A 115,343-nucleotide genomic window follows, 5' to 3' on the forward strand; every position below is an offset into this window, starting at 1 on the left:
CTCCATTCTACGGGATTTATACCGTACATCTGACCGTATACGCTCTATCGGCTCCATTCTACGGGATTTATACCGTACATCTGACCGTATACGCTCCATCGGCTCCATTCTACGGGATTTATACCGTACATTTGACAGTGTCGAGTAAATTAAAGGCAGTTTTGCCCTTCTTTCGCGCGATACTAAACCTTTACAGCAAAACAAGGGCATTTCTGCCCTTGTTTCACCACACCCTATAGCACTACCGCTGAAACAACGCGTCCTCTTGTAATGTTGTATACCTCGTATGCTCCATATTTCGTATGCTCTTTGCCTCATATGCTCAGCATTTCCATGCTCACTCCACATCTCGCACGCTTTTTGCCTCATATGCTCAGCAATGCCACGCTCACTCCACATTTCGCACGCTCTCTGCCTCACCTACTCAGCACTTCACACACTCACTCCACATTCTATATATCCTCTACTTCCACGCTATGCAATGCGCTCACGCAGACTTATCTACCATCCAGCAGATTGCCGAGCCCGCCAAGCACGCTTCCTTCTTCTTTCCGACCGCTGTTGCCGGCAGCGGACAGGATGCGATCGGCCATTCGGCTGAATGGCAGCGACTGTACCCACACCTTGCCGGGTCCGCGCAACGTTGCGAAGAACAGGCCTTCGCCGCCGAACAGCGCGGTTTTGACCCCTTTTACAAACTCAATATTATAATCCACCGAAGACGTCATAGCGACTAGACAGCCAGTGTCCAGCTTAAGCGTCTCTCCCGGTTGAAGTGTGCGTTCCATAACATAACCGCCAGAGTGTACAAATGAAAGTCCGTCACCCTCCAGCTTTTGCATAATAAAACCTTCACCACCAAAAAAGCCGGTACCCAGCTTACGCTGAAATTCAATACCGATTGAAACGCCCTTTGCCGCGCAAAGGAATGAATCCTTTTGACAGATGATTTTTCCACCGTATTGCTGCAGGTCGAGCGGGATGATTTTGCCTGGGTACGGAGCAGCAAAGGTGACACTTTTACGTCCATAAGAACCACTGTGTGTAAAGACAGTCATAAACAAGCTTTCACCTGTCAACAGACGTTTGCCCGCGCCCATCAGCTTCCCCATCAAGCCACTTCCTCGCGAGCCTCCGCTGCCGTCGCCAAATATCGTCTCCATTGTTATTTCCTGATCCATCATCATGAAGCTCCCGGCTTCGGCAATTACACTCTCTCCTGGGTCAAGCTGCACCTCTACACACTGTATTTCCTCACCCATAATGGCATAATCAATCTCATGAGCACTCATCCCGCAGTTCCTCCTTATAATTAAAGTCAACATGTGACTTATGAATGAAAATATATACGTGCGTGGCGATTCACGGTTTCGCTAATCCTAACTATCCATGAAAACCGCCTATATTCAGCAAAAAAATCAACCAGAGGTTCTGGCTGACCTTAATCCGGTATCCCTGAAAAATGTTATTTATTCCAGCTTTCTTCAGGTTACTGTACCACATCTCTTGTCAATACTTGATAATATGTTACAATACTTTTTATACTTAAATGTTTATTTAGTACTCCAATTCTAATGATAAAGGTGAAATGAATGAATCCACAATCGGAATATGCAATTCTGCTATACTATAAATTTGTAAAAGTGCCGGATGCAGAACAATTCGCCCAGGAGCATTTGGCTTACTGCAAAGAGCTTGATGTAAAGGGACGAATTCTCATCTCAGATGAAGGCATTAACGGAACACTATCAGGTACGGTTGCCCAAACCGAGCAATATATGAAGGATTTGCGCGCAAACCCTCTGTTTAGCGATATCGTCTTCAAGATCGATGAGGCTGAGGGTCATGCCTTCAAAAAGATCTTCGTTCGTTATAAAAAAGAACTCGTGACGTTCCGGGTCGAGGATGAACTGGACCCTAACGTGATTACCGGAAAGCATCTGGCGCCTAAAGATTTCTATGAAATGATGCAGCGCGACGATGTGGTGATTCTGGATGGTCGTACCGGTTACGAATTCGATCTTGGTCATTTCCGCGGCTCCATCCGCCCCGAAGTAGATAGCTTCAAAGAATTCCCGGACTGGATTCGCGAGAATATGAGCGACCTTAAGGATAAACCAATCCTGACCTACTGTACAGGCGGGATCCGCTGCGAGAAATTAAGCGGGTTTATGATGAAGGAAGGTTTTGGACAGGTGTACCAGCTGGATGGCGGCATTGTGACTTACGGTAAAGACCCTGAGGTACAGGGCCAACTGTTTGATGGAAAATGTTATGTCTTCGATGAGCGGATTTCCGTACAGATTAATCATACCGACGAGGATATCGTTGTCGGACGTTGCCATCACTGCGGTCAGCCAGCTGACCAATTTATCAATTGTGCTAACGATGCTTGTCATCTTCAGCATATTTGCTGTGAGGACTGTGAAACACAGCACAGTGGTCATTGCTCGGACGAATGCGAAGCAATCACGAATGCCGTGGGCTAAATAAAAGGACAAGCTGGCCGCAAATGTTTCTACACGATTCAAAGACGAGCACTAGTGAGTCTTAAGTTAACTAAAAGGTGGCGTACAGGATTTTCACTGTACGCCACCTTTTGTTATGAGCGAAACGTCCGAGCAACGACCCTAAGGACTACACCCTTTAAATTACGTCATATCCAGCAAAAAAAAGTCAACCAGAAACTCTGGCTGACCTTAAATGTAGTATATCCCCGAATAAGCTGTTTATACCAGCCTTCTTCACATTACCGTACCATCATGCGGTTTACGCAGTGTAGATTGAATCTTTGGCGCTTTCACTAGCTTTGGTTTGCCTAAAGAGGTTGTAAAGGTGATCACATAGCCGGCTACGACTACTGCCATCACTGTATACATCGTTTCTTTAACAGGCATATAAAAGAGTGATAGTGCCAGAACGATTACATCCATCATGATGAATACCGTACCTACTTTGATTCCCTTCCATTCACTAACCAGCAACGACAAAATATCGTCTCCACCGCTAGCCCCGCCACTCCGCAGGATAATTCCCGCTCCTAAACCTGTCAGTACGCCGGACAAAAGAGCTGCTAATGCCAAATTGTCCTGCAAGTTGATGACCAAACCGGAATAACGTTCCATGAGACCATAGAAGATTGTAAAAGCTCCTACAGAAACAAAGGTGTTGCACACGAACGCTTTCCCTTTGAACATCCATGCTATCAAGAGTACTGGAACGTCTAGAAGCAGAGTTGAAATCGAAGGTGAAATTCCTAATACGTATTTGCCGAGCAGCGATAATCCTACGAATCCGCCCTCTGACAAATGATTCTGAAAATTGATGTGATAATAAGTAAATGCAAGCAAAAATGTTCCAAACAAAATGACTGTCAATCGGAGCAGTACATTCACTCCGTAATTGTGGTTCCTCATACAGGTCTCCCCTTATCGTATATGGCGGCTAGACGTCCCACCAACCTCTACGACGGGTAAAACCGGAGGTATTGCTCCTTCGCATATATATACTCCTTCCCCTCGCAGAGGCGGTTCGTCAAGTAACAACGGTTTACGCACCTTCTACAGGGAAGCTAAGTATAAGACAGATCATAACGTTTCCAAATCGTCCTTTGGGGAATCGTCCTTCGGGGACACATGGTATCCTGATCCTTTCTCTAATTTGATAAGTTCTGTTTACATTATACCACGGAGCCACCCTACTCTAAACAGTTTGCCAGAAAAAAGCAGGAATCACTCTGTACTCCGCAGCAAACGGTTGATTGTTTCACGTCTTACACCGATCAATTGTCCTATTTCTTCCTGGGTCAATAACTCTGTTAGCGCTGCGCCATGAGAGTAGTCATTAAACCAGCGGGTTAGCAATTCCATACGTTCTGCAGGCGTACCTACAGTAAGATGATCCAGCCGTGTCTGCATAAACCGTACCTTCTCCTGAAGCAGTCTGGCGATTTCCATCGCTTGACCAGAATCCTCCCGCAACTGTTGATACCATTCTGCTGATGGAACTGCCTCCACCTCGCTCTTCATCATCGCAACTGCCGTTCCATGCGCCTCCTTTGGCGAAATGAGTGAATGATGGGGAACCATCTCACCGGGATACAGGATGTTGAATAACACCATGTTCCCATTCTCATGAAGTCTTGTGACCTTGAACAGCCCGCTTTTTACCTTAAATAAAAAATCACAGCTGTCTCCTTGGCGGAACAAGACTTCCCCCTTATGTAATATCATCTCGCTCGCTCCTTTTCCTTCTGATTATATATATTTTCAATTATATAAAATTAAACCTCATTTATGGAGATAAATCTACCTATGGGCGAGGAGGTGGGTGATTAAAATCCATGCAAAAACTGCTGGACACCAGAATAACAATTCTGGCACCCAGCAGTTCAATTTACTTATAAAGTTACTTTGCTTCAAGCGGTTTCTTCCATAATCCGAGCATCAATCCGGAGATGACCGAACCGATCAGAACAGCCAACAGGAACAACAGCGCGTGGCTTGAAAGGGCAGCTACAAAGATCCCGCCATGCGGAGCCGGCACGTTGATATTCCAAAGCTGTGTAAGACCTCCAGCAACGGCCGAACCAAGAATACAAGAGGTTAGGACACGAAGCGGATCGGCTGCGGCGAATGGAATGGCCCCTTCCGTAATGAACGACAAGCCCAGCACATAGTTCGTTAAGCCTGATTTACGTTCTTCTTCCGTGAATTTATTCTTAAAGAAAGTAGAAGCCAGTGCTATTGCAAGTGGAGGCACCATCCCCCCCGCCATTACAGCAGCCATCATGAAGCCGTTGGTATTGCCACTGGTAGTGAATACACCGATGGCAAAAGTATAAGCAGCTTTATTGAAAGGTCCACCCATATCTATGGCCATCATGCCACCGAGAACCAGACCCAGAATAACAGCATTAACAGTTCCAAGATCATTAAGCCAATCAATCAGTCCTACATTGATCCAGCTAAAGACCGGATCGAACAGGTAATACATCAATCCACCGGTAATTAGAAGCCCGAATACCGGATATAACAGGATCGGCTTCAGTCCGTCAAGTGTTTTAGGCAGTCCTGCAAATACTTTACGTAATCCGATAATTACATAACCCGCCAAGAAACCAGCAGCCAGCCCGCCGAGGAACCCAGCGTTGGAATTCAAGGCCATGTAACCCCCAACCATACCTGGCATCAGAGCCGGACGATCACCAATGCTAAGCGCTATAAATCCAGCAAGGACTGGAATTAGGAAATGGAAGGCACCATCTCCACCACCAATTGTCTGCAGTAACTGGAACAGCGGATGATCTGCTCCACCTACTTGTTCAATCAGGAAGGAGATTGCTAGCAGAATACCGCCACCGACTACAAACGGGAGCATGTGGGAGATCCCATTCATTAAGTCCTTATATATTTTACTGCCGATACTGCCAGATTTCTCTTTAGACCCTTCGTCATTGCCACCGCGACCTTCATTGTGATAAATCGGCGCTTCCCCATTCATAGCTTTACGAATAAGCTCTTCCGGCTTACGGATGCCATCACTTACAGGTCTTTGCAGTACAGGTTTACCGTCAAAACGGGCCATTTCCACCTTTTTATCAGCTGCAACAATTACACCGCTTGCACGCCGAATCTCATCAGGGGTAAGTACGTTTTTGGCCCCTTCTGAACCATTCGTCTCTACACGGATATTAACTCCCATTTCCAGAGCTTTTTTCTTAAGGGCATCTTCAGCCATAAAAGTGTGTGCAATGCCTGTAGGACAAGCAGTTACAGCTACGACAAAAGCTTGGGAATCCGGGTTGCCCACGATTACACGTTCAGGCTCTGACTTCGCGGCAGTTTCAGCAGCTTCGTTCTCTTTCTCCTTAGCTTCACCTTCCGCCTGCTTGGCATCAAACAAAGCTGATACCTCGTCAGGAGTCTGAGTATTCATAAGCTGTTCAATGAACTCGCTATCGATCAGTAGTCTGGACAATGAGGCCAGTGTACGAAGATGCATATTGCCTGCTCCTTCTGGAGCGGCAATCATAAAGAAAATACGTGCTGGCTCATCATCAAGGGATTCAAACTCCACTCCCCTTGCGCTCTTAGCAAATACAACCGTCGCTTCATTTACCGCTTTAGTCTTAGCGTGCGGCATTGCAATGCCGCCGCCAATCCCAGTGCTGGACTGCTCTTCGCGCTTCAGAATCATCTCTTTAAAAAGGATCGGATCATTAATTCGGCCACTTGCAGCAAGACTCGCAATCAATTCATCAATTGCAGCTTCCTTAGTTGTAGCTTTTAGATCCATGATCATCGTTTCTTTTATCATTAAATCCGTTATTCTCATCATGCTCAACTCCCTTAAGTACTTTGAATGCTGTCGGCTTACACTTCTGAGATTTGGATCAGCGGTCTCAGCTGTTCAATGAATTCTCTGTCCGCTAAGTCATCAGAGAATGCGGTTGCACTGCCCGAGGCAACGCCTGCACGGAACGCCTCCAACAAGTCTCCTGTCAAAGACAGTGTCCCTACAAAACCAGCGATCATGGAATCTCCTGCACCTACAGAATTTTTCACTTTACCTGATGGTGCGTTGGCGTGGTATACCCCTTGCTCCGTAATGAACAAAGCCCCTTCACCCGCCATGGAAACCAGTACATTTTTCGCTCCTGCATCCAGCAGCTTGCGTCCATAAGTAATAATCTCTTCCCTCGTATCTATGGTTACGCCGAATAGCTCTGCGAGCTCATGATGGTTCGGTTTAACCAGCAATGGCTGATACGCCAGTGCTTTTTGAAGTGCAGCACCAGTAGTGTCAATGACGAATTCCGCTCCGCTCTGTTTGCACACAGCTATAAGCTTGTCATAGAAATCTGCACCCAGTGATGGGGGAACGCTTCCCGACAAAATCACTACATCCTCCGCGTTCAGAGCAGCCAACTTTTGCAATAGTGCATTGGCTTCAGGATCATGAATGACGGGTCCAACACCGTTAATCTCCGTTTCCTCTCCATGCTTGAGCTTGATATTAATCCGCGTATCATCGGAAACAAACACGAAATCGCTTGAAATTGACTCTTCGTGTAACCAATCCTCAATATATCGGCCGGTGAAGCCTCCAAGGAATCCCATAGCCTTATTCTGAACCCCAAGCTGATTAAGCACTCGGGATACGTTAATTCCTTTCCCTCCCGGAAGCTTCAAATCACGTTTCATCCGGTTCAAGTCACCCAGTCTCAAATCTTCCACTTCCACGATATAATCAATGGAAGGATTAAGCGTTACAGTATAGATCATGATTATCCCTCAATTATGTTGGTTTTCTAAGCCATAGATTACCGATCACAAGTACGGCATCTGTAATTTCTCCAAACGATCACACGGTAATTCATAATTGCTTATCCTATATAAAATTTATACCAGCGTGAAATCCACACCCAATTGCGTGATCTCACGGATGAATTTGTCAGACGCTCCTGAATCTATAATGCAATGATCCATTTCCGTCACATCTGCAACCTTGCTAAAGGATATCTGCCCCAGCTTACTGTGATCTGCCAGTAGAATAACTTGCTTGGCGACTGCGATCATTTTGCGTTTTGTAGCTGCCTCTAACATGTTCGGAGTTGTGATGCCTTCCCGCAAATCCAGTCCATTAGTGGCAAGAAAAGTTTTATCTACTCTCACCATATCTAAGGAACGCTCTGTCATCGGTCCAACAAAAGCCATCGTATCCGGGCGAAGCATACCGCCTGTAATTGAGACTTCGATATTGCGGCAATCCCGCAGCTCATTCAGCGCCATAATCGAGTTCGTAATGACTTTGATATTCGAAAAGTTCTTCAGTTCTCTGGCAATCTGCAGTGTTGTTGTTCCTGCATCAAGCAGTATTGCGTCCCCCTCCTGAATCATCTCCACGGCCTTACGGGCAATCCGTTGCTTCTCATCCAACAAATGGTCTTCCTTATCAGGATAAGCCGCTTCAAAATTGACGCTCTGCAGGGAAACCGCTCCGCCATGAGTACGCTTTAATAGCTTGGCTTCTTCCAGCTCCTTCAGATCACGGCGCACAGTAGACTCAGATACGCTCATTTCCTGACTTAGCTCCTGTACAGAAGCTCTGGAGTTCTTTTCCACAAAAAGCACGATTTTTTGTTTTCTCTCTTCCTCAAACATCATCGTGGCTCGCTCCTTTATGTGACAGCGCGACCTGTGCAATTCCTTGCGCTCATCTATGAATTTTCTTGACCGTTAATTGATTATATGTGACCGTTATTGATCGTTTGTGCTCGTTTATGATTTTAACAGCGTTTTCATCCTGTGTAAAGTGCTAAAAAGAGACAGTGCAAAATTACATCCGAATTGCCTATCTCATATGCGGCATTTATAACATATTAATAATACATACCGGGAAAAGCGGGTGATCAGAAATGGCCAATGGAAGAAACAGCGGGAGAAATAAAGGCAACAGCAATGCTAATAAGAATGGGACCACCAATAACAATAATCCAGTGGAATCCGCAGAACTTAGCGCTGAGGATTATGAGATCATCGCAGCTGGACTTGTAGCCTTAGGTGAGATTTTTTCCTTTTTATCTCTTGTTAAAGCAAGACAAGTTACCAAAGAAACCGGAGGCGAAGATGTAGTTCCTGAAATCTTCACTTTATCCACTAGAAAATCTCATAGACGAAAGTCAAGATAATCTGTGAAAAAGCAGAGAAATAGTTATATCCCCTTGTTAAATTGCGAACTTTTTACTTGGCGTAACCTTTTTAACTAGAACCTCTATATGGGTATGCCAAGAACTACCTAAAAGGAATTGCCCGCTTTTGAATCAATACTTGTAAATTAGGGTTATTAAACTACATAGACATAAATTTGAATTTTGGGGGATGTTTTTATTGCCACAACAGAAGTATTTTCGGACAAGCCTTGCTATTATCGCCTTTTTACTGATTTTGTACTTAGGCTCCAAAGTAATGTTTCTCTTCGCCCCACTGGGTGCCATTTTCAAATTATTACTTGTTCCCATGATGTTATCAGGGTTCATGTACTACCTGCTGCGTCCGTTAGTAAGAATCCTTGAGAAAAGAAAATTAAACCGGGCGTTCTCCATCCTGCTCATTTATTTTCTGATTGCCGGCTTGTTCGTTCTCTTCTGGATTCTAGTCTGGCCGACACTTCAAGAACAAATTCAGAACTTTATTGATAACACTCCTTACCTCGTGCAAGGTTTGCAGGATCAGTTCAATGCATTGAGGGAGAATCCGACACTTTCGCGTTTTTTCAAAGGGGATTCCGACGTCGCAGCCCGTTTATCAGAATTTCTTAGCGATACTATTACCTGGGTTACCAATTCCATGTCCAATTTGATTGGCGTTGTTTCCAGCATTGTAGTGTTAATCGCAACTTTGCCCATCATTCTGTACTACATGCTAAAAGATGACTATAAGCTATCGCCTAAACTTCAAGGCTTAATTCCGAGAAAATATCGTAAGGAAGGGCAAGAGATGTTTGGAGATATCGACAGCGCCTTAAGCAGCTTCATCGTCACACGCGTGGTGCTAAATGTCGTACTCGGTATTATGTTATATATAGGGTTCCTTATCATCGGACTGCCTTACTCCCTGTTGCTCGCCGTAATTTCAGTGCCCCTTAACTTCATTCCATATGTGGGATCATTCTTAGCAGCGATTCCGGTAATTATAGTGGGTTTCATTGAATCACCGACGATGGCCATATGGTCCCTGGTTGTAATCTTCATTGCCCAGCAGATCCAGGATAATGTACTCTCACCGATTATTTACGGAAAATCATTGGATGTTCATCCACTGACTACGGTCATCCTTGTCCTTATAGGTGGAGACTTCTACGGTATTATCGGAGTTCTTATTGCGCTCCCTGTTTATATGATTATAAAAATTGTTTTCCTGCGCGTGTATGAGATTATTATTGCAGACCGGATAGATGAAACTGAGCCTATCAAAAAAGAGGAGCTATAACGGTTGTAATCTACTTCGTGAACGGGCGGAGCTTATCTATAAAATAAAAAAGGGTACGTCTCCAATCACTCGGAGTCGTACCCTTTTTTATTCTTTACAGGTGCCTGAAATCATCCTCGTAAAGAACGAACTACAAAGATGTGATTGCCCTTCATCAGGTTTTGGCCGTTCTGAAGAGTAACTGAACCTTTCGTATGTGAGGTAATAATCGTATTAAAGGCAATAAGCTGATCTTCTTTCCAGACGCTAACCGCCGATTTAAAATACACTGCATTGTCAAATTGCTGCCGATCCCTTATCACATAACCTACGGAATGGAGAACTGGAGGCAGCGCTCTTTCTTTTGGAGCCAGAGCCTTAATAACAACAATATCCCGAAACGGCACAGCAATTTCCTGATGGCCAATCACCGCCACCGATGCGGAAAGGTCCCATTTGCGGAGGATTCCCTTCATAATGGTATAAGGTTTCTCCCCGCAGTACATTATAACGGGTTTACCTACCCAATGCTTCATAGCTACCTCCCCTTCGCATCACTCCATAAATTATAAGTCCGGAATGAACCAATCTATTCCTGCCAACCCCTGCGACTCTAAAAATTGGTTGGCCTTTGAGAACGGACGACTGCCAAAAAATCCACGATGCGATGAAAGTGGGCTTGGATGAGGCGATTGCAGCACCTTATGCCGGCTTTGATCGATGAAGGCGCCTTTTTTCTGCGCATGACTTCCCCATAATATAAACACCATAGGCGTAGATCTTTCATTTAGCTTTTGCATAATAGTGTCTGTGAATGTCTCCCAGCCCAGACCTTTATGCGAACCAGCCTCACCTTCACGTACCGTCAGCACGGTGTTCAGCAACAACACTCCCTGCTCTGCTAAGTGCAGCAAAGAGCCGTGGTTCGGAACAGGCACACCGACGTCCTCCTTCAGCTCTGCATAAATATTGCGCAGTGACGGAGGGATACGTACCCCCAGATTGACAGAGAAGCTTAGTCCGTGCGCTTGTCCGGGACCATGATAAGGATCTTGACCTAAAATAACTACATGGGTCTCCTTATAAGGCGTTAATTTCAATGCTGTGAACAATAATTCTTTTGGCGGATAAACGGTATGTTCCTTATATTCTTGTGTTAGTGCGTCCATTAATTTTAGAAAATAGGGCTTTTGCATTTCATCCTGCAATACCTCATCCCAATCGTTGCCAAACATCCCCAAACTCCTCCTTTAACCGAAACCATAGCGATATAGCTTTTTTATTTCCGACCATAATCCGCTTTGATCTCGCCCCACTCTTTGGTCTGCCACTTGAGCACCTTATTGTCATATGTATTGGTTTGCAACCAACGCTCTGCCCGATCAATAAGCACCCAAATTTCCTCTGTTGAAGAATCGCGCGGCAAGGTTGTTGCCACCTTCTTCTGCTTCACCCACTTCATTGCATTTACTGAATCACTGTAGACCGTTTTATCGCTTCCCTCTTTCTTTAACAACGCCAAGGCATGAACAATCGCTAAAAATTCGCCTAAATTATTAGTGCCCTTTTTGATCGGACCACAGGAGAAAATGATATCTCCCGTTTGTGTATCTACACCCTTATATTCAACAGGCCCCGGATTACCACGAGTCCCCACATCTACTGAAATACTGTTGTAATCAATCTCCTCAGAGGTCTCTACTGTAGCACTGCGTTTAAAAGAACTAGTCCCCTTAGACTTTGCTGCACCAGCTGCCCCTGTTCCCCAATTCCCCTTCCAGCCCGCTTTATATGCCGCATCAGCTGCTGCTTTGGATTCATAGGATTTATATTTTGCACCGGTATAATGATCTGTCTGTGCCTGGCATTCTGCCCAAGTGCTATAGACTCCCGGTTGTTTACCTTCCCAGACTACATAATATTTCTGTTTGGCCATGGATAATGCTCCTTTTCTACTGCCTGTACTTATTGTAATCCATATTGCTCGTGAATTCATCGGATAAATCACATTTTTCAGGTCATACTATACGCCAGAGATGTCCAGGCCTATATTACCATTTGTAGATTGATTGGTAAATTACTAACTAATCACTCTATAGTAAGCTCGAAGGATATCAGTACAATTACTTAGGGAGGTTATACAGATGAGAAAGATAGCAAGTGTTGCTGCGGTATTTGCTTTTGTGTTAATGGTCGGATGTGGAAATGCAACAAACAATGCCAATAATGCTACTGCAACAAGCACTCCTGAGAACACGAATAATGCGGGAACCACTAATAATACAGGCACCGCTAATAATCAAAATAACACCACAGATGCTGTAACCTCAGCTTCCGTAGTAGATAATGAAGAAGCCTTCAAACGCGCCATCAGTCCAGAAGGAACCTGGATTGCTGCCACACTTAAAGACTTAACCTTCACCGAAGATCTCGTGGTGGATGGAGAATTCATGAATAAAGAGGAACCCGCCAGAAAAATTGCTCTATACACACAAGATGCGGATCACAACATCACCAACTCCTTTAAACTGACTGCTCCAAAATTGACCATCAAGAGTAAAAATGCCCGCATCCAAGGCGGCACTTTTATTGGAGATGTATACGTAGAAGCGGATGGATTTACCCTAGTGAACGCAACCGTTGAAGGTAATGTTTACTTCGCAAACGATCAATATAAATCCACCTTTAATTCATCCGATCAAGGAAAAGTAACTGGTGTTACAGAAGTGAAAAAATAAACTTCAACCCCAAAAAGGTGATCTCAAGTCGTTAAGACTTGAGATCACCTTTTTTATATACACCCTTATTCTTGATAAAAACCATCTTTGAAAAATTTGTACCATCCCTCGACGGTTTCGATTGGGAAACCCTCTAACTTCTTCATAACTTCCCTTGCAAATTCTAAAGAAGCTGTGCCATTAGCTGTAATAATATATTCACTCGAAACTGCCTGTTTTTCAATATAATTTGCTTCTCCTTTATAATTAGGAGCATTTTGTTTTAAATAATCCAATGAATTTCCGGTATGCGGTATGTTGTCTAAATAGCCATGTTCAGCCAAAAAAGTTGTAGCATCACATATAGCGGCTATAGGTACACTCTCCTGCAGACATTTTTCAATCACTGGAGTAATAGCTGAATTATCTTTCCAGCCTGTGCTCCCGATTAAAATCAACATTTCATACTGAGCAGGTAAACTTTCTAAAGTATAGTCAGGTACAACAGTAAATCCACCCATAGATTTGACATTGTCGCTAGTTAGAGCAACTGTTCTTACTTTATATTCACTTTCCTGCTTATTTAGTTCGGCACTAATATATCCGCTTTCCCAATCAGCGTAGCCATTGGATAGAAACATCAAAACTTCTTTTTTCATATATTAGCACTCCCTTTAAGTTCTAACGCCACTTCCGCCACTTCTCGCCCATTTACCAGCAGCACAATCCGGTGCTCTCCTGGATAATGACGCCGAGTTGTTAAATCAGCCCAACGATGTGTCCGTTTACCTGACAGAATTGTACCTCCAGGTACGGTCTTATCCGATAACAAAAAAGATTTACGGGAGGTTCGACCTGCCGCTTTCACGAAATAGATTCCGTATTCAATCCGAATCCGTGCCGGAGCTCCCTCACGAACTTGAAGCTTATACTGTAATTCAGAGCTTTCGCCAATGGTCAGGATTGAAGGTTCCAATAGAATGAAGGCACTCGTTATAAGTGGAGCAGCTTCGTCTGTCTGCTCTGCGTATCCGAATAAAGCCATAATCTCTGGCTCAGCTTTACGAATCAAAGAACGGCAGCCGTGCCGCACAATCCAGTCTGTATCGGGATGTGTTCCCTTCCAGCGCCGAGCGGTATCGAGCACCACTTCCGGATGATCCTTCGCAATATCATTCAAATGATTAGCGACACTTTTACGCACATACAGGGATGTATCCGCCTTAAGCTGCTCAAGTACAGGTAATACCGGAGCTGGGTCAAGCTTGAACATGGGAAGCGCCTGTCCCCAAGGCAGACGAGGCCGACAGCCCTCACTAGCCAGCCTACGTACATGCTCATCAGGGTGCTTCGCCCATATCTGCATTTGAGCCATCATCCGCTCTGGTTCCCGAAAGAGAAACGGCCTAACTGCAAATTCAGCCGATGATTTCGCTGTGAAACTTTCCAGCGCCTGCATAGACAACTCCCAATGTTCGTCTCCTTGGCCATATACCTCAACGAAATCCGGAAAAATCAAATAAGGAAATCCTACACAATCTTCAGCAATGGCGAATAGGATAGCCAGCGCTTCCTCATAAGGAAGCTTTAAGTGGCTGCCCAACGTCTCGGTGATCCGCCGCATTCTAGCCTTCAGCTCAAGCGTTTCCCACGGTTCAGTCATGGCTGAGCTTACAAATGCCTCAGTCTCGAAGACATTATGTACGCCACGAATCTTTTCGCCGAACTCACGCAGAAATTGTTCGTTGTACATTGCTTTTAAAGGTTCAGCCATTCGATAATCCCTCATTTTCTTCTTTAGATCAGCAGACTTGATTCTGTCAGGAAATCGTAGCACACCCAATTTGACAACAGTATGTCAACTTTGGCAGCTAAGAATTAATAAGTACCTTCACCTCTTCAATCCCTTGTTGGGCTCGACTGTTTAACGCGCGTTTATCTTTAAGGTTATGTTCTTTAAGTTCGTGTCCAGGATCAATGACCAGCGGCTGTGAGATTACATCCTCGAGAATTTGTACAGCAACCTTACAGCCTTGAAATAACAGTTCTTTTGTGATCACTTGGTTATGAGAACGAATGATTTCAAGCATTTTTTCCGCATAAATCAGTCTAACCAAACTATCGGCGCTCATAATATTCCGCGAAGCAAAAGAAGCCACTTTTTCCACAATCCAGCTATCCTGATAATTCCGCGAGATGGATTCCAGTATCGTAATCGCATCCCAGTCCCGTATCGACAACTGCTTGACGTGCTCCATAGCCCATTCCTGCAGCCATTCCAGCTCCACTTCTCTTGGAATTTCAAAACTTTTGTACTCCTTAAGTACTCCTGCTTTATGCATATTTAAAAAATGACCCAAAAACTGAATGTACAGCTCCTTGGCTCTTTGTGTCGGTTCTGTCATCTGGCAATCATCCTTTCATTATCCAAATCATATCCATTCCCCGGTTTCTTTTCAAATTAAAATAAAAAAGGACAGGTAGCGAAATCATCGCAATACCTGCCCTTTAATAACTTCTGGTTATGGTAAATAGTTTGCTTCAACCGGAGGGGTTTTCTCCACTATTTTCAGTTCTAGTCCTCCGAATCTCTTCGCCAGCTTGTTATATACCAGCGCTACCAGCATACCCACCAATCCATAAATGAGTATCAAAATAACCGGCATAATCAAATAAGGGATACCCATAACAACAATAAACGTCTCTTTAATGATAAGCCCGACCACCACCATCCCTAGACCTACTATAAACAATAGCAGTGTAGGAATGATCATAAAATAGATAGTTGTTTTAAAAAAACTCTTTTTGTTAATTTCCAGCACTTCATAGTCTTTCATTATGTAATCCCCTTAATTTATTTAGAGTGGTAAAATTACCCTCTTTGTTTCATTAAAGACGATCTTAAATACAATTTCAACCAAATTTCTCATATTTTCGACTTTTACCAAAGAATTCTTCCTAAAACTCAACGATAAATCATGGTAAAATAACTCCTATGGTTAAAATATCATCATGTACAAGATGTCACCGGAGGGAATAACATGCCACAAACACTAGTGAAAAATATTGATTTTTTTATAGCTGCCTTATCCCAAACCTATATTTCTGCGCTACAGCTTGATCCTGATGGAATGTATTCAGAGGTTGCTTCAGGAATTGTTGAACTGTTCTCTGACGAACAAGTACGGCTGAGAAGATATGACGGATCAGTATCCCATTATGCAAGAGACAACACCAAATTTCAGCGATGACAAAAGGACGTGAACTGGAAAAAGGTCATTGTGAATGATCCTCTTCCAGCTCACGTCCTTATTCACTCTACACACAACTAATCTAGCACAATCCATTCGCCTTCAGCATCCGCTGACTTCATTTCTGCTTCCACGATTCTTAAAGACTCCGCTGTACTCTCTGGCGTACAAATAATGATAGGCTTATCCTGGATAATAACATCCAGAAAATATACAAGCTCTCTATAGTAGCCAACATCCGGTGAAAGTTCCGCTAAATAGCCTGCCCCGTCATTCGGATTGACCTTGACCTCGCTGCCATCAAACACTATATTTCCACGTTCAAAATTAACCCGGTACCCCATGTAAAAACCAAAATCACCTTCCAGCGTCCAATCCACCTGAGCATTAATTACTTTTGCATCCTTATAAAAATAGTGAGTCGATGCGATATCATATCCGCTACCCGGAAGGACATTACGTCCTAAGGATGATACTTTATCCGGTCTGCCGAACAGATAGTTAATCATATCCGTATCGTGAATATGCATATCCATAATGCCTCCACCGCTTAGTGTCTCATCAAGAAACCAATCCTTAGGAGCACCAGAACCCCTGTAAAAATACCCTTCCGTGACCTGACCGAACTGCCCGCTCTCTATCACTTCTTTTAAATATTCATACCCCGGCCAAAAACGGAGGCAATGTCCGATCATCAGTTTTTTCCCACAGCGGGCTGCCGTTTCCACCATCTCCAGCGCTTGTACGGAAGTTCTGGCCATCGGTTTCTCACAAAAAACATGATATCCACGTTCCAGCAGCGAACAAGTCATTTCCGCATGCAGATAAGTAGGAACCGCAATGTCGATCATATCCAGTTCCTCACTGGCTATCATTTTCTCCAGATCATCGTATAGATTGTAAGCTGACAAATCATAGACTTCCTGGGCAGTGCTCATATTCCCGCCTGCTTTTCCATCCTTTAATTCCTCAATTCGCAAATCACAGATGGCTTTAAGGGCAATGGGCTGCCCCTCTTCCGTTAAGCGCACATAATTATCAAAATGCATCCGGCCCATAAATCCAAAGCCGATCAAGCCTATTTTCAACATCGTGAAGTCTCCTTTACTAAAAGTATGTTACTTAACGTATCCGTATCCAGGCCCCTTCCTGATCAGCCGATTGGATTTCAGCCTCAATGATTTCTATGGACTGGGCAGCACTTTCGGGCATACATAGGGTCACTGGCTCATCGTTCTGGATGATTTTCAAGAAATATACCAACTCTCTGTAATATCCGGTATGCGAAGAAAGCTTCGCAATGAACCCCGGTTGACGATTAGGATTTACCTTAACTTCCGCGCCATCAAAGACTACATTTCCCCGTTCAAAATTAATCCGATAGCCCATGTAAAAACCAAAGTCGCCTTCCAGTGTCCAGTCCGCTTGGGCATTGACCACTTTTCCATCCTGATAAAAATAATGAGTGGAGACGATATCATAGCCACTTCCCGGTAAAACCTTCCGCCCAAGCGTTGATACTTTATCTGGTTTCCCAAACAAGTGATGGATGATGTCCGTATCGTGTACATGCATATCCAGCATACAGCCGCCACTTAGCTCATCATTGACCAACCACCCTTTAGGAGCACCGGAACCCCGGTAAAAATAAGCCTCTGTCACTTCACCGAACTCACCGCTAGCTATAACCCCCTTCAAATATTCATATCCCGGCCAGAAGCGAAGACAATGACCAATCAGTAATTTTTTTCCGCTGCTTTGCGCCGCCGCTACCATCTTCCAAGCTTCTGCGGAATGTCTCGCCATCGGCTTTTCACAGAACACATGATACCCTCGTTCCAGCAGCGAACAAGTCATTTCAGCATGCAAGTACGTAGGTACTGCAAGGCTAATAGCATCTAGTTCTTCTTTTTCGAGCATATGCTCCAAATTCTCATAAAGGCTGTAAGGGGATAAATCATATACCTCGTGGGCTGTGTTCATATTCCCCGCGGATTTAGTATGTTTAAGGACTTTAATCTGCGGGTCACAAATGGCAACCAGAGAAATCGGATGGCCGTCTTCCTGCAATTGAACATACTGATCAAAGTTCATTCGGCCCATAAATCCAAAACCCACCAGCCCCACTCTGAGCACAGCCTTCACCTCTCTTAAACTTAGTAACTAGTGCGTCCTAAAATAGCATCCATCGCTGCAGAAGTATTAAAAATGATTTGCTCCGAATAATGCGTATATGGCGGTATCATTTCTCCAGTAACATAATTGCTGTAGCCGATCTCTTGCAGTGCTTCCATAACAGCAGGATAATCCACATCCCCAGCAAGTAGATCAACAAATCCATGAAGTCCTCCGGCTGCCCGGCGGTAATCTTTGAAATGCACCTTCTTGATTCTATGGCCTAGAATCCGTATCCACTGCTCTGGATAACCAGAATGAACGATATTCCCTACATCCAGATAGGAACCTACATAATTGGAGCCTACAGCATCTATAAAAGAACGTAATTCGAGCGGAGACAGCAGGAATTTATTCCACACATTTTCAATCCCAATAGAAACACCCGCCATTTTTGCATCCTGAGCCAGATCACTGATCGCCTTCAAGGCTCGATCATAAGCTTTTTCATAATCGACTATTTCACAGCCCTCAATAAAATCCACACCAACCGCACCAGGAATGACAAGAATCGTATCTACGCCAAGTGTTGCTGCCAGCTCCAATTGTTTTTTACATACATCGATAGCCTTCGTCCGGTTCGCCGCGGATTCACTTGTCATGGCATATGACCAATATAGTCCTGTCGCCAGTCCTGCAATTTCTAACCCCATCTCCTGAATGGAATTTTTGATCTTAATAGCTTCTTTCTCAGTGGTTTGCAGGCCAAGTTCACCCGATTCATTCAAAGATAACTCAATTCCGTCGAAACCTGCCGCTTTAGCCAGACGTGCACATTCTTCGATCTCAGTACCTTCGCGAAACGACCAAATGTTTATTCCCTTTTTCATCTGAATCCTCCTCAAATTTGTTATTTTCCGTTTTTTAAGATTTTTCCCTAAATGCGCTTATATCCTTGATTTATTTATATTATAATAGATTGTAAGTTGAATTTATTTAGGTAAACAAGAGATTTGTTGCACGATTCCGGTCTATATTTAAAAATTCATTTTATACTGTATGGGAGGTTTATTCGTGGCTGAAAAAGAAACCCGTTATCCCCTAAGAAAACAGGTCCCTTCCCGGGAGTGGTCGCCTGGCATTCACTACGCACAATTCCAAACCCTCTCACCTTGCCTCTTTCCAAGAAGAAGATTGTATGATTTCGAGCTGCTATACGTTCGCCAGGGGAAATTATCAACAAAGATGGATACGGAGGAATATATCCTGAATTCAGGACAACTGATATTTCTTTCTTCCGGGGTATATCATCAGAATGCGATTGTCTCAGATTCGGAAACCAAACTCATTGGGATCCATTTTGATTTTTTTGGGGAATCGATTATTACAAGCGATGAAGACATGCTGGTCAATGAGGAGGAGGTTATGGACGAGAAGTTTGCCTTGGAAGCTGTGACCGCTCCTTTTATGCCATTGTCACAGGAGCCCATTTATACCCCGCCACCCGAATGTATCCATGCGATGGAACAGCTCGTGCATGAATTTACGATGCGGCCTGCCGGTTATGAATGGGTCTGTCGGGGGTTACTGCTCGGCGTTCTAACCTCGCTGCTCCGAACACAAAGCTCCCGGAATACAGCCAAATCTTCCGTTCATACCGGGCGGATCAGAGCTTTAATCGATGAGATGGATTCAAAGCTAGCAGACCGCTGGAGCAATAAATCCATGGCTGGTGCCATGAATATGCATGAAGACCATTTCTCCAAGTTATTTCGTGAGGTGGCTGGCATGCCTCCTGGTGAATATCTCCGTTCCATCCGGCATCGAGAAGCACGCAAGCTGCTGCGCGAAACGGATTGGCCGATTGAACAGGTCGGGGATAAGGTTGGTTATCCTGATATCCATTATTTCAGCAGGGTATTTACTGCGAATGAGGGAATTTCTCCGCGGGCTTATCGCAAAATGTCCCGGATACTCTAGATACGGAAAACTCAAGATATCTCAGTCCAAGTAAGAAAAACTCCCAAAAACATTGAGGGTGATGGATTCTTCCTTATGATTCAAAAAGGCAAAAGCCCCCTTCCCTGAAAAATCGAAGAAGGAGGCGGCGAACGTTCGTGTTTTCTGCGTTAATGCAGTATGCGGGGACGGCTCTAAAACTAATTAGGAAAAAACTCCCTGAAAATAGCCAATATTCGCTCTAAATGAACGAAATCAGGGAATTCCTCCCTAATAATAAGAGGAATAACTATAATTGCTAACGAATCAGCTAAACTTTGGGGAGGTTTTCCCTGATTATTAGTCTGATGACCAAATATCCCGGAATTTCAGGGAGAAATTCCCCAATCACTCTATCGAAGCAGTACAATTCAGGAAAGTTGGAGATAACAGCAGCCGGAAGTCTAATTATTCGCCGTAGTTACGGCTGACTCTTAATGTATGATCTCAAATTGAAACCACACACTTTCCATCCCACCCAACTCTATTTCTTGGATCACGGCGTTATCCATCAGGATCGTTGTCTTTTGGATCTCGGAAGTGTTATTTACGGCACAATATCGACCCGTCTCAGGATACGCGTGACATTCAACATTCGGATTCACTGAGAACCATGAATACAATTGCTCCTCTTGATGTGCGGCCCAAAAGATCGCTCGGCTGAGTAGTCTGGTATTCTGAATACTATAGGGAAGCCCCGCGATATAAACGCCCCGCCCCTGACCAAATGAGTTCACGGCAAGATTGCAGCTGCCTTGGTGCACGTCCAATATTTCTGCTCCGGCCTCCGCTTGATAAATCATGGTCATCCCTTCACCATAATTAATCTCACCTTCCAGATCTTCCGTTATGAAATGACCCTGCACAGGCGTTACCTTGGGCTTATTGATGCTTGCTGTAAATCCAATTTCCTTCTGAACACCTAGAATATCCGCTAGTTGAAAAAGAACCCCTTGATGTTCATAAGCTGATGGATCACCAATCCCAATAAAACCGCCCCCTTGCTCCACCCACTCACGAAGTGTTGCCACAACTTGCGGATCGCTCCATTGATCTCCACCGCTCCAAGAGGTGTGTACATCACCCGCGTTAATAATCACACCGATACTAGGATCAATCCCACTTAACCTGATGTCATCAAAGCTTATAAACTCAATGTCGAACGGCAAGCCCGCCAATGACTCTAATGCTCCTATGTAGGAATAACATCTTTGATTCCATAATGAATGAGCCACTTGATGTGTCTGCCAGCTTCGAAGGGAGCCCCAAGTATTCAGAACCGCCACTTTAAAAGGAGCTTTAAAAGGCTGTGTCCCTTCTGCATTGGCATGAATCCCTTTGAACTGCTTCGCAATCTCTGTCACATGATCTATAAAATCCGGGAATTGATGCGCTAGACTTAAATATCCGCCATACCCCATCCTGCCAACTGGTTTACGCATGAGCGCACGCCGGCATTTGATCCAGATCGGCATGGACTCTCCGACAGGGTCTCCCCCTTCAAAAAAGATATCTGGAAAGAAGTAAGGATAGAAACGTGCCTCGGTATCCTTAATAGGTATATCCGCAATCATACGCGTTGTAACGCCATCTCCTGCTGCCCCTACCACTGCATCGAGCCCGATCTCCGGAAAATATTTGCCATAAGGCTCTGTGCCAGCCCAGTGATCCCCGAAGAACATAATCGCTTTCTTCCCGAAATCATGCACCATATCTACACATTGTTTCGCATAACCTGCGATGAATTTCTGATTGAAGTCCATCCAGTCCAGATATCTTTGGGTCGGGTTCTTAAATGGTGTGTTATATCGCCCCTGATCCACAAAATCTTCCGCAGTCAATCGGTACCCATAAGCTTGCTCGAATTGCTCTAACGCAAGTGGACTCACACAACTCAGATAGCCAAACCAATTCACCTGTTTCTCCTTACCTTCCTTGTTAAATATCAAATCAAAATTATAAAAGAAGGTCGTAAAACGTACGATATCAGTCTTGGGATGTTTCTTCAGCCAATCCTCCAGCACCTTCAAAACATGCCCTTGAGCCTCGGGGTAACGAACATCCAACGGTAAACGATGCTCCTCATCCCAATCATTCGTGATGTGATTGTACATGGAGACCGGCTCCCATTTCTGGTAGGCCAAGAAACTGACCGTATACTTGTGAAATTGTACCGCCTGTTCAAGTGTGACAATTCCCTCTGCGTAACTCCAACATTCAGAAGGTAATACTTCTCCTGTAGTCCGGTTTACAACCTGCCAATATTTTTTTATATCCACATCTGTGTTAGGAATAAATTGCTCGGCAAAATAATCAGCCATAATATCGATGGCCTTCACCTTTGAAGTTACTATTACTGGAGCAGACATCAGATAAATCTGCTGTCTATATTGCGGATGCTGCTTCGCCCACTCGTTGTCCTCACGGACAAGACAAAGCGTTGAATAAATTTGCAGACCCATATCGAGAATGTCCTGCGATAGATTCGTGCCATCACTGTCACGTACGGCATCTACACCCCATCTTTCGACGAGATCGGCTATGACCTCTTCCATCCCTGTTTCACCAGGCAGTGTAAATCTTCCTTTGTCCACGTAACTTCCCTCCATATCTTTGTTGTTCAGCCCTTAATTCCGCCTGCGCTTATTCCTTGGAGCAATTGCTTTTGTCCTATCACATATAAAAGAATCGTTGGAATCAGCACTAGGATCAGCGCGGCAAAAAGTGCACTCCAATCAGTAGCATAACGTTGAACCTCAAAAAGATTGGCTAAACCTACTGGCAATGTTTTTTTGCTATCACTTTGAATTAAGACCAATGCCAGCGGATACTCATTCCAAAAGCCCATCGCTGCCAGCATACAGACCGTCACAATGCCCGGTTTAGCAAGCGGCGCAACAATTCTGACGAGCACTCCCGTGTTGCCACAACCGTCAATCTTAGCGGCCTCTTCATAATCTCTAGGGACGGACTTCAGAAATCCACTTAATACAAAGATGGCAAAGGGAAACTGCAGAACAGCATAGATTAAACTGAGCATTCCGCGATTGTCCAACATCCCGAATGAATTCACTTGTAGAAATAAAGGAACCATAATGTAGGAGGCTTGCAGAAAGATACAGGCCATATAAAGGTTAAGGATTAGTTTGGAGCCCCAAAACTTAAATCTCGTTAAGACGTAAGCCATAGGAACCACAAAAATAACTAAAATCGCCGTGGATAACACCACAAGAAAGATAGAGTTCAGGAAATAACTCCCCATCTTGGATTTCTGAAAAGCACGTACATAGTTATCAAAGTGTAAGACTTGTGGAAAGGAGAAGGGGTCGGTCAGAAATTCCGTATTGCTTTTAAATGACGCTAAGAGATTCCATACAAACGGATATAACAAAACAATGGTGGCTACAATCAGAAACAGCCGCGTAATCCAGTTGGCAATATTCATTTTTAGAAGACTCTGTTGATTGCTCGTCATCCTTCTCCCCTACCCTTCTGCTCGATTTGTAAGTAGTCTGGACAGAAAAGAAAGCACAAAGGCGAACACCAGCGTAAATATAGCTATAGCCATGGCATAACCAAAGTTCGCATTCTGGAAGGCCTGCGTGTACATGTAGTGGAGTAAAACAGTAGTTCCACCTGCCGGACCACCACCAGTCATTACAGTTACAACTATAAAACTTAAATTGATCGTACCTGCCAGAGACAACACAAACGTAATGCCAATAATATCTTTTAGCAGAGGGATCGTAATACTGGTAAGCTTCCGGAAATATCCCGCACCATCAATAGTCGCCGATTCAAACACATCCGCAGAAATCCCATCAATCGCAGCGATGTACATGACCATATAATAACCAACCGCTTGCCAGATCAGTGTAACGGCTACACACCACAATGCTGTTCGGCTATCTCCAAGCCAGGGTCTGCTCAGTTGATCTAATCCGATGCTCCCCAGAATATTATTCAAAATGCCCATGTTGGGATGAAACACAAAGGACCAGATAATTCCGACTACCGTCAAAGAGATGATACTAGGAAAGAAAAATACGGTTCGGTAAAATCCTCTTTCCTTCAGCTTCGTCTGCGTTAATAGAAAAGCAAGCACCAGCCCAAAAATCAATGTAATTACTGGCACGACCAGCATCAGTTTAAATGTATTGCTCAGAGCTTTGAGGAACATCTCATCTTGAAACATATATTTATAGTTATCCAAAAAGATAAACTTGTTCTCATCACTCATCCCGGTAGCATCCGTAAAAGACATAAAAAATGCCCTAAAGGTTGGAATAATCATAAATACGAGGGTTAACAGGAGCGTTGGAATCGTGCATACCGCTATGAATAGCTTAGGATTTCTGGTTTTCGCTGTCCTAATCTTTGATTTCCTCTGTCTAGGAGCTACTTCTGCCAGCTGCATTTCAGACATCTTTCTCACTCCCCTTCATACAAAATGCATCCCGTTCATAGATAACCTTATCCATTCCTAACAGGATGCATTTGCATGAGATACTATAGATTATTTACTCGCCGCTTTCTCTTTACGAATCTGTGCAAAAGCTTTTTCCACATTATCCATCCATTGATCTGTGGTCATTTGGCCTGTCATCACTGGTGTGACCGTATTCTTGAACATTTCAGTGACTACACTAACCTTGGAACCCTTCGGTAATGATTGCCAGCCCTGTAGAATAGAAATGGAACCATTATAAGCCTCAAACATGTCATAGACACCTTTAGTCAAAAATGGCTTAGACAGCTCCTTCGCATCGTTAAGCGCATACGCCCCATTCGCTTTTTCCGCGAATAGTTTCACAGACTCATCGGTATACAGGAACTTCAAGAATTCCTTAGCGAGCTCAGGATTTTTGGCCTTAGCAGGGATGGAGAATTGCTCGTAGCTGGAAAGCACATACTTCTGATCGCCTTTATTGAACACAGGTACTGTTGTCATCCCAAATTCAAATCCATTTTCTCTAGGTGAATCCTTCATTTCATTTTCCATCCAGTTCCCGTTTACGATAAACAAAGCTTTACCCATCATCATATCGGTCTGTGACTGTGTATGGTTCAAGGCAACCGTGCCGTCCATCAGATAACCGTCTTTAGAGATTTTATAGAAAATATCCAGTACTTTTTTGATCGTGTCGTTCTTAAATGAACCTTCCTCATAAGCAAAGACTTTATCCAGCGTTTCTTTTCCCCCCGCACTCGCAATGGCCGGGTAGAGAATTTCCTCCAAATAATCCGGATAGATGCCTTGGTAAGTGAATAAAGCCCGCTTCGTTTTGGTTCCATCTGCATTAACCAGATAGTTCTCCTCTTTGTTCAGCTCATCCCCTAAAGCAAAGAACTCCTCCCAAGTCTCAGGAACACTCCAGCCTTTTTCTGTGAACAGTGTTTTATTGTAAATCAAGCCCATCGGTCCAGCATTAAAAGGTGCGAGGTACGTCTTTCCATCTTGATAGGGCTGAAATCTTGTACTGTCCAGCATCCCCGGTAGAATCATATCCTTAAGCGTCTCCTCTTTATCAAGCGCTTTGCTTTCAAATACATCGCTGATATCTAGCAGTCCTTTTTCTTTAATCAGTGAAAGCACGATGCCACTTTGCTCTGTATCTGTAACGGATAGGAAGTCGGGAGGATTACCCGCAACAATCTGCGGCCGGATTACTTCACCAACTTTAGGATTAATCGTCATGTTCACTTTCACACCTGGATAAGCACTTTCGAATTTGCTGACAATTTCATTCCAATAATCCGCACCATATCCCCCTTGGAATACAGCAATGCTAAGTTCCTTGTTATCAAAATCTTTAGCAGGTTCTTCTTTAGTCTTCCCGGCGTTCGTTGTACTTGTAGCTTGCGCGGTGCCCGCAGCTTTCGTTGAATCAGATTCATTCGAGGCAGCAGGTTTATTATTGCTGTTCCCACAGCCGAGCAACCCCACACCTAGCAGCATTACTGCTAATAATGTACTCATAGTCTTTTTCATAAACGCCCTCCTTAAGATATTCTTGTAAACGCTTTTTTAATAATCTAAGTATAGAAGGATTTACGCTATATTTACATTTACAATACAAACCTACCTATGTATTATCTTATCCATCTTCCAATGCGAGCTCGTGTAAGCTTATTCATCAGGGTCACATAACCTGTAAACTTAGCCGTTAACGGAATGGATAATATTATCCATTCCATAGATTATTCTCACTTTTCGCCGCTGCATATATATTCCATTGTTCTTTTTATGTTAACTTGTAAGTAAAAGATAGTGAATGGGAGGTCATCCACCTGAGTCGACGCAAAGGGAAGCTGCATTTTCCTAATCCTCCGCAAATCATGCGCAAGGTTAAAATTCAAAATCGCTTAACCGTCATTTTCTTAATCGTATCCGTGATCCCAATCATCTTTATAGGTTTCTACTCCTACACCATTTACTCCAAATCTATTAACAATAAATTAAGTAAATCCACATTTCAGGCTTTAACCCTGCTTAATCGAACGATGTTAAGTGAACTTAACAACTATCAATATCTTGCAGGCTCTGTTTCTACCAATAGTATTATTCAGGAGCGTTTATCGGCAGCACCAAATGAACCCGCTCCTAGCAATGCTGCCATTAATCATGCCATGGACAATTTATATAGAACCATCTACCCCGGATATGTCCAGAACGTTCGGGTCATCGACGCCAAGAACCAACCTATTTATGAATTAGGCTACGATGGCATCCCCAATCCTAAGTATGAAGAAATTATGAAACAAGTAGAGCTCAATGCCCCTTATGACAGTCTTAACTACGCAAAAAGCTATCGCGCTTACAATACCATTGTCCTGGGCCGGAAAATTTTTGATCAAGATGACATTGGCGTTCCCTTAGGTCATGTGTTTGTTTTTATTGGTGGGGAGTTATTTTCAAAAGTCATTCTTTCCAGTGTGGATTTAGGTACAGGTTCCAGTCTCCTTATTATGAATAGAGAGGGAAAAGTAATGTCCTCGAATCAAAAGGATACGCCGCTAGGAGAACCCTATTATAAAGATGAGCTTTTTAAGCAAATCAAGACACAAGAGGCAAAGAAAAACCATTCCTTCCAAGGCATGGTCAATGGAAAAATGCAGCAAATCTCCTATATTAACAATAATCAATTAGGCTGGTACATGATTTCTACCGTGCCCTTCTCTTATATCAATTCAGAGACAAGTAAAATCACCACTGGACTACTTATTGTTGTCAGCATCATTGTAGTCGTGTGTATTCTAATTATTATCGTATTGTATAAAAGCATCCTAAAACCAATCAAACAAATCATCGTCTTCTGCAATCAAATTTTTTATGGTGATCTATCGAGCCGGATCGAAGATCACAGCAACGATGAAATGGGCGTGTTGGCCAATAGAATTAACAGCATGGTCAGTAGAATGGAACAGCTGATGAAGGATCAAAAGAAAGATCTGAAAAGAAGACGTTCGCTCGAATTGCAAATGCTGCAATCGCAGATTAATCCTCACTTTCTTTTTAATACACTTAACTCCTTACGATGGCTGGCGATGATTAACCAGGTTCCCGTCCTTAGCGACGGCATCTCCTCACTAGCTGAATTGCTGCGTAGTACCATTATCGATCAAGATGAGCAAATCACCATCAAGCAGGAGCTGAACAATCTGGATCATTATTTTGCCATTCAAAAAATACGTTATGCCGACAGGTTCGACATTGAATATGACTTGGATGAGTCTTTATTACAGAGCATGATCCCCAAGCTCATCCTGCAGCCGATCGCAGAGAACGCGATTCTTCATGGAGTTACAGATATAGGAGGAAAAGTTCTAATCCAAATTAAGGTATACGCAAAAAATGAATACACCCTTATTATTGAGATCATCGATAACGGAAAAGGGTTTGACACCACCAAATCTGAAAAAGCTGACAATCTGTCGGGTATCGGAATTTCAAATGTGGCCGATCGCATTAAACTTCAATACGGTGAGAGTTACGGGCTGTTCATCACAAGCTCAATGGGTCATGGAACCTGCTGCCGCCTAATTATCCCTAAACAAACATACGAACTTAAGGGGTGATACTATGTATCCTATGTATAATGTAATGCTAGTGGATGACGAACCTATTGTTAAAGTCGCGCTCAGAACCATGATTCCATGGGAAGAGCTTGGATACATGATCTGTGCTACTGCCTCTGACGGAGTGGAAGCCTTAACACTTGTAGACAAGTTTAATCCCCATATCATCATTACAGATCTCAAAATGCCTAATATGGATGGTCTGCAGCTGATAAAAGAACTGAATAACAGAGGGTTTGCAGGAAAAATTCTGGTGGCGAGCAACCACGGGGAGTATGAGTTAGTTCGTGAAGCCTTAGTGCTTGGGGCTATAGATTATATGCTGAAGATTAGTATGAAAACGGGGGATTTGATCCATTTGCTGGAGAAATCTACGAAGCTAATTCAAGAGCAGCTTCAATCTAGGCAGCAGCAGGAGACCCAAACACAGTTATTACAACACAATTTAAAAAGCGTGAAAAATGCGCTTCTAAAAGATTATTTCACCGATCCTTATTACGATGTGCAGCAGCTTGATCAGCATGATGCTATAAGTTTCGCTTTCAGCGAAAGCAGCTGTTATTTATTCTACATTACTTTTGAGCAGAATAACGCCACCCAAAACGAAAGACAAAATCACATCTCCGTATCCTTTATTGAAAACATCATCTTGGATATCTTGGAGACCGTAGATCAGTTAGAAATTATTCAGCTAGAATCTAATGGGCTGCTGCTTCTAATCTCCTGTGATACCTTAGACGATCATCAAATTATCCGCACAGACTTTATCCAGAGGGTCATTCGGTTAATCAAAATGTATATTTCTATCACCCCTACTATTGTTTTTTCTGATCCTGTACGGGGATATGCTGAAGCAAAACGAACCCTAGAGCAATGTAAAGAATCCTTGCAAATCCAATTTTACAACGAAATAACGATTATAGATCCAACGGATGTCCATTTAAAGGATACGCTGGACTTCGAGGATGTACATGATTTCTCGACGCAATTAATTCAGAACTGGAAGCTTTCAGGGGTTGAAGCCGTTAATCAAGCAACTCAGCAATTTCTCGACACCTGTAAATCCAAGCAAATTAATCCTGCTGAAACCAAAAAGTTCATCGTAAATTGTCTGCATTATCTTCCCTTATGCGATGCTCATCTCATTGTCGAGGATCCGAAGCTTTTGAAGACCTATATAGAAAATATCGCCAGCAGTAAACGTACCACTGACGTTCTATCTATAATGGAGCTTGTGTTCCAACTATTCTCCCATCAAAAGCAACAGATCGTAACTACACACAATAGAGATGTTAAACAAGCGATTGACTATATCAACACACATTATCAGAAGAAGCTGACCTTATCTCTGATTGCCAAGCATGTCAACTTAAGTGAGAACTATCTGTCCAGAATCTTCAAAGAAGAAGTGGGACAAAGCATCATTCACTACATTAATACTGTGAAAATGGAAAAAGCTGCAGAATTAATACTTAAAGGGAATCCATACATTAAAGAAATTTCCACGCAAATCGGTATACACGATCAATTTTATTTCACCCGGTTATTCAAAAAACACTTTGGTGTTAATCCTAGTGAGTATAAGAATCACGTTCAGGCCACGCTTGATTCAGGAAATTAAGACCATTCAAACTCTTTTTATTGGAACGTGGTTCCTCTTTTTATGATCCTTTCACAACCTGAATGTTATTGATGAACCCTTCTTTAGGTGCAAATATGGAATTAAACAACAACTCTTTGTTTAACCGCTCCAGCTGCAGAAGATGATGACGATAGTGCATTTCAATAAGTAGGAACCATTCCTCCGCGCATAGTCCACCGAATCGCGGGTGAGATACGGTATTTTGTTTGGACGCTTTTTCAAGAGAGGGTTCGATCTCTCTCATTCTTTGAATGACTGTACGTAACCCTTGAATTAATTGTTCTTTGCTCTCCGGCTGCTCCGGCGTATATTGGGCGGAAGGCGGAACCTGAATACGAATGGGCGGAAAGCTTCCTTGCGCAAATATAGCCGCACCATCCTCAGTTTTCCCCACATGAGCTACTAAGGGATCTTGGTCTAGCACAAGGCATTGATCAATATTACGAAGCTGCATATACAGCGCCGAGTTAATGAGATGCTGAAACATCTGTCCGATGGACCAGGCGTTTTCACTCGGCTTTTGCTTCAACTGCTCCAGATTGAATCGCTCTAATTCTTGAATATAGTATGTCGCAGTTTCTTCAAATCGTTGTAAGACTTCTTTTGTTGTAATCATCATATATCAGCTCCTGTAGTCATTGATGGTCCAAGTATACAAAAACGCTACTGACAGCGTTATGTCAGTAGCGTTTTAACATTATTTCTATTTCATTTCTAACCTGATCACGGAAAGATTCGGGCTCCAGCACAACCATACCGCCTCCCCAGCCAAGCACCCATTGCAGCAATTCCCCTGGCTCGCGAACGCGAAAAGTAACAAGTACCCCCTCCGCATGCTCCTCAATAGTTTCCATATAGAAATTATTTGATTCCCTTACCTTATCGGCTATGTCAGCTTGGACTAAGATAAGCACATGAACGTTGCGATCATCAGGAGGTTGGTATACCTCCAGATGAAAATCTGCTGGCAGTATAAATTCATCTTCCAGATTAATAAGCTCCCTCATTCGGGATAACCGGAAATGACGGATGTCTTGACGCAATTCACACCAGGCGATGAGTACCCATGACCCGTGATGAAGCACAAGTCCATAAGGAGCAACCGTACGAATACTTTGACGGTTCCCATCGGCTTCGGCGATTCTTTTGGAATAACGAAATCTTATTTTCCTTCCCTCCAATATTGCTCCACGAATGGCTTCCAAACATGCCTTCTCTTGTATGGGTGCTATATCTTCTGCGGATGCAAATAAACGAAAACTTTTGCGAATCTGTGATGCTTCACTGCGGATAGCTTCCGGCAGGATGGCTTCTATCTTTGCTTTAGAACTTCTAGCCTTATTACCATAGTGTGCATCAAACCGCTGCTCGATAAAATCAGTTCCTATAAGCAATGTCACTGCTTCGTCCAGCGTGAAACTAACGGGTGGCAGGAAATACCCCTCGATTAAGGAGTAACCCTGCCCTGGCGCTCCTATTATGGAAACGCCCGCTTCACTCAGTGCCTGAATATCCCGATAGATCGTTCTTACGCTCGTTTCAAACGTAGCAGCCAAATCCTCCGCCCGCAACATTTTGTTACGCTGCAGTTCAAGCACTATAGCTAACAACCGGTCCATTTTGTTCATACGACTCCCCCTCCCCGAACAATCTCATCAACAGCTCGTCGATACCCACCCGAGTTCCGAAACGATTCACTGATATTGGAGACAGCTTTTTTATAAGATAAATCGCTTAATATATGATCTACTGCTTCTCGTAGTTGAGTTGCAGTTAAACTTTGCATTTGTAACTTAATGCCTGCTCCGACATGGACGACTTGATCCGCAATTATTGGCTGATCCGCACTTTGTGGAATTACAATTAGCGGAACCCCGTAATAAAGCCCTTCATTGATACTGTTCATTCCACCATGTGTAATAAATAACTTTGTGTATTGCAGTATATCCGTTTGTGGAACATAATTTTTCACGAAAAAGTTTTGCGGAATTCCCCCTAAATCAGTGATTTGGACTTTATCTCCAATTGACATCACAATAGTGTGCTCCGTGTTCCCCAATGCTTCAATACAAAGCTTATAGAATTCAATGGCTTGGTTAAAAACTGTGCCGAGTGAAATGTAAATTGGACTTTTCCCCTTAATTGCCATGAGGTCGAAGTTTTCTGGAGCTAATCGTGAAGAGATGGAGGGTCCTACAAAGATATAAGACGGGTCGAAAGCTTCTCCCTCAGGTTGAAACTCCCTAGTTGTATAAACGATAGTAAGTGGGGCAGGATTACAAAACACTTCATAAGGGGATTGGATGTCCACATCATATTTGCCCTTCACCATTTGCGTCAAGCTTTGGAATTTATCCTTTATAGGATTAGTTACTTCTGCAGGAACTGTAGTATAAAATTGTTCTAACATTTCATCGAATGCTGCTTTTGTCTGCGCAAAAGAAGTACAGGAGCTAATGGCCGGAAGCCTAAGAATTTGAGCTAACAAACGTCCACAACCAAACATAGAATCATGGATGATGTAATCAAAATGCTCCCCTTTGATCTGTTCAAGAACGCTTGGAATAACTATATCTGCCGTAAGTAAAAGACCGTTGATTCTTTCGAGTACATAATTTCTTCCACCTGAGATAAAAGCTTGTATAAATTTCTGATCGTCAAATGTTCGTACTGTAGCCCCCGTCATCTCCATACGTTCTCTATAAGCTTCTATACAAAAATACACTACCTCTTCGCCACGCGAAATAAGCTCTTCCACAACGCCAATCGTGGGATTAATATGTCCCTCTGATCCACCATTAATAAATAACACACGCGCCAATTGTAATCCTCCTTAACTATAAATCATTTTTATATTAGATATTATAAACATTAATTTTACTTATATCGCTCTAAAAGGGTATAGTAATATAGGCTTTAAAACCATTTTAATAATATAGAGTATACCCTTATTAGAGGAGAGATCATATTGGAAAGAGTAGTTGGAACAGTTGTACGTGGACTTCGCGGACCTATCATTAACAATGGGGATAACATTGAAGAAATCGTAGTTCAGACGGTATTGAATGCAGCAACAGTCGAGGGTTTTTCGATCGAAGATCGTGACATTGTGACCGTAACTGAATCCATTGTTGCTCGGGCACAAGGAAACTATGCAACGATTGACAATATTGCTGCTGATATAAAGGGGAAATTCGGCGAAGAAACCGTAGGGGTCATTTTTCCAATCCTTAGCCGTAACCGGTTTGCTAACTGCTTACGCGGTATTGCCAAAGGGGCACAAAAAGTAGTCCTAATGTTAAGCTATCCAGCTGATGAAGTAGGCAACCACCTTGTAGACATCGACGAACTAGATGCTAAAGGTATCAATCCATGGACAGATGTATTAACAGAAGCTCAGTTCCGTGAGTTTTTCGGCTATATTAAGCACCCATTCACAGGTGTTGACTATATTGAATATTATAAAGGTTTAATTGAAGCTGAAGGTGTGGCTTGTGAAGTCATCTTCTCCAACAACCCAAAAACCATTTTAAACTATACAAAAAATGTTTTAACTTGCGATATTCACACTCGCTTCAGAACCAAACGCATTCTCACAAACAACGGTGCTGAAAAAGTATTTGGCTTGGATGATATTCTTACACAATCAATCGATGGCAGCGGCTTTAACGAAGCCTATGGTCTGCTAGGATCAAATAAAGCAACAGAAGAAAGTGTTAAGCTATTTCCTAATAACTGCCAGCCTATCGTGGATGGTATCCAAGCAAAAATCAAAGAAATTACAGGTAAAACTGTAGAAGTTATGGTTTATGGCGATGGAGCATTCAAAGATCCAGTCGGAAAAATCTGGGAGCTCGCAGATCCAGTTGTCTCCCCTGCTTACACTGCCGGACTTGATGGAACACCAAATGAAGTAAAATTGAAATACTTGGCCGATAACAACTTCTCTCATCTTCGTGGTGAAGAGTTAAAACAAGCCATTTCTAAATACATCCAGAATAAAAATGATGATCTAGTTGGTGCGATGGAAGCCCAAGGGACTACACCTCGTAGATTAACTGACCTGATTGGATCATTATCTGATTTGACTTCTGGTAGTGGCGATAAAGGAACACCAATGATTTATATCCAAGGTTATTTCGATAACTATACAAAATAAGAGCAGTACAACAAAGGGAGTCTCTAAACGAGGCTCTCTTTTTTACTTTCTGGGTTATAATAAAAGCAAACAGCGGCAGGCGGAGGATACTATGAACATAAGAAGGATTAAATATTTTATCGATCTCGTAGAATGCAGAAATTTTACGGAAACAGCTAAAAAGAACTATGTATCGCAGACCACCATTAGTCAACAAATCGCCGCGCTTGAAGAGGAATTCAACATTCAATTAATTGACAGAAAGCAGATCCCTATCGAGCCAAGCAAAGCCGGATGGCTTTTCTATGGCGAAGCTCTCATCCTCTGGAAGCAATATAACCATATGAAGCTGAGCATGGAAAACTTTCAAAAGTATAATACGCAATCCCTGAGTATCGAATATGCGGCGATGACGGATATCCAAAGTTTGTTGAAATTGATTCCCTCGTTTCAGGATCATCATCCGAATATTAAGCTGGAACTGAATAAAGTATTGCTAAAAGATATTGCAGAATACTTGCTAAAAGGGATTTACGACGTGGCTATTGCCTTTGATTCCGAGTTTCAGGGAAAAAAGGACATTGTAACCTATCCCTTATATAAGGGACGTTATTGTGCGGCTGTGAGTCATCACCATCCCCTGTTTCATCATGAATCGATCGCCAAAGAGGAGTTATATGAACATCCGCTAGTCATGCTGAATCCAACAGCTATTGGAAACTCTTATCATCTAATGATCCAGCATGCAATTGAAGACGGCTATCAGCCGAACATTCTTCGAACCGCAGACGATGTGGAGACAGAATTGTTTTATATCATCACAGAGAATTTGATTGGCTTTTTCCCGGATAACTATCAGCTCGCTTATCTTCAAGATGAAGTCCGGCTAATTCCTTTAGATGATTCACACCATACCTTTGCAATCGAAGCAGGTTATCTCAAAAATAATACAAACCCGGCCTTGCCCTCCTTCCTGCAACAAATCCAAATTGGATTTAGCAATCGACCATAAGTTTTATGTGTTAGACTATGTTCTTTTTTTCACATACTATAAGGGTATAAATCATATCCACAAGGAGTGACAACGATCATGGGTAAATTATTGTTGACTGGTGTCGATGGAAATCTAGGGAAGCAAGCTGCGGAATACTTGTTGGAGCTGGTAGATAAAGACCAAATCATTTTTTGCGCTTACGATCCAGCATGTTTGAAAGAATATGCGGAACAAGGGATTGAAACACATGTGACCAACTTTAATAACAAGGACGGCCTTGCCGAAGCTTTTGCACATGCCGATAAACTCGCACTAATCTCCATGCCTTTTGTTGGAGAGAAACGTCAAAATGCACAAAAAAATGTGGTCGATGCTGCCAAAGAAGCTGGAGTCAAACAGATCATTTATACTTCTTTGGTCAACGCAGCCGATGAAAGCAATCCAAGCGTAGAAAAAATTGACCATGTGTATACCGAACGTTATATTCAAAGCGTTGGGCTAGATTATATCTTCCTTCGCAATTCCCAATATGCGGAAGCCATGATAACCAATTACTTTACGTATGTGAAGGGTGACGGGGTATTAACAAACAATCAAGGTGACGGTAAAATGGCTTATATCTCGCGGAAGGATTGCGCAAAAGCCGTTGCGTATGCCCTAGCCTCCAATAACTATCAGGAAGCGATTCTAAATATCAACGGGCTTGAATTGATGACAATTACCGACTTCATTAAGATTGGTAACGAAGTAACGGGCAATCATATCACCTACAAAGAAAATACGGATGAAGAAAATTATGCCGTATTCGAAGCAATGGGCGTGCCTAGAACCACCGATGGTGCATTTAAAGAAGGCTCCGAAGCACCCTTTTCTTCAGAAGGTATGGTTACTTTCGGACAAGCTATTCGTGAAGGAAAAATGGATGTTTATACGGACGACTTCAAACAACTTACTGGTCAAGACCCTCTGACCGTGAAATATATGTTTGAACATGCCGATGAATTCCAGGTTGGCGAAAGACACTCTAAAGACAATTAAAAGCTGCCACTCTTACTTCTTAGGCTAAATCACCCCCATTTATTTAACGGGGGTGATTTCTTTTATACTGAGCGTGGCACAAAAACTCCGTAAAGCTCAATCATATGCTCGCCCTGGAGATAATCAGGGAAAACCTCCCTAATATTCAGAGGATTCTGGTCATCAGACTAATAATCAGGGAATTCTTCCCTGAAATTTAAGTGATTTGGCTGTAAATCTTGATATTGCTCTGTTTTTAGGGAGTTATTCCTTAATTTCATTCATTTAGAGCAATTATCGACTTTTATTAGGGAGGTTTTCCCTAATCCTCCGTCACGGTATAGATAGAACTAGCCAAGTATATCGGTAAAATCGCTGTAGAACAAAATACACCTTTAACTGTACGGATAAACATCCGAATGGCTAAAGGTGCATTATCTTTATCTCTGTCTATTTTTAATTAAAGTTAGTTCCAGATCTCTTCAGCAATTTCTTTAATATAAGCAAGCTTACGCCATTGCTGCTCTTCAGTCAGGTGGTTGCCTTCTTCCGTGGAAGCAAAGCCACATTGCGGGCTAAGGCAAATCCGGTTTAGATCAACGTATTGCTTCGCTTCCTCAATACGCTTCAGAATATCCTCCTTGCTTTCAAGCTCACCAAATTTGGATGAGAACAGACCTAACACAACCTGCTGATTGTCTTTCAAGAAGCGCAATGGCTTGAAGTCGCCTGCACGTTCGGTATCAAACTCCAGATAATAACCCGAGTAGTTATTGATATTAAGAAGCGTTTGCGCGATAGGCTCGTAACCTCCACCTACTCCAGCATAAGTCGAAACATAATTGCCCCGGCATACATGGGTCGTTACAACAAGATCTTCCGGCAGACCCGTTACAACTTCCTCGTTCAATTTTGCCAGTTCGCTTGCATATTCAGCTACGTTCACGCCAATCTGATTCATAAACGCTATAAACTGTTCGTCGCAAAGCGCTCCCCACGTACAATCGTCGATTTGAATACTGCGGCAGCCCGCTGCATAGAAGGCAAGAATCGATGCTTTGTATGCTTTGGCAATATCCGAGATAAGCTCTTCACGATTCGGGTATAATTCATTTGTGCTTTCTTTGTTTTCCGCCCGATCTAGCTCGAACAGGAATTGTGCAGCCGCAGGAATCGATTGACGCGCAACAACGTCCTCACCAGCAGCATCTTTTAAGAATTCATAATGCGAAACAAAAGGATGGCTGCTGTAGCTTATTTTCCCGGTCAGTCGGGCTGTTTCTGGTCTGGACTCTGCACCGTTAAATTGGTAACCTTGATCAATAATTGTCCGTTCTACACCGTCAAGTCCCCAGAAGAAGTCGAGGTGCCACCAAGAGCGGCGGAATTCACCATCAGTCACCGCTTGAAGCCCCACCTCTTTTTGTTTCTGCACGAGCTTAACGATCTCGTCGTTCTCTACTTCCTTCAACTGCTCGGCAGTAATTTCACCATTCTTGAATTTTAATCTAGCCTCTTTCAACGCTTGGGGGCGCAGGAAGCTGCCCACGATATCATATCGAAATGGAGTAACGGTTCGTTTTTGGGGTTTGGTCTGAATGCTCATATATTAATCTCCTCGTATACAAATTATTAGAATTAATATAGCATAACCGACTGACTATACCGATCTACCAATGCGCTATGGCAGGTTATAAGTATTAACTATAGCTAGATTCAGCGTGATAATTAGAAGGGCATGCCAAAAAAGAAAGAGGCGCATGAGTAGCGCCTCTTCTTTAACAAATCATATCGACGGAAATTACATAGTAATTAAACTCCGCAGTCACCTCGAACCCAACCGACTGATAGAGGGATAATGCATTTCTATTTTGAGTGACCACGCTAAGACGAATCTGGGAATTCTTCTGATCTCGCAAGATTTTAACTACCTCTGAAAGAATTTCACGACCGTATCCTCTGCCTTGACACGAAGGAAGCACACAAAAATCATGTATAACCGCAGTATTTGTATCTAAATCATTGACTCTGATCATCCCAACCGGAATCATGTTGTCCACAGCAATGTAAGTAATCCGTGCCGGTTCTCTGGTACGAGTTAAATAATTCCTAGTCCAGGACTCTGAATCACCAAAGGCTTGTGATGAACATTTAACCATGAACTCTAAATCCTGATCTTCTTCCAATCGCACAACTAAACCGGAGTGGCTTCATCCAGCGATTTGTGCCCGATTAAAAACCATGAGGAATTCAGACGGTGCTCTCCTTAAGGCTTTCTATACCCACCCTCAAACTTGACCTGTCGGACGTCTTGCAAAGTTGTTCTAATATCCGGATTTGGTCAATGTAATGCTTTGAAAAGTCTTTCATTATACTAATGTTATATTCTTGCATCTAGTACCCTCATTAAGAAGGAAATACGCAGTTTATGGACGAGTAGGCGTTATCCTTCTAAATTCTGTCCACCTAATGATAGTTACCAATGGAACCGCCTCCTAAAAGTCAATATCTTCACTCTAAACCAGGGTAATCATAAAACAAACCTTATAACTAAAAAAATGACGGCAATTATAGCCACAACGATCAACAGATTGGTTACCTCGCTCCAAAATCCAGGAACGCCTTCAGTATGATATTTTTGCGCATTTACATCATGGTTTGCTTTATGGCCTCCAGGGTCCGTCATATTGGGATTAGGTCCTGAATTAAAAAAGTCAGACATAAAAACAACTCCTTTCCATGATTATAAACCATATTATACCAGTTCATTACCATTTAAACGACAAATTAATGCCATATTCAGTAGATCGTTTGTCGGAGGCTCTTGGGAAGATTTTGGACAACCCTATCGTAAGAATGATCAATCATTAAATAGATATCCGACTCTGGTAAGGAGCCATCCAAAACAATCGTATTCCAGTGTTTTTTGTTCATGTGGTATCCTGGCCGAACGCTCTCATGCTGCTCTCGCAAGTTCCCTGCAATCACCGGATCACATTTTAGATTTATGTAAGCAGAATTCCCCTTATTCTCAAAAATAAGCGCGAACATTTTACCGGCAATCTTAATCACCAATGGATCGAATCCGAAAGGATAGTCCTTTGTTGCTCCGTTCTTTTTTAAACAGTATTCAATAATATTATGGGTCAAAATCAGTCCCTCGCCTTCTCAGCCTAACCAATTTGGGAATAAAAATAAGATAAGTGTTCCTTTGATAAGGCTTTATCGATTAGTTCTTTATCATAGCCATTTTTTTGTAATGCAGCGATAATCGCTTGTGTCCTATCTGATCTTTTTCGTCTTAAATTAGATTCTAACTGTATTTCTAACGGAACCGTAGGAATAGTATACGGTCCGATCTCCACGTTTTTGAAATGGCTCCAAATGAATTGTCCACCTTCCCATATCCCCCCACCATCCATAGAATCAGGAATTCCAGCTGAATTGGAAATATGAACAACCTCCACCTTAAATCCATCGATTATCCAACTCCCTTTTGTCCAAGAAAATCCCGAAGAAAAGGTTTGAGTGAATGTAGGTTCTTCTAAAGAAGATAACCAGTTATCCCCATGAGGAAATTCACATTTATCCAAAAGGGAAAATTCTTTAAGAAGTTCTGCAAATTGGTCAAGCCCTTCCTTATTCCTTGTATAAATATCAACGTCTCCTGGGGTCATTTCACAGCCCTGAAGAACCGAACCGACCGAGCCAACCAAGATCCATTCTAAATTCGAATTCATTTTGGATGAAAAATAAAGTTCACATACCTTTGACAAAGCTTTTTTCCAGCTAAACATAACTTCACCCCAAATTAACTAGTAAGTTCAAGTGCACGAAACCTGAATAACCTCAAATACGTTAAAGTATTATACAAATCCACAGGAGGTTTTTAAAATGAGATACAGTGCTGCAGGCGCACCAATAATCTGTCCTTGCTGTCAAAACGATACTTTTGATCTGGATTATAAACTGCTTAACACAAGCGGCGCATCATTTTTAGGCTTTGACTGGGCGAACAAAAACGCTGCCATCCTTATTTGTAAGCGATGCACCCATATTTCATGGTTTATGAAAGAACCAACATCTGATTAGTGTTTGGTAAAAATAAAGTATTAGACTGGATCCATTAAAAGAAGCAGCGGCGGACCAAGACTTGATAAATAAAGTCTTAGACTGCCGCTGTTGTCGTTCCAATAACGTTCCCCGTGAGCAATCACCTTAAGTGACAAGGTTATCTTACCGTCTGGTAAACGAGACCTATGGCTCCAGAATCAAAGGTCTTGTTTTCGATTAGCTTAAGATTTCTCTTCTCCTTGAGACCTTGGAATAATGGCAATCCCTTACCGATCAGGACGGGAGAAACCGTAATTTTATACTCATCAATTAAATCAAGCTGCATAAGGTGGTGTGCGAATCTAGGACTGCCGAGGATGACCATATCCTTGCCGGGCTGCTGTTTGAGGATATTGATCTCTTTCTCGACAGCTTCTTTCACGAGTCTGGAATTATTCCATTCGACTTTCTCCAGCGTCGTGGAAAAAACGATTTTGGCTGTCTTTTCGATCCACTCGGCATGATTCCGTTCATACTGCGAAGCTGATGGGTCCGAAGGGACAGATGGCCAGTAACTGTGCATCATCTGATAAGTCCCACGTCCCCAAATGACAGTGTCGGCAGTACTCAGAATTTCTTTCGCATGGTTCTCCAGATCAGCATCGTAGGAAACCCAGCCAATGTCCATTTCACCATTCGGCCCTTCTACAAAACCGTCAAGCGATGCGTGAAGAAATAGAACGAGTTTTCTCATTTTCAGTTCTCCTTTGTTCATGAGGGATATCTACATTAGACATTAACTACATTTTAGCAGAATTCAACTTGGGTTGTTTCTTATGGATTGCTAATCTCAAACGCTTTTTTCTTCACTTTGGTATTTTTATCCACATCAACATTTTAGCAAACATACGTTCGTTTGTAAATGTACCTTTTTCTATTAATAAGTAAGGCTCTTCCATTCTCTTGAAAGCCTGCGGGCACTGCTATAGTTGGATAACCTGCTCTAGCACTTAAATCAGCTCCGACATAAGCAGGAAACAGGATTGCATCCAATCCTTACTTTTCTAAAGCATGATCGATCCCCATATTTTGCGAATAATATAAGCCAGAGATAGACTCTACAATATATTCCGAATGATTCAACGGTTTATCTAGCTGTGATCGATAGTCCAGCATATCTTGTCCATATTTCAAAGCCTTTTCCGAATTCCGCTCGTTCCATTCCATCCATTCATTTAGGTTATGGACAGGAAGTTGAGCCGGAAGGTTATATAAGTAATTTTCAACGGAAGCGGCAGAACCCGTACTGGAACCTCCCGGAAAATGATCACCGTATGGATTTTTGGTTTGTCCTCCTATTGAGCTATACCCAGCCCACATGGATGATGACATCCCATTTGCCCATTCCGTCATATTTGTTTTTGCAAGTATAATGGCCCCAGCATCCCTTAGTTTTTGGACAAGAAAAGCATCGTTCGAGCTAACATGGTTTTCCAAAGCTAATGCGCCCGCAGTTATATGCATTTTATCATTCGTTTCAATATTTCCTTTCAATAATACAGGCACACCATGTAGAAGACTTCGTGCTCCGCTTAATTTCCTTTCCTGATCTAATGCCTCGGCACTATAAATCGCATCTGGATTCATTTCCATAATAGAGTTTATCATGGGACCACTCTGGTCAAACGTTAATAGTGTCATGTTCATATATTTTGGTGGGCCGTCCCCACTCGAAGTTATCCAGACCTATTTCCTTAAATCCATATTTCTCATAATAAAGAATATGATCCGTCGCCAAGTAGACTTTTGCATAACCTAGTTGCCCAGCTATTTTTCTGGCATGCTCCAACAAAACGGCTCCCAGTGCTTTACCCCTCTCACTTTCGTCAATAAACAATGGCGCAATCCAAGGTGATAAATCTTTTCGAGTTATAAATTCCTGCTCAATTAATTGATAAAACCCGATGATTACATCATGTTTCAACAGCAAAAATGTAAAAGGAAACTCCTCATCTTTTGAGATTAAACTTTCTTGTATATTGGGGAGCACAACTTGTTGTACTTTTGGCCATCGTTCTTTGACATACTCAATAAGCTCATTTTGGCGAAGAGGACATTCTTGTAAGGATTTAATATCTAGCATCTAACCATCCCTTCTTGTAAAAAGAAATTCCTATACCCATGCCTGCTCTCACAATAGTCATCCACCAGCTCTCAAAATGCAGAGCAGCAAGCCCCGAGTCGGGCTTGCTGTAGGTTGTAAATACTAAAGTAGTTTATAACGCTGGTTCACTTCATTACTTGGAAACCGGTGTATAGATCAGGCAGCGCAGAGTCTTCTCCGGATAGCGCAGCTCTACCGTGTAGGAGCTACCGTCTTTCAGTTTGACCAAGACCGCTACTACTCCGCTTTTGTCATATGCACTGTCTTTAATGATAGAGGAGCTGGTTATCGCACGGGTCTCGCCCTGCTTGTCCACCACAATGGATTTAGCGGCTTGAAGCCAGCTGGAATCCTGGCTAATCTGTTTATTCATAGCGGCTGTAATCGGAGTTCTCTTATAGGACAGGTCCACTATCGTGGTATCAAGTACGGTCCCGCTCTTTGCATCCACGAACGTATTATACATGAAATAAGACTTATCCTGAGCCCGCAGTGTCTCTGCACGGTAAGGTAGAAAATTAACGAACCATTGCCCTTTCGAATCAGGAAAAGGTTTATAATATGAGGTCTGAGCCTGCAACTTTGAGAGATCGACACCGAATAGACGGCTTACGCTCTCTTCTGCTCTGCGTAGGGCTTCATCCTGACTGATGTCCTTCTTATCTGGCTGTGCCACGACAAGATTGAGGCTTACCACATAATTAAAGCGATAATTCCAGTCGATCAATTGCAGCATTTCTTCATCAGTCAGTTCGCGCTTAGGAATTACATAGGTAAATTTGCTTTGATCCAGATAAAATTCGGAACTCCCTGATTTCAAAGGTAGCTTCTGCTTGGGCCGTAAGCCATCGTACTTGTATTGATCATCCAATAACATCCGCCGCTTATTCTCCTGGTCCGAAAATTGCCGCGTAAGCTGCTCATCCTTGCCAGTGAGCCTGGCCTTCTCTGCATACTCATTAATCTGCTTAATTTCTTCAGCAGTGACTGTGCGCTCAAAATACGACTTGATCGTCGAGACCGGTGTTTTGGTTGCAACCTTAAGTACCGGGATCTGGCTGCTCGCCAGTTGAACAGCTGGCTTCTGGTTGAGTTCTTGCGTGTAGGAAACGTTCGCTTGAGACACATTCTGGTTCACTGTAGTATAAGCGACGATTGTGGGCACTGCCAAAGCAGTGAGGGCTAGCAGACCACTGGATATCGCGATCACCCCGAGGGCTGATTTCACATCTTTACTCTTCATTTCTCATAACCTCCATAGTGTAAGTGGGCTTGACTTACATGTACTTTAAGATACGAATGTTATAAAGTACGAAGCCCCTTGTTATGAAGTTGTAAAATCATTTACAGACTCGTTTTAAATATTGGAGCCAAGCAACAGATCAAGGATAGGGAAGCATACACTGCCCATGTTGACATAGTCACAATTACTCATAACAGAAATAGCGATTTTTTTATCAGGAAGCAGGAACAGATTGCTTAAGAATCCAGTATCCCAGCCGGAATGTGAGAGAATACGAGAACCCTTATATTCTCCTAGAAACCAGCCCAATCCTATCTGTGCATTTTCCGAATCATAGCCCGTTTGTGCATGAGGTTTCCACATTTCATTATAGCTACCTGGCTGGAGGACTTCATTGCCGTTCCCGGCTGTTCCACCGTTTAGATGCATCAGCAGATATTGGCACATATCTTCGGCATGGGTATATAAAGTGGAGCTAGGTGCATGAGCCCTGTTATATGGAAAAACACTACTAACGCAGCCACCACATTCATGGGTAGCTCCAAGCACATGAGGTGCAGCAATATAAGCTTCAACCTCCTGTTTAAGAAAAGAACTGGACTGCATTCCTGTCGGTTTCAGAATATTTTTTTCCATATACTGCTCGAAGCTCATATCGCTGACTTTTGCTATCATATCTCCCAAGATCTCATATCCTATATTACTATAGGCAAATTTCTCTCCCGGTTGGCTTAACAGCTTGTGGTGACCTATCCCTTTTACATATCGTTCAAGACTTTGCTCGTCGTATTCAGGGCGGTCCCACGCGTAATCTTCCTCATCAGGCATACCGGAGGTATGATTCATAAGCTGTCTTATTGTTATATTTTGATACCGCTCATCCTCTAACTTAAAATATGACAGGTATTTAGTGATGGGAGCATCCAATTCTACCTTACCACGCTCAACTAATTGCATAATAGCGGTTGCTACGAAGGTTTTGGAGACAGAGGCTTGGTGAAACAAAGTGCCACGAACAACAGGATCACCCGTCGATAAATTTGCCGTCCCATATTCACCAGTAAACAGAACTTGGTTGTCCTTTACGATTCCGGCCGCTAATCCCGGAAACTTTTCATTTTCCACAAGCTTGATTAGCATTTCATGCAAACTATCCTCTAACTTCTGATTCGTGTACATTTTGACCTCCCCAATGACAATAAAGCAGCATTTTCAATAAATTCACCCATACAAATAATAACATCTTATCGACCCTTTATCTGGTAATAAATAATTATAATCAAATAAACAGGCGCTTACTTGAAAAGGCAGCAATTCATTCCCTGAGCTTCCGAGCCAGCCTCCAATTAGAGGACCCACAACGCGTGGTCTTTCTACCTTGCTAATAATATCCATGAATCGTCTTCGCCTGCCCTTCAACAACCATAGATTTTACGGCTGTAACAGACGGCTGCCGCAGCTTGATAACCTCTAAAGCCTCAGTAACGATAGCATCCGCGGCTGATTTCCGGGAAAAACTCTTCATGCAGTGTACCTTTTCATCCCTGTACCCCAGATGCTCCAATCTCTGAAGCTGCTCTACTAACTGCTCCCCGTTTCGGGCAATCTCTATTAAATTGTGCTCAGACAACCATTCTGCATTGCCTGCCTCCTGCCCGGGGAGCGGACGATAGACAATTACAGGAAGTGCTAGAGCCATCGCCTCAGTCAAGGTAATCCCCCCTGCTTTGGTCAACAGACAGGAGGATATGCACATTAGCTCCTGCATTTCTTCTGTATAACCCCGTATGTGAACCCGAGGATTCTCTTGAAAAAGCTCTTCCGTAGCCTTCTGGAGCTTATGATTATTCCCGCACAATACCATTACATCAAAGTTTGATTGCTGCAGCGCCCTTATTATTAAATGGTTAATATCACTCAACACGCCGTAAGCCCCTGCCGCAAGTAATAGATAATGCCGATTTCCATCTAGTCCATGCTTACGTAAAAGGGCTTCACGTTCCTGAGTCTGTTCAAAAGCTTCACGAATCGGAATCCCGCTAACCACAAGCTTTTCTTCAGCAATACCTAATGACATCAGTTCTGCTTTCATGCTTTCCGTAGCGATAAAATACTTTGTGGTTTGTGGATGAAGCCATCTGCCATGAACCACATAATCCGTCATGACAGTGAAAAGGGGGATCCGTCTCCCCTTTGTTGATGCAAGCTCTGCAGCGGCCAAATAAGGAAAGGTATGAATGATAATATCCGGTCCGATCTCGTCGATGATCCTTTGCACTTTCCGCTTGCCCATAGAATGAATCCATCTACCCATGAACTGGTCTGGGTTCATCTTGCTCGTCAACTTGTACACTAATCCATAAAATTCTTGAGTATAACCTGTGCTGTTCAGGTAGAATCTGCGGGACAGCTCATTCAGAGTAGGGTAGACTGTAGCGAAAAGATCCAAGGTGACAATCCGGCTGATCCCTCTACGTCTAAAAGAATGCTCAATCGCTTCTGCTACTTTGAGATGCCCGTCTCCAAATGCCGAAGTTACAATAAGCACTTTAGGATCTGTGTTCATGAGAAAGCTCCTTTTTCGCTTGGCCTTCTCTAACTCTAACTCTGAATCGTAAACAGATAGTGATGAGATCCTCAAAAGAATATTAACTTCAACATTTTCATAGCGCGAAGCAAACGAAGAAATCCGCAGAAAAAAACACAGTGCATCAACCTCCAGTAACGATAGGATTAATGTTCTGTGTTTAGTTAAAGGCCAACTGAACCTTCTGGTGGGTTATGAGGAGCTACTTATGAAAAGACCATAATTGCTTTTGCGAAAATTTGTGAATGGAGTTTTTGTTTTTCATCCATGTATTTCCTTTCACTATTAAAATATAAACAGCTATGGCAAAATAAATTGCGCTCCAAATCCAGTCTGAGAGGGTTATTAAATGATGCTCATATAAGTAGTTGATGTACCAGATCCCCACCGGCAAATGTACAATAATTGCGGAGACTAATCCTGGATTATACATGCTTTTTGCTCTTATATTAATGACGACTCCATGGAAAATGATTTGGAAAAAGCCCATTAAAACAGGTGCCATCCCCAGCCATACTACTGACGGGAAGAATACAGGGAGCAAGTAGAACACATAGGCGATGACCACATTAATAATCATTGCCGACTGTTTATTTAATGGATAGTTGTCAGGGGATTCACTTTTAAAAAGGGCTATATTGAATATGCCTGGAAAGTACCCTGGCCAGCGGTATTCCTCAAATTGATGAAGAAGGATCGCCACAAAGCTTAACCATAATATGCTGTTTATCCGCGGTATTGTTTCCCAATTCATTAGAAGATACATGCATATAACAATGCCAATGAATAGTCCTATATCCTGCCAATATTTTCTTAAAAAATTCATTTAATCACCTCAATCTGAGTTTATTAATGAAAGTATCTTGCAAAGAGCAGGTCAATCTGTTCCTCTATAGGTGCAATCTTCACGGAAGCTCCTGTTTCTAGAATAGGACTCATAAGTGCCGGTAGAAAAAGCGCTCCAAAAATCTGCATCGTCATGGTCATCAGGTGCTCTGGTTGCTGTTCATCGGTTAACTCTCTTAAAGTATTTTGTATCTTAGGAAACCCCAATAGATTCAAAAATGATCCATATTCATGCTGGGAGGAGAAAACGGTCTTGCCCATCAGGATGATTCTGGAGAGCAATTCGGGATATTGAAGGATCACTTGCAAATAATCCAGTAAAAATTGCCTCAATCTATCTCGTGAGGATATAGAGAAATCGTCAAGTATGGCAAAGGTATGCTGAAAGCTGTTCAATATCAATTTGATGGACTCGCTAAACAAATTTTCTTTGGACCCAAAGTAATAGTTAACTAGAGCGACATTCGTGCTTGAGGCTTCTGCAATTTTTTTTATAGTGATCCTTTCAAAGCCTTCTTGTTTAGTCAACTCCAGTGTGGCACGCATAATCTTCTCTTTTGTTTCCAACTTTTTGTCTGTCTCCATACGCAACCTCCAAGTATATTCTCTTTGATTTAAATGACATTTAAAATAACGTTTAAATTTAGTATAGCAATCTTTTTCCTTTTTGCAACTTTTATTTATCCGAAATCAAACCAAGTTTAAATGACAAAGCAGCCGGTTGTTTGAGCGGCTGCTTACATGTTTTTATTAAATTAACGTTTCCTGTTAGCTTAATTGATTACCTTTGAAAAGTGAGTCTGTATTTGATATATATCCATAAATAAAAAATGTATTATTTTCTTCTCTATACGGAATTCTTAATTCATGTAAAATCGAAAGAAATTCTTTACTTATGTCAATTAATTCAGGAGGAAGCAGATTCCCCTTGTGCTTCTGATACCTTGGTCTAACCCGTATCCATTCTACAGAAAAAAAAGGTGAAAGTCCTTCTATCCAATCCCCTAAATACCAGACGTCGTTTTCGAAGTTCTCTGGATAAAGTATATCGTCTAAGACATACTTAGCTTGATATGGAGGGGTAAAAGGTAGTTTATTTAGTACATCACTTTGTAAGTTTCCCCACTTAGTGTCATTCATAACTGAACATAGTTGTTTCTGTTTAATAACTTCATGTACCCTTTTTTTAAAATCCTGTTCATAACCCACAATCAAAAATCCTCCTGAATAAACAACATAAATCCCACGCTGACCTGCCTGTGTGTCATTATTGAGTTATCGTTTCCCGGTAAATTAATTCAAAATTAGTCAAGTTTAATAATCTTATCAAAGCAGTATGAATCTTTGTCATAGCCATTATGCACATAGAAAGCATGGGCGTCGATTCGCTTAAATCCGCTACATAAAATAATACTTGAAATTCCCATTTCTTTAGCATAATTCTCAGTGTGTCTTAGTAGTTCTGTACCTATCCCACTATGCTGTAATTCCTTTTTAACGGCAAGCCCTTGAATATGTAGATAACCATTCGAAGACCCTACGGATAACGCCTGAACTATAGTGACAAAACCAACCACTTCATTTTCAAATAATGCAACGAATGTTTTATAATTTGTAGCCTTATTCATGTTTTCCATAGTAACTCGAAAATTTTCAATATTAACCTTGCGAACACCAAGTACATCATTCCATAAAAAAACCACTTCAGTGTAATCATTTGCTACAACTTCTCGTATCTTAATTTCCATCCCCTCCTTTATAGAAATATTCAAGCAAAGGATTCGACAGTGGATGAAGCAATCCTGCCCGTTACTTCAACAAATAAAAAAGGAGCATTGCCATGGCAATGCACCTCAGCTATCGTTTCCCGTAAGCTTTATAGATTGCCTCTTTTTCAGCCTGCAATCCCTAGAATCCAATCTCTCATTAGTTTGTTGATTTATAATATTCTGATAAAATGCCCTCTAAAACTTGCTTATAATCGTTTTTATTATAAGAAGAGTTATCAACTTTTATCTTGGTAATGTTTAATCTGGTAAAAATCTCTTTTTCTAGTTCCCTTCTTGCTTTAAGAACCTGCAGTGTTCCATCTAACCCTTTATAATTTTGTGTTTTTCCATACCCCTGGTTCGTGTAATATTCAATAAATCCCTCTGACCATTCCTGAGGTCTTTCCTTTACAGCCTTTCTGAAAGAATGATCAAGATCATTCTGCTGTACGTATATCAACAATGGATTCAGCCGCTCTACAATTGTTGCCAGTTCAATAACATAACTTATAACGTCTTCCTTCTCCGCACCATGTTTAATCATGCCTATAGTTACAGGGTTTTGTATAAAACAACAATCAAAAACAAAGGTGTCTGCGCCATACAAAACACGATCCGCAAACTTCGTCCATCGTTCTGTTATCAGTTTCCTATTTTGATCTAGCGGCAATTCATAAATATCATGATTAAAAACTGCGCGATGCAATTCATCTGGAAAACTTGACCAGACTTCACTTTTTATTTTCCGATATTCTAGGAAGTAATCGTTATCTTGTTGAATCATTAGATTACTCAACAAATCTTTAAACTTTTTATGGGTATTCAATAATTCATCCCATTCAGTTTTCTTAAAGAAAGCGACTCCATCATAATCAGCAGGATGTTCCAAATTACCTTCTAAAAATAGCTGGGATGTAATGTTCACTTCCGTAAGAATTTCATGAACGAGCTGAGCAGTTGTTGTTTTACCAGATCCTGGCATTCCCTCAATCAAGACTAATTTCGATCGCATAATAAATTTCCTCCACTCGCTAGTAGAAGGATAAACAGGTAGGAATCAATAGAGATGCTGTTTCCCACAAATAAAAGCGGATACCATCAGGTATCCGCAGGATGGGTATATGATACACCTTTCCCTGCACACCTTGTAAGATTAAAGAAAAGCACACCTAATAAAATAGTGTAATCACTATTTCAGGCATTCCTTCAAATTGTTAATCTTTACAGAGTATTCCACATGATAAGGTTTATGCTCCTTTGTTAGCATCTCTATTGTTTAGATTAACAGTAAGCATAGGTAAATACAATCAGGGACTTTCTAAACAATCCTGCCCGTTAGCTTAACGGAACTTCGATATTATTAGCTCTAATTATGCACTTTCTCTGGTTTAGCCCCTCCATGCTGCTCCTTATTCCGAGAGGCTATAATCTGCAATATCTTGCTACATTGCTACATTAATAATATGAATCGGAAGTTCATATGAGAGCAATGCAAGAATTCTTATAAAATCTCACGAATATGCAGTGCTTCGCATATGCAAAAAACGCTCGAGGGCTGTCCCGCTATCATAGATAGCGAAACAGTCCTGAGCGTAATATCTGTGTTCGTTTAATTCATCATACTGGCAGCAATACGGATGACCTCATCCTTGGTCAACTCAGATTTCTCCTGGCGAACCGACACATTATAGATGATCTGCGCTTCCGGGTCAGACCAGACTAGTCTATACTTATACCCCAGGTCAATCTTTTCGTTGCTGGAAGGTTCGAGATAAATGAGCTGCTTGCCGCCAATATCAATATTCTCCACCTTTGTCGTTTTGGTCCACAGCAGGCTTTCTACCGGTGTAGCTTTTTCATCAACACGTGAGGCACTGATTCTCACCTGAATCTTCCCCTTCTTGTACACAAGTGTAGAAGAATCATAGGCAATATTCTCCGCCTTCTCCCGTTTCCAAGTCATCCGGAAGTTGTCTCCTAGGTCTATCTCGCTTTCGCCTTTAAACTGCTTGTCATCTTCGACCTTTATAAAAGAAGGCTTGATAAACGCCTCGTCCAAGGTATACCCATCCGGCATATATCCCGGTTGCTTCACTTCGGGAGCGTGGTGCTTCTCAACACTGGTCTTATAAGTGGAATAGTCCTTGACTATGATCGGCGGGCAGTATAACCCAAGATGAGATTCTTCTTTCCCGTCTTCACGTTTGATAACATAGGTGGCATACTCTCCAGGAAGCAGCAACTTCTCAATGGCATTGTAGCCCTTTGCATATTTCATCTTGTAGAGTTCATCCTCTTTGCTCAGCTGCGCTTTGGCCGGCCAGGGAATCAAGGGTTCATTCGGCTTCTCTATCATTCCACCTGATTTCGTTGCCAGAAGTGGCTTATAGGGCAGCACCTTGTACTGAATTTGGGCCCCCTGCCGGAGTTCACCGGAATACTGGGTATAACCGCCGCCCAACAAGACCATTACAAGTAGTGCCGCCACCCAGCCCTGCACCGGAATCCGCAGGATTCTCCTCCGGCTCCGCCCCGTTCCGGCTTCTGTCTTTAGCCTGCGCATAACGTTAGGAGCCCCTTCGTTTGACGGAAGTGTCTGCAGAGGGGTCTGCTCTTCTGCAGCAGGTAAGATCCCGCCAAGCCCGAGCGCTGTCATTACCTGTTCATGAACATCAACGGGGATGAAATTGGCGGACCGGTCTCCGTGCTTCAGAAACCGCTCCTCCGAGGTTAATTCACTCTTGTCCATAGTTGTTTCTCCTTTCTCTCCAACACCTTTTTAAGCTTGCCTTTGGTCCGTTCATATCTTTTGCGTACGGTAGCCGTACTGACACCCAGAATTTCGCCGATTTCCGCAAACGATTTATCTTCATAAATACGCAGAATCAACAAATTCCGGTCTTCCACATTCAGCTTCCCCAGGGCGGTCGAGACTGGCTCGCTGAACAGGCGGTCCTCGACCATTTGTTCGGCACTGTTCACCGCAACCTCCTGCCGGAGCAGCTTGCGCAATTGAAACTGAAATTTCTGCCGCCGCAACTGATTCAGACAATGGTGGTACGCGATCTTGTAGAGCCATGATACGAAATCCGCCTGCGGCTTGTATTGCCCGATATTCTGATAGGCCTTAATCAGGACATCCTGCACCGCATCCTCCGCCTCTTCCCTGCTGTTCAGCATCCGGAAGCAGTAGAGGTATATCCGCTGCTGGTACAGCTTGATTACATCTGAGAACAGGCGGGCATCTCCGGCCTGTATTCTCCTAATCTTCTCTTCCATAGAATCCACGTTGGTCTCCTTTCTTCTATTTCTTCTGTTTCTATAGATATAACACTTGAGTAGCCTCAGGCGTGACATTTATTTCTTCCGGCTGCACAGCAAATGAGACCTACAGATGAATCCCGGTTGGTGATCCGCTTGAACATGTGCATCACCTTCTCAGCCAGGTTCCTGTTTTTCCAGTATTGGACTGCATCGGCATGGACCTTAATCAGAATTACATCCGGGTCATCATAGCCGGTCTTCAGGAGCGCCCCGCAAATAAAGGCAGGACCAACATTGGTGGGGGTTGGCGGCAGTGACTTTCTCTCGCTGGACTTTCCTAGGGATCGGTAACGTAAATGGAGTTACACTTAGCTTAGCTGGCAGCTGACAGCAGCCTGACTCCACGATATAGAATCCGGTACTTTTACTACAAGCTAGCCGCTCTGGGCACCCTTGAACCCCTCGCGGACAAGAACACCAAAATACTTTTGGCCGACAAACTTCTCGCCATGAACTATCCAATAGTAACGATAGCACGTATCGTGATCCACTTTTCTCGTCCTAAATATGCCAATCTGGTCGTAATAACGCAGTGTCATCTCCTATCTACAACATAATGTGAGTATACAGTTTCCCGTGCTGAGAAACGTCAATGATGCTTTTATTCATTCGAGAAATTACTCTTAGATGAACAAAAGCAGCCGATCGTGTTGATCGGCTGCCTTCTTGTTTTTATTAAGATATCGTTTCACTCTAGCTTAAAGTTCAGGTAATGAATCGACATGTGATTCGACTTCAAAAATAAATTCTTCGAGGTTATCGCTTCTAATATCTGACAGTAATCAAATAAACACTCAACATCAGCTCTGTCCATTAAATTGGAATGCTGATACTCAGTCCCAGATGGCTCTGGAAAAATTCGGCGATAAAGTTCTCTTTGTCGTTCTCCAATCCATTTCTTATTTAAACCATAGTAGTTTTAGTCCTACTCCTCATTTTTTTAAATAGTAAGCTGGCAAGAAGTAAAGCTATGCATACAGCGGCAAAACCCAGCCAATTCAAATATAGGACAGAGGTACGACTGATGACTAACCCGCCTAATCCAGATCCCAGTGCAAAGCCAAATTGGATGAACGAAGTATTTACACTAAGAGCAATGTCCGGATTTCGAGGCGCCAGAGTAACCAGATATAGTTGCTGGGCCGGGGAAATACTCCACGTTGCTAACATAAAAATCATTAAAACCAAGATTAAAACCAACAGATTGACTCCGGCTAGAGCAAATAAAAGCAGAGTCGCTCCTTGTAACAGAAGCCCGAGACAAATGGTAAATTTCGATCCCTTTGCATCTGCCAGTTGTCCGCCCAGCCTTGATCCGACAAAGCTGCAAATGCCCGCCAGGAACAGAACACCGCTAATTTCGGTCATGGAAAGAGAGGACGTGGCTTGCAAGAAAGGCGTAATATAAGTAAACAGTGTAGAATAGCCGCCGACATAAAATAACGTAATAACCAAGGCCATCAGAATGGTTGGATTTTTTAAAATAGAGAGCTGCATTCTGAGGGTAACCTTCTCCTCTTCTTTGATTGCCGGTACCTTTTTATAGATGATAAGTAATGGAAAAATACTTAATAATCCGATTAAAACAAATAGCACTCTCCATCCAAACAGCTCACTAAAAAATGTTCCCACAGGAACACCAAGCACTAGTGAACTGCTAAGCCCCATCAAAATGATACCGATGGCATTGCCCCTTTTTTCTTTTTCAACGAGTCGGGTCGCTATTGCCATGGCTACAACGGTAGCGATTCCTCCGCTAGCCCCTTGGATAATACGTATCCATAGTACTGTTTCATAAGCAAGATCTACAAACATAAGTCCGTTGCTGGCAATAAACACACCTAGGGTGGTCATTAGTAGTTTCTTGCGGTCTGCATTGATCGTTAATGCAATCAAAACCGGAGCGACAATGGCTGCAGAGAGGGCAAACACAGTCACCAATAATCCAACTTCAGAAGTAGATACTCCCAAGTCCACAGCGATCATCTCAATAACTCCTGTAATAATATATTCAATGGTTCCAATCAGAAAAACAGCCAGTGCCAGAATATAAATGATCCGTTTATTTTTCAATTTCCCCCACTCCACTTCTTCTGTTATCTATTTATAATGGGAATTTGTATTTCTATGAATTGTGCATCTCGTTCTGGAGATAACGGTAAATATAACTCCCTGCCCGGTTCGTTCTCCTTGATCTGATAGTTGTTTTTCTCAATCCATTTAGCTAAATGAACACAGGCCGCACAATCAAAACTAGTATTTGAATGAAAAGCCATTGTGGCCATCATCGGTTCAGGAGGAAGAGTCCGTAGCTGAAACGGTTCTGGAAATGATCGCAGCTCACAGGTTAAAAAATACCCGACTTCAAACTCAAACTCATCCTCTTTTCCTTCGACTTCTTTCCACAAAACAACCTGAGGGCCTTGAATGAATTGACGATTTTCCGTCGTTATAAACTGATCAAATTGACGAAGCAAATCCGGAATGTCCTCTTCTTTCCCGCATGCTTTCTGATAAAGAAACAATTGAGCACCCTCTGCTTTGACTCTGATTTCTTGACCCGTTTCGAATTGCCCCTCTTTTTCTATAAGCTGCATACGTTCCTCAATCCTGACGAGTTTAGCTTGTTCCGTATCGATGATATGCTGGATTTCGCTTCTTTTCAGCTTAAACATGCCTTGAATATTTTCTAATGAAATATTTTCCTGAAGCAGCTGTTTAATTTGAGGCAATGTAAAACCCAATTCCTTATAGATTAAAATTCGGTTGAGCTCAAGGAGCTGATCTGCGGAATAGTAACGGTAGCACGTATCCTGATCCACTTTTTTCGGCCTAAGTATGCCAATCTGGTCGTAATAACGCAGTGTTTTTAAGGATACCTTGCTTAGCCTAGAAAATGCACTGATTTTGAACAAAATATCATCTCCAATCTATAACATAAGGTGAGTATACAGTTTCCCGTGCAGGGGAAAGTCAAGGATGCTTTTATTTATTTGAGAAATTACTCTTAGATGAACAAAAGCAGCTGATCGTGTTGATCGGCTGCCTTCTTATTTATATTAAGCTTCTTTCCAAGGTTTAATTGGTGCGTTATAAGCCAATAAACGTTTTCACCTTTGCCCATCCTTAAATTATCGCACGGAGTAGCTAGGTTGGGCTATAGGTAGCTAATTCCGCGCACGGTGTAGATAGCTTGAGCTAAAGGTAGCTAATTCCGCGCACGGTGTAGATAGCTTGAGCTATAGACGGCTAGTTTAAACACTGGGTAGCAAGTTTAGGAGCAAATTTGGCAGGCGGCGTTCTTTTCACCAACTGTTCGGACTCAGTAGCTCTTATTTCCACAATTCAGCTCGTTTTGCCATACTATCGGACTCAGTTGCAGCTATTCGCTCAAATGTACTTCTTTTCTACGTAAATCAAGGGCAATAAGAGTTATACAGTCCGAAACCTTCGCAATATGTAACCATATGCTGAAATAGCTGCACTACGGTCCGATACGATCAAGATCGAGCAAAAGGCAGCTAGTTTCGAGACATAGGCGGCTAGTTTGAGCAACAGGTAACAAATTCTGCGCACGGTGTAGATAGCTTGAGCTGTAGTTAGCTAATTCTGCGCACGGTGTAGCTAGGTTGGGCTATAGGTAGCTAATTCCGCGCACGGTGCAGCTAGGTTGAGCTATAGGTAGCTAATTCCGCGCACGGTGCAGCTAGGTTGAGCTATAGGTAGCTAATTCCGCGCACGGTGCAGCTAGGTTGAGCTATAGGTAGCTAATTCCGCGCACGGTGTATAGGCGGCTAGTTTAAACACTGGGTAGCACGTTTAGGAGCAAATTTGACAGGCGGCGTTCTTTTCACCAACTGTTCGGACTCAGTTGCTCTTATTTCCATAATTCAGCTCGTTTTGCCACACTATCGGACTCAGTTGCAGCTATTCGCTCAAATGTACTTCTTTTCTACGCAAATCAAGGGCAATAAGAGCTATACAGTCCGAAACCTTCGCAATATGAACCCATATGCTGAAATAGCTGCACTACGGTCCGATACGATCAAGATCGCGCAAAGGGCAGCTAGTTTCGAGACATAGGCGGCTAGTTTGAGCAACAGGTAACAAATTCTGCGCACGGTGTAGATAGCTTGAGCTATAGGTAGCTAATTCCGCGCACGGTGTAGATAGCTTGAGCAACAGGTAACAAATTCTGCGCACGGTGTAGATAGCTTGAGCTATAGACGGCTAGTTTAAGCGCTAGGTAGCACGTTTAGGAGCAAATTTGGCAGGCGGCGTTCTTTTCACCAACTGTTCGGACTCAGTTGCTCTTATTTCCACAATTCAGCTCGTTTTGCCAAACTATCGGACTCAGTTGCAGCTATCCCCTCAAATGTACTTCTTTTCTACGCAAATCAAGGGCAATAAGAGCTATACAGTCCGAAACCTTCGCAATATGAACCCATATGCTGGAATAGCTGCAATACGGTCCGATACGATCAAGATCGCGCAAAGGGCAGCTGATCGTGATTTGAGACAACGTTTCCCGTTAGTAGAACAAACTACTCCCAGTAAGGAGTCCCACTAAAAAGAAATTCTTTTTTATTTACATATAACTTAAATTCCCGACTTGCTAATCTACTAATGTGACTGGGTAACCACTCATTAGATTCAGGCAACCCAAGCCAAAAATTCATTGTTTCGAGTTGGGCAGCTACAAAGAAGCCTTCTAACTGTTGAACATAGTTATGAGGCAGGTCGAATTGTTTGGCGTATGATTCTAGCAACTGGCTTCTGAACGCTGGGTGGATATAAGAAAGTGCCCAACCTAAATCGAATAAATAATATCCGAACCCGCAAGCTCCAAAATCAATGGCTCTAGCTTCTTGTTTATGAAACACATAATTACTTGGAATCAAGTCTGCGTGAATTATCCCCCAGTTGCCAGGTGTTCTTTCTATATCGTTCATCATTAAAATTGCACGCTCACCGGCCAATTGCAGAATTTCCACATCATTTTTATTGAGCTCACCACCGTCAGCAAGCTGTTTGAGCTTTTCTAATGATTGTGAAATTCTAGTATTATCAAAGGATGGTCTAGTAAATGATTGCGGAACCTTCCAAATAGATGATTGTTTATGAAGCTTTCCGATCAATTCACCTACGCACTCGGCATCATTGACTGTTGGAACAAATTGTTTTTGTTCACCCTCTACCCATTTTACCAATGTACAGTTCATGTCAGCTATCTTAGTAACATATTCACCAATGTTATTTTTTATAGGTGACGGTAACACCAGATCAGTATCATTTATTAATGATTCCAGCCAAATCATTTCTGAATGAATGACTTTTTCCTCAGACCAAATACTTTCCATCGAATCATTTTTTGATAGATGTATCCGCAAACTATAGTAGTTACTTTCCTTATCTGTCACTTTATAGATGGTGTTTGCATTTTGGCCAATATGAGCTATTGATTGATAAGTAATCGAATAACAAGTTAATGCTTCTATTGCAACATCATGAGTATTTAACATGTTCTCCTCACTCCCCCTGAAACAACCGAATAAGGACATCGTACCATGACTTTTTCTAATAGTTCGGGAGAGAACTCTTATATTTATATTTTATCCACCACTTAGTTTATTAAGGTAACTTGCCCGTTAGTTGAATAAAGGCAGCCGATCACATTTACTGACGGGCTGCCTTTATCGTGTTTATGGAACTAGCGTTTCCCGTTAGCTTAACGCCATTGCCTATGCATCACCAATCTCCGATATACGTGTCTACTTTACTTTATTTAATAAGTTTGTCACCATTCTACTCAATGTCCCTTGATCGACGAAGGGAGCAAGGCTTGCCAGCAGATCTGGGCTAAGATGTTCAGCTTCGACTCCACTAATTAACTTCTCGAGATTTTCCCTGTCCAGAAAAGGTGCGAGGCTTATGATCCGGTTAGCATCAATAGTGCCATCTGCAACCCGGTCTACCAAGCGGCTTAACGTTTCTCTGCTAATAAAGGGTGCCAGCCCTTGAACGAAATGCCAGCTCAAGCTACCCTCTTCTGCTTGTTGAACCAACCGATCTACATGTTCTCTTTCAAGAAACGGGGCAATTCCAACAAGATTGTGCACTTCTAAGGAACCGTCAATCGATTTATCTACCAGTCGGCTTAATGTGTCGCTGCTGACGAACGGAGCGAGTCCAGTAATGGCATTCCACATAATTTCGCCCTCTTCTGCCTGACGAACCAGTTCATCCAATGTATCTGTTCCAAGGAACGGAGCCAGCCGCATGATCACGTCTAACTTAAGGACGCTGCTGTCTAATCGTTCTGTAACCTTATGCAGAGCGCTTGCTTTTACAAACGGTGCTACTTCTACAAGCTCTTCCACCTTCATCTCACCGGTATTGACCATCTCTGCAACTTGGTCCGGCCTGTTCTCTGCGATCTCCTCAACGATCGTTCCTAGGTGCTGGTGCTCCCGATTTTCTGAGTTGTCTCCTGCATTTAAAATGTCGTCTACCGTTTTGCCGAATAACCTCGCAAACTGCGGAAGCGTTCCGATATCCGGTAGCGAGTCACCCCGTTCCCATTTCGATACCGCTTGATGACTTACATTCAGTTGATCGGCAAGTTCCAATTGGGTCAAATCCTGGTCTTTACGAAGCTTCGAAATATAAGCTCCAATTTTACGCAAGTCGAGCATTGTATACCTCCAATAAAACAAAATGTACAGTGCGCACTGTCGAAAACAGCATAGCATTTCCTCAAACGCAATCCTATCAAGCGGTGGTTGAATTTTCATAGGCGCTTTATTCAACTGTCGGTAGAATTCTCCACTTTTGTCACTTTCATTTATAGGTTTTTTTCTACAGTTCATTTCCATTATCCTGCCTGCTAGTTGAATTACACCACGTACGTTCATAGGTCCATGCAAGCACAACTTCACTAATTGATCAACATGAAGTATCACACGAAACCTTTAATGGAGACGAGAAATGGATGGAGAACTTTTTTTATTTCCTATAGCCATTTGAACGATAATCTGAAGCACGATGATTACAGCCAAACCATAGAATGCTTGAACGAAGCTGCCTGTTGCATCGTGGAGCCAGCCAATCGCTAGCGGCCCAAGCGCTCCGAGAATGTAGCCACCAGATTGGGTCATTGCGGACCAGCTACTAGCTTCTTGAGCATTACTTGTTTCATCAATGGGCAACATCAGTGCAATCGGGAACAGCCCACCCGCTCCAATACCGAGTGGAATCGCCGCGAGCCAGGGGCTAACGGATAGGTTCAGCATCAAGACACCCGTCAACTCTAATATTGCACACCCGACAAGCCAGAATACACGTCTTTGGTAACGATGTACAAGCATCGGAATGAACAAAGTAGAGGGCAGCGATATCAAGGTAAATAAAGTTTGGATTTTGCCGGCAGTCTCTTGGCTATACCCCTGGCTTTGGATTGCTGGCGCAAGCCAAGCGGTCAACGAATAGAAGATCGCTGCCATCAGCCCGAAGAATAATGTCAGCACCCAGGCACGTCTATTGTTCACCGGAAGTGGTGCATTAAGTACACTCGAGATTTTACCGGATTGTCGATCTGTGCGCGCAGACCAGGCTAATCTCAACCAAATCGGCAATGCAATGACTGCCAGTAATGCCCATACAGCCAACGAGCCTCTCCACGAACCACCCAATGTATACTGTAGCGGAACCGATAGTCCCACACTAATGCTGGCCCCCATCACCATCGCTGTAGAGTAAATACCCACCATGGATGCCACTCGGTCAGGGAAATACTGCTTAATGAAGCTGGACAACAGCGGCCCTGCCAATGCAATTCCTACACCGGAAAGAAAAGAAGTGAACATCATCAAAGGAGTTGTACCAACAAACCATCGTAATCCCGTACCTACCCCAATGAGGATTAAAGCCAGAACAATTGCGCCCTCATTTCCCCACCTTCTGCTTAATCGTACAGAGAACGGAGCAAATATGCCCATGCATAATACCGGAAGTGCGGTTAACAAACTGGCGGTAATCCCGCTTATACCCAAATCATTCTGAATGATGCTCATTAGAGGAGAAATGGATGTAATGGGTGGTCGTAAATTCAGTGAAGCCAGGATAAGCGCCAAGACGATATAAAAAAGTTTCATTATGAATCACCTCATGGTAGTAGTATCGATGCATTCTCCCATGATCCTATTTGTTAATAGCAGATCTTTGGGAGGGCACGATTAAGTATAGAATCATTAGAATGATTGAACAATACTATAGTTTCTATTAAAATGATTACTAAAACCAATGATTAGAGGTCATTCATATGGAGATTCGTCAGATGGAAAACTTCATTGCTGTGTGTGAGGAGCTTCATTTTACACGAGCAGCTGAGAAGCTTGGCATATCTCAGCCTACGTTGAGTCAACAAATACGCGCGCTTGAGGATGAACTCGGAGTTCCCTTATTTGACCGAGTCGGCAAAAAGATTGTGATGACTCAAGCAGGAAATCTGTTTTTGGAGCACTGTGTACAGATGATTCGGCATTTACAGAATACCCAGGATGCGTTAGCTGAATTACGCAATGATCAACGAGGTCGGTTGGTAATTGGTGTTCTCCCTTCCGATCTGGACTATCGGCTCACCCCATTGCTCGTGAATTTTCATACGCGATTCCCCAAGGTGCAGCTGAAGCTTATCTCTTCGTTCTACGTCTTGAATCAAGTACTAGATAATGAAGTAGACATCGGGATCGAGATCACCTCTGCTCCAGATGATCGGCTTGTACGCATTCCCTTGTGCAGTGAAGAATATGTACTTGTCGTTTCTGAGAATCATGATTGGGCTGAACGAAGCACGATAGGAATCCAGGAACTGCGTAATATCCAAACTGTGATGTTCCCCGAAGGATTTACAGGCAGAGAATTAGTTGATGGCTATTGTCGTAAATATGGATTCAGCTTAGATACGATCATGGAGACCAGTTCGGCAACTTCCATTATTAGCTTGGTGAAAGCCAATGTCGGAGGAACATTGCTGCCTTACCGTTTGATCCAAGCAATGAATGAACCAACATTACGCTGCATCCGAATTACAGACGATCCGCCATATCGTCACTTTGAGATCATTCATCGGTCCGACCGTTTTCTGACAAAATCGGCCAAGGCATTTATTGAGAAAACTATCGAGTATTTCAACTAAAGGTGAGATGCGAAAGAGATCGCTTCTGCTGCCAGAAGTAGAGTATAGTAGGAATGAAAATATATTAGGAGGCTACAGCCATGTCACAGGAGATTTGGATTAACCTGCCAGTCAAAGATGTTGAGAGGTCAACTGCCTTTTTCAATGAGATTGGATTCCAAGCGGTGAGTGTTGGTAACGAGAGAGCTAAGCTTGTTATAGGTCAAACAACAATTCTGCTGTTCCCGGATGCGGCGTTTGAGAAATTTACTGGTTCAAAAACCGCAGATACTTCCCATAGCGCTGAAGTAATCTTCTCCATTGGTGCTGAAAGCAGAGAAGAAGTAGATGCCTTTGTCCAAAAAGTAGAGGCTGCTGGAGGAAACATCTTTGGCAAGCCAAGTGAGACTGACGGCTGGATGTACGGCGCAGGATTTGCCGACCTGGACGGTCACCGCTGGAATCTGCTGTACATGGATGAGAGCAAAATGCCAAAACGCGAAATTTGAAGCGAAAAGCCAACACCAACAAATCCAAGATATGGTGTAATGATTCGGGCTTATACGTTGATGAAAAGAGCTGGGGAACGGAATGAATAAAGAAAATAGGGACTTCGCTGAACGAGTTCTTAAACAACTTTGTATTGGGGCAAAAATTGATGGTCTTAGATTTGGAGTATCAAGTGGTGCTACTCAAGTCTATTTAACTAAGTATGAAGGCTTCGATGATTTAGCTGGTCAACTGTACCTGAACATTGAATCAAAGTGGACTATATTTGATTCAGTTCCCTCTCAATACCCTAGTAATGAAAGCCAAATTGCAGATGTTTCTGAGGAAGAAAAATACAGTCAGATCATAAAGGTGAGACGTGAAAAGATTATAGATATACAATTGGGAGACAGCACTCCACATTTAATTATAAGCTTTGAATCAGGTAGCATACTATTTGTTATTGGTTTTCATGAGAAGTATGAATGTTGGCAGGTGGGAGTAGAATCTGATAACTGGCTAGTTGTTGCATGTCCAATGAATGGAATTGCTACATGGACTTCAAATAAATTTGAATAATAATAAAACACTCCATTGTCAGGAGTGTTTTTTCTTTTATATACAGATATACATTTAATGGTCAAACTGTACTTTGTGTTTGGAAGCATTGAGGTGAAGCGTATTATATATAATCAATGAATTCATTAGTTTTGTTATATCCATAAATTATGATGGAGTCGGTAGTTACTTCACCTGGAACATGTATTTTTTTCAAGATTTGAATTAAATCAGCATTTATCGAGTCATCTTCAGCATGAATTTCTAACCACTCAATAAATTTGTAACCACCATCTGAAAAATGGTAATACCAATCTCCATCCCAAAGGCTGATATAGCCAGTATCAATGTCTTTAATCCTCCATTTGGTTGGAAAGGCATAGTTGAGCATTGCTTGTCTTATTTCTTCCCATTTTGTGTTGTTCATTAAAGGTTTTAGTTCATTTGAATCCATATATTCACCTTTTTCATCCATCAGTACTGAACGTGTTTATTCCACTTCATCATTTTCTCTTGTACAAAACTTCCCGGTAGTTGAATGAAGGCAGCTGATCGCTTTGACTAACGGCTGCCTAATCGTATTTGAGCTAGCGTCTCCCGTTAGCGTAATGCAATCAGTAAAAAGCTTCCCCCTACTTACGGTTCACCGCTTTGGTTGAAGCTGTGAATTTTGGAGCCACTCTTATATCAACCGAGCACTCATTTTCGGCACGTGACAATTTTCCCAATTAGCTTTTATGAACGCCCGATGCATGAGCGAGCGTGTTGTACTTGAGATAATCATCATATTACTGATCGTCACTCTGCTGTGAATTGTTGTGTTGAGTTCACACCCTCCACAACTTGGCCGCTAGACAGATAGTAATCTCTTTGCACTGAACCGTCTGTTTTGGTGCTGTTGACCACAAAGACCTGGCCTACTTCTATCGGCATCAGATAGTTATCGTAAGGAAGATAATTGTCCACCAGTGGAAGGTCTTTGATATCTTCATAGGCGTCCTCCAATCGCCAAAATTCTCGATAGGCGTAATCCTTGAACCCGTTCAAATCCTGCTTACCAAAATAAGATGCTGCATATTCCTTGCCCTGTAAGGAGATGTAATCTACTCTGGATGGCTCAATATCTTTAGCAATCCAACTTAGGTTCTCAGAATAAATGTTATCGCCATAATGCTCCTGTAATTGATTGCCCATACAAGGGATGGATTGGGTCTTATAGTCCATTTCATCAAGCCCGGTATGCGCTGAGCCGTAAATGCCCATAACGCTCTCATTGCCCAACTTCTCAAATTCGCGAATAAAGTTTTCCGTCATCGTGTCTTCCCGATATACGCCGTCTTCTTTGCTGTAAAAAACACGGCCTTGCCGGATCGCTTCCATTGTTAAAGTATACTTCTCCGATTCTCCCAGATCGTTTGCCACAAGATAAGATAAATAGCGGCTCCCGGTAGTTTCATATTGATGCCCGATGTCTGTGCCGTGGAAAATCGTCTCCGGACACTCGCTCTTTATTTTTTTGTAGAACTCTTTGACATCAGGGTTGTGACTACGTGTCCGTTCCCAATCATCATAAATCTCCTCTAAAATATCATCATTGTCCGACTGCATCCATAGATTCAAGTATTCGGCGGTAAAATAGGGCAGCTCGACGAATAAGTGCCTCATGCCCTCGTTATGGTAGTATTGAGACCACAATTTATATTCCTTGTCCAATATCTTGGCTACGCCGTGTGCTTCACCGTACAGATAAATGCTGCCCGATGCTTGCGCTACCACAGGTGTCACTATAGTCGGCTGCGCAGATTTACTTGCTGTCTTGCCTGCGGTGGAATTATCGCAGGCAGTAAGGCTACTGACCACAAATATAACGATCAGGGCAAGCAGCAAAGGGTATACAAGCATCATTTTCGCTTTTGCTACGAAGATGAGATTATGGTCATTCATAAACTAGGATCAACCTTTCATATACATTTATAAATCCATAATTTGGTATTCCCTAGCTGATGCAAGATTTCCTGCTATCTCATCTTCAATTCTACATAGATTAAGGGAAAATGTGTCCTTTAGCGCAACGAAGGTAGCCGTTCATATAGACCAGCTACCTTCGTTTTAGATTAAGCTATTGTTTCCCGTTAGTTCAATAGAATCAACAGTTTCAGTCCGATGGTATCCTCTTGTCTATGATTCAAGCCACCACTTTTAATCCTATGATAAAATACTTATAAATCCCACTATAGCCAAACGGCCAAAGCGGATATAATCTTACTCTAAATTACTGGAGGTAGCGCTCCATACTCGGCCCACTGCTCTTTTGTCGGGCCGTAAAGATCCGGCACACGAAGGCCTGCCTGACGCATCAGTACTGTCATCTGACCACGATGATGAATCTCATGCTTTACGAGAATTTCCAGCATTAAGCCGTTTGGCCATTGATCACCATACATATCGCTCATGATAAGCAGATTCTCATCTTTCCAACTGGACTGTATAGCATCAAGGAGCGCTTGTGAGGTCCTCTTATAGACTGACGCGATGTCTGCTGCCGAAGCTGGCACCGGCATATCTTCGCCCGGTCCTTCGAAAGACAGTCCCGTCCGAGATGGCATTTCGTGCAACGTCTGTACAAGGTGCCATGCAACACGTCCAAGCGTTCTATGATCGCTTGTTATCTGTTGGCCAAGAGACTCGTCCGTCAGCATCTCCAGTGTCCGCATTGTTGCTTCCGTTTCATTCTGCCAAGTTGCGGCAAAATCTTTAATGTGTTTATACATATCCAACATCTCCTTTTTGTAATGGAATCAAGTTTATTGTACCGAACATTAGTTCGCAAGTAAATATTTACATTTACTTGAACTACCCCCGTTAACCAAACGAAGCTGCCGAAAATCATTGTGCTAATCCCGAAATGTAATTAACTACGTATGGTTAATACTTTTGATCATTTTGTTTACGCTAGTCTGCCTATTAGCTTCATAAAAAGAGCAGGATACCGAAGCACTTGTTTATCAATTTAATGTATTATTCAACTATCGTATCCCGTTAGCTCAACCGTTATTTATGATACGGCTCACCGTAGTATATCTAAGCATAAATTAGAGTTTGACCAAACTTTACACATTCATGTATAAAGCGAAAACCACTCCTTTACTATGGAGTGGTTTCTTAGAACCTCGCTTTTTCGCACTATCATTCTCAATGGAGTCGACTACGCATTTGTATCCAACATTGCTGGAATATTTATTTCTTTTACACAAGAGGCTTTGGAAAGGTTCATTAAGCATTTAACTAAAGAAACAATATCTTGAAGAGGAATCTGTGTACCGCCATACGCAGACAAGACTTTCTCAATTCCATCTTCCAATGGAATTTGGGTTGCAATTTCACCAGGATTTATACAAGTCACACCGATCCCATACTTTTTTACATGCTCCCTTATAGAATTTCCAATACCACGCAAACCGAACTTAGAAGCTACAAATGAAACTTGCGTAAAATCATTATGTTCAAGACCTGCCGTAGAACCAATTAAGAAAATTTTTGCGTTATCCGACTTTTTTAGATTCGGTAAAAGCTTCTGTATGCAGGTAATAGCTGAAGTAACATTTACATTAATGATGTTGACGATTTCAGCTGGGTCATCTTTTTCAAAATCATAGTCATCCCTGAAGCCTTTGCTCTCCCATATCCCTACATTATATATTAATACGTCTATTGTAACGTCATTTACTGTATTCGCAATCAGCTTGCTTGCATCAGATTTCGCTAAATCAGCCTCAATCCAATATTTCTGTACACCATCTTCAAGATTTAAATTGTTAGGATAAGTTCTAGAAACCACCCAAACACGATCACCTTTTTCTGGCAATCCTTTGAAGAATGCCTCACCTAATCCTTTACTTGCTCCGAAGATAATAAAATTTCTCATAAGTTATCCTTTCGATATGATTTATCTCTGCATTTAATCATTAAATTCACAGTGAATGCTGAAAATCATTCAATATAAGAATCACCAAGAACATTGAATTTTTATATGACGCTTCCCTCACCAATGAATTTATACTTACTTATAATACGGTTATGCATGATTATGTTCAACTATCCTGCCCGTTAATTGAATAAAGACAGCCGATCCACTGACCGGCTGCCTTATGTCATCATTTAGCTATCGCTATTCGATAGTTTAACAATCAAGATTTCTGCACGCTGTGACCACTCTTCTAATGTCTATGCTCAAGGATGTTGATAAGTTTGCCAAACGGGTCGCGGACATAGAATCGCCGAACACCCCAAGGCTCATCAACAAGCCCATATTCTATCGGAAATCCAGCTTTCTTCATGCTTTCAAATGTAGCATCGACATCATCGACTTCAATTGATAGATCAGGCGTAGGCGTTTCTGAGCCACCCTGTGAGGCAAAACTAATCTGAATGCTCATCTCCTCGTCTAAACCATAAGTTCTAATCCAACCATGATCCATCATTAAATCAAGACCGAGCACATCCTCGTAGAAGCATTTAGCTGCCGCGATATCCTTCGTGTTTATATTGGCGACGATTCGTTTGACCTTCATTTCAAACCTCCCAGACAGAAGTAGATTATCCTTGAATATAGAATGCATTCAACATATAACAGTTAATTCTAGCCTCGACGTTCCTGACCTTTATTTATCCATATTAAGCTGCGGAGGCTCACCGAGCAGAAAACACCCGAAGAACTGGCATTAAGTCTGGTTACGAAATCTCCGTACTAACCACCTCAACACAAGAAGCACCACGATTCCGCAAATGGTATAACTGATTGGGCGAATAAATTGCTCCACGATACCCCAGTTGTCACCTAAGCGGTATCCCAGATAGATCAAAGCTAAGTTCCACGGGATACAGCCGAGTGCTGTAAATGTTATGAATCTCCAAGCTTTCATTCCAGCAACCCCTGCGGGCAGTGAGATAAAAGTACGAATAAAGGGCAACATACGAGTAAAAAATACGGTACTCTCTCCATAACGCTCGAACCAACGCTCCGATTGCTCCAAATGATGCTCATTTAGGAGAATATAATTTCCGTATTTTTCTAATAACCGGCGTCCACCAGCCTTACCAATATAATAGGCAATGATGGAACCCAGTAGGTTTCCGAATACCCCAGCAACAGCAACTTCCATAAAAGTAAGCGAGCCTTGCGCAATCAGCCAGCCACCGCTGAGCATAATCACCTCACTGGGAATGGGGATACAGGCACTCTCTAGAATCATCCCTAACCATATGCCCCAAATGCCCATAGAATTAACAAGGTGAAGCGCGGATTCAGATATCCATGTAAATAGTTGATGCATGAGTGTTCACTCCGCTTCATAAATTTTACTATTCCTTAAGAAAGTCTCGTTATAATTGAACAAAAAACGGGGGGAAAACAAAATAATGATGAAATTTAATATACACAAATTTTTGTATGGCATATTCGTTATAGCCGCTATCTTGCTGATGTTCCCTAAATTTTCTTACAATGATCCCGATACCTTCTGGCATATAGAGCTAGGACAATATATGATCGGGCACGGACAAGTTCTACATCATGCCATACATACTTTTTACGGAGATAAGCTGCCCTACGTCCCTCATGAATTCGGATTCCAGCTGCTCGTTGCCCCGCTTTATGCAGCTTTTGGATGGCCGGGTGTGTATATTTTGACCGCTGTATGCTTGTTCTTTTTAGTGCTCGGATTGCTTCGGCTGGGTAAGGTTTCACGCAAAGAACTGGGACTTCAAGAAGACCATGTTCTCCTGCTCCCTTTTGTGCTGCTAATTTCTTGCTGGATTTATTATAATTATTTCAAAGGCCGTCCACAGATGATCTCTTCGTTTATGATTGTCTGGTTTTTCGTATATTTACGTGAATATCAAATGAGTTCTCAAAAGAAATATGCCGCTGCGATGATTGCTCTTTCTATTGCCATTGCCAATTTTCATGCAGGAGTATGGCTTGTAATTGCTGTATTTACAGGGATGGCTCTGCTTGAATCCTTGATCCAAAAAACGCTGAATGGGCGTAAAATCATAGTCTTCAGTCTCGTCTGGTTCGTTGGCATTCTAAATCCAGGCGGCGTAAAAAGTCTCTTGTTTATTTTGACAGTTACGAAAAAGAACTTTAACCTGCTGATCAATGAATGGCAGCCGATTCGGTTCAATAGCTTGGAGAATTTGCCCATCTTACTATTGCTTTTGTTCTTTGCCTGCACACTTCCTTTTGCACTCCAGCGTAAACCGTTCCGTTTTTTTCTTATGCTTGGGATTCTATACCTCGGTGTATCAAACTTCAAGCAAAACCTGTTTATGTGGCTGTTCATCCCCTATTTTGCGGCTGTATTTTTTGATGCGCTTCCTGAATTCACCAAAACAGGTATTCTAGTCCGACAAAGTACATTACGAGGGTTACTGGCAGTTGGCCTGCTGCTAAACATTGCTTATCTATTCCTTGTACCACCAGTTATTGACGCCAAAAAATATCCTGTCGATGAAATGGACTATATTCTACAGCATACATCTGAAGGTACACGTCCCAAAGTTCTCGCCCACTACGGTTCATCCGGCTATGTCATGTTTCGAGGGGGAGATGTGTTATGTGATGGCAGACAAGATCCCTTCGTGACAAAAGATTCTCTTGGCGTATTGGGTTGGACTGCTTTTGAACGCTCGATGCACGGATTCTCTGAATACCTTCCCGAGATCGTTAAATACGATCAGCCCGATTATGTAATTACGAGCAAAAAGGTCTCATATAAACTACTCAAGGAATGGACACAAAAATTCGGTCAGCCCGTATTTACGGGGACCTATGGCAGTGTCTTCTCGTTTATCCCAGAGTAATGATCCGGCACATTAATTCCTCACTCTGTAGAACGCAAAAAAACGCTGACCTGAGGCAATCTAGCCTATAGTCACCGATCCGCAAATAAGTATTCTGATTAATAACATCCGCATGGTAAGGATATACATAATTACGACAAATAAGAAAAATAAGTTAGTAAAATATCAAATCTAGCGTTGATTGTTCCTAAATTGTATAGTATTTTATGGAAGAAAGGTAATTTAAAAGAAGGGAGGAATTAAAAATGGACAAGATGTGTATGGAAATGATGATGAACATGTGTATGGATGATATGATGTCTAAGATGAACTGTATGAAGATGGGCATGGAAAAAATGTCTGAAATGGGCATGATGGATATGAACATGGATATGATGATGAAAAAAATGCAGGACTGCGATGAAATGATGACTATGTGTATGACAATGATGCGCGAAGGAATGCAAATGTCTAAGTAGCCTATAGACCATCGTAAGTTTGGCAGAGCAGACTAACTGCATGCCTTTTTTTATTTTCTATTTATTATTACAATGTGAGCTTAAATTATATCCTGATATATCTACTCTGAATCTTCTTCGATAGATTAATCCGTTCCTGCTTTAACTCCCAGATTTTCTCTTTCCACCGATACTGCTCTACTGGATCCGCACTTTCCCTCAGCTTATTAAATAAATCCATTAATATTGCATTTATATCGTCGAATTGAATCCACAGCTCTTTCACACTTTGTTCTGTTGTCTCAGCATGAGAATTCTTACTCAGCTTATTCAAACGATCTATGATGTCAGCTTGCCACTGTCCATCGTTAATTGCTTTGGCGTAGTTTAAAAGATCCAGATAATCATCGACAGACATTTTCACCGACTCCTTATTCTGTGTATACCCAGTATTATACTCGGCATTATAGAAATTGCAATAGTCTATCTGTAGAAAAGGCATCTTCTCAGATGCCCCCGCAATGTTATTCCCAATCCGTTACTGGATTTTCCCGCCTTCAACGACAAGCTCATCAGTATATCCTTCACCGTAAATTTCATTTAAGGTTTCTTTGTAGGCTTGATGGATAAATTGTTCTTTACCAAGGGTATCAAGTTCTGTATTAATCCAGTCCAGCAATTCCTTATTCCCCTTTGCCACTGCTGGAGCTATTGTATCCTGACCCCCGAAAGCAGGAATGCTGACCGTAAATCCAGGATTTGATTTAGCCCAAGCAATGAGTTCTGTATTATCGTTAGCGATTGCCGCCCCCCGACCATCTTTAAGCGCTGCAAAAATCTCGGTGTACTGATCGAATTTGAGCAATTCAATATCCGGATATTCTTTGGTAAAATAGGTTTCCGCTGTCGTACCTTTAGCTACAATGAGCTTTTGCTTGTTCCCTTTTAATTGATCAATGGAAGTGATTGGAGCACTGTCTGGGGATACGATCCCAAAGGACAATTTCATGTACGGATTAGCAAAATCCACTTTTTCTTTTCTTTCCTCGGTGACCGTAAAGTTAGCCATAATGATATCAACCTTACCCGATTCAAGATATGCCACGCGGCTGGCAGCATCAACTAACACAAATTCAACCTTCGATTCATCCCCTAGCAGATCCTTGGCAAAGCGTTTGGCAATATACACATCAAATCCTTGGTTTTTACCCTCAGCGTCCACATAACCAAAAGGTGGTTTGTCTGCAAATACGCCGATCTTAATCTTCCCTTTCTTCTTTAGCTGTTCAATAGAAGTGAATTTAGAAGATGCTGATTTTCCATTGTTATTCGAACTATTTCCGCAAGCAGCCAATCCCATCAATAATATACTTACACCTACCAGCATCGTTAGCCATTTCAAACTTTTCTTCATTTCTCTTCCTCTCCTATTTCTATAATTTTTCGTACTGAAATATATCCAGAAAATGCTGGGCACGTTCTGTCGCAGGGTGGGTAAAAAATTGTTGCGGGGTAGCGATCTCACATATCTTGCCTTGATCCATAAACACGATCCGATCCCCAACCGATTTGGCAAACCCCATTTCATGAGTCACGATGATCATCGTCATTCCTTGCTGAGCAAGCCCTAAGATCACATCAAGCACTTCCCGAACCATTTCCGGATCCAAGGATGCTGTCACTTCATCAAATAACATAATCTCCGGATTCATACATAAAGCTCTTACTATAGCTATTCTCTGCTTTTGTCCACCGGAAAGCTGGCGTGGATAGTCCAGTTTACGCTCAAGCAGCCCAACCCGCTCTAAGAGCTGTTCCGCTTGCTGCGTTGCTTCTTTAAGCTCTCTCTTTTGTACTTTCAGAGGGCCTAGAAGAATGTTATCCATAACCGTCATATGCGGGAATAACTCATAATTTTGAAAGACCATTCCGATATGCTGCCTAACTTCACGCCAATCTACAGCAGCCCCCGCGAGGTTCTGCCCACGATATTGCATCGCCCCTTCCTGAACCGGTTCCAAACCGTTAAGACAACGCAGGAACGTACTTTTTCCACAGCCAGAGGGACCGAGAATAACGATTACTTCTCCTTTTTCCACCTGCAATTCAATGCCGTCCAGAACCTTTCGCTCTCCAAAATATTTGTGTAATTGTGTAACCTCCAGCAGGAGTTCTCCGGAATCTGCCATTACAACCGTTCCTTCCTAAGCCTTAATTTTGCCATCTGCTTTCAACTTTTTTCGAAAGTCTGGATAACGGAAAACATACAGAAAAATATAATATAAAGATAAAGCCGTATACCCAGAATGAAGCGGTGGGCGCTTTTATCACGCCGAGTTCAATAATTTGCTGCCCGATCTTTACCACCTCAATCACTCCAATCAGCACCACCAGTGATGTTGTCTTGATCATTCGTGTGGCAAGATTAATCATTCCCGGCAGCATTCTGCGTACAGCCTGCGGGATCAAAATATGCCGATAAAGTTGACTGCTGCTCAGACCTAGCGCCCTAGCAGATTCCACCTGATGTTTTGGCATAGATTGCAAAGCTCCACGAACAAGATCCCCAATCTCCGCAGCTCCCCATAAGCTGAACACCAATATAGAGGTAGCCTCCCCGCTGATATCGATATGAAGTAATGGAGAGAAACTGAAATGTACTACATACAGCCACACTAGAATCGGAATAATTCTAAAGGTCTCCAAATAAAGACGTAATATAAACCTTAATGGCCTCGATCCCAGCGTCCGGAGCAATCCCATAACGATCCCTAATAACGTACCGATTCCAATAGAGAGAAATGAAATTTCAATCGTTACAAGTAAGCCCCCTAATAATCGTTCGAAATTAGAACCTTCAAAAAGCACCTCAATCCCCGAATTCTGCATATCTCACCTTCCTTTCCACCCAAGTCAATAAAAGCGATAAGGGCAGGACTAACACCAAATAGGCGAGTACCAGAAGGAGCAGAGACTCCGCTGTTTTGTAATGCATGCCGATCAAGTCTTTTGCCACATTCATCAAATCCATTAAAGCAATGGCACCTACAATAGAGGTCTCCTTCAGCAGAAAGATCGCATTTGCCCCTAAAGAAGGAATACTTATCGCAAAGGCTTGGGGAAAAATAACATATCTGACCAGCTGCAGCTTAGACAGTCCAATGCTCTGACCTGATTCAATCTGCGTTTGGCTAACTGCCTCGAACCCACTTCGAAAAGCCTCCGTCATATAACTCCCGCCCAAAAATGTCATGCCTACAATCGCACAGGTCATTTCACTAAAGTGAATTCCGATCTTAGGTAAGCCATAGTAAAGAAAAAAGAGCTGCACAAGTAAAGGGGTGTTCCGTGAAAGCTCAATGTAGATCTTAATAACATCACTGACGATTTTGACCTTATAGTACAAGACGATACTGAACAGTAATCCAATAAGGAGTGAGAATACAATAGCTAACAACGCTAGCTTCACTGTCAGCCACATCGCCTCACCATAAAGCGGCAAACTCTCGTAGATAAACTCCCAGTCTAAATTCATATCTGAGTAACCCGATCCCCTTTTCTTAATTTCTAATAATTATCAAAATCTTACATTAAACCTTACGCATGGTGATATGATTTTATTCATACTATTCCAAGTAAATAACTACGTTTTAAAACTCTTGTATAGTAGTCCACAAAAAAAAACCGCTAAGAGATTAGTCTTAGCAGTTTCTTTGTCCTATAGGATAAACCTTGCCCCACCCTAACATCCCACTACCAATAGCCTCGGATGCCGGTCTGCAAGCGGATCAACGCTTCCAAATAATAATAATCTCCCCAAATCATATGACCATCAGGCACACGTCCACCTCTCACATGATAAGAACCATGCTTTAGAAGTCCCTCTGCTTCCCGATTTCCAGATGTCGCATAATCTTCCACTAGGGATTTCATACTACGGTGTAAAGCAACTTCATAAATGGCCCGGTCCGGATCGTCTACGCCTAGGTGATCGAGCAGTTCCAAAAGACCGGCTGCCGCAATCGCCGAAGCCGAGCTGTCGCGAGGGGTCTCCGCTCCCACTATCACATCGAAATCCCAATAAGCCACACTATCCTCCGGTAGATGGCTGATAAAATAATCCGCTAGGCTCTTAGAAGTCTTAAGAAAATCCTCATTCTGCGTATAGCGATACGCCAGAGCAAAACCGTATATTCCCCAAGCTTGACCACGTGTCCAGGTCGATCCGTCCTCATAACCTTGATGTGTTCCTCCACGAATTGCATTTCCGGTAGCCGGATCAAAATAAAAAGTATGGTAAGAGGAGGCATCCCCACGCACAAGAAATTTCCGGCTCTTAAACGCATGTTCGAGCGCTATTTCATAATAGCGCTTATCTCCTGTTTCCTCAGCTGCCCAGAATAATAGAGGTAAATTCATCAAGCAGTCAATAATGATACGTCCCGCATTCTCCGGGTCACTCTCCAGTCCCCAGGCCTGAAGAATCCCTGCTGGTTCACGCCAGCGCTTGCACAGCGTGTCCGCAGCTTGCAGACCGACAGCTCGCGCCGCTTCGCTGCCCGTTATTTTCCACTCCGCTACTGCGGTCAGTGTATACAAGAAACCAATGTCATGATGGTCCAGGGCGATGTGCTGATCCAGACGATGCTTGAAGTCCCCTAACCAAGAGGCTGCCGCCTCCTTATAGCATGAATCCTTACTATATTCATAAGCAAGCCACATCATCCCAACATAGAAACCCTCTATCCAGTCGTCGTTGTCTCCCCATTCGTACTGTTGCCCCTCAGCGATATGAGGCAGTTTGCCCGGATGGTTAGCCATATTGCTCCCAACTTTGTGAATCGCATCCTCAATAGCCTTATTCCACATCTTTGTTTCTCCCTCCCCTTAAATCAACAGTATGCAAAAGTGTATCGTTACTAGGTTCGTATACAGCAACCCTTCCGTCCGAGTGCCATTGAATAAGCGGCGGTGAAGCAAGACTTGCCTGGTTCTCTGGAGTATTCGTCGCTCCGAAGACAGCAGATATCAATACTTGCTCTCCCGGTTCCAGTCTGGAGCACAAGCTCGGAAGAAGTGTCCGCGGCTTCAGCAGATTGGTATTCGGCTCGGGATATACGCACTCTCCCCGATCAAAGCCGCATAGCCTATGTATGGCACTGATTCCCCAGGGCAGCTGTACCGAAATAGCAGTGTTTGATACATTAATAATTTCCCGTTCACTGTGCGAGAAGCCAGCTGACTGGCCAATGGCAAATCCACCCTCCGCTACATCCAGCCGCCGGGCAGTATGAATGCTGTGAACACGAACATGCCATAGACCTGCCGGAATAATCCATGTCTCCACATGTACATCACTCCATGGATGCCAGCGGGAATATACATAGCTGTCCCCGATTTCCCAGGTCTCGCAGAATCTGCGTACCCGATAGTGTTCATCACATTCGCATAGTGCGAGTGTAGAATCGTAAGCGCCTTGAACCAACCCGTAACCCGCTTTCGGGACACTAAAGCCAAACAGAGTGGAATATGCAAATTTAGAATATTTGGCTGCACTATGGGCCATATCAAAGTTAGCCATCTGGCCAGAGGTATAGGCAATAACCTGCCTGTTTCCTTCCGGACGACTCACAAGCATTCGCGCCTCTTGGAGAGCCCGTACCTCTTTCAAAATAGGCAACGGCTCTTCCTCCGCCTGCCAAAAAGGATGATCATCTGGCAAGGCAAGAATAAGCATAGCTTTAAAGGCCCAATACGGAGATCCGGGGGCGTTGTAGTTCTCTGTCATGACTAGATTCGGATAAGCATATCCGATGCTAAGCAGTCCGTCTAATCCCATAATAGGTTGTTCAAACCACCAACGAAAATGGCGCATAATGATTCCTTTAAGAACGCCATATGAAAAAGGAACCATATCTGCATACACCAGCGCACTCCAGAATGAAACCTGTGCAAAACGATAGGTCAGGCTACGACCAAAAGGAAGTGCGCTTCCGTCCTCAGCGAACCAATAAATGAAATCCTCGGCAAATCGTACTGATCTTTCCCGATAAACAGCAGCTCTCTGAGGATCATCATCCGCCATCAGCTTAGCGTATATCAGCGTATAATAATGCATAGCAAAAGCAATATAATAGTCCCTCTGATCCGTCAATCCATCGGAATACCAACCGTCACCAAGATAGTAATTATCGATCTGCGCTAGATAATCATCCATTATGCTCTGATCATAAGGTAATCCGACTTTCTTGAAGCCCACATTTACAAGAACCGTGAACATCAGCCAGTTATTCGGATTGGAACGATCCACATGATTAATCTGATTTAGCCAGTTATATACATTTATTTTCTGCGTGTCACTCAGCGGCTCCCACATTTTATGTGGTGCAAGAGCAAGCCCCAGTCCCAACACGGCCTGCTCTACCATACGCTGATCTTTGGTAGTAAATTGCCCCCAATATTCTTCATGCTCCGGGTCTGTTCCGTTGATGATCCCTTCCAGAAACATCGGCCAGAGTGCACTTTCCCCTCCACCGCTGGCATGGGGAACAAGGCCCCATAGAGGACGGGCGAAAGCTTCCATAAGCGCTGTAGCTTCATTGTATATCGATCCTGTAGCGCCCATATTAATTCCTGCACAACCAGAGGTAAATCTGCGCTCCAGTGGAGTATATAGTTCATTTAGGAACATCTGTAATTCATTTTTAGTGCCCTTTATTCCCACAGCAATGTTTCCTCCTGTCCACACTCAATGCCAAGCGGCATATTCACTAGGCCTCATGCCCATTTCCCGTTTAAACAGCTTGATGAAATAACTTTTGTTGGCATATCCCAGATACTCGGAGATCTCTTCCACTGTCTTTTCAGATTGGTTAAGCAGCTCCTTTGCCTTCTGAAGCTTTAGCATATTTACATATTCGATGAAGTTCTGGTTTGTTTCCCGTTTGAATAAGCGGCTGAAATAACTGGCATTTAAGTTAAGGCGGCCTGCCATGTCCTCCAGCGTTATTTTCTCCGTCACATGACTAATCACGAACTGCTGGGCTTTGATGACCTCACTCCGTTTAGACTTGATGGAGAACATACTTATTTTCCGCGCTAATTCCTCCAAGTACTGCACCAGCCATTGTTCCAAATGCTCCAGAGTTTCAATGTCACCAACCACGCTAAATAGCTTTTCTTCGGTTATAGGCAATGGAGATTGCAGAAGCTGTTTCGTCTTCATCTGCAAGTCCATCAGCAAGCGAAGCACACATTCCTTGACTTCATTCGGATGGAATTTTTGCGAGGCCACCCATTCCCTCCATTCCTTTACATGAACGCGAAGCTCCGTGTTCCTGTTCAAGGCAATATCATCATTGATAACAGAGTACAAGGTTCCATATTCAGCATAAATATCTTCTCCGGAAAAGCAGACTTCTTCAAAACGGTGGATTCCCGCCGCAGGGAGATAAAAGCGCTGTATTTTCTCCCTCAGCATCCGCTGCAATGTTCCGCGAATTTCCTCAGGACTGCGCGCCTCAGCGCCAAATAAGCAAGAGACAGAGAGTTTAAGATATTTTTGAACCGCAGAGGCTGCATTTTGAATGGAGTGATAGATAGCCTGGTGATCTTTGGAAGGCTGGTCGCTGCAAAAGAGAATGACAATCTCCTTATGGCTGTATCTCGAAATAAACAGACTGTGATCAGCCTCAAGCACTTCCTGCATAATATTCTCAACCGCAAAAGAAATCGTATATTCACTCATCCGGCGCACCCTTGAAGCTTCCTCTGGACGATCAATTACAATAACCAGCGGGATATAGTTTTTGGCATGGATCATAATTCCGTTTGATCGGGCCTGCTCGATCCAAGCCCCCTTATCCCAGGATTGATACAAGGTATCTTTTAGAAACTTTTCCTTCAGCGCGGCGCGATTTTGAGACTGCTTTTGCTTATAAACCAGCATCTCCGTATGCTGCTGCCTATTCAGTCCCACTTCCGCCACAAGGGTTCTAATCGCTTGCTGTAACTGCTCAATATCCAGTGATTCTTTTAAAATATATTCTCCTACGTTTAATTTCAGCGCTTGCTGGGCGTATTTGAATTCGTTGTGGCAGGAGAGAATAATCGCACGGATTCCGGGCTGCACAGCTCTGAATAGCTCCAGCATCTCCAGCCCGTTCATCTTGGGCATGCCAATATCGGTAATAATAAGATCTGGTGGACTCTGCTGTGCTTTTTCCCAAGCCTCGAGACCGCTATAATAACATCCGATGAGTTCAATACCGAGCTCACTCCAAGGTACGGCCTGCGACAAATAACGGATAACCGGATAGTCATCATCCACCAATATTGCCGTCAGCATTCTCCACACCCACCTTTCCGTAATCCAGAGGAAACTCCAGACAAATCTCTGTGCCCACATCAGGTTCACTTTGAATATTCAGCTTAAAAGAAGCGCCATAAATCATACTGAGGCGTTGGGCCACATTGCGTAAACCTATGCCGGAGAACCCTTTTCTGTCCTCCTCTGTAATTTGTTCGCTGCTGTATGCGGTTTCACGAAGTCTTGTTAAAGTTTCCGGCGACATCCCGATCCCATTATCCTTAATGGTGATAACCAAGCTTCCCGTAGTTGCAACAATACGAGCTTCAATAAAAATCTCGCCACCAAACTGCTCGAAGCCATGGATGATGGCATTCTCGATCATGGGTTGAATCATAAATCGAGGCACTAGTGCTTCAGCGCTACCGTCCGCTAAATTCATTTCCAGCCTGACCTGATTGGCATGGCGGAAATTCATTAAAGTGACATAATGCGATATCGTATCTGTCTCCTCACGAAGCGGGATAAACTCATTGTCTCTGTTAAAGGTCATCCGGAGCAAAGACGACAGCGAACCAATCAACTCAGCATTCTCCCGATCGCCTTGCATCAGGATATTTAAGCGAATCGAATTCAGCAGATTAAACATAAAATGTGGATTGATCTGCGCTTGCAGCATCTCTAGTTCGGCTTTTCTTTTTCCCGTCTGTTCATAAGTGATTTGTTCAATCATAGACTCGATCCGATCCAGCATCTGGTCAATGGTGCGGGCGAGCTGTGCTGCCTCATTATTCCCTCGAATGAACGAACGTTCATCCAACTGACCACGACCTATTCGCTTTACAAAAGCGCTTAATTTTACGATTGGCTGAGTCAGCTTTGAGATTAGAACAGTTAAGAGAACGGAAAACAAGGTAAAAAAAAGAATCTGCACCGCCAGGCTGATGAATAAAATCTGCTTATTTTTGGACAAGGCTGCCTTCAGCGGGATAATGCTGACCATCCGCCATTTGTTACTGCTCAGCTCCTGATCAACATATAAAAACTTCTCTCCGTCGATTTCCACAGTGTCAAGCTCGCCATCCATTTTCAACCACGTCATCGTCTCTCCGATTCGGGTCTTGTCAGCATGGGAAACTACAGTTCCCTTGTCATCCAAAAGCATCATCTCTTTATCATTATCGTTATTTAGATAAGGACGGAGCTTACGCTCATTGATATTAATAATTAAATATCCGATGGTACTGCTGGAGGTCGATTGAATCGGCCTCGCAATGGTTACCCAATCAGCTGAGCCTTTATCAGAATAATTGTAGTACGTATCGTGCTCCGCTCTCCAATAAGTCGAAATGGGTTGAATTTGTTTCAGCAACGATGTCCAATTTTTGTTGTAGAAATTTTTCGGGTTAAAGTCACTGTAAGGATAGCTGGTATAAATCAAACCATTTTTTCCGATTAACGTCACCTTCAAATATTCTGTTAAAACAAACATATCATCCAGCATCCGCGACATACGGTTATACTGAATGATCTGCTTTGGTGCACGGAGCGACTCTGAATCGGCAGACATCATCTGCCTGATCTCGCTGTTCTGGAGCACAAAGTTGGACTGTTCCAGTGTCTGTTCAAATATGGCATTCATATTGGCGCTGGCTGCATTTAAAGATTCTCTTGCGCTACCAACCGCTTTCTCCAGAATGAGATCCCGGGTCAAATAATCAGTAACCATGTAAATGCAGACAAGCGGGATCAGCACGCAGATCAGCGATGACCAGACAAGTTTCTTACGGAGGGATTGATGCTTTCTAAACACGGATTACAGGCCCCACATCTGTTTGAATTTGGAGCAGGAGGCAGAAATGCTTTCCTGCCCCCACATTATAAGCCCCCTTTGAAAAGCGTACAATCAGCCTCCGCTTACTTTCCGCTATTGTTCTGAACAACTTCCGTTATTTTTTTATCGATATTGGCAACTGTGACATCCAGATCCTGTTGGCCTAGGAGATACATCTCCGCTTCTGGAATAACGTTGTTCTTAGCTTCATCTGCATATTTAGCCGGAACCTGCGTTGCACCAGGTGTCGAGTTCTCCATCGTATATTTCAGAGAATCGACATCAATCTTAGAGGAATCCTTAGAACCACTCACAATTGTATCCACTAATTTATTCGTATCCGATTTGGCCCAGCCAGAGAAAACGCGTCCACCGATTTCCAGTCCTTCTGAGGTATACCAGCGCACAAAGGTATAGGCAGCCTCCTTATGCTTGGATTTAGCGGCTATTCCCATGTAGGTCGGCTGTACGGGTGAGTAGTGTTTGCTCTCACTGTCAAGACGGGGGATCGGCGCAAACGCGGTAACAAAGGTTGCCGGAATGGCATCCGTTCCACCCGATTCCGCAACCATCCAGTCGCCCATCGGAAGCATCGCTGCTAAACCGTTAAAATACTGATTCCGGTAGGCTAGTTTTTGCGAAATAATATCCTCATAAGGAGTGGCACTCTTATCTTCGTACATCATTTTCTTCATCATCTGCAGATTAGCCTTAAATTGCGGGTCAAGTGCATTGGAGGTTCCATCAGCTTTTAGAAAAGTATTATCCGTAGACTTGCTCATCAGCTGGAGCTGGAAATAATCCGGCCAATTATGCAGATATGCGCCAAAACGTTTCGTTGCGCCCTCACCCTTGGTCAATTTCTTGGCATACTCTTCGAAATCCGCCCATGTCCAGTCGGTCGGAACCGGAAGGCCCGCCTCATCTAACATTTCTTTGTTAAGGAGCACGAACCAGCGCTGCATGGAAGACGGTAATGCATAGATTTTGCCATTGACCGTAGTGTCCACCAGATATTCATCTGCGAGCTTATAACCTTCCTTCTGAATATAGTCATCCATCGGTTCCAACAAACCGATATCTGCACGCTGTGAATAGTTGGTATAAGGCAGTTCGACAATATCCAGCGGATCGCTCGCAGCCGCCATCAAATCCAGCTTCTGCATAGAGGCAACCGAATCACCTTTTTCATTCAGCAAATCTACTTCCACATGAATATCGGGATGCGTCTTCTCAAACTCCGCGATAATCGTGCTCCATTTCGCTTTGGCTTCTGTCTGCCAGGTGCTCAGCTTCAGGGTAACCTTCTCTGCTGCAGGCTTTGAATTTCCACCAGCATCGGGTGCATTAGTCGCTCCTGCATTATTGGTTTTCGCATTTCCGCCGCAAGCGGCCAATGATAACGCCATCGATGTGATGATGAATGCAGATAATAATTTCTTTTTCATTTAGACCCTCCTATAAATGTGTTGGGCATCACTCGCTTAACAACCAGTGACTATGTAACTGCTTACAAGAATATCCTAACATGCAGGATTGACGAGGAAAGTTCTCATATTCTACCGAAGAGAAACTATTTTGACTTTTATTATCCTTTCACACCTCCGAGGGCAATTCCCTCAATAACCTGCTTCTGTCCGAGTGCAAAAATGATCAGCAACGGCAGGATTGCAGATACCGCACCAGCCATCATGAGTGAATAGACATCCCCGTATTGGTCCCCGAACAACCGGATCCCCAGCTGAATCGTGAACAGCTCCTTGGATTTCAAAAAAATGAGTGGATATTGATAGTCGTTCCAGGTCCAAATAAAGCGCAAAATAGCATAAGTAGCTACAGCGGGACGGATCAGCGGAAAGGCAATCTGTAGAAAAGAGCGAAAATGCCCTGCTCCATCCATCCGCGCCGATTCAAGATACTCGTTGTTTACCCCCATAAAAAATTGCTTGAGCATAAACGCTCCAATAATACTAAAGCTGTTAATCAGGATTAATCCCAAATGTGTGTCAATCAAATTCAGCCAGTTAAACAGTAGAAACTGTGGAACCAACGATGCCTGCGGAGGAACCATATAAAGTGCCAATACAACTATAAACATCGCATCCCTGCCCGGAAAACGTAGCTTGGAGAACCCATAAGCAGCAAGTGCGCATATCAGCACATTAATTATAGTCGTAGCCAGCGTAATATAAATGGAATTTCCATAATAGCGAGCAAAGTCACCCGACCACACCTGTTTATAATTTTCAATGAGGTTCCACTGCTGTGGCAACCATTGAATCGGAAAGTTAAACACATCTTTCTCCAGCTTAAAGGAAGTGGATAACATCCATAGGAATGGTAAAAGAAATGCGATACCTAGCAGTCCCATGGCGATGGTCCAGAAGGTTCTGGATAAAAGCTCTTTTTTCACTGTAATTTCTCCTTTCCGCCTTTAATAGTTGACCCATTTTTTTTGCGCCAACATCTGCAAGGCTGTAATGATCAGGCAAATAAGGAACAGAACGAGTGCCATGCTAGAGGCGTAACCCGTCTTCAGCTGATTGAAGGCTGTATCATATAACTCGTAGACGATAACGGTCGTGGAGTTAGCCGGTCCACCCTGGGTCAATACTTGTATCAGATCAAAGATTTTAAATGAGCCGATAACCCCTGTTACCAGCAGGAAAAAGGTAGTTGGCGAAATGCAGGGAACCGTGATGTTGCGGAATTTGCGCCAGACGTTGGCACCATCAATATCAGCCGCTTCATAAAGATCCTTAGGAATACTCTGTAAACCTGCAATAAAAATAATAATGTTGTAACCGAGCTGAATCCAGACTTGAATCAACATCAGCGACGGCAGAGCATAATGGATATCCGCTAACCATTTGGGTGGGTTGTTCCACCCCAGTGACATCAGGAATTGATTGACGGGTCCCAGTGAAGGGTGAAACATAACCTGCCAAACCATAGCGATGGCAACTACACTGGAAATGTACGGAAGGAAATAAATCACTTTAAACAAATCCTTCAGAAAAACCTGTTTATCAATCAGGATAGCCAGCAGCAGGGCAACGATGATCGTAACCGGTACTGTGATAATAAAGAGCAAATTGTTCAGCAAGCTTTTCATAAAAGCATCATCATGAAACAGCCTGATGAAATTATCCACGCCCGCGAACTTAATCCCCCCTAACCCAGCCACAAAGTTCCAGTCCGTGAAGCTTAACAGCAGTGAGCCCAGCACCGGGATCAACGTCAAGATGATCAGCCCAAGCATAAGCGGAGCAACGAATAGATATCCCGCCATCGCTTCGCGTGTGTCCATGTTAAGATGAAACCTTTTTTTGCGTATCATAGTTCTCCTCCTTTACTTATCCATAATTGTAGAAAAAGTAAGCAGTCTTCATAAGAACTAGAATTGTTCATTTTGGAACGAATTTTACCGATCCTTTAGTTATGAATTCTTTTGCACAACGCAAAAAAAGCGCGAGCCAAGCTCCCGCAGTAAACAAAATCCATATTGAGTTTTACATAAAGCAATCGCGTTATACCGGCGTAACCTCTACAGTCCCTTTTCCATCAACGCCCGCACTATTCAGCTTTTTCCGAAAAATCATAAACAAAACCACACCCATCACACTCGTTATTACCTCAGTCACAGTCATCGACCAAATCACACCATGCAGGCCAAAAATAGAATGCAATACGATAATCATCGGTATAAATAATACACCTTGGCTTATCGCCATAATAGTAGTGGGTGTGCCTTGCCCTGTTGCTTGAAAAATGCTCATAAATAATCCGGTAAATCCATTAAATAAAGCGGAGATCAGCATCGCTGCCAAAATATAAGTTCCCATGCTTAACACAGAAGGATCGCCTGAGAACCAATGAAGAATCGTTCCTCTAAACACATATACTAGACTTACAAAAACAACTGCAATGCCGCCTATATATGCAAAAGCGTATTTGATGCTGGATTTAAGTCTCTCCGTATTTTTACTAGCAAAGTTAAAAGCAAATAGCGGAATCAATCCCAAAAATAAACCCATCGATAGAAATTCTGGAATCTGCACAATTCTTAAAGCCACACCAAATCCGGCGACCACACTCTCCCCATATTGAATGGAATAGTTATTTAACAAAAGCGTGCTGACAATTAAAAAACTGGCTTGCAATAGCTCGGCTGTACCTATTTTATAAACCTCAAGCTGATCTCGTACAGATATCTTGAAATGCTTCAAAAATCCTCTTAAATGCTCACTTTTCGTTTCCAAAAAGTAAATATAATAAATGGCAGAGCCCAAATTTGCTAAAACCATAGCCAAAGCAGCTCCGGCAACATGCCAATTCAGCACGAGAATAAATAAAGGATCAAAAATCAAACTTAAAGCCGTACTGATAAAAATACCATACATCGATTCCTTCGAGGCACCTTCCGAACGGACCAGTTGTTCCAAAGCAAAATTAAGCACAACAGCAAATCCGCCTGCAAAAAGAGTGAGCACATAAGACTTCGTAAAGTCTAAGGTAGCAGCATCTGCACCAAGCATTCGCGTGATCGGATTAATAGCTAACCAAGCGATGAGCGCGATAAGAAGCCCCACTACAATACTCCCGTAAAAAGTATATCCGGCAACCTTTTTCCCTTTTTCCGTCTCTTTTTGCCCCGCCAAGCGAGTTATAAATGTTCCTCCGCCTACCCCCAGCACATTTCCAAAAGCCATTAAAACGGTAAAAATAGGCAGGCCCAGCGTGATTGCGGTCAGCATACTGGTATTGTGTAATAAGCCGATGAAGTAAGCATTGATTACATTATAAATAGTACCCACAGACATCCCAATCATCATGGGAATCGATAAATGAGCGATCGCTTTTTTCATGGGCGCCGACTCTAAATAATATTGATTTGACAACTCATTTGTCATAAGTGAACCTCCGAACGTTTATAAACTTGAACTAACTTTTTGAAGTAAAGACTTTAGGGTTGCAGTTTCTTCCGGACTAAGCGCCTTAGTAATGCTTGCTTCTACCTCAGAGAAAATCTCATTGAACTCTTCCACTAAAAGAGCACCTTTTTCCAATACAAAAATACTCTTTTGACGTTCATCATTTTCAGGAGTGACACGCTGGATATACCCTTTCTTCTCCAACCCCTGAAGCATACTGGTAATGCTCGCCCCCTTCCTGTTAAAGACCTCCGCTAAATCCTTCTGAATAACACCTTCTGCTTGATTCTCAAAAATATAGCCGATCATGCGGCCTTGTTGTGAGTTCAGACCTAACTCATTTAACCTGGTGTCAGCTGTACCTTTTATTTTTATCCCAATCTCTCGTATTAAATTAGAAAATGGTGTGTCTACCACGGGTTTGTTCATTGTTATTTCCTCCTCTTGCGGATTAGTTAGAACTCTAAGTAACATCATTATCATAATAGATAGAACTCTAACTGTCAAGGTTCTAACTAAATACAAAAACTCCTCTCCAGCACTTGTCGAGTAGACAGGTACTGAAGAGGAGTTTATAGAGAGAATTACATCACAAGTTCTTCTAGGTTTCCAAATAAGACTTTTGTTGATTTCAGCTTGGATTCATTGCCGACAACTGTGAAATAATTTTGTTCCGTCACAGCCTTAAGCAAATCGGCATACTGTCTGATGTCTTCCGGTGTGGTCGACAAGATTTCATCCCGTTCCTGCTGCAGCTCGGCCCCGGTTACCTGTTCAAAATAATGCCGGTCCGCCCGCCGTCCCTGAGCGCTTGGGCTCAGCGGCTGGTCCAACATGGACAGGGTGCCGATAATTGCTTTGGTCATCTCGTCGGCATCCGCTTCATATCCTTCGGTGAATCGGTACGCCTGATCATAAACCTCCAGCGTCTCCTGCAAATTGGGATCACGGTAGGAAGTGAACATCAATATCCCATCTCTGCGCAGCATCAGGCTGCCGCCATAAGCTCCGCCCTTCACGCGCACGGCATTCCACAGATAGGTGAGGCTCATGATTTTTTTGAGCACCTGCATTTTGCCGGAATACGTAAATCCTAGCTTGTTGAAGTCGTAGCCTTTAACCACATATTGCACCTGGCTGGAAGACATAAAACCTTCATTATCCGCATGCCCCTGCGCCGTAATCTTAGGTTTATTCACCACTGGCCGATCCTGAATATCCAGCTTCGCTACATTAGCGGCGAATTCTTCATACAAATCAGGGGTACCCGTCACGCTGATGATTAAATTCTGTTTATTGAATAAAACCGTACAGATATCCTTCAGCGTGTCTGCCACCTCAGCTCCCTGCTGATCGATCTTCTCGGCAAGCTCACGGATAAAGCGGTAATAGGCCACGCCACCCTGTTGTTCCTGATACGCTCCCATGTCCGAAAAATAAGACATCAGGCGGCTGGCCGCGATTTCATTACCTTTTTGATTCAGGACGGATTCCATCTGTGAGGCTTCCCGCCGGACGATTTCCTGTAGCTTCGTCAAGTTATCGAGCGCGCTGGTATAGAGCATCTCACGCAGCAGATCCAGCGATTCGCCAATATGCCCCGCCATCACCTTAACCTGCGCAGTGAATTTAGGCTGATAACTGGCCCCAGTATCTTTTGCAGCGCCAAAGATCTCATTTTTGAAATGAATGCCTCCGGTTTTGATCCCAATTTCACTAGTGAGCTCTTCAATGCTGTAAGAAGCTGTCTCCATTTGGCCCAATACCTCTGCCAGCAGCACAAGATAAGGAATTTGCTCAGGAGCCACAACACTCGTATCCCAATAAAACTTGCAGTACGCAATCTTTTGAGTAGATACGTCATGGTGGATCAGCTTTAGACCCTCAAGGTTATATTCATGGGATGGCACCTGAGGTTCAGCACTGCGGTTAATGTCCTGTAGAGATAAACTTGGCAGCTTCTGCAAATCCTCGGTTGCATCTGCACGACCTTGCCGCGCCAGAAGATGCTGTGTACTCTGCACAAGCTGCTCCAGCTGGTCTGGTTGCTGTGATGATTTGTATTCACTTAATTGACGCTGGGTGCTCGCTTCCTTGTCGGCTGCAATCGTCTTGGACGGGTTCAGCACCACCAGACTGCAATGATCACTGTTCAGTAAGTAGACCTCAATCAGCTTCTCAAAATAACGATCCGTTATCTTTTCCCGAATGGTAGTGAATACCTCTTCATAAAGCATATGAGTAGACGGCTGACCGTCATAGAGCCAGGACTTCATCACTTCGATATTGTAAGTAAGTCCCTTTGGATATCGGCTAAAGTCCGCTTCCCGCAGCTCAAATTCCTTGCTGTTGACCGCCGCCAGCACCAGCTTCTCATCCAGCCCGTTCTTAACCAAGCTGCTTAATGTGGTCTTCACCAGCTCCACGAAGGCATCTTTGGCGGAGGCGTTCGAATGTGTCAGGGTAATGCCAAGCAGCGGCTGAACCATACTGTCGGAATAAAAAGCAAAGGCATCTTTACCCAGACCGCTTTCCAGCAGGGCTTGCTTAAGCGGAGCTGCATTGCTGTCCATCAGCATGCTTTTCAAAATATCAAAAGCCAGATTCAGTTCCCGATCCGTAGAGGTTCCAATTACATAGTTCAGACTCAAATAAGTTTTGTCGTCGGCCGTTTCTGCTTCCAGAATCGGATAATCCGCTACCAGCTCCGTCATTCCGGTAGGCTGTTGTAGGGGAATGGAGGTATCAAAGCTGTTTTTTTCATAACGGCTAAGGTATTCCTGGTCTATAAATTGCAGCTTCTCTTCAATAGAGACGTCTCCGTACAGATAAAAATAACTGTTGGACGGATGATAATAATTGCTGTGCGCCTCAAGAAATTGCTCATACGTAAGCGCAGGAATCTCCTGCGGATCTCCACCTGAAGAATGACGGTAAATCGTGTCTGGATACAACGACTTTTTGATCCTGTCCATCAGTACCGTAAACGGCGAGGAATAGGAACCCTTCATCTCGTTGTAAACCACGCCTTTATAGATCAGCTCAGCTTCTGTTTGCTGAAGCTCGTAATGCCAGCCCTCTTGCTCAAAAATCTCCTTTTGCTTATAAATATTCGGCTGAAAAACACTATCCAGGTAGACCTCCATCAGATTGGAGAAATCCTGCTCATTCCGGCTCGCCACCGGATACATCGTCTTATCCCCAAACGTAAATGCGTTCAGGAATGTCTGCATCGAACCCTTTAGCAATTCTACAAAAGGTTCCTTCACCGGATATTTCTCCGAACCACATAATACAGAATGCTCCAAAATATGAAAGACCCCTGTACTATCTTCAGGCGGGGTCCTGAAGCTCACGCTGAATACCTTGTTGTCATCCTGATTCTGCACGAAAAGCAGCCTGGCGCCGCTCTTCAGATGTTCCATCGTGAATACGGCGGAATCGATCTCCCGGATAAATTCCTCATTAACGACCTGAAATCCATAATATATATTGCCTGTGATCAAGCGGCTCATAGATTTGCCTCCTCTGCACTGGATGTGATAACTCTATCTGAAGCTTATCATATCCCTGGACGTTTATTCCATTAATAGAAGGCTTCCGGGATTAATTTCTGCAGTCTGACTAAAATTGCCGCTGCCTGCTCACGCACCAGAATCTGCTTTGGATCGAAGCGGCCCCCGCTGCCGGTCATTACTTCATGTTCATTCACGGCCTGAATCGCCTGGCGGCTCGCCTCTGACAAACTGGAAGTATCGGCAAACTTCACACGGTCCGGGCTGCCGTACGTAGACAACCGGGCGGCTTTGGTTACCATAACCGCCGCTTCTTCCCGCGTAATACCGCGGTCCGGCTCGAACTTACCGGTTGGAGAGCTGATAATGCCCAGCTCCTCAGCCTTGGCGATGGTACGGCTGTACCATTTGTCCGCCGGAACATCCTTAAAGCTAGAAGTGGCCTTGGCATCGGGGAACTCATGCAATAGCCGCAGCAGCAGGGTCAGAAATTCAGCCCGGGTCAGCTTCTGCTTAGGAGCCAGCACATTTCCGCTGGCACTCACGCCCTGAATATATCCGCTGCTGAGCGCTGTTGCGATATCCAAACGTGCCCAAGCTGCGACTTTATTGGCATCCGTAAAGCTGGCCAATTCCGGGGAAGAGACATGCAGCGCAAACGTCCGTTTGGAAAGTGCTGGAGCGGCATCTTTACGGTATTTGGTGACTTGCACAGGATAGACACCGGGCTTCATGCCGGCAAATGACACCTTTCCCGTGCTGTCAGCCACTACGCTTTTTCCTTGAAGTGTCACAGTAGCGCCGAAAGCCGGAAGACCGCCCAGCTGACCGTTTGACTTGGTGATATGGAGGGAAAACGGCATATTGGCGCTTGCGTATCCACCCATTTCCTGGCCGTTTTTATCTTTCCATTTCACTTCCATCCGGTCAAGCAGTTCTGTATCGTCCGCGTAGTAAACAAGCAGCTGATCCCCATTGCCTATCGTCAGTCTGTACGGGCTATTCTCAGGATACATCCATGCACTGCCCCCGCTGAATACAGCAATCTTCCATTCTCCGCGTCCATTGTATCGCCCGTTCTGAATCCCCTCGATAGCTGTGAAGGCCGGTTTAGCTGCATCCGCATTCAGCTTATACGCCAGACCCTTCGCCTGTAAAAAAGCTGCCGCTGCCTTCACAGCATCTCCGCCAACAATATGCCCCCCGGCAACGGTGCCACCGGGTCCTTCGACCTGAATTGTTGCCCGGTCAAGTCCAGCATGATGCAGTCCGCTATACAGCATGCCAGCCTGCTTGGACAGCAGCTTATAGGAAGTCAGGGCAAGATAGGCTTGCACAGTTGCGGGACTATCGTTTCCTCCGCCTGCTGTCTGCGCAAAGCCGCCACCCGGGAGCTTCCGCGCTAGCAAATGGTCCAGCAGCGAGGCTCCGCCTTCCTTGGTGAAATCTGCTGCATCGACTCCCTGCGAGGATAAAGCAACAATCACCTGCGCTGTCGTCGCAGTTTTACCATCGAACCCTCCATCTAGCTGCTGCTTGCTCTTAAGCCACAACAAAGCCTTCTCGATCGGCTGCGCTGTTTGTTCTGAACTCACTTCCGAAGCAAGTGCGGTTAGTACCCAGGCAGTAGCTACCAGATCTCCTTGCTTCTGCCCGGCCAGCGGCCAGCTGCCGTCCGCTAGCTGCATATCAAGCAGCTGATAAAACAACAAATCGGGGTAACGGTTTGTCCGCTCCAATGAATTTGAAATGGAATTCTTCGAGGTAATATAGGCGGCTGCTACCGCTGCTGCCCCTTCCGAATCAATTCCGTCATGATTCATCAGGAATGGATAAAGATCAATACCAGCGATGTTGTTGATGTTGCCCCCCGCAGCACTGTAAGCCAGCGCTGTTCGAGTTAGCTCTGCCACCTTGGTGAACTTGCCCCGCTGTTCCAGAATCTTATCGGCAGTCTGCTCCAGATATCCCTTGGGCAGACTGCGCCCATTCTTGAAGAAACCTACGGCTGCTTCGTCCGGGAATGGCTGTATCGTCAGCAGCACATTCTGTGCCCCTTCCAAGGCACTCTGCATCTCCGCTGTGAATACCGCGGTTGTCTTTTGTGCCGGAGACGGCTCCGCCATTACCCTGCCACTCAGCAATACAAGCAAAATACATAATGCGGTAAGTGTAACCTTCCTTATAGTCCGGTTTATGGGTGTAGCTCTCATATTCATTCTCCTCCAATGTAGTTTGCTAGAACTTTATAAGTTAGACGCTGCAAACTGGGATTTAGTTCCTGAATATGTTGTAATATGTAGCTTCATCCAGCTATGAATTAAAAAAAGACCGCACTGCTACCCGCTTACACGATAGCCCTACGATCTTTTCAAAACTCTTATTCTACCTGAGCAAACCCCAGCTCACGGTATAATGTCCGCTCCAGATAATCGTGAAGATAGAAGCGGGATTTCACAAAATGCTCCGCCATATCGGATGGCTGGTAACGCTCCAAAGCCGCTTTCATGCGAGGCAAAACGTTCTCACGTCCGCGGCGATTTCGCATGTAATTGTTCAGCAGCGAGTGCCTTTCCGCTTCGTCTCCCGGATAGAGCTCCCAGCGGTAGACATATTTGTGGATCGCCCGCGAACGGTCCGTCGCCGCTTCAAAATCATGCATAATGGCAATCAGCTCTGCTTCATCCTTATGATCCTTCACCTTGTCCAACAGCTTCCAGATAACATCATAATAATCTTCCAGCTGATAATTCCCGAGCTGAGCGTGACCTGTTCTAGGACCGATGCCATGAAACTGCTCCATGAATCGATCGATAAATGTTGCTGAGTCCGCTTTACGGTTCCAGGCCAAATCGGCGTGCAGCAGCATCGGATACCACGTCGTTTCAAAGATCCCATAAGGAACACCAAGGCTGAACGGCCCTGTCCAGTTCGTGGCGACGATGCAACCGAGGTCCAGCTTATCCGCTGTCTCCGCCCATTGGAGCAGATTATCCGTCCGGTTCAATAGTACCGGATAATTCTGATGTTCAGCCCAGTCAAAGCTGCGAACCGCCGGTGCTCCCATAACCTCGATGCCTAGTGACCTGAATTTATCCGCAAGAGAAGAAACCTCAGCTTCAATATTACGTCCGTTGTATATCCAGATCATCGCTGCACTCCGCTTATCCAGCTTTGCCAGTTCCTCCGGCGGGCATTTGTCCAGCATGTCATGCCAGAAAATCACTTTTTTACCACGGCTGGCTGTAAATTCAATCAAAGTGTTCAAAAAAGCGATAAAAGCCCGCTCCCGTACCCCTCCGAACAACGTTTTACAGCGTTCGCATTCACATAAGCTGTACACCTCGTCGCAGCCGAGGTGAATATAACGGGAATCCGGATGAGCATCCATCATCTCCTGTAACAGATCGGTAATCAGCTCGAAGGATTCCGGATGCGATGGACAGATCTCCCCGAGGGATAACTCCGTTTCGCGCAAGTGCCGCCAAGCGTCGTGGCGGAGTACATACTCCAGATGCCCGAAACTCTGCTGCAGCGGAATGATCTCAATAAAATATTCATGGGCTGTACGTTTCAGTTCCTCTAGCTGTGTGAGGCTTAACGAATGCTGAGGATGCACGAATTCCGGGTACTTCTGGAACGGGAATTTATCTTCGTATTCAATCAGAACTGCATTCGTTTTATACCGGGCAAAATCCGCCAAATACGATAGCAGCAGCTCTGGCTTGGAAAATGTCTGGCGAAGATCAAAGTTCATCACCCGCAAGGTAGTGTCAGGCCAGTCCGTGATAGACACAGCAGGAACTTCCCCTACTGACTTAAGCAGTTGTAGTAACGTTTGTAGCCCGTAAAACAGACCCGGCGCATCCAGTGCACGGATTACCACCCGGCGCTCCGACACCTCCAGCCTGTACCCTTCCGCCCGGCCGTTAAGCAATTTCAGATCCACTTCATCTGGCTGTGCTCCTTTCGTTTCTGGCTGCGAGAGACTCTGAAGAATAAGTGAATATCCTTTTCCCGAGATAACATGTGTACATTCCAGCTCCGGAAACGAGCGGCGGCAATGAACCACTAGTCTCGGATCATGCTGCTCCATGTAGAGGCTCAGGCTTACATCCTCGCTGAACTCAAAAGCTTCGCCCTCTTTCACTTGGATCTGCTTCGGTTGCGGTATCAAGCTCTGCATCGTTCTCCTCCTAATCTTTGCTGTAATTAATTACTGCAAGCCTTGCTATGACCCTTTTTCCAGCATTCCAGCACGGTAAGTGTCCTGTCGTCATAGCAGAAGCTCACGAGATCGGCAGGTGCTCCAGCCCTAAGCCCTGCCGCCTGCTCCAGCCCCAGCAAAGTAGCCGGATGAGCAGAAGCACAATCCCAGGCTTCATCCAGCCGGGCTAATCCAGCCTCCGCAAGATAGGCCACCTGATCTGGAAGCATCATGGCGGAACCTGCAAGCAGCTGCTGATTGCCAGCCAGATGCAGCCGCCCTTCTGCTGTTAATACAACCTCTCCACCAATGTGCAGGTGATAAGTTCCCGGCGGCATTCCGCTCAGTGATACAGCATCGCTGACCAAGATGGTGCGGCTGCGCTTCATCCGTAGGATTACTTTCAACAGAGCGGGTGGTAAATGTTGACCATCTGCAATCATACAGCCGTATAGTTCATCCGCCGCCAGCTGCTCCCACAAATAGTTGGGATGACGGGGCAACGTCAGATGTGTGCCATTGCCGAGATGCGTAGACATCACCGCTCCTGCGGCAACCGCCTCCCTAATCTGCTCGGGGGAAGCTGCCGTATGCCCTATAGAAACAAGGATGCCTGATTCACTGCACCGGGCGATAAATGCAGCGGCGTTTGGCCATTCCGGGGAGACGGTGAGGATACGGATAAGCCCTTCAGCCGCTTCTTGCCAGCGGCATAACCTATCCCAATCCGGCGGGCCAATATGTTCCCTTGGATGGGCGCCGCGCGGACCCTCTTCTGGTGACAGAAAGGGACCTTCCAAATGAATTCCTACAATCCCCCCAGCATCTTCCGGATACAGCGAAGCGGCTTCTGCAATGGCAGAGACCGCTTGAGCCAGCGCTTCTTTGCCATTAGTAATCAGAGTTGGACAATAGCTGGTTACCCCGTTTCCTATCAGAAGTCGGGACAGTTCCAATACCGTTGCAGGCTGTAAAGGCAGCGTGTTGAGATCCAGCCCCCAGCCCCCGTTCACTTGCAGATCCACCAACCCGGGTGCCAGCCAGGGCCAATCGGCCCTGGCTGGACTCTCCGCAAGTTCGATGACCGAAGTGATTCGCCCCTGCTCAACACTTACCTCAACCGGCAGCCCAGTTTTATAGTGCTTTCCCTTAATTGGCGCGTTCATAGGCCGAAGGCAGCCCGATCCGTGAACATCGTGATCTCCGGATGGGTGCGCAGAATAGTAGCTGGACATGCCGTGCTGATCGAATCATGAAGTGCCGCGTGTAAAGCCTTGCGTTTGGACACTCCCGGTACAATTCCGTACAGGTGACGGCCAGCCAGCAAGGCTGGTACCGTAAGCGTCAGCGCATGGGTTGGCACCTCGTCCAGCGAGGTAAAACAACCGTCATTCACCTGCTGGCGGCGGCAGGCTTCCTCCAGTTCGACCGCTTTGACCAGCTGCGGGTCGGTAAAATTAGCGACTGGCGGATCATTAAACGCGATATGCCCGTTTTCCCCGATCCCGAGGCAAACGATATCAATAGGCGCCTCGCTCAACAAAGCCGAATATCTCTGGCATTCCTGCACCACATCAGCGGCGAGACCATCCAGCAGTTCTACCCGGCCAGGGTTAACCCGACTGTATAGACGATCTGTCAAAAAACGGCCGAACCGCTGGGGAGCCGAAGCCGCAAGGCCGATGTATTCATCCATATGAAAAGCATTGACCCGGGACCAATCCATCCCCTGCTCCCGAACCAGCCTCTCGTACAGTTCATTTTGCGAAGGTGCGGCAGCAAACACAATTCGGACCTGACGCGCAGAATCTTGAAGCAAAGCTCTAATTTTCTGCGCGACCTGCGATGCCGCCGCAGCGCCCATCAGGTTACGATCTTCGTAAACCTGAACGGACATCTGCTCTACTCTGTGTGTCTCTAAAGGCTTAATGATGTCATTCATCCCGCTCATCCTTTCCGGGCAACTATTGTCCTTGGCACCAGACAGATTAATTCCCGTTTAACTGAATGTTCTGAACACGGTCGTAAGCTTCCCTATAAGTAGCCAGCAGCTTATCCACGCCGAGATTGTTCATCTCCTCCACATATTTGTCCCAGTCGGCCAGCTTTCGGGAGCCGGTAACAAACTTGGCAAAGCTTTCATCGCGGTGTTTTTGGATCGCCTGGCCGGTAATCGCAATAATTTCATTCTCTTTCTCCGTAAATGCAGGCCGTGGCTGCATCATGGACGGATCATATTTCGTCGCTTCTTCAAAGGCGTACTTCAAATTGTCTGAGAACAACGACAGATGTGCACCAAAGTCGATCCAGGTGTACGTTCCGCTAGTCTGAAGTCCTGTCTGTTTCCGCATTTCGATCACATCGTTGTACTCTGGTTTGAACTTGATCGTGTCGCCTTCCTTCACATATGTCTCACCCTCCACGCCCCAGCTGCTGAGCGTACGTCCCTCTTCGGAATAGAAAAAGTCCATATAACTCATCACATCATCGATGTTCTTCGAGGTTGAAGCCACGGTTAGGCCACCTTCCATATAATGAAAATACGGGTTCAGTTGCTTGCCGCCGGCAATGCCCGCTGGAGGAGCCATGAACTGCATGTTGAACTCCGGATTTTCCTGCTGCATCGCATTGTTAAAAAAATCGATCCGGCTGATGTAATCAATGGTCACAAACGATTTGCCCGTGGACACCATGTCCTGCCATTGCTTAGTTTGCAGAGATAGAAAGTCGGGCGGAATCAGCCCTTCGTCATAAAATATTTTCCACATACCAACCATTTCCTTGTAACTCTCTTCCGTGGGTCCAAAAAGCCACTCTTTTTTATCAAAATCATAATAAGCCCCTTCACCCGTCCCGTAATTCACTGTCATATTGGCATTCATTTCATCGGGAATTTGTCCGTAGCGGATCGAAAGCGGATAGCTGTCTGGATATTTCGCCTTCAAGGTTTTTAGAGCTGTATGCAGCTCCTCATATGTGGCTGGTGCCTGGATTCCTTCTTTGTCAAAAATGTCTTTACGGTATAACCAGATCATGCGGTTCGTCTCGCCAAAGCCCTGATTCGGGAACATATACATTTTGCCATCAGCAGACAGTGCAGCCTTCGCTTCCTGTGGATACTGCTTTACCCAGGCGGTCAGATTCGGCATTTTGTCCATATACTCCATCAAATCCACCAACGCACCCTGTTGCCCGAATTTATTCGATTCTTTGCGGTTAGGCATATACATCAGATCCGGCATTGCCTTCGAGGCAATCGCCAGGTTCAAGCTCTCTTCAAGCTTTCCGGAAGGGGTCTGTACCTCGAGTGTGACACCGGTTTTCTCTTTCAGCCAGCTCCAAATAGGCCAGCTTTTCGAATAAGGGAACGTAGCATTGTTGTCTAAGAGCGCAGTGAAGGTTTTTTCCGTTTTGGACGAATCAGCAGGTGAAGCGGTACTGCTGCCCTGAGTATTACTCTGCGGCGAGGTGTCATTGCCCCCTCCGCTGCAGCCAGTTACTACGGTTGCTGCAATCATCAGTGGCAGCAGTACAGATTTCCATTTATTCATTACGATCTCTCCCTTATTCTGAATTTGTGACGGTTCCACCCGCCTCAGCCTTTAACCGCGCCAATCATGGCCCCCTTAACGAAGTACTTCTGCACAAATGGATACACAATCAGAATCGGAAGCGTCGAGACCATAATCGTCGCGTACTTCAGCGATTCTTCTATCACCATGTTGTCACCTCCAATGCTAGTAACATCTCCCGAGCTAGCACTGCCAGCCAGCACCAGATTGCGCAACAGAACTTGCAGCGGGAACAAATCCGGTGAGCGCAGGTAGAGCAGCGGGTAAATAAAGTTATTCCACATGCCAACCGCGTAAAAGAGCGCTATGGTGGCGAAGGAAGCCTTGGAAAGCGGAACAATAATACGGATAAATATGCCGATATCATTCAGACCGTCGATGCGGCCAGACTCCTCCAGCTCTTTAGGAATGCCGGAGAAAAAGGTCCGCATCAGAATCAGATTCCAAGTGCTAACCGCACCCGGCAGCACCATGCCCCATACGGTATCGACCATATCCAGGGAGCGAACCACGAGGAACGTGGGAATCATTCCTCCGCTGAAAAACATCGTCACCACAATCAACAGGGTGAAGCTCTTGCGCAGCGCCATATCACTGCGTGAGAGTGCATAGGCACCCGTGGAGGTGACTACCAGCGAGATAAGGGTGCCAAGCACGGTGTAAATGAGTGTATTTTTGTAAGCCACCCAGATTTGCGAATCTCCGAGTACAAGCTTATACATATTCAGGTTAAATCCCTTAGGCCAAAAAGAAACGGTATTCTTCATGACATGCACATCACTACTGAGAGAGACAGCGAGCATATGCAGGAACGGATAAAGCGTGACCACCACAACCACGAGAAGGATAAAAGTGCTCACGACATTAAACCAGGATAAACGGGGTGATCTCATCACCACACCTCTTTTCTACCATAAACTTGTCTCGCTTACACGACGGCTGATGTAATTTGCTGTATAGATGAAGATCAAGCTAATCACGCCCATAAAAAGATCAATAGAAGCGCCATAGCTGAAGTTCCCCTGCACCATACCCACCCTATAGACATAAGTACTGATAATATCCGCTGTGTCGTAGATCGCCGGGTTCTGCATCAGGAACACCTTCTCGAAGCCAATCTCGAGCACTTTACCGATATTAAGAATCAAGGTGATCACGATGGCGGGTGAAATGCCGGGCAAGGTGACATGCCATATTTTACGCATGCGGCTGGCTCCGTCCATATCAGCAGCTTCATACAGCTGCGGGTCGATAGCGGTCAACGCGGCCAAGTAGATAATAGTCTCCCAGCCGATATGCTGCCAGATCTCCGACAGGACATAAATACCGCGGAACAATCCAGGTTCATTCATGAAATTGATCGGTCCAATCCCTATGGCACCAAGCAGATTATTAATCAGCCCTCCGGTTGGGGATAAAAACATGATCACCATACTGGCTACAATGACATTTGAGATAAAATGTGGAAGATAGCTGACGGTCTGCACAACTCGTTTGAAAGCAGCCTTGCGCACCTCATTAAGCAGAATCGCCAGTAGAATGGGTGCCGGGAAGCCAAAAAACAGCTTATATAAACCAAGCAGAAAAGTGTTTTTCATCAGCGGCCAAAAATCGGGATTCTCTATAAACATCCTGTAATATTTGAGTCCCACCCAATCACTGGCCCAAATCCCTTTAAAAAGATTGTAATCCTTGAAAGTGATAACTAATCCAAACATCGGTGCATAGCGGAAGATCAAATAATACAACAGGCACGGCAGGAACAGCAGCCAGAGCGCCTTGTTTTTATTCCAAGTTCGAAGGATTCCCGCTTTGTGGCGTTGAGGTCGTTGGGGTCGCCGGTGCACTTTCTTTCGCATTTTGTCCTGCACTACGCTAGCTTGAGCCATATGCATGTCTCCTCTTGTTAAAATGATCATAAATCATATAGATGTCAGATTACTTCCCCCTTTTTCCTGGGATTTGTCTCCGAATTATAGCTGCATTTCTTTGGAAAGCGCTATCTACATGTTATATAACATTTCGCCTTAACTGCGGATTTCCATAGAATAGCGTACAAATCAGCAAAATTGCATATTGTTGGTGTTAGCTTTTTGCCGCTATGATAGAATTAATCCAATTCATTTACGGGTGCATCCAAAGGGGGATACATATGAAGGGATCCGTTACAGGCAAATTTGCGCTGAATGCCCTGTTCGTTAAGCTGATGCTAAGCTTCCTCAGTGTCATCTTGATTTTGGCATCATTTAATCTGTTCTCCCATCTGTATTTAAGCGGCAAAATCTATAAGGAGATGATCCGGCAAAATGAGCTAGGCCTCGCACAAACGGTCGAAGGCTACGAAAATCATTTCCGGTTGACTCAGAACATGATTCTTGCCCTCACCCAATCCGATTCATGGACTGCCAATCTGGGCATTCTAAGCCACCTCAAAGAGAACCGACGATATGATATCCCGGCAGAAGTGATATCGGATCTCTCAACGCTGTATGCTAATCCTTTTCTGCATATCGAAAATTTCATTCTTTATTTTAAAAAGGAAAATTATGTACTGGAGAGGGAGGGCCTAAGCAGCGCCGCAGATATGTTCGGTAAATACTACTTCAGTGCAGAATACCCTCCGGAGTACTGGAGCCGGCAAACGATGGACAATCAATTTTTAAAAGTCATGCCCGCCGTAACCTTTACCGAGAAAACCATACATTCCACCCGTACGCTCGGAAGGTTAATGCCAGTGCTGGTCAAAGCGATTCCTTATGAGGAAGTGTACGGCATTGTCATGCTGAATCCGCAGCTGATGCAGGCCGCCTACGGAGATGCCGGCAATACCCCGTTCTATATCCTGGATGCGCAGAAGAATCTATTGTTCTCTACATCAGAGGGTAAACTGCAAACAAGCCAGCTTCCGGAAAGTGGCAATGCCCATGAGCGGGTCGGAGACCAATATTACTTCTATGAAAAAGGTAAACAGACTGGATTCACCTATATCCGAGTGACCCAGGTGGCGGCTATTGCTGCGGAAATGCGGGGGATGCAGCTATTGCTGGCTGTATTGCTCTCTGCCGCAGTACTGATCAGTGTTCTCTCATCCCTAATCTTCAGCCACCGGCTTAACCAACCGCTCCAGCGCCTGATTGCCGCCTTGGACCGTAAGGCAGGCAGCCGGCCTGAAAAATTGAGCAGTGTGAAGGAATTCGCCATTATCGGCGACCGCCTGAGCTCCATTTTGGAGAGTAACCGCTTCATCCAGACCGATCTTGATCATAAGAACTCACTGGTGCGCCAATATGCCTATACTCATAAAGTGAAAAATATCCCGCTGAGTAAAAGCCTCGCGGAGCTTGAAGATGTAAGGCAATCCGAACAGCCCTATGCCTCCATTCTGTTCAAGGTCAGCTTCAAAACCTTACCGGACGAATTGGAGAAACACACACTGATGTTATGGAAGCTGGTTCAAAACTTGATCACTGGTGGTGAAAGCGAAAGCGTCGCACTCCAGCCGGAACATGATCAGCTCATGCTGCTCCTGTTCAATCCCGGACCGCAGAGCAGTTTTCTGCAGGCTCTTGATACCCTTAAGGAGCTGCTGGATTCGGAGACATCCTTATATCTGACTATTGCTGTAAGTCCGGTATATTCAGGCGAAACCTCATTTACCGATGCCTACAATAATCTATCAATGTTGTTAAATGAGCGTAGATTGAACGGGGAAACACAAATTATCGTAGAACCTAGAGCCTCATCCGCCAAATCCTTTCATTTAAAGGTGACACACGGAGAGGAGCTGCACAATCTGCTGCAGTCTGCCAATGAGGAGGCTGTATTCGCTTGGTTGGATCGTCAGCTGGAGCAGCTGCAGCACAAGGACGCAGCGGCGGCGGATTTTCGGGCATTTGCCTTGGGAGCAGCGGAACAGACGAGCAAAACGGTGACGAGGCTGAATCTGCCCCAAGCGGAGCGTCTCTTACCACCCCCACTAGAGCCATTTAACGCTTTCCACTCAATGGATCAATACAAGGAATGGCTGCGTGATCTGGTTCGTCCTGTGCTCGTGGTCATCAGTAGCCGCTCGGAGTCGCGCGACCCCATTATCAGCTTTGTGCTGGATTACTTAGACAAACATTACGGCGAGGACATCAACCTCAACCTAGTAGCAGACAAGTTAAATTTAACTCCAGGTTACCTGTCCAGCATTTTTAAAGAGAAAACAAACATCAACTTCAGTGAATATCTGAACAATCTGCGGATTGAGCAGGCCAAAGAGCTGCTAATGAATCTGGAACTGCGGATTCAGGATATCGCGCTTCAGGTCGGTTATCAGAACGTAAATTCCTTCATCCGTATGTTCAAACGTTGTGCCGGAATAACTCCGGGCGAATACCGCAAGCGCTATTCCCGTGATGATTCACTCCCCTCCTCCGGCCTTGGCTTGTAAAGAGGCTACATTGCAGAGGAGAGGACAAAAAAGGCCCCCCCATTGGCTGGGGGCCTTTTTGTTGTAAAGATTTGCAATCAGAATCCCGTTTTCGGAATCTCCATTGGCATAATATTATAGGGTGCTGTCCTCCCCGTCCGCACCTGATACATCTGGTCATGGGCCTTTTTCGCTGCTTGCACGAAAGTTTCATATGGACGGTTGCAGACATCCACTACACCGATTTGATAGTTTTCTCCGTCATAACGTCCGAGCACAGGCTGATCATTCCATTGAAAATAATGAACTCCGATGAGCTGCGGGATAGCTGCCCCCTGCTCCACATAATAACGGTAAGCCTCACCGCGCTCCTTCTGGGTTGCCACCGCACGGATCCCATAAGCCAACATGCCGCCTTCAGCCGCACCAAAATGATATTCCCCAATCATGACTGGTTTGTTCAGTCGTCCGCTGATCTGGGCGATCTGTTCCTTGTCAGGACTGAACTGATAGCAGTTCATAGAGAATACATCAAACCATTCGCAGCCCTCCAGCACCTCATCACTGCCAACCCAGGCATAACGCATTCCCAAATTCAGATGATTCGGATCCGTCTGCTTGCAAAGACGGGCTGGCACTTCTACATACCGTCGAATCATGATCCGGTTAAACTGGTTATAATCCACTTCTCGGGCAGAAGTGAGATTATCCCCGGTTACATTCACATTCGATACATCGTATAAATCCTCGAATTCTTCAAAAACGCTATCCCACGCCATGTTTAATCGTTCCACTGTTTTGTACTTTTCTGCAAGCCAGCGAATGAATTCCTTCTTACTGGCATAACGGACCGGAGATTTCAGCATCTGCCCGGTCAAATTCAACCCATCCACGAATGCCCAATGCGGCTCATTACGCATGAAATAACCGACCATTCTCTGGTCTTCCCTTAATGGAAGAAGCTGCTCCGCAAAGCTCCCGGCATTCCGCTCATACTCCGGGCTAAACACATCGGGGAAATCCCGGAAAATAGTCTGCTCCGTCATAGGAAAGTCCACTAGAGGATAAACATACGGAAGCTGGGATTCGTTGATAAATCTATCATTAGACCAGTTACCAATGGTGTTGAATCCCCATTGTTGTAAGCGAAAATCCGTCATAGCCACCCAGTTAGAGCGCCACTCCGCCCCAAAAGCAGTGATCAGATTAGCAATCTCGAAGCTGAATTCCTCGCCATCCTGTGACCAAGCTTCTTGATAGATTCCTTCCCGCTCCGGCAATGAGGGTATCAAGTGTTCCATGCCAGTTACATGCATAGAACAAGCTGGACCCACACAGTCCATCCCCGTACTGAACAGGGCATAACCCTCTGGATCAACGAACCACCAGCGGCTGCCGTCAAACTCCGTGCGGAAATATCCAGTTGCCGCGAATCTCAGCGCCTTCCAACCTCCGTACCTGCTGAGGTCACCTCCATTGTGATCAGCTTGTGCCGCAAGTTGCCGCTCTGTGCGCAGCCGATCCGTCAACGCTTCTGCATCAACCGTTTTCCCTGGCCAACCCCTTCCCTTTAATTGGCCCAGATCATCTATATATGGTTGCTGTTCATACTCAAAGACGGGCTCAATTAGACTTAGAGCCAAGCCACTAATTTGCACAGCTCTACTTGTTGTTGAAGGGAGAGTAGCGATAGAGAATCGGGTGATATGCTTGCGATCGATGCCTGCATCTCCCCTCAGTACTGTCTGCATCACACCCGGATAACGGGGAAGGAACAGCTTCTCACCATTTAAATGAATCAAGGGTAAACAAATTTCGGTGCGCACACCAGGTAAAATTCCTACATGATAAGTAATGACGCGATGATCCCGATCATAAAAACTGAATAACAGTACCAGAACGTCATGGCTTTCATGGTAAACCTTTGCATTAACGAAACCATAATCGCACCAAGCGGCGGATTCCAGATGCCCTGGCTGAAGCTCAAATCCACCACCTTCTGGTGTAGTGATGAACTGAAACGTCTCAGAGGAAGTCGCAGTAAGTTGTGTATGGGGGTCACTTTTAAACCATTCCATAGGGAAGGAGACAGATAAACTCATCGGTATACCTCTTTTCTCTAAACTGTTTACCTTACTGAAATCAGTTGAAAAAGCTGCGGGTCTGCACCTAGACGGGGATCATGGCAGCGTGTGGATTCAAGAAACACACAACCCCAGCCCCCACGCTGTTCTCCTGCTACGGTAAGAACTCTTCCGTCATTGCTCCCAATAGTCAGTGAACCTGCTTCTGTCTCTGTAAGCAACCATATAAACTGATCTTCGTTGTCACGAATAGGCTCCAGCAGCAAGGAATTCAACGGGCCAATAGATAAGGCCTTTTCACTGTTTCGAATTCTCGCCCTACCCTTCTCCCCGTATTCAACCGTCCATCTCTGCTGCTGATCTTCATACGAAAGCGTCCGGACTTCGACGTTCAGGGTCTCCTCATGTTCAATGGATTGATTTCCCACCGCCAGATAAAGCCCCATTCCTAAGCTTTTCAATCTGAACAGACCACTACCAGAGCCGCATTCCACAGCTACGATTCCCTTCCTAAGGTCAATCACCGTTCGCTCTGCCCAGTCAAGCTTCATTTCCCGGTCAGAAGGAAAGCTGAGCGGCAGAAATACATAGGAAGAGGCATAATAATCCGCAGGGTCCCAGCGATCCCCAACATACAAGTAAGAGCACTGGTCATTGTCTGTTCCTACAATAGGAACTATAAAAGCAGGCTGGCTGTCGTATGTAGTGATGTCGCCCAAAGGCAGCAAGGGTGACCAACGACCAAATAATTCCTCGGACCAGGCATAGGTTCCTTGGTTAGGCAACCAGCCCGTACAGGCGGACGAGATGAGGAAGTATACACCCTGACGTTTCATTAATGCAGGTGCTTCACGCGCTTGTCCGGGCCACAAGGTCTTGACCTGTTCTTCTATGCTGAGGTAATCAGGTGACAGACGATACATAATAAGATCAGCATTTTCCCTTGCCGCGGAGATAAAATAAGCCGTTCCATCGTCATCCTGGAACAAGGTGCAGTCCCGAGACATGTTACCTATCGGATTAAAGCTGCCCCGGTAAACATAATCCCCATCTACCGTCCCGCAATCAGCGATCGCGCAGCGCGCATCAGAGTAGTCGCGTCCATTTTCCCAATGCATCCACATAACAAATCTCCCTGTAAGTTTGTTGTAGAGTACTTTTGGGCGCTCAATTACCGCACCCGTTGGGCGCCCCTCCCTGTCCAAGGGTTCAAGCTCTAATGTGGTGCGATGATAAATCGGCTGTACCGGTGAATCGAGTGTGAGCACATCATTGCGCCATTCCCAATTCACTAGATCCACAGATCGGTAGCAGCTCACTCTCCGCCGATCCATCCGGTTCTCACCAAACCAGTAATAATATCCATCCGTATAGAGCATATGTCCACCATGTGCATGTACAGGATTTCCGCTCATATCCAGAAGTGGAGCGCTATTTAGTAGGGTGACTGTACTCGCATTTTCGTCCATGATTAACCTCCAGAGGATCAGATTTTTAGACAAAAAAGCAGGTCCGGCCAAGGATGACCTTAACTGAACCTGCTGTTCTTGCGAACTTATTTCAATCCCATCTGAGACATCACATCCACCTTGCTAGCATTGTTATACCATTCGTTGATTTCTTCGGAAATTTTCGTACCGCCTTTGTCATGCCATTGCTTCACGAAGTCATCGTACGCAGTTAGCGGCTCTTTGCTGTAAATAATTTTGGTGAAGGTTTCCTTTTCCATCGTATTCAGTTGCTCCCAAGTTGTCTGCATGGTCTTGGTAGGTGGACCGTTAAATGCATTTGGAAGCAGTGACTCTCTATTCTCATAAGAAATCACATATCCCTCTTTGGCTGTTTCATCATTTGATGCCGATCTGATCAAGACCCCATTCTCTGCTTTTGCACCTTTGGAAAGATCATAAAAAGATTTACCTGGACCATCAACACTAGGTGTATTTTTGGTAAAAGCCATTTTACCTACACCTTGAGCGGCATCCAAAGGCGTATTGAATTTTTTGGAATCGAATACCACTTCATCGCCTACGATGTCATAATCATATCCCTGAGCATAACCATATTTGAAATCTCCGGTACCAAATGCTGCATCGTAAAGCTTGTCATAATACAAGAAGAAAGCTTCCATATTGTTAAAGTCTTTATTAAACATAAAGACACCATCGTTCTGTTGACCGGATTGGTAGGTTCGATCCCCACTTACACCATTAATTGTTGGGTAAGCTTTGATTTTAGCCCCTTTTACGTTAGTTTCCACATCTTTAACACTGCCGTACAGCCAAGGACGGCCAATAATAATCCCTGCTTTACCTTCAGTGAAATCCGCCAGTGCATCCCATGCACCCTGTGTAGCCAGCTCCTTATTTAAATACCCTTTGGAGTACCAATCGCGAAGTTTAGCTAACGCATCCTTTGTCCCATCAGCGACGGAACCGTAAGTGAGTTTACCATTGTCGTTATACCATTGGCCGGGGAGACTCTTCCCTGTATAAGCACTAAAAATCATTACAGAGTCGCTTACCCAGCCCGTGTTGTAAGAATCTTTTCCCGAGAAATCAAATCCATAAGTATCATTTTTTCCGTTACCGTCCGGGTCATCATTCGTAAAAGCAGCGATTACCTGTTCAAATTCATCTATATTTGTTGGCGCTTTTAAATTTAATTTATCTAACCAATCTTGACGGATAAGCATGACCTCACCTTCAGTGAGATTGGGCGAGATCGCCATCCCATAAACCTTGCCGTCCTGGATAACCGGGTTGAACGTTGTTGGATATTGTTTATATATTTCTTTCAGACGCTCAGGCATATATTTGTTAATGTCCTCCGCAATATCTTTTACAAGTCCAGATTGAATCAGATCATTTTCTAATGAGGTATCATACACTGGCAAAACATCCGGAAGCTTCTCGGAACCAGTGAGCGCTAAACGAAGTTTCGTATTATATTGGGAGGCATCACCGCCCAAAAGAGTAGTTTGGATGTTAATCCCTAGATTCTCGACACCCCAGCGGGTCAACACATTATCATTTAAGCTCTCCCCGTTGATATATTTACCGGCATTCTCATCTTGTTGCTTGGCGATGTTGATAGTAATAGGAGGATCGTATTTGCCGTCTTTGAGAACCGCTTCTGCCGCAGTAGATTCTTTACCGTTTGAGCCGCAGCCCGCTAGCAATCCTGCCATCAATACAGTAGTCGTTATTAAGGCCCCTGTTTTTTTCATCAATAAGCTCCTTTGAATTAAAGTTTTATATGTTGGTCACGTTATTCTTTTACAGCACCCAGAACGATGCCTTTGACAAAATACTTCTGTAGAAAAGGGTACACAAGGATAATGGGCAGTGTGCTAATAAAAATTTGCGCAGCTTTGATACTCTGTTCTGACAACGCGGCTGCTTCTGATTGACTAAGTGCCATACTCTGCGCTGAACCTTGCACCACTACAGTCTGTAAGAATGAAGCTAACGGATAGTCCGTTGTATTCGACATATACAAAATCCCATCAAACCATGCGTTCCAGCTCCCCACCATGATAAACAATCCAACGGTTGCCAGACCGGGAAGGGAAAGCGGAAGATAGATTTTCCGGAAAATGACGAAGAACGAAGCCCCATCGATAAATGCCGCCTCTTCAAGCGCCTTAGGGATTGTTTTAAAGAAATTCATAATCAGAATCAAATTATAAGCTCCGAAGGCACCGGGAAGCACGAGCGACCAGATCGTGTCCTTGAGCCCAAGTTTCGTAACCAATATATAAGAAGGAATCAATCCACCGGAAAACAACATCGTGAATATAAAAATCCACATTAAAGCATTACGCCCACGGAAATCTTTGGACAAGGCATACCCCGCCGTTGTAATAATGAACATGCTGATTAACGTCCCCAGTACCGTCCGGACCACTGAGATTCTCATGGAGCCTGTAAAATTCGTGTTTTTAAAAGTTTTCACATAGGCTTCGATATTAAAGTCCACCGGCCAAAAGGATACCAAATTCCCATTTACCGCTGTCTTACTACTAAATGATTGTGCTAGCAAATGAAGCATAGGCAATAAACACGATAAGGCTACTAGAATCAGGAGGATATGATTGAAAATCGAAAATATCCTATATCCCTTGGATTTATAATACACTCCCATTCCTCCTAACAGTTTTGTAAGCTTAACAACTTCGACTTAAAATATTTTATAGTTAGCTACCTTGTAAGCAATTCGATAGGAAATTACGATTAATATGAAGCTGATGCCGGATTTAAACAATCCAACAGCGGTACCAAAACCGTATTGGCCATTTAATAAGGATGACCGGTAAACATAAGTATCGATGATATCCCCCGTACTATAGACGAGTGGATTATATAAGTTAAAGATTTGGTCAAATCCTGCATCCAGGATATTTCCAAGGCTTAACGTTGCAATTACGATGATCATCGGCATCATACTCGGTAAGGTAACATGTCTTATTTGTTGGCGGCGTGACGCGCCGTCGATCTCAGCTGCCTCATAATAAGAAGGGTCGATCCCTGTAATCACCGCTAAGTAGACAATCATGCCAAATCCGAAGTTTTTCCATAAATCACTGATGATGATCGTCGGTCTGAACAGCGTAGGATCGCCCAAAAAGAAAATCGGTTTCAGTCCGAGGAAATTCGTAAGAAAATGGTTTATGCCCCCATCCAGACCTAAGATATCAATCATGATTCCGGCAACGGTTACCCAAGAGAGAAAATGCGGTAAATAGACCAAGGTTTGAATACTCTTTTTAATCCCCATGTTTCTAATCTCGCTTAGCAGAATCGCCATAAAGATAGGAACAATAATTCCGACTATAATTTTGATTACAGCAATAATGAGGGTGTTGATAATGGATTGTGTTGCCTCTTTATATTGAAAGATTCTTGCGAAGTTATCCCAACCAATCCAAGTTGAACCTGTAATTCCAAGCCAGGGCTTGTAATCCTGAAAGGCCATCACTAATCCGACCATAGGACCGTAGGCAAAAATTAGAACGAATACCAAAGCTGGGATACATAAAACATACAATGGCCAATTTTTTCTGATTTCCTTTTTCCAAGGATTCTTTCTACTTTTTTTAACGTTGGCTTTCTCACTCCATTTGAGCTGGGTATTCATTATCTGTGCTATTGTGCTTACCCCCTTTTACATTCTTGGCTGCTAATTTCTTTCTGGTTTAATGTTAACAAAAGCGCTTTCATTCGAAAATGTCTCAAATTAAATATCATAACCATTCGCTAAACATCTTTATAAACGCTTTCATTTTGCGAGAGCTCTTCTCTTTTTCTTTTGGAATATATGGCTTATGATGAATTCACACGAGTCCTAGCGACAGGAGTAATGCTTATGATTAAAAAAGTAAATATGAAACGATTCATATATTTTTTCGTTTTTTTCCTTTTACTTACCTTAAGTTTGTTTTTCGTAATGAACTCCCTAGGTTCCAAAACCATTCAAGAGAGCTTGGTTAACTCCTCCAAAAATCAGCTAGCCTATACGGAAAGCATTCTGGATGGCATCATCTCTGAGGCAAGTTTGTATGGCATCCAATATACAGCCGACACCTCCGTACGTTTCTATCAAAGCAAAATACAAGAGATGAACAATTACGATGCCCAGATGAAAAAAAACGATATCTATGACCGCATATCAGCACCACTTCTCTCCAGTCAGGCGATTGAATCTATCGGTATCTACTGGAAATCGGATGGCACTTTTATTTTTACGGGTCATGATTCGCTTGCCAAACAGCCCTTTCAGAAGGTCACGCAGCGAGGCTGGCAGATTGTTAATAACAATTTGTATTATTTTTCAATCTATCCTTATATTCATGAACCTAAGAATCCTGCCAATATTCAGTACATCGTGGGCGTTAAGCTGAAAAAGGAGTATTTAACAAGTCTTTTAGAAAAAGCAGTGAGTGGCGGCGAGAGCTCCAATGCCTTTTTACTTGTGAACAAGAGTTTAATGATTAGCAATAAAGCGGTGGATATTCGAATCGAGGAAAAAGCCAAGGAGACGATAACACCCAATGCACATGAAATTTTAAAGTTTGACTATCATATCAACGATGACGATTATTATGTTTTATCAAAGTATATTGAGCCGATTGATACGTATCTTGTTACCTATACGCGAATGAGTGATTTTTTGAATCCGCTTAACCGGAATAAACAGGTGTTTTTTGTCAGCATCTTAATGATCTTGATCATTGGTCTTATCGTGATTTTTATGTTCTATCGAAACTATTATCGCAATGTATATCTGCTCGACAAGAAATTCTACCAAGTGGAACAAGGGAATTACAGCACCAGAATTAGTGAGAACCCGGACAATCAATTTTATAGTCTATTTAAAAGCTTTAACCACATGGTCGCCAAAATACAGGCTTTATTCGCTTCATTAAAAATAGAAACCGAGCTGCGCAGAAACGCCGAAGTGAAACAGCTACAGGCTCAGATCAATCCACATTTTCTTTACAATAATCTGTTTTTCATTATGGCTGTGGCAAAAACTTCACCGGAAGCCGTAATGCAGATGAGCAAGCATTTAGCAGAGTACTATCGTTATTTAACAAAAATGAATTCAGATAATGTTACGTTGGCTTCTGAATTGCAGCTTGCCGATCATTTTTTATCCATCATGTCACTTTCCAAAAAAATAATTTATGAAATCAACCTGCCCCCTGAACTGGGAGAGCATCTGATTATGCCACTGATTATCCAGCCTATGGTCGAGAACGCAATCCAGCATGGGATTGAAGAACAGCAAGGGGCTTATCGCGTTACTATAGATGTAAAAGAACTTGATACTGGAGCGTTAATTATTGTAGCCGATGACGGTAAGGGGCTATCTAATGAGGAAATACACCAGCTAATGGCCAGACTTGAGAATGAATCCCCTCCTGAAGGATCAAGAGGAATTGGTCTTTGGAACATTCATCATCGCCTCAAAAATGCGTATGGTGAATTAAGCGGACTGCGGTTCTTCATCAATGACTGGGGTGGTTTATCCGTGCTGGCATTCATAGATTTCTCGCTGGATGAAGGAGGACAATATGCGATTATTGATAGTTGATGACGGACATTACATCGTTGAATATTTAAAACACCTGCTGGATTGGAGCAAATTTGGAATTGAGCATATTGAGACGACAACAAATTCGATTGAAGCCAAGGAGCTATTGAATCAGAATCATATAGATATCCTTATTACAGATATTCGTATGCCCGAGGTATCCGGCATTGATTTGCTGCATCATGTTCATGAGAAAAAGCTCAATACCAAGGTAATTTTCCTTTCCGGTTATTCTCAATTTGATTATGCACAACAAGCCATTCGTTTGGGTGCACTCGATTATTTACTCAAGCCGGTAGATAAAGAGGATATGGAAAAAGCCATGACTCAAGTTATTAAGAGTATCGCTGAGAACCCCCCAAAAACCCCAGTGGCAGAGAAAAAGATAGATGGGCTAGGTTACATGCTTTCTGTTATTAGCGGACCTTCCCCACTACGTTATGATCACAGCACACTCGATACTGCTTTACGGAATGAGCACTTTTGCTTTTTTCACGTCTCAGGGGCTAGAGGGAAAGATGAAATGATGTTAAAAGATCATAATGGTGGACGGGACTTTATTTGGATCACTCCATCAGCCATTACTGGAATTATTCCAGAATCCAATACCGAAACTGTGGCAAGCAGCGTCGATTCCATTTCTTTTTCTGAGCCGTTTGAATTTTCTCAAAAGCATGCTGTTCGGCATATTTTTTATCATTTCTTTTTTAATGAAAATATTGGGACCAGTGACTTTACTATGCTGAGTGCCTCTAGTGCTCTCCCTAAATTAGAGCTTGGAGAATGGGAACAAACCAGAAAAAACATTTTAAAAAACTTTGCCAAGCTCACTGTCAAAAAACAAAAGCTCCTCTACCTGCTCGAATTCATTAATTTGCTGTATTCCACAACCGATAAAATCCAATCAGCTGAGGTCGCAGACTGGATTTTCAATCAATTATCAGAGCCAAATACGGCTCTTCAATCCATCTTGCAGAGCCTCACCCAATTAGATAGAAACGCTAAATTTTCCAATCAAAACATTGTTCATACCATTCAAGCCTATATCTCCAATCATATTAGTGATTGCTTGAGCCTGGAGGACTTAGGGAAAATTGTTCACCTACATCCTGTTTACCTGTCCAAATTTTATAAGCAGGAGACGGGCGAAAATTTATCGAGCTACATTTCTTCTAAACGCTTGGAAAAGGCCTCCAAGTTATTAATCGATTCCAACTTACATGTGCTCGATATTTCACATCTAGTCGGCTACAAAAAGCCACAATATTTCATTAAGCTGTTCAAAGATCAGTATGGCATTACGCCTTATCAATATCGAAGACAGCAGATTAAATGAAACAAAAATTGAACAGATCAACAAAAAAGTTTACACTTTGAATGAAGTAACGTACCACGGAAAGGAAACCTGCTAATGTTGCGCTCCTCCTACACCATTCGCTCGGAAGAACAAGCTTCTATGCTTCTGTTTGATTCTATTGGCTGGGAACAAGCCGAGACTCCGGCATATTCATTCAACGGCCAGAACCGGACGGAGAGAAGTTGTGTTATTTTTCAGTACACCTTATCTGGAGAGGGTAGAATTGAAATAGACGGGGTTGTTCACCCATTAACGAAGGGCAAAGCTTTCCTAGTGACTGTCCCCAGTATACACAGATATTATTATCCGGAGGAAGGTACAGAGCCCTGGGAATTCATTTGGCTGAATGTACGAGGACCTCTAGCTATTTCACTCTGGAACCAACTGATCGCACATGGCGGTCCTATTATAGAACTCCCTCAGGAATCGGTTCCGATGGATTTATTGTGGAGTATGTTCAAGGACATCCAGGTTGATGAAGAAAGAGATTTGCATTTTCTAACGGGGAAAGCCTTTCAGTGGATATTGTCCATGGAGAAATACCTCAAGAAACCAAGTTTGTTAACCACCTATATAAAAAATGACAAACTCCATGCCGCTATACAATTCATGAAAAATGATCTGCACAATAATAACCTTAGCTTAGACGATGTCGCCGCACATGTTGGAATTTCTAAACATCATCTTTGCAGGCTATTTCAAAAAAACATCAATCTCTCGCCCTTTGAGTATTTAAGAAGGAGACGGATCGAGCTGGCAGCATCTATGCTGAAAACAACAGATCAGACGATCTACCAGATCGCTGTGGACACCGGGTTTGACAATGCCAGCTATTTCGGCAAAGTCTTTCGTTCCTACTTTGGAGTTAGCCCCTCCACTTACCGCGAGCAGGACCTAGAGTTCCTGTCCAAACATGTGTTTTTTGAAAATTGATGTTGCTAGGCATATCTATTAGGCTTCGATAGAGCTGAGTGGCAGGTGTGGCAGACGTGGCAGGCGTGGCAGGCGTGGGGTGCTAATTCGGGGCCGGTGGATGCAAGTAGTAACCATTCAGATCTGGTGGTGCCAACTCACAACCCCCCTCCGCCGCTTTCGGACCCCAATGACGCTATTTGCCAATTTTTCGTCTTTTGAGCACAGTTTCGGACTCCAGTGCAGCTATTCCTTCGAAAGAGGTGCATATTAGGTACTTTTCGAGCCAATAGCGACTATGCGGTCCGATAAAATTCCAAATGTGTGAAAAGACTGCGATTAGCGGCATTTGAGTCCGATAGCACTGTGTTGGATGGGTGAGCAACTTGCAAGGCGCACTAATTGGCGTCCAGCGGCCCACGGCTAAGGAAGCAACTTGCTAAACACCCTAATTCGCGTACGGCAGCCCCCGCCTAGGTAAACATCCTGCTAAACACCTTAATTCGCATACGAAAGCACCGAGTCACCCCCTCTACCGCGCTTTCGGACCCAGATGACGCTATTTGCCAGTTTTTCGTCTTTTGAGCACAGTTTCGGACTCCAGTGCAGCTATTCCTTCGAAAGAGGTGCATATTAGGTACTTTTCGAGCCAATAGCGACTATGCGGTCCGATAAAACTCCAAATGTGTGAAAAGACTGCGATTAGCGGCATTTGAGTCCGATAGCACTGTGTTGGACGGGTATGCAACTTGCATGTCGTACTAATTCGCGTACGGCAGCCCACGCCTAGGTAAACATCCTGCTAAACCCCCAAAATCGCGTACGAAAGCACTGAGTCACCCCTCTACCGCCGCTTTCGGACCCCAATGACGCTATTTGCCAATTTTTCGTCTTTTGAGCACAGTTTCGGACTCCAGTGCAGCTATTCCTCCGAAAGAGGTGCATATTAGGTACTTTTAGAGTCAATAGCGACTATGCGGTCCGATAAAACTCCAAATGTGTGAAAAGCGAGCGGTTAGCGGTATTTGAGTCCGATAGCACCGTGTTGGCTGGGGAAGCAACTTACATGTCGTACTAATTGGCGGCCCACGGCTAAGGAAGCAACTTGATAAACACCCTAATTCGCGTACAGCAGCACCGAGTGATAACCATCCACCGCCGCTTTCGGACCCCAATGACGCTATTTGCTAATTTTTCGTCTTTTGAGTACTGTTTCGGACTCCAGTGCAGCTATTCCTTCGAAAAAGGTGCATATTAGGTACTTTTCGAGCCAATAGCGACTATGCGGTCCGATAAAACTCCAAATGTGTGAAAAGACTGCGATTAGCGGCATTTGAGTCCGATAGCACTGTGTTGGATGGGTGAGCAACTTGCAAGGCGCACTAATTGGCGTCCAGCGGCCCACGGCTAAGGAAGCAACTTGCTAAACACCCTAATTCGCGTGCGGCAGCCCCCGCCTAGGTAAACATCCTGCTAAACACCCAAATTCGCGTACGAAAGCACCGAGTCCCCCTTCCCCCGCCGCTTTCGGACTTAGATGACGCTATTTGCTAATTTTTCGTCTTTTGAGCACAATTTCGGACTCCAGTGCAACTATTCCTCCGAAAGAGGTGCATATTAGGTACTTTTCGAGCCAATAGCGACTATGCGGTCCGATAAAACTCTAAATGTGTGAAAAGACTGCGATTAGCGGCATTGAGTCCGATAGCACCGTGTTGGCTGGGTAAGCAACTTGCAAGGCGCACCAATTCGCGTACGCTAGCCCACGGCTAGGGAAGAAACTTGCTAAACACCCTAATTCGCGTACGGCAGCCCCCGCCTAGGTAAACATCCTGCTAAACACCCAAAATCGCGTACGAAAGCACCGAGTCACCCCCTCTACCGCCGCTTTCGGATCCCAATGACGCTATTTGCTAATTTTTCGTCTTTTGAGTACTGTTTCGGACTCCAGTGCAGCTATTCCTTCGAAAAAGGTGCATATTAGGTACTTTTCGAGCCAATAGCGACTATGCGGTCCGATAAAACTCCAAATGTGTGAAAAGACTGCGATTAGCGGCCACTGAGTCCGATAGCACTGTGTTGGCTGAGTAAGTAACTTGCATGGTGCACCAATTTGAGCCCGCCGACTTCGAGTTATAAACACTCAACTCCAGTGGCGTCAGGCTACTTGCAAGGCGCACTAATTCGCGTACGGCAGCACCTGGCTAGCAAAGCATCTTGCTAAACACCCTTATTCGAGCCCGCTATCCGCGGCTAAGGCTAGGTAAACATTCTGCTAAACACCCCATCCAATAACAGCTTCGGGCGCGCAGCTAGTCACAAAAGAACTCAAAAAAGGAGAAAAAAAGGAAGGTGCTCAGCAGCCAATGGCTTTTGGGGCACCCTCCTTTTTTGATTAAACTTCTCTAAGCACGAAAAGTAGGCTTCTGAAATCGCCCTCAAGCTGTGGAAGCGTGAGTCCGAAGTGCATCAGCTCATCCCCTCTGTATACTCCGCCGTTAAGCTCAAGCTTATACGATTTCGCAGGGTCGAGTCCTTTCAGACGCAATCTGCGCAACGGTGGATTAGGCCCGGCCAAAACTTGGAAGTAGGTGGCGAAGGCTTCTTTTTTATCAGCAGAAACAAACATCCATGCCGTCTCGTTTCCTTCAAAAGGACTAAGCAGTCGATAGAAATCACCGTACTGAATCAGCATTCTCAGTTCCTTGTACTCTGAAACCTGCTTGCGGATATCCTCGCGCTCAGCTTCAGTAAGCTTGGTCAAATCCAGCTCGTAGCCGAAATTACCCGACATCGCGACATGACCACGTGTCTCCAAAGGTGTAATACGATGTACCTGATGGTTAGGAACAGCCGACACATGGGCACCCATTGAACTCGCAGGATACACCATACTTGTTCCATATTGGATCTTCAATCTTTCCACTGCATCCGTATCATCGCTAGTCCAGGTCTGTGGCATATAATACAGCATTCCCGGGTCAAATCGTCCGCCACCGCCGGAGCAGCTTTCGAACAAAATATGAGGGAAACGGGAAACGATACGTTCCAGCACATCATAAAGTCCAAGGATATAACGGTGTGCCGTTTCACGTTGACGTTCGGCTGGAAGAAGCGCTGATCCAATCTCCGTCATATTCCGGTTCATATCCCATTTCACATAAGTAATCGGAGCGGATGATAATACCGAGCTAACTGACTCGACGATATAATCACATACATCCTTACGGGATAAATCCAGCACTAGCTGCTGGCGGGCTAATGAACTTTTATGCCCAGGTACATGGAGACACCAGTCTGGATGTTCACGGTAAAGATCACTTTCAGGCGATACCATTTCTGGCTCGAACCATAATCCGAATTCCATGCCCATTGCCGTGATATCTTCGCCTAGCTTTCCAAGACCTTCAGGCAGCTTGCGACGATCCTCTACCCAATCTCCCAGGGAGCTGTCGTCGTTATCACGTTTGCCGAACCAGCCGTCATCCAGCACGAACAGCTCCAGGCCTAGCTCTTTTCCTGCTTTAGCAATTTCTTTGATTTTATCCGCATTAAAATTAAAATAAGTCGCTTCCCAGTTGTTGATCAGAATAGGACGCTTGCTATCGCGGAATTCACCTCTGCATAACCGGGTCCGATACAGACGGTGATAGGTTCTCGATAAACCGCCAAGCCCT

The 115,343-nt window shown here is 44.0% G+C and carries 101 protein-coding genes and 1 pseudogene (2 of these 102 cut by a window edge); 22 read left to right on the forward strand and 80 right to left on the reverse strand.

Annotated features, from left to right (window positions below; all coding sequences use genetic code 11):
• Positions 1-239: the final stretch of a hypothetical protein gene (locus MHI32_RS22180; protein ID WP_340010864.1), read on the forward strand. 424 nt of this gene lie to the left of the window's left edge; 239 of the gene's 663 nt are visible here — the last part of the coding sequence; the start codon falls outside the window, past its left edge; its stop codon occupies positions 237-239.
• 258 nt (positions 240-497) lie between these two features.
• Here MHI32_RS22180 and MHI32_RS22185 read toward each other — a convergent pair whose 3' ends face one another.
• On the reverse strand, positions 498-1,292 hold the full coding sequence (locus MHI32_RS22185) for a TIGR00266 family protein (RefSeq protein ID WP_038572584.1): 795 nt from the start codon (positions 1,290-1,292) through the stop codon (positions 498-500).
• A 300-nt stretch (positions 1,293-1,592) separates the two neighbouring features.
• Here MHI32_RS22185 and MHI32_RS22190 point away from each other — a divergent pair, with 300 nt between their 5' ends.
• Entirely contained in the window at positions 1,593-2,489 is an 897-nt protein-coding gene (locus MHI32_RS22190; protein ID WP_076302702.1) for a rhodanese-related sulfurtransferase, read from the forward strand.
• Positions 2,490-2,744: 255 nt separating this feature from the next.
• On the opposite strand, the gene MHI32_RS22195 is transcribed toward MHI32_RS22190, so the two are convergent.
• From MHI32_RS22195 to MHI32_RS22215, 5 genes are all read right to left on the reverse strand, one after another.
• Positions 2,745-3,416 carry a YitT family protein gene (locus tag MHI32_RS22195; RefSeq protein ID WP_076130250.1) on the reverse strand — a complete coding sequence of 224 codons (672 nt, stop codon included), beginning with the start codon at positions 3,414-3,416 and terminating at the stop codon, positions 2,745-2,747.
• Positions 3,417-3,731: 315 nt separating this feature from the next.
• On the reverse strand, positions 3,732-4,232 hold the full coding sequence (locus MHI32_RS22200; protein WP_076217941.1) for a Crp/Fnr family transcriptional regulator: 501 nt from the start codon (positions 4,230-4,232) through the stop codon (positions 3,732-3,734).
• Between the two features lie 175 nt (positions 4,233-4,407).
• Positions 4,408-6,336 carry a fructose-specific PTS transporter subunit EIIC gene (locus MHI32_RS22205; protein ID WP_248548397.1) on the reverse strand — a complete coding sequence of 643 codons (1,929 nt, stop codon included), beginning with the start codon at positions 6,334-6,336 and terminating at the stop codon, positions 4,408-4,410.
• Positions 6,337-6,374: 38 nt separating this feature from the next.
• A complete protein-coding gene (pfkB, locus tag MHI32_RS22210) occupies positions 6,375-7,286 on the reverse strand; it encodes a 1-phosphofructokinase (RefSeq protein ID WP_076184203.1) in 912 nt (303 codons plus the stop codon).
• A gap of 117 nt (positions 7,287-7,403) precedes the next feature.
• The gene (locus MHI32_RS22215) at positions 7,404-8,168 is read right to left on the reverse strand and encodes a DeoR/GlpR family DNA-binding transcription regulator (RefSeq protein WP_340010867.1); all 765 of its coding nucleotides are present in this window, start codon (positions 8,166-8,168) and stop codon (positions 7,404-7,406) included.
• 251 nt (positions 8,169-8,419) lie between these two features.
• Between MHI32_RS22215 and MHI32_RS22220 the strand changes: the two genes are divergently transcribed.
• Entirely contained in the window at positions 8,420-8,692 is a 273-nt protein-coding gene (locus tag MHI32_RS22220) for a hypothetical protein (protein WP_076130246.1), read from the forward strand.
• Between the two features lie 190 nt (positions 8,693-8,882).
• Positions 8,883-9,992, forward strand: coding sequence for an AI-2E family transporter (locus tag MHI32_RS22225; protein ID WP_076130245.1), 1,110 nt, complete (start codon positions 8,883-8,885; stop codon positions 9,990-9,992).
• 110 nt (positions 9,993-10,102) lie between these two features.
• On the opposite strand, the gene MHI32_RS22230 is transcribed toward MHI32_RS22225, so the two are convergent.
• Genes MHI32_RS22230 through MHI32_RS22240 form a run of 3 tightly spaced genes read right to left on the reverse strand, consistent with a single transcriptional unit; the run spans position 10,103 to position 11,907 of the window.
• Positions 10,103-10,507, reverse strand: a complete 405-nt coding sequence (locus MHI32_RS22230) for a hypothetical protein (protein WP_340010868.1) — start codon at positions 10,505-10,507, stop codon at positions 10,103-10,105.
• Positions 10,508-10,537: 30 nt separating this feature from the next.
• Positions 10,538-11,206 (reverse strand): uracil-DNA glycosylase, encoded by a 669-nt coding sequence (gene ung / locus MHI32_RS22235; protein WP_340010869.1) that lies wholly within the window; start codon positions 11,204-11,206, stop codon positions 10,538-10,540.
• A 44-nt stretch (positions 11,207-11,250) separates the two neighbouring features.
• Positions 11,251-11,907, reverse strand: a complete 657-nt coding sequence (locus MHI32_RS22240) for a ribonuclease H family protein (protein ID WP_076184205.1) — start codon at positions 11,905-11,907, stop codon at positions 11,251-11,253.
• Positions 11,908-12,115: 208 nt separating this feature from the next.
• Here MHI32_RS22240 and MHI32_RS22245 point away from each other — a divergent pair, with 208 nt between their 5' ends.
• Positions 12,116-12,709, forward strand: coding sequence for a hypothetical protein (locus MHI32_RS22245; protein ID WP_076130242.1), 594 nt, complete (start codon positions 12,116-12,118; stop codon positions 12,707-12,709).
• A gap of 65 nt (positions 12,710-12,774) precedes the next feature.
• On the opposite strand, the gene MHI32_RS22250 is transcribed toward MHI32_RS22245, so the two are convergent.
• The 4 genes from MHI32_RS22250 to MHI32_RS22265 form a co-directional block, all read right to left on the reverse strand.
• Entirely contained in the window at positions 12,775-13,347 is a 573-nt protein-coding gene (locus MHI32_RS22250) for a type 1 glutamine amidotransferase family protein (protein ID WP_340010872.1), read from the reverse strand.
• Complete coding sequence (locus MHI32_RS22255) at positions 13,344-14,462, reverse strand: DNA alkylation repair protein (protein ID WP_340010874.1); 1,119 nt, start codon at positions 14,460-14,462, stop codon at positions 13,344-13,346. The genes MHI32_RS22250 and MHI32_RS22255 overlap by 4 nt, the downstream gene beginning before the upstream one ends.
• Before the next feature lie 97 nt (positions 14,463-14,559).
• Positions 14,560-15,093, reverse strand: coding sequence for a hypothetical protein (locus MHI32_RS22260; protein WP_076134553.1), 534 nt, complete (start codon positions 15,091-15,093; stop codon positions 14,560-14,562).
• Between the two features lie 117 nt (positions 15,094-15,210).
• Positions 15,211-15,525, reverse strand: a complete 315-nt coding sequence (locus MHI32_RS22265) for a hypothetical protein (protein WP_076130239.1) — start codon at positions 15,523-15,525, stop codon at positions 15,211-15,213.
• Between the two features lie 204 nt (positions 15,526-15,729).
• Between MHI32_RS22265 and MHI32_RS22270 the strand changes: the two genes are divergently transcribed.
• Positions 15,730-15,939 (forward strand): hypothetical protein, encoded by a 210-nt coding sequence (locus tag MHI32_RS22270; protein WP_036683023.1) that lies wholly within the window; start codon positions 15,730-15,732, stop codon positions 15,937-15,939.
• Between the two features lie 77 nt (positions 15,940-16,016).
• Here MHI32_RS22270 and MHI32_RS22275 read toward each other — a convergent pair whose 3' ends face one another.
• From MHI32_RS22275 to MHI32_RS22285, 3 genes are read right to left on the reverse strand one after another with little or no spacing between them, the layout of a single operon-like run.
• Complete coding sequence (locus MHI32_RS22275; RefSeq protein WP_076217948.1) at positions 16,017-17,030, reverse strand: Gfo/Idh/MocA family oxidoreductase; 1,014 nt, start codon at positions 17,028-17,030, stop codon at positions 16,017-16,019.
• 31 nt (positions 17,031-17,061) lie between these two features.
• Positions 17,062-18,075: a Gfo/Idh/MocA family oxidoreductase gene (locus tag MHI32_RS22280; protein WP_076308955.1), complete on the reverse strand. Its 1,014-nt coding sequence runs from the start codon at positions 18,073-18,075 to the stop codon at positions 17,062-17,064.
• A 20-nt stretch (positions 18,076-18,095) separates the two neighbouring features.
• Positions 18,096-18,944: a sugar phosphate isomerase/epimerase family protein gene (locus MHI32_RS22285; protein WP_076130236.1), complete on the reverse strand. Its 849-nt coding sequence runs from the start codon at positions 18,942-18,944 to the stop codon at positions 18,096-18,098.
• A 184-nt stretch (positions 18,945-19,128) separates the two neighbouring features.
• On the opposite strand from MHI32_RS22285, the gene MHI32_RS22290 reads away from it, so the two are divergent.
• Entirely contained in the window at positions 19,129-20,034 is a 906-nt protein-coding gene (locus MHI32_RS22290) for an AraC family transcriptional regulator (RefSeq protein WP_340010877.1), read from the forward strand.
• Between the two features lie 452 nt (positions 20,035-20,486).
• Here the strand turns inward: MHI32_RS22290 and gnpA are convergent, their stop codons facing one another.
• From gnpA to MHI32_RS22310, 4 genes are all read right to left on the reverse strand, one after another.
• On the reverse strand, positions 20,487-22,646 hold the full coding sequence (gnpA, locus tag MHI32_RS22295; protein WP_339281249.1) for a 1,3-beta-galactosyl-N-acetylhexosamine phosphorylase: 2,160 nt from the start codon (positions 22,644-22,646) through the stop codon (positions 20,487-20,489).
• Between the two features lie 26 nt (positions 22,647-22,672).
• On the reverse strand, positions 22,673-23,527 hold the full coding sequence (locus tag MHI32_RS22300) for a carbohydrate ABC transporter permease (protein ID WP_340010878.1): 855 nt from the start codon (positions 23,525-23,527) through the stop codon (positions 22,673-22,675).
• Positions 23,528-23,536: 9 nt separating this feature from the next.
• Positions 23,537-24,478, reverse strand: coding sequence for a sugar ABC transporter permease (locus tag MHI32_RS22305; protein WP_244886367.1), 942 nt, complete (start codon positions 24,476-24,478; stop codon positions 23,537-23,539).
• Positions 24,479-24,568: 90 nt separating this feature from the next.
• Complete coding sequence (locus MHI32_RS22310; protein ID WP_076302696.1) at positions 24,569-26,044, reverse strand: carbohydrate ABC transporter substrate-binding protein; 1,476 nt, start codon at positions 26,042-26,044, stop codon at positions 24,569-24,571.
• Between the two features lie 347 nt (positions 26,045-26,391).
• Between MHI32_RS22310 and MHI32_RS22315 the strand changes: the two genes are divergently transcribed.
• Both MHI32_RS22315 and MHI32_RS22320 read left to right on the forward strand, forming a co-directional pair.
• Entirely contained in the window at positions 26,392-28,131 is a 1,740-nt protein-coding gene (locus tag MHI32_RS22315) for a sensor histidine kinase (protein ID WP_076130231.1), read from the forward strand.
• 4 nt (positions 28,132-28,135) lie between these two features.
• The gene (locus MHI32_RS22320; RefSeq protein WP_340010881.1) at positions 28,136-29,752 is read left to right on the forward strand and encodes a response regulator; all 1,617 of its coding nucleotides are present in this window, start codon (positions 28,136-28,138) and stop codon (positions 29,750-29,752) included.
• A gap of 40 nt (positions 29,753-29,792) precedes the next feature.
• On the opposite strand, the gene MHI32_RS22325 is transcribed toward MHI32_RS22320, so the two are convergent.
• The 3 genes from MHI32_RS22325 to MHI32_RS22335 form a co-directional block, all read right to left on the reverse strand.
• A complete protein-coding gene (locus MHI32_RS22325) occupies positions 29,793-30,386 on the reverse strand; it encodes a DinB family protein (RefSeq protein WP_076130254.1) in 594 nt (197 codons plus the stop codon).
• Positions 30,387-30,453: 67 nt separating this feature from the next.
• Positions 30,454-31,401, reverse strand: a complete 948-nt coding sequence (locus MHI32_RS22330; RefSeq protein ID WP_076130229.1) for a YafY family protein — start codon at positions 31,399-31,401, stop codon at positions 30,454-30,456.
• Positions 31,398-32,594 carry a macrolide family glycosyltransferase gene (locus tag MHI32_RS22335; protein ID WP_340010883.1) on the reverse strand — a complete coding sequence of 399 codons (1,197 nt, stop codon included), beginning with the start codon at positions 32,592-32,594 and terminating at the stop codon, positions 31,398-31,400. Before MHI32_RS22335 ends, MHI32_RS22330 begins: the two co-directional genes overlap by 4 nt.
• Before the next feature lie 147 nt (positions 32,595-32,741).
• Here MHI32_RS22335 and MHI32_RS22340 point away from each other — a divergent pair, with 147 nt between their 5' ends.
• The 3 genes from MHI32_RS22340 (at position 32,742) to MHI32_RS22350 (ending at position 35,943) form a co-directional block, all read left to right on the forward strand.
• Positions 32,742-33,932 (forward strand): coenzyme F420-0:L-glutamate ligase, encoded by a 1,191-nt coding sequence (locus MHI32_RS22340; protein ID WP_076130227.1) that lies wholly within the window; start codon positions 32,742-32,744, stop codon positions 33,930-33,932.
• 91 nt (positions 33,933-34,023) lie between these two features.
• Entirely contained in the window at positions 34,024-34,923 is a 900-nt protein-coding gene (locus MHI32_RS22345) for a LysR family transcriptional regulator (RefSeq protein ID WP_340010885.1), read from the forward strand.
• A gap of 78 nt (positions 34,924-35,001) precedes the next feature.
• Entirely contained in the window at positions 35,002-35,943 is a 942-nt protein-coding gene (locus MHI32_RS22350; RefSeq protein WP_076130225.1) for an NAD(P)H-binding protein, read from the forward strand.
• 445 nt (positions 35,944-36,388) lie between these two features.
• Here MHI32_RS22350 and MHI32_RS22355 read toward each other — a convergent pair whose 3' ends face one another.
• The 5 genes from MHI32_RS22355 to MHI32_RS22375 all read right to left on the reverse strand — a co-directional run bounded on the left by MHI32_RS22355 (position 36,389) and on the right by MHI32_RS22375 (position 39,719).
• The gene (locus MHI32_RS22355; RefSeq protein WP_076104344.1) at positions 36,389-37,528 is read right to left on the reverse strand and encodes a 5-methyltetrahydropteroyltriglutamate--homocysteine S-methyltransferase; all 1,140 of its coding nucleotides are present in this window, start codon (positions 37,526-37,528) and stop codon (positions 36,389-36,391) included.
• A 172-nt stretch (positions 37,529-37,700) separates the two neighbouring features.
• A complete protein-coding gene (locus MHI32_RS22360) occupies positions 37,701-38,114 on the reverse strand; it encodes a GNAT family N-acetyltransferase (RefSeq protein WP_340010889.1) in 414 nt (137 codons plus the stop codon).
• 338 nt (positions 38,115-38,452) lie between these two features.
• Positions 38,453-38,644, reverse strand: a complete 192-nt coding sequence (locus tag MHI32_RS22365) for a hypothetical protein (protein ID WP_076130223.1) — start codon at positions 38,642-38,644, stop codon at positions 38,453-38,455.
• Positions 38,645-38,721: 77 nt separating this feature from the next.
• Positions 38,722-39,072 (reverse strand): MmcQ/YjbR family DNA-binding protein, encoded by a 351-nt coding sequence (locus MHI32_RS22370; protein ID WP_076217962.1) that lies wholly within the window; start codon positions 39,070-39,072, stop codon positions 38,722-38,724.
• Between the two features lie 23 nt (positions 39,073-39,095).
• Positions 39,096-39,719 carry a hypothetical protein gene (locus MHI32_RS22375; RefSeq protein ID WP_076217963.1) on the reverse strand — a complete coding sequence of 208 codons (624 nt, stop codon included), beginning with the start codon at positions 39,717-39,719 and terminating at the stop codon, positions 39,096-39,098.
• A 97-nt stretch (positions 39,720-39,816) separates the two neighbouring features.
• Between MHI32_RS22375 and MHI32_RS22380 the strand changes: the two genes are divergently transcribed.
• On the forward strand, positions 39,817-40,014 hold the full coding sequence (locus MHI32_RS22380; protein ID WP_076130220.1) for a hypothetical protein: 198 nt from the start codon (positions 39,817-39,819) through the stop codon (positions 40,012-40,014).
• A gap of 139 nt (positions 40,015-40,153) precedes the next feature.
• Here MHI32_RS22380 and MHI32_RS22385 read toward each other — a convergent pair whose 3' ends face one another.
• The 18 genes and pseudogenes from MHI32_RS22385 to MHI32_RS22470 form a co-directional block, all read right to left on the reverse strand.
• On the reverse strand, positions 40,154-40,729 hold the full coding sequence (locus MHI32_RS22385) for a dihydrofolate reductase family protein (RefSeq protein WP_076279205.1): 576 nt from the start codon (positions 40,727-40,729) through the stop codon (positions 40,154-40,156).
• 197 nt (positions 40,730-40,926) lie between these two features.
• Positions 40,927-41,682: pseudogene (locus MHI32_RS22390) on the reverse strand (amidase family protein); the annotation flags it as partial.
• Positions 41,657-42,118 (reverse strand): GNAT family N-acetyltransferase, encoded by a 462-nt coding sequence (locus tag MHI32_RS22395; protein WP_076281350.1) that lies wholly within the window; start codon positions 42,116-42,118, stop codon positions 41,657-41,659. The gene MHI32_RS22395 and the pseudogene MHI32_RS22390, both read right to left, overlap by 26 nt.
• 154 nt (positions 42,119-42,272) lie before the next feature.
• Entirely contained in the window at positions 42,273-43,382 is a 1,110-nt protein-coding gene (locus MHI32_RS22400) for a hypothetical protein (RefSeq protein WP_076281349.1), read from the reverse strand.
• A gap of 114 nt (positions 43,383-43,496) precedes the next feature.
• A complete protein-coding gene (locus tag MHI32_RS22405; protein WP_076279209.1) occupies positions 43,497-44,561 on the reverse strand; it encodes a serine hydrolase domain-containing protein in 1,065 nt (354 codons plus the stop codon).
• Positions 44,562-44,763: 202 nt separating this feature from the next.
• Positions 44,764-45,948: a glycosyltransferase gene (locus MHI32_RS22410; RefSeq protein WP_340010891.1), complete on the reverse strand. Its 1,185-nt coding sequence runs from the start codon at positions 45,946-45,948 to the stop codon at positions 44,764-44,766.
• Between the two features lie 223 nt (positions 45,949-46,171).
• On the reverse strand, positions 46,172-46,795 hold the full coding sequence (locus MHI32_RS22415; protein ID WP_339244374.1) for an HXXEE domain-containing protein: 624 nt from the start codon (positions 46,793-46,795) through the stop codon (positions 46,172-46,174).
• 23 nt (positions 46,796-46,818) lie between these two features.
• On the reverse strand, positions 46,819-47,400 hold the full coding sequence (locus MHI32_RS22420; protein ID WP_076184227.1) for a TetR/AcrR family transcriptional regulator: 582 nt from the start codon (positions 47,398-47,400) through the stop codon (positions 46,819-46,821).
• A 183-nt stretch (positions 47,401-47,583) separates the two neighbouring features.
• Positions 47,584-48,024, reverse strand: a complete 441-nt coding sequence (locus MHI32_RS22425) for a DUF6678 family protein (RefSeq protein WP_081386470.1) — start codon at positions 48,022-48,024, stop codon at positions 47,584-47,586.
• A gap of 95 nt (positions 48,025-48,119) precedes the next feature.
• Entirely contained in the window at positions 48,120-48,563 is a 444-nt protein-coding gene (locus MHI32_RS22430) for a GNAT family N-acetyltransferase (protein ID WP_340010892.1), read from the reverse strand.
• A 178-nt stretch (positions 48,564-48,741) separates the two neighbouring features.
• Entirely contained in the window at positions 48,742-49,596 is an 855-nt protein-coding gene (locus MHI32_RS22435) for a hypothetical protein (protein ID WP_340010894.1), read from the reverse strand.
• 597 nt (positions 49,597-50,193) lie between these two features.
• Complete coding sequence (locus MHI32_RS22440; protein ID WP_076277406.1) at positions 50,194-51,333, reverse strand: DUF4367 domain-containing protein; 1,140 nt, start codon at positions 51,331-51,333, stop codon at positions 50,194-50,196.
• Positions 51,315-51,863, reverse strand: coding sequence for an RNA polymerase sigma factor (locus MHI32_RS22445; RefSeq protein ID WP_076217975.1), 549 nt, complete (start codon positions 51,861-51,863; stop codon positions 51,315-51,317). The genes MHI32_RS22440 and MHI32_RS22445 overlap by 19 nt, the downstream gene beginning before the upstream one ends.
• A 948-nt stretch (positions 51,864-52,811) precedes the next feature.
• The gene (locus MHI32_RS22450; RefSeq protein WP_340010896.1) at positions 52,812-53,981 is read right to left on the reverse strand and encodes an MFS transporter; all 1,170 of its coding nucleotides are present in this window, start codon (positions 53,979-53,981) and stop codon (positions 52,812-52,814) included.
• Between the two features lie 23 nt (positions 53,982-54,004).
• Complete coding sequence (locus MHI32_RS22455) at positions 54,005-54,823, reverse strand: helix-turn-helix domain-containing protein (RefSeq protein WP_076194965.1); 819 nt, start codon at positions 54,821-54,823, stop codon at positions 54,005-54,007.
• A 1,629-nt stretch (positions 54,824-56,452) separates the two neighbouring features.
• Positions 56,453-57,430, reverse strand: coding sequence for a phosphotransferase (locus tag MHI32_RS22460; protein ID WP_076277409.1), 978 nt, complete (start codon positions 57,428-57,430; stop codon positions 56,453-56,455).
• Positions 57,431-57,679: 249 nt separating this feature from the next.
• Positions 57,680-58,603, reverse strand: a complete 924-nt coding sequence (locus MHI32_RS22465) for a helix-turn-helix transcriptional regulator (RefSeq protein WP_076130257.1) — start codon at positions 58,601-58,603, stop codon at positions 57,680-57,682.
• A gap of 276 nt (positions 58,604-58,879) precedes the next feature.
• A complete protein-coding gene (locus MHI32_RS22470; RefSeq protein ID WP_076279216.1) occupies positions 58,880-60,061 on the reverse strand; it encodes an MFS transporter in 1,182 nt (393 codons plus the stop codon).
• 182 nt (positions 60,062-60,243) lie between these two features.
• On the opposite strand from MHI32_RS22470, the gene MHI32_RS22475 reads away from it, so the two are divergent.
• From MHI32_RS22475 to MHI32_RS22485, 3 genes are all read left to right on the forward strand, one after another.
• Entirely contained in the window at positions 60,244-61,104 is an 861-nt protein-coding gene (locus MHI32_RS22475) for a LysR family transcriptional regulator (protein WP_340010899.1), read from the forward strand.
• Between the two features lie 80 nt (positions 61,105-61,184).
• Positions 61,185-61,592 carry a VOC family protein gene (locus MHI32_RS22480; protein ID WP_076130260.1) on the forward strand — a complete coding sequence of 136 codons (408 nt, stop codon included), beginning with the start codon at positions 61,185-61,187 and terminating at the stop codon, positions 61,590-61,592.
• 82 nt (positions 61,593-61,674) lie between these two features.
• Positions 61,675-62,151 (forward strand): hypothetical protein, encoded by a 477-nt coding sequence (locus MHI32_RS22485; protein WP_340010900.1) that lies wholly within the window; start codon positions 61,675-61,677, stop codon positions 62,149-62,151.
• A 103-nt stretch (positions 62,152-62,254) separates the two neighbouring features.
• Here MHI32_RS22485 and MHI32_RS22490 read toward each other — a convergent pair whose 3' ends face one another.
• The 6 genes from MHI32_RS22490 to MHI32_RS22515 all read right to left on the reverse strand — a co-directional run bounded on the left by MHI32_RS22490 (position 62,255) and on the right by MHI32_RS22515 (position 67,463).
• Positions 62,255-62,584: a DUF6678 family protein gene (locus MHI32_RS22490; protein WP_218640442.1), complete on the reverse strand. Its 330-nt coding sequence runs from the start codon at positions 62,582-62,584 to the stop codon at positions 62,255-62,257.
• Between the two features lie 344 nt (positions 62,585-62,928).
• The gene (locus MHI32_RS22495) at positions 62,929-64,074 is read right to left on the reverse strand and encodes a hypothetical protein (protein ID WP_340010902.1); all 1,146 of its coding nucleotides are present in this window, start codon (positions 64,072-64,074) and stop codon (positions 62,929-62,931) included.
• Between the two features lie 323 nt (positions 64,075-64,397).
• The gene (locus tag MHI32_RS22500) at positions 64,398-64,901 is read right to left on the reverse strand and encodes a DinB family protein (RefSeq protein ID WP_076218439.1); all 504 of its coding nucleotides are present in this window, start codon (positions 64,899-64,901) and stop codon (positions 64,398-64,400) included.
• A gap of 434 nt (positions 64,902-65,335) precedes the next feature.
• Positions 65,336-66,055: an SDR family NAD(P)-dependent oxidoreductase gene (locus MHI32_RS22505; protein ID WP_076130262.1), complete on the reverse strand. Its 720-nt coding sequence runs from the start codon at positions 66,053-66,055 to the stop codon at positions 65,336-65,338.
• 292 nt (positions 66,056-66,347) lie between these two features.
• Positions 66,348-66,701 (reverse strand): VOC family protein, encoded by a 354-nt coding sequence (locus tag MHI32_RS22510; RefSeq protein ID WP_076130263.1) that lies wholly within the window; start codon positions 66,699-66,701, stop codon positions 66,348-66,350.
• Between the two features lie 150 nt (positions 66,702-66,851).
• Entirely contained in the window at positions 66,852-67,463 is a 612-nt protein-coding gene (locus MHI32_RS22515; RefSeq protein ID WP_340010905.1) for a DedA family protein, read from the reverse strand.
• Positions 67,464-67,548: 85 nt separating this feature from the next.
• Here MHI32_RS22515 and MHI32_RS22520 point away from each other — a divergent pair, with 85 nt between their 5' ends.
• On the forward strand, positions 67,549-68,994 hold the full coding sequence (locus MHI32_RS22520; RefSeq protein ID WP_340010907.1) for a hypothetical protein: 1,446 nt from the start codon (positions 67,549-67,551) through the stop codon (positions 68,992-68,994).
• Positions 68,995-69,239: 245 nt separating this feature from the next.
• The gene (locus MHI32_RS22525) at positions 69,240-69,452 is read left to right on the forward strand and encodes a hypothetical protein (RefSeq protein WP_038572647.1); all 213 of its coding nucleotides are present in this window, start codon (positions 69,240-69,242) and stop codon (positions 69,450-69,452) included.
• A gap of 85 nt (positions 69,453-69,537) precedes the next feature.
• On the opposite strand, the gene MHI32_RS22530 is transcribed toward MHI32_RS22525, so the two are convergent.
• From MHI32_RS22530 to MHI32_RS22635, 22 genes are all read right to left on the reverse strand, one after another.
• Positions 69,538-69,849, reverse strand: a complete 312-nt coding sequence (locus MHI32_RS22530; RefSeq protein ID WP_076308237.1) for a hypothetical protein — start codon at positions 69,847-69,849, stop codon at positions 69,538-69,540.
• A 120-nt stretch (positions 69,850-69,969) separates the two neighbouring features.
• Entirely contained in the window at positions 69,970-70,845 is an 876-nt protein-coding gene (locus tag MHI32_RS22535; protein ID WP_340010910.1) for a cysteine ABC transporter substrate-binding protein, read from the reverse strand.
• Between the two features lie 19 nt (positions 70,846-70,864).
• Positions 70,865-71,620, reverse strand: a complete 756-nt coding sequence (locus tag MHI32_RS22540; protein ID WP_340010912.1) for an amino acid ABC transporter ATP-binding protein — start codon at positions 71,618-71,620, stop codon at positions 70,865-70,867.
• 22 nt (positions 71,621-71,642) lie between these two features.
• On the reverse strand, positions 71,643-72,320 hold the full coding sequence (locus MHI32_RS22545) for an amino acid ABC transporter permease (protein WP_076130269.1): 678 nt from the start codon (positions 72,318-72,320) through the stop codon (positions 71,643-71,645).
• Complete coding sequence (locus tag MHI32_RS22550) at positions 72,301-72,966, reverse strand: amino acid ABC transporter permease (protein ID WP_340010914.1); 666 nt, start codon at positions 72,964-72,966, stop codon at positions 72,301-72,303. The genes MHI32_RS22545 and MHI32_RS22550 overlap by 20 nt, the downstream gene beginning before the upstream one ends.
• Before the next feature lie 218 nt (positions 72,967-73,184).
• Positions 73,185-74,300 (reverse strand): glycoside hydrolase family 88 protein, encoded by a 1,116-nt coding sequence (locus MHI32_RS22555; RefSeq protein ID WP_340010916.1) that lies wholly within the window; start codon positions 74,298-74,300, stop codon positions 73,185-73,187.
• On the reverse strand, positions 74,290-76,155 hold the full coding sequence (locus tag MHI32_RS22560) for a DUF2264 domain-containing protein (protein WP_340010918.1): 1,866 nt from the start codon (positions 76,153-76,155) through the stop codon (positions 74,290-74,292). The genes MHI32_RS22555 and MHI32_RS22560 overlap by 11 nt, the downstream gene beginning before the upstream one ends.
• A 24-nt stretch (positions 76,156-76,179) precedes the next feature.
• A complete protein-coding gene (locus MHI32_RS22565; RefSeq protein ID WP_340010920.1) occupies positions 76,180-77,778 on the reverse strand; it encodes a helix-turn-helix domain-containing protein in 1,599 nt (532 codons plus the stop codon).
• Complete coding sequence (locus MHI32_RS22570) at positions 77,753-79,552, reverse strand: sensor histidine kinase (protein WP_076281335.1); 1,800 nt, start codon at positions 79,550-79,552, stop codon at positions 77,753-77,755. Before MHI32_RS22570 ends, MHI32_RS22565 begins: the two co-directional genes overlap by 26 nt.
• Positions 79,553-79,656: 104 nt before the next feature.
• Positions 79,657-81,021: an extracellular solute-binding protein gene (locus tag MHI32_RS22575; RefSeq protein ID WP_076130274.1), complete on the reverse strand. Its 1,365-nt coding sequence runs from the start codon at positions 81,019-81,021 to the stop codon at positions 79,657-79,659.
• A 140-nt stretch (positions 81,022-81,161) separates the two neighbouring features.
• Entirely contained in the window at positions 81,162-81,944 is a 783-nt protein-coding gene (locus MHI32_RS22580) for a carbohydrate ABC transporter permease (RefSeq protein WP_052097522.1), read from the reverse strand.
• 63 nt (positions 81,945-82,007) lie between these two features.
• Positions 82,008-82,913, reverse strand: a complete 906-nt coding sequence (locus MHI32_RS22585; RefSeq protein WP_036683142.1) for a sugar ABC transporter permease — start codon at positions 82,911-82,913, stop codon at positions 82,008-82,010.
• Positions 82,914-83,103: 190 nt separating this feature from the next.
• Complete coding sequence (locus MHI32_RS22590) at positions 83,104-84,486, reverse strand: MATE family efflux transporter (RefSeq protein WP_248548362.1); 1,383 nt, start codon at positions 84,484-84,486, stop codon at positions 83,104-83,106.
• Positions 84,487-84,504: 18 nt separating this feature from the next.
• Positions 84,505-84,936 (reverse strand): MarR family transcriptional regulator, encoded by a 432-nt coding sequence (locus tag MHI32_RS22595; protein ID WP_036683144.1) that lies wholly within the window; start codon positions 84,934-84,936, stop codon positions 84,505-84,507.
• Between the two features lie 155 nt (positions 84,937-85,091).
• Positions 85,092-88,022: an insulinase family protein gene (locus MHI32_RS22600; RefSeq protein WP_076279226.1), complete on the reverse strand. Its 2,931-nt coding sequence runs from the start codon at positions 88,020-88,022 to the stop codon at positions 85,092-85,094.
• Between the two features lie 71 nt (positions 88,023-88,093).
• Positions 88,094-90,235, reverse strand: a complete 2,142-nt coding sequence (locus MHI32_RS22605; RefSeq protein WP_340010923.1) for an S-layer homology domain-containing protein — start codon at positions 90,233-90,235, stop codon at positions 88,094-88,096.
• Positions 90,236-90,402: 167 nt separating this feature from the next.
• On the reverse strand, positions 90,403-92,208 hold the full coding sequence (locus MHI32_RS22610) for a DUF4838 domain-containing protein (protein ID WP_340010926.1): 1,806 nt from the start codon (positions 92,206-92,208) through the stop codon (positions 90,403-90,405).
• Between the two features lie 26 nt (positions 92,209-92,234).
• On the reverse strand, positions 92,235-93,395 hold the full coding sequence (locus MHI32_RS22615) for an amidohydrolase family protein (RefSeq protein WP_076130279.1): 1,161 nt from the start codon (positions 93,393-93,395) through the stop codon (positions 92,235-92,237).
• Positions 93,392-94,171, reverse strand: coding sequence for a glucosamine-6-phosphate deaminase (locus MHI32_RS22620; RefSeq protein ID WP_076130280.1), 780 nt, complete (start codon positions 94,169-94,171; stop codon positions 93,392-93,394). Before MHI32_RS22620 ends, MHI32_RS22615 begins: the two co-directional genes overlap by 4 nt.
• 46 nt (positions 94,172-94,217) lie before the next feature.
• Positions 94,218-95,780 (reverse strand): extracellular solute-binding protein, encoded by a 1,563-nt coding sequence (locus tag MHI32_RS22625; RefSeq protein WP_076130281.1) that lies wholly within the window; start codon positions 95,778-95,780, stop codon positions 94,218-94,220.
• A gap of 44 nt (positions 95,781-95,824) precedes the next feature.
• Positions 95,825-96,694, reverse strand: coding sequence for a carbohydrate ABC transporter permease (locus MHI32_RS22630; protein ID WP_076147925.1), 870 nt, complete (start codon positions 96,692-96,694; stop codon positions 95,825-95,827).
• A 15-nt stretch (positions 96,695-96,709) separates the two neighbouring features.
• Positions 96,710-97,660 (reverse strand): ABC transporter permease subunit, encoded by a 951-nt coding sequence (locus MHI32_RS22635; protein ID WP_051491278.1) that lies wholly within the window; start codon positions 97,658-97,660, stop codon positions 96,710-96,712.
• 293 nt (positions 97,661-97,953) lie between these two features.
• Between MHI32_RS22635 and MHI32_RS22640 the strand changes: the two genes are divergently transcribed.
• Entirely contained in the window at positions 97,954-100,236 is a 2,283-nt protein-coding gene (locus tag MHI32_RS22640; protein ID WP_076281328.1) for an AraC family transcriptional regulator, read from the forward strand.
• A gap of 77 nt (positions 100,237-100,313) precedes the next feature.
• Here the strand turns inward: MHI32_RS22640 and MHI32_RS22645 are convergent, their stop codons facing one another.
• The 5 genes from MHI32_RS22645 to MHI32_RS22665 all read right to left on the reverse strand — a co-directional run bounded on the left by MHI32_RS22645 (position 100,314) and on the right by MHI32_RS22665 (position 107,438).
• Positions 100,314-102,317 carry a beta-galactosidase gene (locus tag MHI32_RS22645; RefSeq protein ID WP_340010930.1) on the reverse strand — a complete coding sequence of 668 codons (2,004 nt, stop codon included), beginning with the start codon at positions 102,315-102,317 and terminating at the stop codon, positions 100,314-100,316.
• A gap of 26 nt (positions 102,318-102,343) precedes the next feature.
• Positions 102,344-103,768: a family 43 glycosylhydrolase gene (locus MHI32_RS22650; protein ID WP_340010932.1), complete on the reverse strand. Its 1,425-nt coding sequence runs from the start codon at positions 103,766-103,768 to the stop codon at positions 102,344-102,346.
• An 86-nt stretch (positions 103,769-103,854) separates the two neighbouring features.
• Positions 103,855-105,528 (reverse strand): hypothetical protein, encoded by a 1,674-nt coding sequence (locus tag MHI32_RS22655; RefSeq protein ID WP_076147914.1) that lies wholly within the window; start codon positions 105,526-105,528, stop codon positions 103,855-103,857.
• 41 nt (positions 105,529-105,569) lie between these two features.
• Positions 105,570-106,445, reverse strand: a complete 876-nt coding sequence (locus MHI32_RS22660; RefSeq protein WP_036683169.1) for a carbohydrate ABC transporter permease — start codon at positions 106,443-106,445, stop codon at positions 105,570-105,572.
• A gap of 36 nt (positions 106,446-106,481) precedes the next feature.
• Positions 106,482-107,438 (reverse strand): ABC transporter permease subunit, encoded by a 957-nt coding sequence (locus tag MHI32_RS22665; RefSeq protein WP_340010933.1) that lies wholly within the window; start codon positions 107,436-107,438, stop codon positions 106,482-106,484.
• Positions 107,439-107,666: 228 nt separating this feature from the next.
• Between MHI32_RS22665 and MHI32_RS22670 the strand changes: the two genes are divergently transcribed.
• The 3 genes from MHI32_RS22670 (at position 107,667) to MHI32_RS22680 (ending at position 111,687) form a co-directional block, all read left to right on the forward strand.
• Positions 107,667-109,397: a histidine kinase gene (locus tag MHI32_RS22670; RefSeq protein WP_340010935.1), complete on the forward strand. Its 1,731-nt coding sequence runs from the start codon at positions 107,667-107,669 to the stop codon at positions 109,395-109,397.
• Positions 109,378-110,733, forward strand: a complete 1,356-nt coding sequence (locus tag MHI32_RS22675) for a response regulator (protein WP_076281323.1) — start codon at positions 109,378-109,380, stop codon at positions 110,731-110,733. The genes MHI32_RS22670 and MHI32_RS22675 overlap by 20 nt, the downstream gene beginning before the upstream one ends.
• 75 nt (positions 110,734-110,808) lie before the next feature.
• Positions 110,809-111,687, forward strand: coding sequence for an AraC family transcriptional regulator (locus MHI32_RS22680; protein ID WP_076130289.1), 879 nt, complete (start codon positions 110,809-110,811; stop codon positions 111,685-111,687).
• Positions 111,688-114,061: 2,374 nt separating this feature from the next.
• Here the strand turns inward: MHI32_RS22680 and MHI32_RS22685 are convergent.
• On the reverse strand, positions 114,062-115,343 hold the 3' portion of the coding sequence (locus MHI32_RS22685; protein WP_076304597.1) for an alpha-galactosidase. The gene runs 908 nt beyond the window's last position; only the last 1,282 of its 2,190 coding nucleotides appear in the window; its start codon lies off the right edge, out of view; the stop codon is at positions 114,062-114,064.

Source organism: Paenibacillus sp. FSL H7-0690 (assembly GCF_037980415.1).
In the GTDB taxonomy this organism is placed as follows: domain Bacteria; phylum Bacillota; class Bacilli; order Paenibacillales; family Paenibacillaceae; genus Paenibacillus_AQ; species Paenibacillus_AQ odorifer.

Bases quoted from the DNA above. Each gene is read 5' to 3' on its own strand.
- MHI32_RS22645 (WP_340010930.1), bottom strand. From the start codon at position 102,317: ATGAGTTTATCTGTCTCCTTCCCTATGGAATGGTTTAAAAGTGACCCC.
- MHI32_RS22580 (WP_052097522.1), bottom strand. From the start codon at position 81,944: ATGGGACTGCTAGGTATCGCATTTCTTTTACCATTCCTATGGATGTTA.
- MHI32_RS22260 (WP_076134553.1), bottom strand. From the start codon at position 15,093: ATGACAGAACCGACACAAAGAGCCAAGGAGCTGTACATTCAGTTTTTG.
- MHI32_RS22475 (WP_340010899.1), top strand. From the start codon at position 60,244: ATGGAAAACTTCATTGCTGTGTGTGAGGAGCTTCATTTTACACGAGCA.
- MHI32_RS22215 (WP_340010867.1), bottom strand. From the start codon at position 8,168: ATGATGTTTGAGGAAGAGAGAAAACAAAAAATCGTGCTTTTTGTGGAA.
- MHI32_RS22545 (WP_076130269.1), bottom strand. From the start codon at position 72,320: ATGCAGAATTCGGGGATTGAGGTGCTTTTTGAAGGTTCTAATTTCGAA.
- MHI32_RS22530 (WP_076308237.1), bottom strand. From the start codon at position 69,849: ATGTCTGTCGATGATTATCTGGATCTTTTAAACTACGCCAAAGCAATT.
- MHI32_RS22500 (WP_076218439.1), bottom strand. From the start codon at position 64,901: ATGTATAAACACATTAAAGATTTTGCCGCAACTTGGCAGAATGAAACG.
- MHI32_RS22250 (WP_340010872.1), bottom strand. From the start codon at position 13,347: ATGAAAAAAGAAGTTTTGATGTTTCTATCCAATGGCTACGCTGATTGG.
- MHI32_RS22460 (WP_076277409.1), bottom strand. From the start codon at position 57,430: ATGTTAAATACTCATGATGTTGCAATAGAAGCATTAACTTGTTATTCG.
- MHI32_RS22615 (WP_076130279.1), bottom strand. From the start codon at position 93,395: ATGAACGCGCCAATTAAGGGAAAGCACTATAAAACTGGGCTGCCGGTT.
- MHI32_RS22515 (WP_340010905.1), bottom strand. From the start codon at position 67,463: ATGCATCAACTATTTACATGGATATCTGAATCCGCGCTTCACCTTGTT.
- MHI32_RS22520 (WP_340010907.1), top strand. From the start codon at position 67,549: ATGATGAAATTTAATATACACAAATTTTTGTATGGCATATTCGTTATA.
- MHI32_RS22365 (WP_076130223.1), bottom strand. From the start codon at position 38,644: ATGTCTGACTTTTTTAATTCAGGACCTAATCCCAATATGACGGACCCT.
- MHI32_RS22345 (WP_340010885.1), top strand. From the start codon at position 34,024: ATGAACATAAGAAGGATTAAATATTTTATCGATCTCGTAGAATGCAGA.
- MHI32_RS22510 (WP_076130263.1), bottom strand. From the start codon at position 66,701: ATGAAGGTCAAACGAATCGTCGCCAATATAAACACGAAGGATATCGCG.
- MHI32_RS22540 (WP_340010912.1), bottom strand. From the start codon at position 71,620: ATGGCAGATTCCGGAGAACTCCTGCTGGAGGTTACACAATTACACAAA.
- MHI32_RS22220 (WP_076130246.1), top strand. From the start codon at position 8,420: ATGGCCAATGGAAGAAACAGCGGGAGAAATAAAGGCAACAGCAATGCT.
- MHI32_RS22310 (WP_076302696.1), bottom strand. From the start codon at position 26,044: ATGAAAAAGACTATGAGTACATTATTAGCAGTAATGCTGCTAGGTGTG.
- MHI32_RS22205 (WP_248548397.1), bottom strand. From the start codon at position 6,336: ATGAGAATAACGGATTTAATGATAAAAGAAACGATGATCATGGATCTA.
- MHI32_RS22385 (WP_076279205.1), bottom strand. From the start codon at position 40,729: ATGAGAAAACTCGTTCTATTTCTTCACGCATCGCTTGACGGTTTTGTA.
- MHI32_RS22435 (WP_340010894.1), bottom strand. From the start codon at position 49,596: ATGCGATCGAAATTAGTCTTGATTGAGGGAATGCCAGGATCTGGTAAA.
- MHI32_RS22595 (WP_036683144.1), bottom strand. From the start codon at position 84,936: ATGAACAAACCCGTGGTAGACACACCATTTTCTAATTTAATACGAGAG.
- MHI32_RS22610 (WP_340010926.1), bottom strand. From the start codon at position 92,208: ATGCAGAGCTTGATACCGCAACCGAAGCAGATCCAAGTGAAAGAGGGC.
- MHI32_RS22200 (WP_076217941.1), bottom strand. From the start codon at position 4,232: ATGATATTACATAAGGGGGAAGTCTTGTTCCGCCAAGGAGACAGCTGT.
- MHI32_RS22555 (WP_340010916.1), bottom strand. From the start codon at position 74,300: ATGTGGAATAAGGCTATTGAGGATGCGATTCACAAAGTTGGGAGCAAT.
- MHI32_RS22330 (WP_076130229.1), bottom strand. From the start codon at position 31,401: ATGAACAAAATGGACCGGTTGTTAGCTATAGTGCTTGAACTGCAGCGT.
- MHI32_RS22440 (WP_076277406.1), bottom strand. From the start codon at position 51,333: ATGGACAAGAGTGAATTAACCTCGGAGGAGCGGTTTCTGAAGCACGGA.
- MHI32_RS22410 (WP_340010891.1), bottom strand. From the start codon at position 45,948: ATGAACACAGATCCTAAAGTGCTTATTGTAACTTCGGCATTTGGAGAC.
- MHI32_RS22650 (WP_340010932.1), bottom strand. From the start codon at position 103,768: ATGGACGAAAATGCGAGTACAGTCACCCTACTAAATAGCGCTCCACTT.
- MHI32_RS22190 (WP_076302702.1), top strand. From the start codon at position 1,593: ATGAATCCACAATCGGAATATGCAATTCTGCTATACTATAAATTTGTA.
- MHI32_RS22245 (WP_076130242.1), top strand. From the start codon at position 12,116: ATGAGAAAGATAGCAAGTGTTGCTGCGGTATTTGCTTTTGTGTTAATG.
- MHI32_RS22265 (WP_076130239.1), bottom strand. From the start codon at position 15,525: ATGAAAGACTATGAAGTGCTGGAAATTAACAAAAAGAGTTTTTTTAAA.
- MHI32_RS22275 (WP_076217948.1), bottom strand. From the start codon at position 17,030: ATGTTGAAAATAGGCTTGATCGGCTTTGGATTTATGGGCCGGATGCAT.
- MHI32_RS22495 (WP_340010902.1), bottom strand. From the start codon at position 64,074: ATGAATGACCATAATCTCATCTTCGTAGCAAAAGCGAAAATGATGCTT.
- MHI32_RS22485 (WP_340010900.1), top strand. From the start codon at position 61,675: ATGAATAAAGAAAATAGGGACTTCGCTGAACGAGTTCTTAAACAACTT.
- MHI32_RS22670 (WP_340010935.1), top strand. From the start codon at position 107,667: ATGATTAAAAAAGTAAATATGAAACGATTCATATATTTTTTCGTTTTT.
- MHI32_RS22430 (WP_340010892.1), bottom strand. From the start codon at position 48,563: ATGGAAATTAAGATACGAGAAGTTGTAGCAAATGATTACACTGAAGTG.
- MHI32_RS22635 (WP_051491278.1), bottom strand. From the start codon at position 97,660: ATGCGAAAGAAAGTGCACCGGCGACCCCAACGACCTCAACGCCACAAA.
- MHI32_RS22565 (WP_340010920.1), bottom strand. From the start codon at position 77,778: ATGCTGACGGCAATATTGGTGGATGATGACTATCCGGTTATCCGTTAT.
- MHI32_RS22420 (WP_076184227.1), bottom strand. From the start codon at position 47,400: ATGGAGACAGACAAAAAGTTGGAAACAAAAGAGAAGATTATGCGTGCC.
- MHI32_RS22320 (WP_340010881.1), top strand. From the start codon at position 28,136: ATGTATCCTATGTATAATGTAATGCTAGTGGATGACGAACCTATTGTT.
- MHI32_RS22380 (WP_076130220.1), top strand. From the start codon at position 39,817: ATGAGATACAGTGCTGCAGGCGCACCAATAATCTGTCCTTGCTGTCAA.
- MHI32_RS22525 (WP_038572647.1), top strand. From the start codon at position 69,240: ATGGACAAGATGTGTATGGAAATGATGATGAACATGTGTATGGATGAT.
- MHI32_RS22285 (WP_076130236.1), bottom strand. From the start codon at position 18,944: ATGAAAAAGGGAATAAACATTTGGTCGTTTCGCGAAGGTACTGAGATC.
- MHI32_RS22300 (WP_340010878.1), bottom strand. From the start codon at position 23,527: ATGACGAGCAATCAACAGAGTCTTCTAAAAATGAATATTGCCAACTGG.
- MHI32_RS22655 (WP_076147914.1), bottom strand. From the start codon at position 105,528: ATGAAAAAAACAGGGGCCTTAATAACGACTACTGTATTGATGGCAGGA.
- ung (WP_340010869.1), bottom strand. From the start codon at position 11,206: ATGTTTGGCAACGATTGGGATGAGGTATTGCAGGATGAAATGCAAAAG.
- MHI32_RS22630 (WP_076147925.1), bottom strand. From the start codon at position 96,694: ATGAGATCACCCCGTTTATCCTGGTTTAATGTCGTGAGCACTTTTATC.
- MHI32_RS22465 (WP_076130257.1), bottom strand. From the start codon at position 58,603: ATGCTCGACTTGCGTAAAATTGGAGCTTATATTTCGAAGCTTCGTAAA.
- MHI32_RS22625 (WP_076130281.1), bottom strand. From the start codon at position 95,780: ATGAATAAATGGAAATCTGTACTGCTGCCACTGATGATTGCAGCAACC.
- MHI32_RS22195 (WP_076130250.1), bottom strand. From the start codon at position 3,416: ATGAGGAACCACAATTACGGAGTGAATGTACTGCTCCGATTGACAGTC.
- MHI32_RS22240 (WP_076184205.1), bottom strand. From the start codon at position 11,907: ATGGCCAAACAGAAATATTATGTAGTCTGGGAAGGTAAACAACCGGGA.
- MHI32_RS22585 (WP_036683142.1), bottom strand. From the start codon at position 82,913: ATGATACGCAAAAAAAGGTTTCATCTTAACATGGACACACGCGAAGCG.
- MHI32_RS22660 (WP_036683169.1), bottom strand. From the start codon at position 106,445: ATGGGAGTGTATTATAAATCCAAGGGATATAGGATATTTTCGATTTTC.
- MHI32_RS22535 (WP_340010910.1), bottom strand. From the start codon at position 70,845: ATGAAGAAAAGTTTGAAATGGCTAACGATGCTGGTAGGTGTAAGTATA.
- MHI32_RS22620 (WP_076130280.1), bottom strand. From the start codon at position 94,171: ATGAATGACATCATTAAGCCTTTAGAGACACACAGAGTAGAGCAGATG.
- MHI32_RS22305 (WP_244886367.1), bottom strand. From the start codon at position 24,478: ATGTCTGAAATGCAGCTGGCAGAAGTAGCTCCTAGACAGAGGAAATCA.
- MHI32_RS22680 (WP_076130289.1), top strand. From the start codon at position 110,809: ATGTTGCGCTCCTCCTACACCATTCGCTCGGAAGAACAAGCTTCTATG.
- MHI32_RS22575 (WP_076130274.1), bottom strand. From the start codon at position 81,021: ATGAAAAAGAAATTATTATCTGCATTCATCATCACATCGATGGCGTTA.
- MHI32_RS22225 (WP_076130245.1), top strand. From the start codon at position 8,883: ATGTTTTTATTGCCACAACAGAAGTATTTTCGGACAAGCCTTGCTATT.
- MHI32_RS22415 (WP_339244374.1), bottom strand. From the start codon at position 46,795: ATGAATTTTTTAAGAAAATATTGGCAGGATATAGGACTATTCATTGGC.
- MHI32_RS22315 (WP_076130231.1), top strand. From the start codon at position 26,392: ATGCGCAAGGTTAAAATTCAAAATCGCTTAACCGTCATTTTCTTAATC.
- MHI32_RS22255 (WP_340010874.1), bottom strand. From the start codon at position 14,462: ATGGCTGAACCTTTAAAAGCAATGTACAACGAACAATTTCTGCGTGAG.
- MHI32_RS22355 (WP_076104344.1), bottom strand. From the start codon at position 37,528: ATGAGCATTCAGACCAAACCCCAAAAACGAACCGTTACTCCATTTCGA.
- MHI32_RS22600 (WP_076279226.1), bottom strand. From the start codon at position 88,022: ATGAGCCGCTTGATCACAGGCAATATATATTATGGATTTCAGGTCGTT.
- MHI32_RS22230 (WP_340010868.1), bottom strand. From the start codon at position 10,507: ATGAAGCATTGGGTAGGTAAACCCGTTATAATGTACTGCGGGGAGAAA.
- pfkB (WP_076184203.1), bottom strand. From the start codon at position 7,286: ATGATCTATACTGTAACGCTTAATCCTTCCATTGATTATATCGTGGAA.
- MHI32_RS22675 (WP_076281323.1), top strand. From the start codon at position 109,378: ATGCGATTATTGATAGTTGATGACGGACATTACATCGTTGAATATTTA.
- MHI32_RS22350 (WP_076130225.1), top strand. From the start codon at position 35,002: ATGGGTAAATTATTGTTGACTGGTGTCGATGGAAATCTAGGGAAGCAA.
- MHI32_RS22490 (WP_218640442.1), bottom strand. From the start codon at position 62,584: ATGGATTCAAATGAACTAAAACCTTTAATGAACAACACAAAATGGGAA.
- MHI32_RS22375 (WP_076217963.1), bottom strand. From the start codon at position 39,719: ATGTTTAGCTGGAAAAAAGCTTTGTCAAAGGTATGTGAACTTTATTTT.
- MHI32_RS22405 (WP_076279209.1), bottom strand. From the start codon at position 44,561: ATGTACACGAATCAGAAGTTAGAGGATAGTTTGCATGAAATGCTAATC.
- MHI32_RS22480 (WP_076130260.1), top strand. From the start codon at position 61,185: ATGTCACAGGAGATTTGGATTAACCTGCCAGTCAAAGATGTTGAGAGG.
- MHI32_RS22470 (WP_076279216.1), bottom strand. From the start codon at position 60,061: ATGAAACTTTTTTATATCGTCTTGGCGCTTATCCTGGCTTCACTGAAT.
- MHI32_RS22550 (WP_340010914.1), bottom strand. From the start codon at position 72,966: ATGAATTTAGACTGGGAGTTTATCTACGAGAGTTTGCCGCTTTATGGT.
- MHI32_RS22185 (WP_038572584.1), bottom strand. From the start codon at position 1,292: ATGAGTGCTCATGAGATTGATTATGCCATTATGGGTGAGGAAATACAG.
- MHI32_RS22400 (WP_076281349.1), bottom strand. From the start codon at position 43,382: ATGAAGAGTAAAGATGTGAAATCAGCCCTCGGGGTGATCGCGATATCC.
- MHI32_RS22505 (WP_076130262.1), bottom strand. From the start codon at position 66,055: ATGAGAAATTTTATTATCTTCGGAGCAAGTAAAGGATTAGGTGAGGCA.
- MHI32_RS22640 (WP_076281328.1), top strand. From the start codon at position 97,954: ATGAAGGGATCCGTTACAGGCAAATTTGCGCTGAATGCCCTGTTCGTT.
- MHI32_RS22590 (WP_248548362.1), bottom strand. From the start codon at position 84,486: ATGACAAATGAGTTGTCAAATCAATATTATTTAGAGTCGGCGCCCATG.
- MHI32_RS22445 (WP_076217975.1), bottom strand. From the start codon at position 51,863: ATGGAAGAGAAGATTAGGAGAATACAGGCCGGAGATGCCCGCCTGTTC.
- MHI32_RS22270 (WP_036683023.1), top strand. From the start codon at position 15,730: ATGCCACAAACACTAGTGAAAAATATTGATTTTTTTATAGCTGCCTTA.
- MHI32_RS22395 (WP_076281350.1), bottom strand. From the start codon at position 42,118: ATGCTAGATATTAAATCCTTACAAGAATGTCCTCTTCGCCAAAATGAG.
- MHI32_RS22665 (WP_340010933.1), bottom strand. From the start codon at position 107,438: ATGAATACCCAGCTCAAATGGAGTGAGAAAGCCAACGTTAAAAAAAGT.
- MHI32_RS22605 (WP_340010923.1), bottom strand. From the start codon at position 90,235: ATGAGAGCTACACCCATAAACCGGACTATAAGGAAGGTTACACTTACC.